Source organism: Mesorhizobium sp. M1399 (assembly GCF_040317735.1).
Classification (GTDB): domain Bacteria; phylum Pseudomonadota; class Alphaproteobacteria; order Rhizobiales; family Rhizobiaceae; genus Mesorhizobium.
Genome location: NZ_JAMYKZ010000020.1, coordinates 1 through 86,308, shown reverse-complemented (window position 1 = coordinate 86,308; position 86,308 = coordinate 1). Strand labels below are relative to the sequence as shown.

Genomic DNA, 86,308 nt, shown 5'->3' with positions numbered 1-86,308 from the left:
ATCATCGCGTCTCCCCAAAGAAAGCTTGACCCCAGCACTCCGGTGCTCAGGTTCTCCTGGCTGCCGGATGCGCACGTCTGCGGTCTTCACCGGATGCGTACGATCGACTGGCCGGTTCTGGAGGAGCGCTTCGGTGCGGTCTATTCGGACGGACCGGGCATGCCGCCGCTGCCGACACGGCTGATGGCGGGCCTGGCGATCCTGAAGCACACCTTCAACTTGTCGGACGAGGAGATGTGCGCCCGCTGGGTGGAGAACCCCTATTTCCAGTATCTGTGCGGCGAGGAGTTCTTCCGCCACGAACTCCCCTTCGATCGCTCGTCGATGACGCGCTGGCGCCAGCGCATGGGCGAGGAGCGGGTCACGGCTCTGCTGCAGGAAAGCCTCAGCATTGCGGTCAATACCGGGGCGATGAAGCCGGCCGACACGCGCCGGGTGATCGTGGATACCACCGTGAGAACGTGATGTTCCCGACCGATGCCAAGCTCATCCACCGAGCGCGCGAACGGCTGGTGCGGCTGGCCAGACAGGCAGGGCTGGATTTGCGCCAGACCTATGTGCGGGTCGGCAAGCTGGCGCTGATAAAGCACCAGCGCTATGCGCACGCCAAGCAGTTCAAGCGGGCCAACAAGGCGCTGCGCAAGCTGAAGACCTATCTCGGCCGCACCATTCGCGACATAGAGCGCCAGATCGACGGCGAAGAGGAGTTGGACGCGATCTTCAGATGGCCGCTCTACCAGGCTTCGACGGTCCTGGAGCAACGTCAGCGCCAGCGCGGCCGCAAGATCTACAGCCTGCACGCTCACGAGGTCGAGTGCATCGGCAAGGGCAAGGCGCATGCACCTTACGAGTTCGGCGTCAAGGTGTCGGTCGCCACTCAAAGGGCGGCCAGTTCGCCCTGCACGCAAAAGCGCTGCCGGGCAATCCTTATGACGGCCACACGCTCGCGAGCGTCATCCCCGAGATGGAAAAGACCATCGGCAACGAGATCGGCCGCATCCTGGCCGATGCCGGATACCGCGGCCACAATGCGCCACAGACCCACAAGTTCAGGGTCTTCACCGCCGGCCAGAAGCGGCGCGTCACACCGGCCATCAAGCGCGAAATGCGAAGACGCTCGGCGATCGAGCCCGTGATCGGCCACATCAAGGCCGAGCACCGCATGGGCCGCAACTACCTCGCTGGCGAACAGGGCGATGCAGTCAACGCCATCCTCGCCGCCGCAGGCTACAACTTCTCGCTGCTGCTCAACTGGTTCAAGCAGCTTTTGTGGCTGCTCATCGCCGTCATCCACAGCCGACCGAAACCGCTCGCAGCCTGATACGCGTCATTGTTCACGACCGACTAATCGGCATGTTCACATAACGCCTTCTATGGAAATATTTCCATAGTCGCCGCATCTGGACCTTCGCCGGTTCCCAACGCGGCGACGACCGCGCCGCCGTCATGCTTACCCTCATCACCACGGCACGCCTCAACGACGTCGACCCGAATGGCTGCCTTGCCGACGTCCTGGCCCGCATTGCCGATCTTTTCGCCTCGCGCCTGCACGAACTACTGCCCTGGAATAGAAGCGCCTGCGTGAGGCCGCCAAGCCCGCCGATCAGCAGGCTGCCTGATTATCACGCAACGTCATCATAGAGCCCGCCGCGCCAACGCGTGCGTGACAATCATGCGGCCTTCGCCGTCTTCGCCGTATGTGTACCAACCTTTACAGCCGACTGTGGTTAGAATTTTCATGAGGTTGTCGGACGAGGCTCATCTCGACGAGCGTTCTTCCTTCCTACAGGTAGCTCGATTTCAAGACGCCCTCGCAGGTATTCTCAGCTGATTTCTTCGTCAATGTGCACTGAGGCTCAGGGTTTGAGCGGCCTCGCAAGGAACGCTACCTTTTGATTGACGTCGACATGGATTCCAGATTTTATAGCGCAAACGATAGACGTCGTGGGGGCGCGAATATCGATCGCATCAGCCAACAGTGAATCCATCGGATACACGACCCCTATGAGATCCCCCTGCTTCACTTCATCCAGCACGGAGCAGCGAGGTTCGAAGATGCCGCGTGCCGGCGATTTCAACTCGTCAGACAAGAGCGTTTCAAGTGTCTTGCTGGCTTTCCGTTGACGGAAGGTCGGACACTCGGCTTTTCCCTCGACGAGTCCGAGCGCGATAAGACCGTTGCGTACCCCAGCTTCGTAGATCGCCAGAGCTTCCGCGCTGACGGTGCCGCCGCCGAATTCGGTGCAAATGAAGACCTTGCCTTGGCGATGCACCCACATGTCGAACATTCCATTTGTGTCGGGGTGTTCCCAGAGCAATGTCACGGGAAATTTGAATGCCTCTGCCAATTGGAGCGTCTTGGCCATGAGATCGGCATCAGCAATGGGATGCGTGATGACTGCTGGTGGAAAATCCCATGTCGGTCCGAAACTGTGCAAATCGAATACGGTGTCGGCCTTTGGCAACAACAGGCGCGAAACGGCATCGGCGATGCGTTCAGTTACCGATCCGCCGGCGCGGCCGGGAAACACGCGATTGAGATTCAAGCCGTCGATCGGCGAGTCTTGGCTCCATGCCTGCACCGCCGGCAGATTGAGCATTGGTACGATGATAACGCTTCCACAGGTTTGCGCTTTGGGCAGCCAGTCAACAAGCCGCCGTGCCACGATTGGTCCTTCCAATTCATTGCCATGATTTCCGCCAGTGACAAGGAGGCGCGGTCCCTCCCCTTTATTGAGGCTGAAGACCGGAAGCGAAATAGCTTCGCAGTCGTCGCCTTTGGGGACAACAAGATGCCCCGTGGTCATGCCAGGCGTGTCGAGATCGAACGTTAGGTATGGTGTTTCGCTCATAGTTAGCCGACCTTGTGTGTTGAGATAGCGAACGCTAGAGGTTCGCTTTCCCCGCTTCAAATACAGTTTCCATATTATAGGGATCTGGCCGCACGATGGACTTACTTTCTGGCACGCCTCGTCCAGGCAACGCTTTTACGAAGACAGGCTAGCCTAGCAAACGGCCGCAAGCGTTAGCCGGCATAGGTCCGTAATGTCATAGGTGGGTAACCCTGTATGGCGGCGAAGTGCGTTCGTGACATAGGGGAACCCCGTGCATTCCATCAGCAGCATCCCGATTTCAGGATGCTCAGCGCGAAGTTGCGTCACGCAAGCGGAAACCTCCTTCTCAATCTGATCGACTATGGTTGGGATTGGAGGACGCATCAAAGCGTTGCGGAGAAATTCGCCGCCTTCGACGCCGCCGACGACCACTCTCGCTCGATCTCTCGGATTATCGAGACTAAGCAGGTCTTCCCCGAAATGTCTTGAATCAGCGGTCACCACGGCAAGCTTATGAGGATGCGCCAACTGTCGCAGCAAGGTCGGAACCAAGAGCAGGCTAGACATCACAACGGGAACATCGACGGCAGCGGCAACCGCCGCTTGATGTCGGACGAAAAAGCCACAGTCAGAAGAAATTACGGCTGCCCCTCGTTCGACCAAGCGTCTAGCGGCTGCCACGCACGCGCCTTCGAGCGGCGGGTAACCACGAATGACCATATCCGGCCATGCTCCCTCCACGAGTTCCGTCACGATTGGGCGGTCAAAGGTCGTTGGGTTCAGCAAGCCACCGGGCCGCGGAACTAGCGACGAACTCTCGGCTGGCACGCCTTCATCGAGCTCAAGAATTCCAAGTGCACGGCGGTTTTGAAACATCATGGTTGGACCACTAAAGAAAGAACTCAAGGGTTCGCTTCCAAGCTGGCGAATTTCCTTACGTTCTGTTGTACTTTGATCGGCATTGCGGCCGGTCGGCGAAATTTCTTCCTCTCGCTTCGCGGGTTTTCCCCCGCGGCTCTTCAATCGTTCTCCAGTCGGTACCCTGATATTGATCCTTTCGGCTTCGTCAAAACATTTTTTGTCGGCTATCAGCTTGCCATTCTCCTTGACGAGCCGGGCATGGCTCTGCGGATTCGGCAGCCCCAGAGCCAAACGTTGCTTTATCCCATTGACTTCACAGCGGCTCTCGGTCGGAACGAGCGAAGAGGCGCGAAAGGAGCTGGATCCATAGAGAGCACTCTTTTATCGATCATCTCAGCGAGCAGCTTTCCGGAAGTTGGCCCGAGTGTGAGACCGTAATGGCCGTGGCCAAAATTAAACCATAGTCCCTGATGGCCAGGAGCTGCACCGATCATCGGCAATTGATCAGGAAAAGTGGGCCGACGTCCAAGCCATGGCGAAGACTCTAAGGGTTCGGCGATTGGGAATAGCTCTCTTGCAGGACCAAGGACTCCTTTCACAAGCATATCGCTCGCTGGTGCGTCAAAGTGGTCTAGCTCCACACCCACACACAGTCTTATGCCCTGATCCATAGGTGAAAGCACGAAGCCATACTCATCATCCTTTACTGGACGAGTTAGGCTTGCGCCATCTTTGGGTTGAAAATGAAGATGATAGCCTCGCTTCGAGCCGAGCGGTAAATTATAGCCGAGTGGCTCCAATAGCTTCTTTGACCAGGGACCTGCCGATATGACGACATTTCGTGACTGTATAGTGTCGTTCAATGACTCCACATCCCACGTACCGTTTTTGTGCCGCCGGAGCTTGGTGACGCACATCTGCCGAAACTCACCGCCGGAGCGCACAAGCGCTTCTACATAGGCTTTGACAAGCTGGTCAGGAGCTTGTGTATGATATGTTCCCGGCCAATACAGACCTCCAGCCGCACCTGGCTTCAGAAACGGCTCAAGTTCAGCTATTTCCTCGGTCGAGATAATTCTGAACGGATAATCGCACGCAAGCGCCAAACGTTTATCGCGTGAGATTGCACTGAGCTTTGCTTTGTCCCGGATGATTGAAAGGTATCCCACATCGCGCAGCAAGTGAGACGCACGTGATAGACTCGCGAGGCACAAGTGCTCAGCGATCGCATTCGAGAAGAGTGGTTGAGACTGCAAGGCAATGCGCCACAAATTCGAGTCCGAGGACGCCCGCCAAAAAGCCCACAACCAAGGGAGAGTGCTTGGCAGGGCGAATAGATTCTGACGAAAATACGGTACTCGGTTCAGAAGAAGCTGCGCTAGTTGCAGAGGGTGCCTTGGAATTGTTATTTGAATATTCAAGCCAGAAATAACGCCTGCATTGCCGTAAGAAGTTTCCGACCCAGGTGGCTGCCGATCAACCAAAATGACCTTACGGCCAAGCCTCTGGAGTTGGAGCGCGGTTGCAGCCCCGACCATTCCTGCTCCAACGACTACAATGTCAGCGACGTCGCTCATTGAGAGGGTCCTATAGAAGCATCCATTTCGGCTGGAAGCTGTTTGAGCCGCTTGGGTAGATAAGGCCAGGGTAAAGCGGGCAAGGAGTGTGACCACCAACATAGGCAATGACCGGATCGAAGTAACGGGGCCTCTATGGCTAAGGTCGACTCGCCGAAAATGGGGATCGGATTAGCGAAAATCGCAACGCAAGCTCGTGGCAATGCAGGTAGGGCTGCTGGTGCGGCTTTTTCAGTTCCCATCAGTCGTGCGGGCACAGACACCGCGACCAGCCGCGCCGGCGGTCCCATTTTAGCTATACCCAACGCACTGATGCGACGCCGCCCCGCTTGCTGCAAGCCGACTGCATGCTACAGCCAACTTTTGACCGAGGTCGACGTCGCCAATGCATAGCTGAATTATTCGATTATGATTAATTTGCGGGGACTGTTCGACAGAACTTCCGGCTTTCCTTCGGTTATCATTAGGCTTTCAGTAATCTCAATACCCCAGTCGCCGTACCAGAGACCAGACATAAAATGAAAGCACATTCCTGGCTTAAGTTCCGTGTGATCGCCCTTACGGAAGCTTGCCGACGCCTCGCCCCAGCCAGGCGGGTAGGCCATTCCGATTGAGTAGCCGGTTCGCCCTTCCTTCTTTAGGCCGTGGCGCGCAAGTTCGTTGAAGAATGCTAATGCCACGTCTTCGCAAGTCTTGCCGGGCACAAGCTGCTCAAACCCAGCTTCCATTCCTCCAAGGATTGCCTTCTCGGCATCGAGAATCTTCTGGGGCGGCTTTCCCAGATAAAACGTTCGAGACAGCGGGACATGATAACGCTTGTAAACGCCAGCCAATTCGAAAAAGATGCTTTCGTTTGGCATTATAGGACGGTCGGTCCAGGTCAGATGAGGAGCCGCTGCATTCGCCCCGGCGCCGATCAGCGGAACGGCGGCAGAATAGTCACCCCAAAATCCTTCGACACCGCGGATTCCCGCATCGCAAATTTCAGCGACGAGATCGTTCTGTCTCATTCCCGGACGAAGAATTTCCTCGATGCGCTCATATATCGCAGTGATAATCTTGCCGGCACCGCGCATGTATTCCATCTCGCGGGCAGACTTCACAATACGCTGCCATTTCACCAGCCGCGTGGTGTTCTTGAACTTTGCGTTCGGAAGGCTCGCCTCAAGGGCCTCAAAAGCCGCATGGGTGAAGTACGGCACGTCCATTTCAATACCGATCGTCGACGAGCCCCATCCGCTACTGGTGATCAACTCCCCAAGCACGGTCATTGGATGGAAGTCGTCAGATTGAACGTAATAGTCTTCATAGAACTTAATGCACTCTTCGCCGAGATAGGTCGTCTTTCTTGCACCGTTCGCATCCAACTTGCGACCGAACCAGATCGGCGGTCCATCAAGTCGAACAATCGCGCATTGGTGAACGTAGAATGACCAACCATCATAACCCGTCAGCCAACCAATGTTTGCGGGATCGGTGACGATGAGCAAGTCGACTCCTGCTCGCTCCATCGCCTTTTGGGTCTTGGCCAGGCGCTCCTGATATTCTGAAACCTCAAACCGCAATTCAGCTGTAGTCATTTGGTACTCCTGTTGTGCGATCAGCAACTGATACGCCGTCATTAGTCTGGGCCTTGCTACGAGGCTCTCATCCCTCGATAACTCAAAGTGTTCCGTTTCAACAGATTCATTGCGACAGACAATTTTAGCTCGCCCCGCTACGCCCAAAGGGTCCAGTGAATGCTAATTAGGAACTGAGGGATGATATCCAGTCACACAGCGGCATGGCCAATATAAAATCAACGGGTATCCCATCGCGTTTTGATATGATCATTTGCATTACAGCGAAAGCTGAACCCCATACCGAGACCAGCGGGCGTGCGGCCCGGCAATCAAAGTGAGAGTGCCTTCTCCCGGATTGTCGCGCTACTCGGGCGCTCTGAGAATGAATACCGACGAGCCGCTCATGGCTGAATATGTCAGGCCCGAATGCAGTAATTCGACAGGGGTGAAAGATATCGACCTGTTGCAGTGTTTTGATTAGGGTCGGGACTTCGGAAACGGGGCCATCCCAGTCAAGCGTTTTTGGACGAGCGTGATCATCCGCCTGCAGGCGGACGTATTGGCGACTTGATGCTGAGCAGCGCAGTGTGTGCTTGAGCCGCCGCCTTCGTGTGAGATCACCCCGGGTGCATGCTTCGGTCCGTGGTCAGCGCGCGGGCTGCCAACATGATGCTGGTTCGATACAGTTTCCGATGTGCCCATCTCATTGGCGCGCTCGACGAAGATCGGCGACAGTCCAGACCTCGGCATCATCGGAACCGCGTCCCTGGGGGGACCTCGAAGGCCTGCGGTCAAGCAGGCAACAGTGGGAGCTTCAGTTCGTTATGCCTCTTGCGGGATGATCGGCGCCTCTGCCTGGAAGGCGGTGCCATCGACCCAGATTCGGTGAAGGATCACCCCAATGCGCCGAGCGAGGGCGACCATGGCGCGCTTCCGACCACGGCGGCGTGCGATCTGTGCAGCCCATGCTCTCGACCATGTCGAGCGCCCCCTGTTCATCATGACGGTCGCGGCCTGACAAAGCGCGCGGCGCAGGTTGACGTCTCCGGCCTTTGTGATGCCGCCCGATACATCACGTTCGCCAGACTGGTTGCGTGAGGGTGTCAGGCCGACCCAAGAGCACCTTTTTCAACGTCGTGAATCGGCGGGATCATCCACGGCAGAGCGGAAAGTCAGCGCCACGACTGCGCCGGTTCCCAGGCATGGACATCAACCGATGGCATACCAGGTCGTCCTGAGCGAGCTGGCGGACGCGTCGTTCCAGTTCCGCCAGTTCGCGCCGCAGAGACGCCCGCGCCATCGGTTGCCGAGGGTACGGCTATGTGGTTGACCTCGACCTCGAAAGATTTTTCGACCGGGTCAATCACGACAGCCTGATGGCGCGCGTTGCCGCGAGGGTGTCCGATAAGCGTGTGCTCAAACTCATCCGAGCATTCCTCAATGCAGGGGTGATGGAGGACGGCCTGGTCCGTCCGGTGGACAAACGGACCCCGCAAGGCGGTCCTCTCTCGCCCCTCCTTGACGACCTCGACAAGGAACTGACCCGACTGTGGTCACCGCTTCTGCCGTCACGCGGACGACTGCAACATCTATGTTCGCAGCTGCCGCGCCAGCGAACGGGTCATGGCTTCCGTCAGCCGGTTCCTGACCAAGAAGCTGCGGCTGAAGGTCAACGAGGCGAAGAGCGCGGTGGCGCGACAGGAGGAGCGGAAGTTCCTGGGGTTCAGCATCTCGAACGCGGCGCATCGCGCCAAAAGCTCTCGACAAATTTAAGACGCTGATCCGGGACATGACACGCCGGACCCGGGGCGTAAGTCTGCCGCAGCTAGTCAAAGAGCTGAAGCCATACCTCGTCGGTTGGCGCGGCTACTTGTTCTGCCAGACGCCTCGAGCACTCACACACTTGGAAGCGTGGATCCGCCGAAGACTACGCATGTATCTCTGGCGGCAATGGGGAACGGGCACAACCGCTTCAAGAAACTGCGCCGTCAGGGCGTACCAAAGTTCGGAGCTGCGGCTGCCGCCGGTTCACGGGGGCGGGATTCTGGCGCATGTCAGGACACCCGGCGGTCCAAATCGAGGAATGCAGTCGAGCGCTGCTGCCTGCGGGGCTCTTCCAGAGCGTTCTCGTCACTGTGCGTTCAATTGGGTAATCCGCGCCGGCAATCGGGCGATCACCTAGCAAATCCGCGACACACAACGAAACGCGTGGCCGCCAGCCTGCACAAAAAAACCGATGCTGGGGTTCGCTTTCCCCTGCTCCAGCGCGACAACAGTTCCCTTGGAAACCCGGTGAGCTTTGCCACTCGGTCCAGCGTCAGGCCTTGGTCACGCCGCAGGCCCCGGAGCTTTGATGCTATCGCCTGGCCCAGTTCCTGCTCTCTATCAACAGCTGAAATGTCGGTCATTATATGATGCCGGTACGGTCAATATAAGGCTGTTTCGCAAAATTCTCAGTAGGCTAGAAGCGTGCTTATCTCTGGACATAACTATGCTGCGAGCTCCGCAAAGACCTGAAATGGCGAGCGGTTGTCGTTAGCAAACTGGTCCTTGCGGATAATATGGGCCACTTCGATACCCGCGATTGTGGCTGAGGCGGAATGAAATGCTTTGAAGCCGATCATTGGGGCTTGGTGATCCGTTTGATAAAGCGGTGATCCTGCTCAAGGATGTTATTGAGATATTTGATCTGATGGATTTCTATGATCTCGCCCGTTCCGGTGAATTCAAGATGGTATTGACAGCTTGAAGTCCGGCCAGATTGGCACCGCTCTTATCAATCACAACCCGTTCTGGAACGCCGTTTTCGTTGATCGAGACACCGGCGAGATCCGTGAGGCGGAGATCTTTGTGGCGGTCTTGGGAGCGTCCAGCTTCCCCTATGCCGAAGCAACCTGGATCCAGACACTGCCTGATTGGATTGGTTCACACGTCAGGATGTTTCGTTTCTTTCATGGCGTTCCCCGCCTGGTCGTCCCCGACAATCTGAAGTCGGGCGTCAGCCGCGCCAGCTTCTACGATCCCGAGATCAACCGCAGCTACGGCATGATGGCATCCCACTATGGCGTCGGCGTTCTTCCGGCACGGCCAAGAAAGCCTCGGGATAAATCGAAAGTGGAAAATGGAGTGCGTTTCGTCCAGTCATGCATTCTGGGGCGGCTGCGCAACCAGACCTTCTTCTCGCTGGCCGAGGCCAATGCCGCCATTCGCCAGGCACTCGATCGCATCAATGATCACGTCATGCGTCGGCTGGGCGTCAGCCGCCGGCAATTGTTTGAGAGCGTCGAGCGTGCTGCGCTCGCAAGCGTTCCGAGCAAAGACTACGAATTCGCCGAGTGGCGTTTGGCCCGCGTCTCGACGGATTACCATGTCGAGTTCAAGACCTTCTTTTATTCCGTGCCGCACAGCCTCATTCGCCAGCAAGTCGATCTGAGAGCAACGGCACGCGATCGAGATCTTCCACCGCGGCAAGCGCATTGCCGTCCATCAGCGCCGCTATGGCGGCCCTCGTCATGGGACTGATCCGGATCATATGCCCAGCTCCCACCGGCGATATGCCGAGTGGACGCCGGATCGTTTCCGTCGCTGGGCCATCCGTCGGCCCCGAGACGGAAGGCTTGTTGTCGCGATCCTCGCCAGCCGCCCACATCCTGAACAAGGCTTTAGAACATGCCTGGGTGTCCTGCGCCTGTTTCGCGATATCACACGCGATCGCGCCGAAGCCGTGTCAGCCCGCGCTGTCGAGATCGGTGGGCTGAACTGCAAGAGCATCGCCTCGCTTGTCGCCAATCACAACGCCGCAAGGCATTCCACCGAACCGACCGCCATCGTCGATCACGCCAATCTGAGTGGCCCTGGCTACTTTCATTGAGGAGACACACCAGTCAGGACGAGCTTGACGCGCTCGACCGCCACAAGCCTGAGGCTCTGGGAGAAGAGGAACGGCGGAGCCTGCTGCGCGTGGGCGCCGATCTCGAACTGGCATGGCATCATGCCAACGCCACCGCCACCACGCGCAAGCGGATCATCCGTGCCGTGATCCGCGAGATTGTCGTCGCCATCGAAGACGACCACATCAAAATGCTGGTGCATTGGCAGGGCGGCGACCATACCGCGCTTTCGGTCAGGAAGAACAAGGCAGGCCATCACCGTTGGGGCGCCCCGCCGGACATCGAGGACCTGATCCGTGCCCTGGCACGCCAATTGCCGGATAGAGCGATCGCATCGCTTCTCAACCGGCTCGGCAAAACCACGGGTCGTCTGAACGGATGGACGCAGTCCCGTGTCTGCACTTTCCGCAACCAGCACGACATCGCCGTCTACAAAAAGGACGAACGGTCGGAGCGCGGCGAGTATACATTGCAGGAAACGGCTGCGAAGCTCGGCCTGCGGCCAATGACCGTGCTGCGCATGATCCGCGCCGGCGATCTGAAGGCCGAGCAGTATTGCAAGGGTACGCCCTGGATCATCCGTCATGAAGATATCGAGCAACTCGATATCCAGCACCATTCCGGCAGGAGCGGACACAGTCCATTATCACAATCACAGGATCAGCAGATCCAGCTTTTTCAATAACATAGCGAGGTGTGCATTATGTCGTGGGATCGGTTGGGCCGAGGAAGTGGACGACCTCGCAGCGGGCGACGAAGCCGAGTTGGGCGAGCGTGAAGATTCGATCGCGGTCGAGCGAGGGCTGGAAAGAGAAGTCGAAGCCGGCGAGCGTCTTGATCGTGGCCAGGCGCCCCATGCGCAGTGCCGTCTTGATCCGGCTGTTCTCGCGCAGGGTCAACTCTTCCGAGAGGAGGATGTCCATGGCTTCGAGGGCGGCGATCTCGCCTTTCTCGAGCCGGCGCACGACATGATCGAGCGCTTCGAGCGCCCGCGGCATCTTCAGGCCGACGAGGTCGTGGCGGATCCGGTCGATGGTGGAGGGCGTGGTGTCGAGCGCGTTCGTCATGGACGTTGCTCCTTCGCCATCACCCGGGCGACGGCGTCGTAGAAGGCCAACGGGCGCTGAGCGACCCTGTCGCCCGAGCCATGAAGAATGACCTCGTCGTTCCTCAGTCTTTGTCGGCGCTTGGATGTTGCGATGACCCGGCTCGACATGACGCTGGTGCCGGCCTTCGAGAATAGGATGGGTGGCAATCAGTGCGCCGTCCTCGAAGATGCGCAACTCTTCGGCCAGCGTGTGTACCTCGACGACACGGCGCCTGGTGGCGTCGGGCACGCTGTAGAAATTGCCGCCGACGCTGACCATGCCCTCCCGGCTGATACGTCGCTCGAGCTTCAGGACCGATCGGAACGGAGCCAACGGCAGCGGCCGGAGCCTTCGTTGACGACACGCCGTGTGGTTGCGTGAACTCTCGGGTTTGCGACCGTGTCCAGCCAGTGACGCAACTGCGCATTCAAGTCTTCGAGGTTGCGAAAGGACCGGGCCAGGAAGAAGTCCTCGCGAATGTAGCGGAACGGTCGCTCGACCTTGCCTTTTGTTTTGGCGCGGTAAGGCCGGCAGGCCTTGGGATGGAAACCATAGTGGCGGGCAAGATCGACGAGGGCACGGTTGTAGACGATGCCGCCGGTATCGCCTTCGCCGATCACAGCCGTCTTCATACGGTCGTAAAGCACTTCGCGAGGAGCGCCGCCCAACGCCTCGAAAGCCCCAGCATGGCAGCGCAAGACAGTCGGCAGATCCTGGTGGACGACGGAGCGTGCCCAGATAAGGCGACTGAAGCCAAGCACCATGGAGAATAGCCAGACGATTCTCGGCGTGGTCGGCTCATCGGTAAAGACGACATTGAACTGGGCGAAGTCGACCTGCGCCTGCTCGCCGGGCGGGGTCTCGAAGCGAACCTCGTATCCACGCTCCGCCGCGGCAGGACGGACGTCGCGCAGGAAGTCGGTGACGGCCGTGTAGCCGCCGCCATAGCCGAGGTCCTTCAGTTCCCGGAAAAGCCGGCTGCCGGTGAGTCCGGGATATCGCGTGACCCGTTCGCGAAGATAGGCCGTGAAGGGATCGATCACCGCCTGACGCGGCTTGCGCGGTCCGTAGGCCGGAGCCTCGAGCCCGCGCTCAATGTATTTGCGCACCGTCTTGCGGTCGATCCCGCTCTCCCTGGCGATCGCCGACACCGACAGGCCCTGCCGATGCAAATCCAGTATCATCATCATCTCCCCGATCTTGATCACCGAAATCCCTCTCCCGACCATCAGGAGAAGCATCAACGATTACGCGCCGCCGGTCTCCCGGAGCGCGCTCCGGGTCCCCGGGGGCAGCGCTATACTGGGGAATTTTACTTCGGCACTTCTGGGGAGTATTGAGCCGGCATCGACAAAGATAACATCGAGGAGACGCTGAGCTTCTATCGGCTGCCGCTAGCTCACCACAAGCACATGAAGTCGACGGATGACATCGACAACCCAAATTTCGACTTTTTCGATTCCTGTTGCGTTTCTTTGTTCGGCTCAGGTGAGCCTGTTTCTTCGTCCCGGCCCACAGGATTTCCCACGCGAGCGTGTCGAGACGCAGTCAAGGCTGGCCGGTGCGATGGCGCCACGGCCGGCTGCGAGGTTTCCAGGCCACGCCTTGACGGCGTCGAGCACGGCGCCATTCTGGAGCGGACCGAGGGCGTCGGTCGTGCCGCCACATTTCCTTGTGCTATATTTGTCCGGCACGGACGACCACGTGGCAAAGAGTGGTGCGAGAGGATGAGAGTGCCGCCACGCAGCCGTTATAGTCGTTCCTCGTTTGTGGCGTCCGTGCGCCGCTTCGGCCCTCGTGACCGCCAATGCCGAACCATTAGCTCGTAGGCACGTTCGGCATTCTCGGCCGCGGCTTTCTCGCTGTTTCGCAACTCCTTCACGTTGTAGGCGTAAGCCGAACCGCGGCGACCGACACCGCGCTCGCCCGGCGCGCCGGCCTTGAGAGCGAGCTGCCTCTGCTTTGCCGCCACCAGCGCCGGGCGAGCCCAGAAGTAGTCCTGCTCCTTTGTCAGCAGATGCCAGATCAACACGGCTAGCTTGCGGGCGAGTGCCACGGCTGCGACCTGATGACCACGCTTGTTACGGATGCGTAGGAAGAAGGCCCTGAGCGGTCCGGGCGCCTTCGCCGCCGCCCAAGCGGCCTCGACCAGCATGGCGCGGGCATGGGAACGCCCATGTTTGCTGATCCGGCCCCATTCTCAATGGCATCACTGGCAATCCATGGGATCTGCAACTCTCAGCTGGAGGCTCGTCTGGAGGGGCTGCGGCCGCGGTGGCCGCCGGCATTACTCCCGTTGCCCACGGCAGCGATGGCGGCGGATCGATTCGCATCCCGGCGTCCTGGTGCGGCCTGATCGGGCTGAATCCGTCCCGCGGACGTGTTTCAGGTGGGCCGAACAACCGGGCGCATCTCATGGCTGTGGTCGAGCGTTTGTTCTGTGTCGAACTGTCCGCGATATGGCCGCCGCTCTGGACATCTTTTCCGGCCCCATCCCGGCGATCCGTTTATCATCGTCCAGCCAAACCGTCCTTATGTGGACGACTCTCTAAGCCCACCGGTCGTCTGCGGGTTGGGGTGGCGAGCACGAGTTGGGGCACCATCAAACTCGATCCTGAAGTGTTGCATGCTGTCGAGGCGACGGCAGCACTTTTACAGGAGATGGGGCATACAGTAACAGACATCGACACGCCCTTTGAGCCCGATGAGTACAGCAGCAGATACCTCGACCCAACGTTCGCGAAATCGCTCGAACGAGCGGCGCGGGCCATGGGGCGAGAGATCAACGCGGACACCTTGGAGCCGGTCAATCTCAAACGGTATGAATTTTGCCGCGATTTACCTCCGTCCCGAGCAGTAGACGTACAAGAGGTGCTCCGGAAAATGCGTTTCTGCGTAGGCGGGGCGATCCATGCCTTCGACATTCTGCTGACCCCTACAATGCCAATCGTGGCCGTGGCGCAGGGAGGCATCTACTCTGCGACAAACCCGGCGGTTTCCGCAGAGGATTACGTCCGAAATGATACAGATATTTGTCAGTATACTGGTATCTTCAATGTCACCGGACAGCCTTCGATTTCCTTGCCGTTGGCACAAAGCGCCAGCGGGCTGCCGATCGGTCTTCAGATCGTTGGCCGTTTTGGCGACGAGGCCACGCTGGTCCGTGTCGCTCGCGATCTAGAGGAGGCTAGGCCCTGGAGCCACCGCCGACCGAAGATTCAAGCGGGGAACAGCTGACAATCACCTTGAAAGAACCAATTCTGAAGCGAGCTATCTTCCTCGGAATAGGCTACCTTACGCGACATTAGGCGATCACAACCAAGGGGTGCGCAATATCGCTCAATTCGACGAGCAGGCAGTTCGCGCATATAGTTGCATTGATGAGATCGAGTGTGATCTCGATCTCCAACGCAACGATCGCTTTGACCATCGAGCCAATGAAATCCTTCGCGCGTCGCCCATCTTCCAGAGAACTGTCTACGTTGCTTCGTGTTTGTGCGTAAGCTTCGCGACATTCCTACGGACATATCGCTCATCGTCATGGACTTTTACTAGTCCGTGCACATGCACTACCAAATAATTCCAGGTCGGCACCTGTTTGTGGAATTCGTGCTTGCTCGGATTGATCAAGCCCGAGGCGCAGCATTTCGAGCATTGTCCAATATGCGGGCAGGATTTCGACATGCGCTATCTCGGCCAGGTCCTTCATCATTTTGAGCTCCCATGAGCCGTTGCAGCCTGTGAGATGAAAAGCCCGTGCCTCCGGGAGAGGACGCGGGCAAAGGTCTGTTGGGAGAGAAGATTGACGCAATCTTGGTGTGGAGTCATTCCACGACCAGCGCATCGGCAAATAGATGAAAGCCCGCGCCCCGTGGAGGGGAAGAGGACGTGGGCTGATCGGAAGGAGCGATCCGATCTCGCAGCGTGTCTGCACGGGGAATAATGCTGTAGGAGCCGGATGTCGCGCCTAACGGACATGGGCCACAATCGCCACGCTGCTGACCACCGCCAAGATGAATCAGATCGATCCGCAACGCCTGGCTCACCCAGACCCTCGAGCGCATCGCCAATGGCTGGCCAAACAGCGATATCGAGGCGCTCATGCCTTGGCACTACCAGCGCTAAACGGCATCAGCTGCCCGCTTACGCTCGGATACCAGTTTGGCGAGATGTAAGCTTCGGCTGCGCGAAAGACGACGAGAACTTCATCACCATCTGCGAGCTCCTGCCAAACCGGATTGATGCGCGAGCAGTTCAGGCGAGGCAATGCGCCATGGAAGCCAAACGTCAGCGCGGCAGACCCGCCTCCTACGCGCCAATCAAAAACACGCACGAACTTGTCGCGGAGCGACAATCAGAAACCGACGATCCTCTTGCCAGCGACAATCATAGTGATAATTTGCCCGTGACCGCGACACAAGAATCTCATCCAGATTGTCGCTCGCGTCTCATCCTGATCCTCGCGCTATAGGGCACAAACTCAATAGCTGACTGTCCGGTGAAATAGGGGCAACTCCACCTTGGCCGAGCGGTTCGAAATCCTCACCGCCTGATTGACGTTGCATCAATGCCTCTCTGTGCCCCTATTCAGTCGTTGCAGCGAACCCTGCATTTGGCGCGTCGAGCAGATGAGCATCGAGCGGCGCCAACTTGGCGGCAGTCTGCGAGATCGGCGCGCTGTTGAACTGTTTTCGGGTTGACGAACAGTGTCACGATAACCAGGTCGGCGTTGCGATCGCGGCGTGCATCAGGCTCAGATGGCCTTAATGCAAGGCACACATAGTCGGCACCACAGCGAAGTTCAGGCCATTCTGACGCCAAGCCGCGATAGCCGTGCGCAACTCTGCGACGGTTAGTGCGATCGGAATGCTCATGCTCCCATTGACCGTTCTTGGCGCATCGCCGAATAGATGCTCGGCCGCTAGAAAGCGGCGGTCGCGCACTTCCTGCGCATAGGCGGCGATCCCTGCCTCGGCGATCTCACCGGGTTCGGCATAGCGCATGACGAATTTGGACCGAGCCTGTGTGGAAACGGGTTGATTTGATAGAGTGATTCCCGATCAGCGAGGGGAGTCGGATGAAGCGATTTGTCGAGGGCGAGCATCGCCGGCAAGCGACACTGCTTCCCGAGTGCCTGGATGATTACGTGACGCAAGCCAATCCGGTCCGGGTCATCGAAGTCTTCATCGACGAACTCGACCTCGGCGCCGTGGGCTTTGCCGGGGTCGTGCCGGAAGCGGCCGGGCGGCCTGCCTATCATGCCGCGACGCTGCTGAAGATTTATCTCTACGGCTACCTCACCGCATCCAGTCGAGCCGCCGGCTCGAGCGGGAGACCCAGCGCAACGTCGAGCTGATGTGGCTGACCAGCCGGTGATGCCGGACTTCAAGACGATCGCCGACTTCCGCCGCGACAATGGGCCGGCGATCCGCGCGGCCTGCGCCCAGTTCGTCGTGCTGTGTCGCCAGCTCAGTCTGTTCACCCGGGCTGTCGTGGCCATCGACGGGAGCAAGTTCAAAGCCGTCAACACCCGCGACAAGAACTTCACTGTCGCCAAGGTCGCCAAGCACATTGAGCAGGTCGAGGCCAGCATCGCGCGCTATCTGGTGGCGCTCGACCGCGCGGACCGGCAGGACGATGATGTCGCCGAGGCCAAGACGGTGCGCCTCAAGGAGAAGATCGAGGGCCTGCGGCGGCAGATGCAGTCCCTCAAGGCGCTGGGCAAGCAGGTCGAGGCCGCTCCTGACAAACAGGTCTCCCTGACCGATCCTGGCGCCCGGTCGATGGCGACCAGCGGCAAGGGCACCGGCATTGTCGGCTACAATGTCCAGACGGCCGTCGATGCCGAGCACCATCTGATCGTCGCGCACGAGGTGACCAATATTGGCAGCGACCGGGCGCAACTGACCTCGATGGGGCAAAAGGCGCGGGATGCTACCGGGTGCGAAGAGATCACTGGCCGACCGCAGCTATTACAACGGCGACGAGGTGCTGGCCTGCGGGCAGGGGAATTTTGCCCTGCATTCCCAAGACACAGACATCCGGCAACGCCAAGCGCGGCCTCTTCACCGTGGCCGACTTCATCTACGACGCCGGGATCGACCGCTACACCCTGTCCGGCCGGCAAGCACCTGACCAGAGGAAGGTGCGTTCAGACCGCCGCGACATTATCGATCACTATCGCAATCTCACCGCCTGTTCGTCCTGCGCGCTCAAGTCCGGATGCACGCCCGACAAGCACAAGCGCCTGAAGCGCTGGGAACACGAAGGCGTCCTCGACAAGATGCAGGACAGGCTCGATCGCATGCCGGACGCCATGACCATCCGGCGGCAGACCGTCGAGCACCCGTTCGGAACGCTCAAGGCGTGGATGGGCAGTACCCATTTCCTGACCCAAGACCCTCGAAAACGTCAAAACCGAGATGAGCCTGCAGGTACTCGCCTACAACATGAAGCGTATGATCAACATCTTCGGCGTCAAGCCGTTGATAGCGGCAATCGCCGCCTGATCCACGCCCCGCCAGCAGCCTCATCGCTGCCACACTCAAAAGAGCGGCCGCCATACGCAATCTGCAATCGCCGTTTTCACACGACCTCGACCAGAAGTCGCCGAAGATGCCAACATGTCGTCGACGATTAGGATCTGCTCGTCACAGACCTCCTCGGTACCTCAGGGACGAAGTGGCGGGCTCCTGATGCGTTTTTTGACAGATACTTTCGAAACGCTGAGGAAAGTTTGCAACGCTCCAACCTAGATTTGCTGCCCCGGCTGCTGTTGCAGCATGCCCCGGGCGATGACGTGGGCTTGGATCTCGGCCGCGCCTTCAAAGATGTTCAGGATCCGGGCGTCGCAGAGGATCCGCGAGATCTCGTATTCCAGAGCGTAGCCATTGCCGCCGTGGATTTGGAGCGCGGTGTCGGCGTTCGACCAGGCAACGCGCGCGGCGAGCAGCTTTGCCATACCGGCCTCGATGTCGCAGCGTGTGCCTAAGTCCTTTTGGCGGGCGGCGAAATAGGTCATCTCACGGGCCATCACCGTCTCAGTGATCATCATGGCAAGTTTGTCGTGGACCCGTGGGAAGGCGACGATCGATCGGCCGAATTGCCTGCGCTCCAGCGCATAGCGTAACCCCAACTCGAACGCGCGACGCGCAACGCCAACGGCGCGGGCCGCGGTCTGGATGCGCGCGCCCTCGAAGGTTCGCATCAACTGGCGGAAGCCTTGACCTTCCACCTCACCGAGCAGGCCACCGGGCGGGATGACGAAGCCGTCGAAAGCGATATCATATTCGCGCATCCCTCGATAGCCAAGGACCTCGATCTCGCCTCCACTTATGCCGTAAGACGGGAAAGGCTCGTCCCGGGTGCCGCGTGGCTTTTCAACAACCAGCATGGAAAGTCCATCGTGCGTGGTCGAGGCTGGATTGGTACGGGCTAGCACCGTCATTAGATCGCTACGCGAAGCGTGCGTTATCCACGTCTTGTTGCCGTTGATGACCCAGCCGCCGTCAGGCGTTTTGACCGCCCGGGTCTTCAGACTCGCCAGATCAGATCCCGTGTCCGGCTCGGTGAAAACCGCGGTCGGCAAGATTTCTCCCGAGGCAATGCGGGAAAGCCAGCGCTGCTTCTGCTCGGGCGTGCCGGCGGCTGCAATAAGCTCGCCGGCGATCTCCGAGCGCGTGCCGAGCGAGCCGGTCGCAATCCAGGCCCGGCTCAGCTCTTCGGTCACGACACACATTGCGAGCTTGCCAAGGCCCAGTCCGCCGAACGCGGGATCGATACAGATGCCGAACACGCCCAGTTGCGCCATCTCAGTGACGATCTCGGCCGGAACCAGCTCGTCCCTCAGGTGCCAGCCATGGGCATTGGGCAAGATGCGCTCGTCGGCGAAGCGCCGCATCTGGAGCCGGATCATGTCGAGGTCTTCGTCACCAAGCTTTTCACTCACCGCCTCTCCCTGGGCGGCCAGCGAGACAAGTTCCTCGCGGTGCGTGGGAGAATTGCCATGAGCCATGAAGGACGCGACCGAGGGCTCGCGCAGGAGCGCGAGCGCCTCGGCGGTGGCGCCAAGTTCCGCCGGGCGGAGGATCTCGTTTTGACTCATAGGCAGGCCGCCTATGAGCTGGCCAAGATACTCGCCAAACCCGATAGCGATCACGAGTTCGTCGCCACGCTGTAACGTCCCTTCGCGCAAATGGCGCGTGCCCCAGGCCGCAACCGCATTGAGCGTAGCCACCGACGTTGCCAGCCAGGCGAACCCGTGGGCCACGCGCTGAGAGCGGTCAAGCAAGCGCGAGTCAACCTTTCCTTGGGAAGCAACCAAGGTTTGGACCTTTTCGCGGACGGAAGCGACGTAGCGTTCAGCCGCGGTCACGGCATCGTTCGCCAACGCGATAAGGGTGGCGCCTGAAGCGAACTCGAGAGGATCGGCCGTCACGCATGTGCTCCTGGACTCTGGACGACGCCGCTATCATGCAAGGCGGCAATCTCGTGGCTGGGCAGGGCGAGAACGCCGGCCAGCACTTCTTCCGTGTGTTCTCCGAGGTTCGGGGCCCGTACCGGCGTCTGGCGCTGAAGCCCCCGGAAGGTCGCGGGATAGCCTGGCGTTGGATAGGTGTGTCCGCTGATGTGGTCCACGTCTGTGAAGAGCTCGCCTTCCGGCAGGAAGGGTTTCTCCTTGGCGACCGCTTCCGACAATGTGCGATATGGCCCCCAGCATGCGCCGGCTTCATCAAGGCGCACTGTCAGGTGAGCGGCCGAGCTCGTTGAAACTGCATATTCGACCAACACGCCTAGGCGATCACGGTGCTCATAGCGCAGCCCCTCGTCCTGTGCGAACGAGACACCCAGTTCAGCCTCGAGCGTAGCGACCCCGGCCTGAATGGCGAGAGCCTCCACCAGCCCACTCCATTGGCGGCTGGTAATCGCCACGATCATCAGCCGCTGGCCGTCCGCCGTGACAAAATCGCGGCCGAAGGCTCCGAAGAGGTCATTGCCTATCTTCGGGCGATCCCGTCCGTTTACGACCACCTCGGCCACCTGGCCCAGCGTACCGAGCGTGGCGGCGGCGATGTTGCTCAGCGGGACACGGATCTCCTGCCCTAGTCCGGTGCCACGACGACACATGAGCGCGGCAAGGACGCTTGTCGCCGCAGTCGACCCGGCCAGAAGGTCCCAGGCCGGCAGAACGTGATTGACAGGATCGTCGGGCTTCTCGGCAGGGCCGGTCATCATCGGGACGCCCATAGCGCAATTGACTGTATAGTCGACAGCATTGCCGCCGCCGGCATGGCCCATGATACGCGCCGTAATCAGGTCCGATCGGCGCGCTGCCAGCCGATCATGCGAAAGAAATCCGGCCACCGGATAGTTAGTGACGAAAATGCCGCCGCCTTCGCCCGGGGCAGTCACCAGAGCCGCGGCAAGCTCGCGTCCCCGAGGGTCCGCGAGATTGATGGCAATGGATTTCTTCGACTTGTTGAGACCTTCCCAATAGAAGCTGCCGCCGCCGGGAGAGCGTGGCCAACGATGGAAATCTGGCCCGCCGCCAACCGCGTCGAAGCGAATGACCTCAGCGCCCAGCTGGGCGAGCGAGAGAGCGCAGAAGGGAGCGGCAATGAAGGATGCGCCTTCGATCACCCGTACACCATGAAGAAGTTCGTACATCGCGGCTTAACCTACCAATTTCAGCTCACCTCATGCTGGAAATGACCACGCCCATCAAGGAATACAGCTCCTCTTATTCATAGAGTGAATATGCCATCCAAAAATCTGACACTCTTTTTTAATACCCTCTATTGGTTCGGCGATAACCGAACGAGCCCTCTAGAGAGCATCTATGACCCTGCCCCTCAGTGGCGACAGCGCCTTTTTCCTGGATTTATATGCACGGTTCGTGAAGGATCCGGCGTCGGTACCAGCCGACTGGCGGGTGAAACTCGCCTTGATGGAAGCGCCGGCGCAGGCCAGTGGCGACAATGGCGACCGCTTAGCCGAGCTGTTTCGGACTTATGGGCACCGTCAGGCCCGCCTCGACCCTCTTGAAATGAGCGCTCCCGGCCTCGTCCCGGAACTGAACTCTATTGAAGGCGGCGAAGAGTGCGTTGCCTTGACGCTAGGCGGCGAGGAAGTGAGCCTGCCGAAAGCACAGGCGATCGCAACCCTTGGCTCGGTCTATTGCGGCACTGCAACCCTTGAGGCCAGCCATGTGATTGATGCTAGTGAACGCGGATGGGTCTATGAGCGCTTCGAACAAGAGATCCTCCGCAAGGCTGACCAGGACGTGTATGCGCGCACGCTCGAAGCTGTCATGCTGGCCGACGAATTCGAACATTTCATCAAGACCAAGTGGCCGACGAAAAAACGTTTCGGCATGGAGGGGGCGGAGTCGTCGGCTGTCATCTCTCGCGAGATCTTTCGCTGCGCGGCCGAGGCGGGCGTCAAGGAGGTGGTTATTGGTGGCATGCACCGAGGCCGACTGGCCACACTTGCTACCGTGCTCGGCAAGTCGCTACCGGCGCTAATTGCCGAGATCAAAGGGCGGGACATCACGGATGGCGATGCGACCTTCACTGGCGACGTGCCTTACCACAACGGTCTGGCGGCGGAGATCGACACCGGCGCAGGACAGGTGGCCGTGCGTCTTCTGCCGCACCCATCCCATCTGATCGTCGTGGCACCTGTGGCTGTGGGGGCGGCACGTGCCAGACAGGAGCAGATGGCGAGGGCGAACGCTGGCACGACCGGTGCGTCGCAGGTCCTACCGTTCCTGATGCATACTGATGCGGCCTTTGCCGGCCAGGGTCTCGTCTGGGAATTGCTCCAGCTTTCCGCGCTCGCCGGCTACAGTGTCGGAGGCACTATCCACCTTATCGTCAACAACCAAATTGGGTTCACGACCCTCCCGTCAGAGGGACGTTCGTCGCCGCATCCGAGCGATATCGGCAAGGCGTTCGGCGTGCCGATCTTCCATGTCAACGGCGAAGACCCAATCGCCGCCGCTGCGGTCGCCCGCGTAGCGGTCGAGTGGCGCAATGCGACGGGGAAGGACGCCATCATTGACCTGGTCTGCTACCGCCGTAATGGCCACAACGAACTCGACGAACCGCGTTTCACGCAGCCGCTGACCTGGTCCAAGGTCGACGACCGGCCGACCCTCAAGCAATTGCATTCGGATCGCGTCAAGGCCGTCTCGACCGCGGCTTTCGATACGGCAGAGGCGAAGCGCAAGGCCTTCCATGTTGCGCTCGACCAGGCCTATGCAACCTATGACCAGGTTCGCAACAGCGCACCGGAGCGCCAGACGGACATCTTTGCCCTGCCGCAGCCCGCTGGCCCACTCCCGTTCGGCACCGTGACCGGCGTCGCGCGCGATCGTCTGCTGGACCTGGCCCGACGCATGAGTGCCGTCGGCGACGGCTTCGAAGCCGACCCGAAGGTGCGCAACTTCCTGACGGCGCGGTTGGAGGCAATCGAGAAGAACAGCGGCTTCAACTTCGCCACCGCGGAGGCTCTGGCTTTCGCATCCCTTCTGGATGAAGGCACATCGGTGCGGCTTAGTGGACAGGACAGTGTCAGAGGCACATTCACGCAACGCCATCTGGCCTTGCATGACCGGCGCACCGGTCAGACAGCGATGTCAATTGCGGGCCTAGTGCGAGCGGGCGCGAGCTTTGACGCGGTGAACTCGCCCTTGATCGAATATGGCGTGCTGAGCTTTGAGTATGGAATGAGCTTGGCCGACCCGACGCGACTGGTGGTTTGGGAGGCCCAGTTCGGCGACTTCCTGAATGGCGCCCAGGTGGTCGTCGACCAGTTCATTGTAACGGCCGAGGCGAAGTGGCGGATGAGTTCGGGCCTCATCATTGCTCTGCCTCACGGGCTCGAAGGCCAGGGCCCCGATCATTCTTCGGCCCGCATCGAGCGCATCCTTCAATCTTGCGCCGGTGGCAATCTTGTCGTCGCAAACCCATCGACACCGGCAAATTTGTTCCACCTCTATCGCCGGCAAGTCCGCGGCTCGATTCGCAAGCCGCTGTTTCTGATCGCGCCGAAGTCGCTCTTGCGCTTACGCGATTGCGTGTCGATCCTCGATGAGATCGCCGAGGGAACATCTTTCCAGCCAGTGATCGTTGAGCCTCCCTCCGCTTCGACCTGCAGCAAGGTGGTACTCTGCTCGGGCAAGATCGCCTTTGCCCTGAAGGCCGCAACGGCGCAGAAGCGCATCAATGACGTGGCGCTGGTCCGGGTCGAACAGCTTTATCCCTTCCCAAGCGAAGCCATCGGCGCGATCCTGGAGCGGTTCCAGGGCGTCCCAATCGTCTGGTGCCAGGAGGAGCCTTCCAACCAGGGGGCGTGGTCTTTCATGCGAGACCGCTTGAGCGAGATGGCGCCCGAGCGGCCCCTCGCCTATGTCGGCCGGCCGGCTATGGCGGCGGCCGCAGGGGGATCCATCGACCGGCACGAGGTGGAGCAAGGGGATATTGTAGCCGCTGCGCTGTTGCCTGCCGTTCGCGCGCAGGCTGCGGAATAAGCCACTGGACCTGGTCGGGGCCATTAAGCTAGGCCATCGGGAGGATACAACCGGGATCAACAGCCCAATGTCCGTTTTCGAGCCGGTGAGGTCTGTGCAAAGGGGACTGGCGGTGCTGCGAGCCATCAGCGAGCATGGACCAATCGCGGCTACGGACATTGCAAACCTCTGCAAATTGCCACAGCCAACCGTGGTTCGCCTCGTCGAAACGCTGCTTGAGGGCGGTTACGTTTATCGCCAAGCTGGCAAGGCGACCTACAAGGTGACCGGGCGGACTCTAGCCCTCAGCCGGGGATATGACTCTCACCATCGCCTGATCGAACTTGCGATGCCCGTGGTGGAGCAGTTGCACATAGAGATCGGCTGGCCTTCCAACCTGGCTGTCTTCGACGGCGACGCGATGGTAATCGCCTATTCCAATCGCGCCGCGCTGGGATTATCGATCCCCGGCAGGGTTGGCGCGCGCATACCGCTCGTTGCCACCGGCGTCGGCCTCGTGACCCTGTCGCGCATGTCTGCAGAGGAACGCCGTCAGGCGCTGGCGCGAGCGAAGAGGTCGTCGCGCTGGGACAGCAATCCCACCCTACTCGCAACGCTCCCGGAAAGGCTCGAGGACGTCCGTCGCAATGGCTACGCGTTTGCCGAGCAAGCTTACTTGGACGAGGTCTACCAGTCGCGAATCTGGGCCGTAGCGGTCCCTGTGACGTCAGTCGCCAGTGAATATATCGCCCTTAGCAGCCTGATGCTGCGCATGGCTGGCGACAGGCGGCGGCAGCTTAGCAAGATCCTGCCCAAGCTCACGGCAGCGGCTAACCGCATCGGCCGCCTGCTCTCATCCGATTATTCATGAAGCCAACGGCCTGGGCAAAAGCTCCCGCACGCCGCGGTCTGCCGCAATGCCTTAGAAATCCGCAGGCCGCCTACTCATGCGGCACCACCGTAGACCAGCGAATCGCGCTTTAAGCACGGCATCTTTCTAAGATATAACAGATAGGCATGGCATGGTCGCTCGTGACAACACCCGCGACCTGATTGGAGTCAGCTCTTTTGGAACTGCGACAGCTAAGACATTTCCTGATTGTCACGGAATCAGGCGCTTTCTCGAAGGCCTCGAGCATCATTGGAGTCGCGCAGCCAGCCTTGAGTCGACAGATCAGGCAGTTGGAGGAAGAACTGGGGGTGCAGCTTTTTTATCGCCACGGTCGCGGCGTTCGCGTCACGGAGGAAGGGGCGCAGTTCTATGCCGCCATCGTCCCGGTGCTACGGGAGCTTGATCAGGTCAAATCGGACTTGGTCGCCGCCGCCAAGGTTCCCGCGGGCGACATCGTCTTTGGCATGCCGCCATCCATGAGTGCTGCGATCGGCTCGGCTTATAGGAACGGGCACTGCTGCAGGTGGTGGACAGGATTAACAATGGCGGGCCCCTTTGATGATTGGTCCTTCGGCTTGCCTCGAAGGCGCAAAATGCAGTCGGGAATACACCCGTGAGCAGTGATGCTATCGGCAGCGCAACGAACGCTCTGAATTCGTTGACCCATGTGGAAGCGGCGCGCTGGGGCCGGGATTTGAGTACGCTGTTGCGCATCACGCGTATGAATTTGCGGCATCCCTGGCAGGTCGCCTTCGCTATTGGCTCGACGATCATGGCGGCAATCCTCCAGTTGCTCATTCCCCAGCTTCTCGGCCGGGCCGTCGACCAGACCCAGACAGCCATCGGGGGCGGTGTCGCGGGGACCGCGGCAGGACAAGCGCTCTGGACCCCGGCTCTCCTGCTGCTCGCCGTCAGCGCGCTACGCGGCCTTTTCACGATGGCGCAGAACTATTTTGCCGAAGCCGTCGGGCATCATGTCGCGTACGAACTGCGGCTCGCCTACTACGACAAGATCCAGCGTCTCAGCTTTTCCTTTCACGACCGGGTCCATTCAGGCGATCTGATCACCATCGGAATGCTCGATCTCCAAGGCGTGCGGATGTATTTTTCCACCGCGCTCGTTCGCGTGCTCCTGCTCACCATGCTGATCGGGATCGGCGCCTACATGATGATCTCGACCGATCCCATGCTCGGCCTGGTCGCGCTGAGCTTCGTGCCTTTTGTCGCCTGGCGCTCATCGGCCACACAGCTTAGGCTGCGCGCCACCTGGCTCGACCTGCATGAGCGGCTTTCGGTACTAAGCCGCGTGATGGAGGAAAATCTCGCAGGCATCCGCGTGGTCCGCGCTTTTGCGGCTCAAGCCTACGAGATGCTGAAGTTCGACGGCGCTTCCAAGAACGCGCTCGACCTCGCCCACGACCGCGTTGACATCTACGTGCCCAGCACGTCGGCGATGACCTTGTCCTTCTTTTTCGCAATGGGATTGGTGCTCTGGATCGGTGGCAGCAAGCTCGTCGCTGGCGAGATCAGCGTCGGAACGGTGGCGACCTTCCTGACCTTCATGACAATCCTGCAAATGCCAGTCCGCCAGATCGGCCTCATGGTCAATGCCTTTGCCCGCGCTTCTAGCTGCGGTTCGCGGCTTTTCGGTCTCCTCGACCAGGAGATCACAATCAGGGATGCTCTCGAGGCCAGACCGCTCGAGATAAGCGACCGCACTCTGCGCTTCCACAATGTCTCGTTTGCGTACCCCAGCGCCGAAAACCGCGCCATTTTGAAGAACCTCAGCTTTGAGGCCCGTAGAGGCGAGACGATCGCGATCGTCGGTCCGCCGGGTTCGGGCAAATCGACGATGGCTCATCTGGTCCCCCGCTTTTACGACGTGACCGGTGGCGCCATCACGCTGGACGGCCAGGACATACGTAATGTCACCCTCGCGACGCTTCGCAAGGCGGTCGCCGTCGTACAGCAGGATGCATTCCTATTCACCACCACGATCGAGAACAACATCGCTTATGGCGATCCCTGGGCGAAGAGACAGCGAATAGAACGCGCTGGCGAATTCGCCCAGCTCCACAACTACATCCTCGGGCTCCCAGCAGGCTACGAGACGGTCGTGGGCGAACGCGGCGTCTCTCTCTCTGGCGGCCAGCGCCAGCGTCTCACGATTGCTCGCACCATGATGCTGCGCCCCTCCGTCGTCGTTTTCGACGACTCAACGGCGGCGATCGATGCCGGCACCGAGCAGCGCATCCGCGCGGCGATGCGGCGCTTCGCCAAGGATCGGGTGACGATCATCATCGCGCACCGGCTGAGTGCGCTTATGCACGCCGATCAGATCCTTTTTGTCGATAACGGCGAAATCGTAGAACGCGGCACGCATCAAGAGCTTTTGGCGAAGCGGGGACGCTACAAGGCCCTTTACGATCTCCAGACGCGCCCGGGTGATGACAATATGACCCAGTATGGGGGCGCCCGCTGATGGCGCAGGGCCGCGCCGGCGAAGTCGAAGCCGAACGTGACGACGGCAGACGCCCTCCGCGCGCGGTTGTCGGCTCGCACCGCATCGAGGAGGAGATGTTCGGCCGGGCTTTCGACAAGAGCATCCTCCGGCGCATCTGGGCTTTCGTCCGTCCCTATCGGGCCAGGGTAGTCATCACGATTGCAGCAATGCTGATCTTCACCGGGACGCAGCTTCTCATCCCGTTGATCATCCGCTACGCGCTCGACCAGGGCATGAACCCGGCAAGGACCGATCGCTCAGCCCAGCTCGCGGCCGTCGGCGCGTTCGTTTTGGCGATTTTGGTCAATTTCGCTGCCGGCTACATGCAGGAAACCGTGGTTGGGAAAGTGGCCGAAACTGTCCTGTTCGACATCCGCCGCGCCATGTTTGGCCATCTGCAGAAGGTTTCGCTCTCCTTCATGGACAAGACCGAGGTCGGACGCCTCATGTCGCGCCTGCAAGGCGACGTCAACTCCATACAGGAATTCCTCGAAACCTCGGTATATTCCGTAGGCGATGTTGCGCTTCTCTTCGGCATCGTTTTCGTAATGCTGTGGCTCGACTTCCGCCTCGGCCTCCTGACGCTCTCGGTTCTGCCGGTCCTGGTGATCGTCCGCATTGTCTGGCTGCCGCGTGCCCGCGACGCCTTCATGGCCGCACACGAGACTAATTCCGTCGTCAACGGCGCGCTGGCCGAAGCCATTCACGGCGTGCGCACCGTCCAGTCAATGGACCGCCAGCAGGTGAATTTCATCCTTTTTGACGACAAGGCCCATGCCAACCTCAGGACCCACCTGATCGCTGCCAAATATGCACTGGTCATGGTGCCTATCGTCGATGGCCTCACCGGCCTCGCCATGGCCGCCGTTATTGTGGTCGGCGGCTCGATGGTCATGAATGGCCGCATAGATGTGGGCGTATTGGTTGCCTACCTATTTTACATCCAGCGCTTCTTTGACCCGATCCGCTCACTCACCCTGCAATATTCGGTCATGCAGCGCGCCATGGCCTCAGGCAAGCGCCTGACCGATGTGCTCGACGTCAAGATCGATGTTCAGGACAAACCCAATGGCGAGGTGCTTTCGCCCGAAATGGACGGCTCGGTCGAGTTCAGGGACGTCACCTTCGGCTACAATCCGAACCGTTCGGTGCTGAAAAATGTCTCCTTCCGGGTCAATCCCGGCGAGACGGTCGCACTGGTCGGGCCGAGCGGTTCTGGCAAATCGAGCGCGATGGCCCTGGTCCACCGCTTCTATGATGTTCAGCAGGGCCAAGTGCTGGTCGGCGGACATGATGTGCGCGATCTCACCCAGGAATCGCTCGGCCGCCAGGTCGCCATGGTGCTGCAGGAGCCGTTCCTGTTCACCGGGACGGTCTTCGAGAACATTCGATACCACAAGACGGAAGCCACGCGCGACAAGGTGATCGAGGCCGCCAAGGCGGTCGGCGCCCACGACTTCATAATGAGCCTCGCCGACGGGTATGAGACCCAACTTGGCGAACGCGGCGACAACTTATCTCTCGGCCAGCGCCAGCTTATCAGTTTCGCCCGCGCCCTCGTCGCCGACGCCAAGATCCTCGTGCTCGACGAAGCTACCGCCAACATCGACAGCTACACGGAAATGCAGATTCAGAAGGCTCTGATAAAGCTGCTTGAAGGGCGCACTGGCCTCGTCATCGCCCACCGTCTTGCCACGATCCGGGGTGCCGACCGCATCATCGTGCTTCAGAATGGCCAAGTTATTGCGACTGGCAACCACGATCAGCTAATAGCCATGGGGGGCCTGTATTCCAAACTCTACAATCTCAACTACGCCTCCTTCGACGATATTCCCGAACACGATACGACCGTACAAGCCGGCTCCCAGACCTGACGTCTTGGCGGCCTTGTGGTACTGGCATTGACTTCGGGCGTGCCGGCGGACACAAGGCCGCCGCAGACGAGGAAGCAGGCAGCATTCATGCAAAGCACTCGCGCAGATCGTGAAGACCGGCTGCGAACGATTTCCTCCAGCATCGTTATCCGACCGCGGTGCACCCGCGACATCGGGCGAACTCGCTCCAGGTGGTGTCGCTCGGCGTAGCAAAGCCGCTCGCGAGCGCGCCCTCAACAGCGCCGTAGCGAGTGACGGCTTTGCTACCGCCGAGCCGCTGATGAAGCTGGATCTGGGCGCCGCACCGGCGCCGCCCCGGGCGAGAAGAACCTCTGCGGCGGGCTATGTGCAACGACTAGCGCGAGCCCGACGAGCAGACGCGCCCGCATCGTGACGCGCTCGGCTCCTTAGGATCGCGCAGGCTCACACGGGGCCCAGACGCCAGCCAACGCACAACCTGGTAATCTGTGCCGCCGGCTCGTGGTCAGTTTGGCCTCCCTCCCGATTGCCCGTCCCCACCACGTGCACGCTCGAGCACGTGGATGAGGGAGCGCTGTTACAACAATTTAACCTTCAGATCAGACCGCCAATTTCACGGTCAGACAAGTCGAGCCATGATTTCGGATTGAATGGTCGTCGCGGTGTACAGGGAAGCATCTAGCGGCAGATTTCCAAATGCCAGTTGACAAAGCAGGTAGTTGGCACCTGCCTCTTCCAACTGATCTAACAGAACTTTTCGCACAGATTCTGCTGATCCTACCACACACAATTCACGCTCTATTGCCGCATCGAAGGTCAGCGGCAGGTTTGGTGGAGTCGGGATGGCATTAAGCTCGTAAAGGAATTGGAAGCTCTTGAGCCATCGTTCGTAAGCAGGTGCCGCCAGCGAATAGGCATGTGTGTCACAACGCCCAACCACGACCATGCGGAGCAATCCAATAAATGGCGCTTGATCGCCCGCGCCAGCGTTGTCCTCTCGATAGGCGCGGAACGCATCAGTAGTTTTGCGAACAGAAGAGGAAGGTCCTACACACGCGATATTTGCTCCATTCGCAGCGGCCCAGGCTGCGGACTCGGGTCGATTGGCGGCGACCCATGTCGGCGGATGTGGACGCTGATGAGGTCTTAGCGTCAAAGGAACGTCATTGAGCTCAAAATGGCGGCCTTGATAGCACAGCGTGCCAACCTTCATGGCATTAACAAGTATTTCAACAAGAATTTCGCTGGCTTCCGCATAGCGGCCCGGCACCGCGTCCGCACCAATCCCGAAGTAACCCAATTCGATCGGGAGAGCACCGCGCCCTATGCCCAGTTCGAGCCTGCCACCGCTCAACTGGTCCAGCATACAGATCTCTTCGAACGCACGCAGCGGATGATAAAGCGCAAGCAGCATCACCAAGGGTCCGAGACGCAGGCGCCGGGTGCGCTGGGCGACGCTCGATAAGAACAGATTCGGCGATGGACCTCTCCCGTGGGGGGTACAGTGGTGCTCTGCGAGATGATAGGCATAGAACCCTAGCTGATCGCACGCCTCTGCTAATATCAGGCGATCTTCGTACTGCCGGGCGATATCGAGGCCGTCCTCGTCCAGATGATCGAAGATGCCGAAGGCTAGGTTTGAAGGAAAGACGTTTGTCACTCGATTGTCCCCGATTTTAAAGAAAAATGTTGTCGTGCTTGGGTGACCAAGCAAGTCTAAAGATAGCAATGTGTGATATCGGATTAGCGTCAGCGTACCGAACGAGCAGAGCCTGACGCTCCCCTGCCCGTGGTGCTTGGTATGTTTAAGCTTCCAACTATATCGCGAGCGGCAGCAAGAAATGCATCCAATTGCTCTTTTGTGCCGATGCTGACGCGGATGCAATGTTCCAAACCATTGTCCGGAAAGTAGGCAACGAGTATCTTTTGCCTTTCCAAGGCTGCTTGCCACCATGAGCCGTCCTGTCCCGCTGGCACACGGGCTAGCAAGAAATTTGCGTGGGAGGGCGTTACGGAAAATCCAAGTTGCGACAGTGCGGCTGTCACTCGCTGTCGTTCATGTCTGATGTGCTTGTGGTTCTCTGCGTAGGCGCCGCGATGCGCAAGCACGCTGATACCAACCGCATGCCCGATCACGTTCATGTTGAAGACGTTCTGGATGTTGCGCAGCCTGCCAATAATCTCAGGGTGACCGAAACCGAAACCGACGCGAATGCCGGCGGCGGCATAGCTCTTCGAAAATGTTCTCAAGATCAGAAGGTTCGAATAACGGTTGATGAGGCGCAGCCCGTGATCGGGTGCAAAGTCGACGTAGGCCTCATCAAGGACGACCAGGCGATCCGATTGTGCCACGAGGCGTTCGATATTGCTTATCGAGAGGAATGTTCCGGTCGGATTGTTTGGATTGGCCACCAGAATGAACTTGGCGTCTTTTGCCGGACCGGAAAGCAATTGCTCCATTGGCAGCGAATGAGTTTGACATCCGATCTCGAGAAACTCAGCACCATGCAACATGGCAAGTTTGCGGTTGAACGAAAACCCTGGCGATATCATCGCCACCTTGTCGCCAGGGGCGAGGAAAGCTCTGTAGATGAGTCCGAGCAGTTCAGACGACCCGTTGCCTGCGATGACCTGATCCGTGGATACCCCATAGGTATTGGACGCTGCTTCCCTCAAGCTGATGTTATCGTCGTCCGGATACAGATACTGGCGATTGAGGGCCGCCACTGCACTTTGCATTATGATTGGCGGCAACGGAAACGGGTTCTCATTCGTATTCAGCTTGACAAAACTTTTGTCCGGCGCTGGTCCGTTGGACGGCAGAGCATCTAACTGTCGCGTCCCTTGCGGAAGAGACGAAAGCACAGCTTGCAGTTTTGCATCGGACATATTTTATCTCCGTTTCAGTCGCACAGGGGCATCCGTATGAGCTCGCAACGAGAGCAACATGGCGGACGGATTGACGATGGCAGCGTCGCCTTTCACAAGATGGTCGCAACGCCGGCTGCCACGGGAATTCGGCCAGGCTGTCCTCGGTCGGATCGACTTGACGCGGACGCGGATCTGCATCCCTGCGCGGGCCAAGCCGCTAAGCGGTCTCAGCTAATCCGCCTGAGTCATGCTTTCACAGACGCTTGATCTCGATGCCGTATTTCCTCAGCACGTAGCCAATCTGGCGCGGGGTCAGTCCAAGCAGGCGCGCCGCCTTTGCCTGCACCCAGCCACAACTTTCCATGGCAGCAATGACGCGCTCGGCGTCGGTGGTCCTCGCGCCCAATGAGTGGGTTGCGCCGGCAGGCGGGACTGTGGTGGCGGCCGAACGAGCGGCCGCATCCGGCGGCGTGGCCGGATTCACTGCCTCTGGCAGGATTGGCGCTGGTTGCAGCGCGGCCTTGCCCGATCTGCTCTTCCGCAGCGCCTCGGCAAAGCATTGGTCGTGGGAGCACGCAAAGTCGTTTCTCCCGATTGATAGTCCCTCCGCCAGGATCGCGGTCCGGTGCACGCAATTTTCAAGCTCGCGAATGTTGCCGGGAAATTCACATTTCATCAGTACTTCAATCGCACGCGGGTCGAAGGTCAGCGTACGGCCGTTCTCATCGTTGAAATTCTTGAGAAACTCAGCTGCGAGGAGCGGAATATCGCTGCGCCTTTGGCGTAACGCCGGCACCAGCAACGGAACCACGTTGATGCGATAATATAGGTCGGCGCGGAACTCATTCCTTGCAACCGCCTCTTCAAGGTTCCTGTTCGTGGCGGCAATCACGCGAACGTCGACCTTGATGGTCTGGTTGCTGCCGACGCGCTCAAACTCCTGCTCCTGCAGCACGCGCAGTAGCTTTGCCTGGAAGGAGGCCGAGATCTCGCCGATCTCATCCAGAAACAACGTCCCCTTGTCGGCGAGCTCAAAGCGACCCTTGCGGGAATTGAACGCGCTTGTGAAGGCACCCTTCTCATGACCGAACAATTCGGATTCCAGGACTGTCTCTGGCAGCGCTGCACAATTGAGTTTGATGAAGGGCCGCTTGGCGCGCGGCGACAACTCGTGAATTGCCTTGGCGACCAGCTCCTTCCCGGTACCGGATTCGCCTCGCAACAGAACCGTGGTCTTTGCCTTAGCTACAACTGCGATCTTCTCGAGCAGCGCGCTTAGCGCCGGACTATCGCCAATCATTCCCTTGACGTGAACCTTCTTGCGCTGCGGTGCAGGGTGCTTGACATCAGAGAATTGCGTTTGCAGCCCATCTTCCACCTCCGTCGGTCGCTCGCGGTCGCCCGCGGAGAAGCGGTGCAACTTGACTGTCTGTCCCACCATGTTGGCTATCATGGTGAGCAGCCGGACATCATAATCGAGCCGATACGTTGACCTGCTGTCCAAGGCGCGGTCGATAGTCAGCGTGCCTACGGCGTTCCCATCAACACGAATGGGAACGCCGATGAAGGACACGGTGTCGGAGGCCCCAAGCACCTCTATGTCAGCGGCAGTGAAGGCCGAATGCACCGCTATGTTCTCGGCGACGAGCGGCGTGTCCGTCGTCACAATCAGATCGATTGCCTTGCGCGGCAGGCGCATCCGGGAGCGCTCATCGCTGTTCTCGTCGCAGCCGGTGACTACGGTGATGTCCAGTACGCCCTCAGCGTCGAAGAGAGCGATGATGCCGTGCCGCATCTGCACAAACGAGGGCAGGAGATCGACGACCTTGGCCAACGTGACTTCGAGCCGGGCGGGGTCGGTGAGTATTTTCGATATTTCGAAGATGCCGGTAAGCGCGTGCTCGTGCGATGGCACAAAAGGGACCGCGGTGTTCATCTCGGACTTTGGGTAAGCCCTTTTCGCATCCGGAAGCGAAATGCGGCACTCGCTGGCATTTTGTTCTGATTTGGGAATGTTGTGGTGCATATGATCCTCGATCTCGCGCCATGAAATGCATGCCGGCGGCATGTGCGCCCGCGACGTCGCGGGCAAGCGCGAAAATGCTCTGACGTGAACTCGTGCCACCGCCGTGTGGTCGAGTGCAAAGCGGGTCGACCCCTGACGCATCGCTTGGCTCTCCCTCCACGAAGCTTGGCCACGTTCTCGGCTTGCACGGGGGCAACCACACGTTGATTTTCAAAAGACTGGAGCGAGGCGGGATAGTCAATCGAGCTTTCTTTCATTCGTGAAAGGAAACCTCGCGGCCTATGATAGAATTCATCAGTTCTAATTTTTGTCGGCGATGTTGAACGACAGAAATACGGCGCCGGCGATGCGGTGCCCGAGCGGCTGACCGCGCCGAGTTGCCGGGCCGTGCCAGTCACCAGCGCCTGCGAACCAGGGGCGGGAGCGATAATCACTGCCGACGACACTGGTCGGTCGCGGCAACCGCCATTTCCTCGATATTGATGACGCAGATAAGGCGGCGGCGTCGCGTGTGAAGGCGCGAAGGTGGCGGTCGAGCGCGGCTTTCTCGGCGGTGCTCGGAACTTCTGAACCGCATCGTCGCGGTCAGCACCAGCGGCGTCAATCCCTACGTCTCGACGTCGCTTTCAAGCTGTCGCTGCAGCGGGAGCGCGGCAAAGAACACGGCAATTCTGCGCCCTGGTGCCAGCGATGCGCCCCTTCCCAAAGTCGGCAAACCGAGGAGCCCGCCACGATGTGCAGCAAAACCGCAAGCCAGAGAGATCGACCGGCAATCTGCCGGAGAACATCAAGCGCGTGCTGGACGGCGGCCTTGTCATTCCCGTCTTGTGCCACCGCATTCATCCCATCATTGGCGAGCCCAACGTCAGTTCAGGTCATGCGGATCCATTTGGCATGGGTATTGCGGCGGCGTTGGTGCAGCGTTCGACCGGAGCGCCGCTATAGGGAGAAGCCCGGGAGAAGTCACGCCACCTCGATCCGGTCAGGGAGAGAGAAACAGTGTCAGCTGCACAAGTCCGCGGCGCGAGTCCCGCGCCCCGCAAACCCTTCTATGCCAAGCTTTACGCGCAGGTGCTTGCCGCCATCGCCCTCGGCGTCGCAATTGGCTATTTCTATCCGGGGACCGGCGAGAGCCTGAAGCCGCTGGGTGATGCCTTCATCAAGCTGGTCAAGATGATCATCGCGCCTGTCATCTTCCTGACAATTGCGACCGGCATTGCCGGCATGAACGATCTTCACAAGGTCGGCCGGGTCGCCGGCAAGGCAATGGTCTATTTCCTCACCTTCTCGACGCTGGCGCTGATCGTCGGCCTCATCGTCGCCAATGTCGTCCAGCCTGGCGCCGGCCTCAATATCGATCCGGCCTCGCTCGATGTCCAGGCCGTGAATACCTATGCCGCAAAGGCCCACGAGCAGTCGGTCACCGGCTTCCTGATGAACATCATCCCGCCAACGATTGTCGGTGCCTTCGCGGAAGGCGACATCCTGCAGGTGCTGTTCTTCTCGGTTCTGTTCGGCATGGCGCTCGCGATGGCCGGAGAGACGGGCAAGCCTGTCGTTTCCTTCCTTCAGGCGCTCATCGCGCCTGTCTTCAAGCTCGTCGGCATTCTGATGAAAGCCGCGCCGATCGGCGCTTTCGGCGCAATGGCCTTCACCATCGGCAGATATGGCATCGGTTCGGTCGTCAACCTCGCGATGCTGGTCGCGACGTTCTATTTCACCGCCTTCCTCTTCGTGTTCGGGGTTCTCGGCGCGGTCTGCCGCTACAACGGCTTTTCGATCTGTTCTCTCATTCGCTACATCAAGGAAGAGCTGCTGCTTGTCCTCGCAACGTCCTCCTCGGAGGCCGCGCTCCCCTCGCTCATGCAGAAGATGGAGAAGGCGGGCGCCAGGCGTTCGGTTGTGGGTCTCGTCATCCCGGCCGGATATTCGTTCAATCTGGACGGCACGAATATCTACATGACCCTGGCGGCCCTCTTCATCGCGCAGGCGACGAACACCGATCTGTCAATCGGCGATCAGGTGCTGCTGCTGCTCGTTGCGATGCTTTCCTCCAAGGGCGCTGCAGGTGTGACAGGTGCGGGCTTCATCACCCTGGCTGCTACGCTCGCCGTAGTTCCGAGTGTTCCCGTTGCTGGGATGGCCCTGATACTCGGCATCGACCGCTTCATGTCCGAATGCCGGGCGTTGACGAATTGCGTTGGTAACGCAGTGGCATCCCTCGTCGTCGCCCGCTGGGAAGGAGAATTGGACCAAGCGCAGATGAAAGCCGCCTTCTGCGGTCATCAGCTTGCCGAGGCATCAAACCGGCTATCCTCCGCCGAGTAAGGGCGACGCACCGCGACCGGTTTCGCCAAGCTGGTCACATGACCTGAACGATCGACTCGCAGGCTCTAAACGGCGCCTCACGGACCATGTATCAGAAGCGCTAAATGTGTGAGTGCAAATCATCGCCGCCCTAAGCGAATGAACCTTCCGTTATACCCGGCCGGTCTACGTCTGGAGTAGTCCAATACGCTGTCGATCATTCAGTATGCGGGCGTCTTCACTTTGCCCACCCGAAAGCATTGTCGAATCGCGCTAGGTGACAGAGAGCCAGCCTGCGTCAAAAACCAATCAGAATAGGACCCATGACCAAGCGCCCCACAATTGCCGATCTCGCCCGCGAAGCCCGAGTCAGCGTAGCAACGGTCGATCGGGTTCTGAACGCCCGCCATCCGGTGCGCGAGGAGACCGCGCGGCGGGTCCACGACGCCGCCCACGCGATCGGCTATCATGCTGCCGGGCTCATCAAGCAGCGCTTGCGGCGAGACCTACCGTGCTACCGTCTGGGCTTCATCTTGAGAAAACCGGCCCAGCATTTCTACCAAGACTTTGCGCGCGAGGTCGAAGCGTCGGTCAATTTGGCCCAGTCCTTCCACGGCATTCCGCTCATCCAATTCGCCCCGTCACATATGCCGAGCGACCTAATCGCACCGCTCAAGGATTTGGGCGCACGCTGCCATGCGATCGCGATGGTGGCACCGGACCACCCAAAAATTACAGCAGCGGTTGAGGACCTCAAGGCCAAAGGCATTCCGGTTTTCTCGCTGCTTTCCGACTTCGCCGCCGGCGTGCGACAGGGCTATATCGGCCTCAACAACCGCAAGGTGGGGCGCACGGCCGCTTGGATGGTGTCCAAGGTCGCAAAACGGCCCGGCAAGGTGGCGGTGTTTGTCGGTAGCCATCGTTTCCAGGGGCACGAGCTCCGTGACGTCGGCTTTCGCTCCTATTGCCGTGAGAACGCGCCGACGTTCGAGGTGCTCGATCCGCTTGTGAACCTGGAGAAACGGCAGGTCACCTACGAGGCAACGCTTGATCTCATGCAGCGGGAACCCGAGCTCGTCGGCTTCTATGTCGCCGGGGGCGGCATGGAGGGCGCCATCTCCGCGGTCCGGGAAGAGGGTAAAAGTCGCGATCTCGTCGCGATCGTGAATGAAATCACGCCGGAATCTCGGGCGGCACTCGCTGATAACATCATCACGATGGCGGTCGCCACGCCAATGCGCCGGCTTTCCCAGGAGCTGATAACGCTGATGACGCGGGCTATCGAGACCGGCACTGCTGAAACACCAGGACAGACATTTCTGCCGTTCGACATTCATCTGCCGGAAAATATATGAAAATGATGGCTTCTATCGTAAGCGGGGAAGTTTCCTTTCATAAATGAGAGAAAGTTGATTGATGATCCCATCCACGCGGGGTAGCCGCACCCCACAGGCCTCAGCCGCGGCCCAGGATGAAGCCAATTGGGTGAACGGATCGGCCACGCGTTCAGGCGGAAGCGCGAGGTAAATTGCCTACATCCGCAGCGTCAATCGCGACCGGCTTCATTGCCAACATCTCGACGTTGTCGGTGCAGGGCGGTGTCGTCAAGGATGCCTCACGCCAGTAGCCGAGCGAGGCCGGCACAGTCCGTTGGGATTGACCTCGTCGACCGGCATCTCCTCGCCTGGCCGCGCGTGAAAAGCCGCGGCAAGGCCGGCAAAGTTGGCATTTGAGTGGGGCTAGACATCTTCTGGGACTTCGCACGCGAAATCGGAGGCGGCAGTCAACTCAGCACCAACCCGGGCATGTGTTCTGCTCGTTCCTGGCCCTCGTACTCAGCAAGGAACTGCGCCGCTCTGCCGAGCCAAAGGCCTGACGCCCGAATGGCAACCGCTCCTACGCGATCGCGACCGCCTCCAGGAAGCCCGAGACGCTCAATAGCTTTCAAGCAAAGGCGCCAGGCGAGATGCCTCCTGCAACATCATTTCCCGCATCCACAGGCTTGCCGGATCAGTATTGTGAAGCGCGGGCCATTGGACGGCCTCCGTGAATGCGGGATGAGGAAGTGGCGGCGGAAGTCCGACAATCCGCAGGGGTGTTGTTTTTGCGAAATGCTGCGCCAGCCGTAAGGGCATGGTCCCGATGCGGTTGGTGCCTGATATGACGGGCGCGATCAGGCTAAAGCCCTGTACGACGACCTCGATACGTCTCTCGAAACCGTGCTCGAGCAAATACCACTCCTCCATGGTGGGCTGCCGGGTGTGCCTGAATTTGAGCACGACATGCCCCATCGACAAGTATCGCTCGAATGTAAGTGGCTCTGACAGCTGCTTGTTCGTGCCGCAGCCTACGCATACGAGCATATCTTCGAACAGGGCTGCGCGAGGATGTTTCGACATGAACACTTCCGGCATAATCAGAAAATCAACGTCGCCGCGCCGGAGAAGCTCCTCGGGGTCGTCGCAAATAGGCAGACATTCGAAGCGGACGGCGGGAGCTTCCCGCGCAGTACGCTCTACGATCCTCTTAAAAAGCACGAGCGTGAGGTAATCGGAAAGCATGATTCGGAAGAGACGATCCGATTGGGCTGGGTTAAAGGCGTCGGAGGAAATAATCGACAGCTGGATGTGCAGCAATGCGTCCCGGACTGCTGGGGCAAGCCCCTCCGCGCGCGGTGTCAAAATGAGCTCGCGGCCGTTCATCGTAAATAGCTCATTGCTGAAGTAGGCGCGTAACCGAGCGACGGCGGCGCTCATGGCCGGCTGGCTCAGGTTAATACTGTTGGCCGCGGCAGTGACTTTACGCTCCCTGATCAGAGCGTCCAGCACAACGAGGAGATTCAGATCCAGCCCCTTAAACCGCATATCCTGATCTATCCAGCGTGTGGATGGGCATCATCTAAACAATCAATTTTACGAATTTACGAACCATGCATTAGAGGAACGTAAATGACCGACGTCAAGCTCAAATCGACGGCGCCGCCACACGGGCGGGAACATCGAGAGAGCTCATTGGCGAGCCCCCACCGGCTGGCTCACCGTCGCTAACGACAACGGTTGAGTGCAGCCAACAACGCCGCCGCTTTGGCCGGGTAATGCGGCCCGCAAGAAACTATTTTGAAGAGAGGTCCTGAATGCGCCCTCAGGTGCAGTGGAAATTGTGCTGGGAAAACGAGTTGCAGCTCTCGGACCACGTCGAGCTCGCCCAGTTCTTTCGTAATACCTACGGGCCGACTGGGGCGTCCAACGCAGAACCGTTCGAAGGTAGTCGAAGCTGGGCCGGAGCCAGGCCTGAACTCCGCGCAATCGCCTATGATTCGAGCGGTGTAGCGGCTCACATGGGCATACTGCGCCGTTTCATCAAGGTTGACGCGGTCGATCTGTTGGTGGCTGAGCTGGGCCTGTACGGGGTACGTCCGGATCTTGAGGGTCTCGGAATCGCCCATTCAATCCATGTCATGCTTCCAATACTGCAGGAGCTTGGCGTTCCATTCGCTTTCGGAACCGTCCGGGACGCGCTGCGGAATCATGTTGAGAGGTTCGCGCGGCGATACAGCCCTTTGGCCGTTTTGTCGGGAATTCGCGTGCGCTCCACCCGACCAGAGGCGCGCCTCGACCTGCCGCCCACACGCATCGATGACGCACTCACCATTGTTCTGCCAGTTGGACGGCCGATCAGCGAATGGCCCACGGGCACGATGATCGATCGGAACGGACCAGAGCTATGAGCCGTCCCGATTGCTTGTACGAAGTGCGCCGTGAGTGCTCTGACGGCACCGGCCGTCGCAGCGTTTATCTGACGTTTGACGACGGTCCCAATCCACTTTTCACACCGGAGATTCTCGATGTGTTGGCAGAGCAGCGGGTGCCGGCGACTTTCTTCGTCATCGGCGCCTACGCCTTAGAGCACCCGGATCTAATCCAACGAATGATTGCAGAAGGGCACGAGCTAGGCAACCACACGATGACTCATCCGGATCTGTACAAATGCGGCTTCGGCGAAGTGCAACGTGAGATTTTTGAAGCGAACGGCGCCATCATGAGGGCGTGCCCTCAGGCCTCGGTGCGCTATATTCGCGCGCCCTACGGCGCCTGGAGCGAAGAAATCTTCACAGCGTCACAGATCGCCGGGCTGACGGCCCTCCATTGGTCCGTCGACCCTCGAGATTGGTCTCGCCCTGGGGTCGACGCGATTATCGATACCGTGCTCGCCTCTGTCCGGCCGGGCGCAATCGTACTCTTGCACGACGGATGCCCTCCCGGCGAGTTGAGCCAGGGCGCTCACGCCGGTCTGCGCGACCAGACGGTCACGGCGCTGTCCCGTCTGATTCCAGCACTTCATGAGCGCGGATTTGTAATCCGCTCACTTCCTCAACATCACTGAACAAACGAGATCCCATGACTCTTCTTGGTACAACCAGCACTGTGGCCATTTCGCTTTATGCACTGCTCTCGACTGCTTATAAGAGCATGCAGGGGATTTATGCTCTGCCGACAAACGACTCATCGGCGTTGGAGGATCTCGTCGGCTCCGATCAACTGCCCAGCGTGGATGTCATCGTCCCCTGCTTCAACGAGGATCCGCGCACGCTTTCAGAGTGCCTGGCGTCCATTGCAGACCAAGAATACGCCGGAAGACTTCGGGTCTATGTGGTTGATGACGGTTCTGGAAATCGCGAAGCCGTAGGAACTGTCCACGAAACCTACGCGCGCGACCCTAGGTTCGACATCATTTTGCTTCCCGAGAATGTTGGAAAGCGCAAGGCGCAGATCGCCGCGATACGCCGCTCATCCGGGGATTTGGTGCTTAACGTTGATTCAGACACGATACTCGCGTCCGACGTCATCACCAAGCTTGTACCGAAGATGCGAGATCCAGCGGTCGGCGCAGTCATGGGTCAGTTGATTGCCAGTAACCGGAGCGAGAGCTGGCTGACAAGGCTGATAGACATGGAGTACTGGCTGGCTTGCAACGAGGAGCGCGCGGCACAGGCTCGCTTCGGTGCCGTTATGTGCTGTTGCGGCCCATGTGCCATGTACCGCCGGTCTGCGCTCCTTTTGTTACTGGACCAGTACGAGTCGCAATTTTTTCGGGGCAAGCCAAGCGACTTCGGGGAGGATCGCCATCTCACTATCCTCATGCTGAAAGCAGGCTTTCGAACCGAGTACGTTCCGGGCGCCATCGCGGCCACAGTCGTTCCGAACAGACTCGGACCGTATCTGCGCCAACAACTCCGTTGGGCACGAAGCACATTCCGGGACACGCTGCTTGGGCTGCGCTTGCTGCCCGGCCTCAATAGCTATCTCACGTTGGACGTGGTCGGACAGAATCTCGGGCCGCTACTCCTCGCCCTATCGGTACTAACGGGCCTCGCACATTTCGCACTGACAGGCACTGTGCCTTGGTGGACAGGACTGATGATTGTGTCCATGACCATGCTCCGATGCAGCGTGGTAGCATTTCGTGCTCGACAGTTTCGATTTCTGGGCTTTTCCCTGCACACGTTCATCAACATCTTTCTCTTACTTCCCTTGAAGGCCTACGCGCTGTGTACATTGAGCAATAGCGATTGGCTGTCGCGAAGCTCTGCTGTCGCTACATCGAACACTGGGGGAAAACAGGCCCCCACCCAAACTCCGATCACTGGATCAAGCAGGGCAGAATTCTCACCGCATGCGGCTCCGCTTCGCAGGCTCAATCTTGCGCGGATTCTTCGGGATTAGCGCTGTCGAGCAACATCTGCGGCGACGAGTGATCGCTAATTACCTAGGTAGACGAGAGGTGGACGAGTTTGACCCAGAACATGAATCATCAGTTGCTCGATCGGGAATTGGCCGCAGACGATCCGTGGCGCCTCGACGGCAATCCGTTCGAGCGGGAGCGCCACACGCAAATGCTCCAGCTGGCGCTTGCCCAAGGCTCCATTACAAATGCCCTCGAAGTCGGGTGCGCTGCCGGCGCATTCACGGAAAAACTAGCCCCCTACTGCCAAGGGCTCACCGTCATCGATGTCGTGGCGCAAGCGATTGCTCGAGCACGTCAACGGATAAAGGAGCCGTCGCGCATCAACTGGATAGTCTCCGATGTTCAACAGTTTTCGACCGACGAGTTGTTTGACCTGATCGTTGTGGCGGAGGTCCTATACTACCTCGAAGACATAGCCGAGATGCGCGCGGCCGTCAAAAACCTGGTGCGGGTGCTTGCGCCAGGCGGGCATCTGATCTTCGGATCGGCAAGGGATGCTAATTGCCGTCGCTGGGGTCACGCCGCTGGTGCTGAGCCGGTCATCGCCATGCTGAACGAAACGTTGATCGAGGTAGAGCGTCTTGAGTGTCGGGGCGAGTCGGTCAACGAAGACTGCTTGCTCGTCCGTTTCCGGAACCCGCTTTCCGCTTCCTGATGAATCGAATCTATCGCCGTTAACGTGGAGACACTATGCGCATCTGTGGTACCAAGCTGACCCATGATGGGGCGATCGCCCTTGTCGAGGATGGACGGCTCGTCTTCTGCGTTGAGCAGGAAAAGCGGCACAACAATCCGCCTTATCAAACCATCGATAATCTCGACGTAATTGTCGCCGCTTTGGCGGAACAGGGGCTAAATCCTTGTGATGTCGATCAGTTCGTTATCGACGGCTGGGATGGCGAAGACGAGTCACAGTTTCAGGTCCGGCAGGCAACCAAGCAACCGCCAGTCTTGGCGTCCCTCTCGGTAAAATGAACCCATGTCCATGGTAGCGATCGATCTTACTGACGTAAGCAAAACTTATGACAAGCTCGTTGTCGACAGACTGTCGTTCCGCGTTGCGGCGGGGGAATGCTTCGGGCTCTTGGGACCGAACGGTGCGGGCAAAAGCACGATTGCGCGTATGGTCCTCGGCATGACATCGCCTGATGCGGGGAAGATTACTGTGCTCGGCGCTCCAGTGCCGGCGCGCGCGCGTTTGGCACGTATGCGCATCGGCGTGGTCCCGCAGTTCGACAATCTTGATACCGCGTTCACTGTACGCGAGAACCTGTTGGTGTTCGGGCGCTACTTCCGGATGAGCAGACGCCAGATCGAAGCGGTCATACCGTCGCTGCTTGAGTTCGCCCGCCTCGAGAACAAAGCGGATGCGCGCGTCGCCGAACTGTCCGGCGGCATGAAGCGGCGCCTGACGCTCGCGCGTGCGCTGATCAATGACCCGCACTTGCTGGTGATGGACGAGCCGACCACCGGCCTCGATCCGCAGGCCCGCCACCTGATCTGGGAACGGCTGCGATCGCTGCTGGCGCGGGGCAAGACTATTCTTTTGACTACCCATTTCATGGAAGAGGCCGAGCGGCTGTGCGATCGGCTGTGCGTTATGGAGGAGGGGCGCAAGATCGCCGAAGGCCGCCCGTCCGCACTCATTGACGAGCAGATCGGCTGTGACGTGGTCGAGGTCTACGGCGGCAATCCGCATGAACTGGGTGCGCTGATCCGGCCGTACGCACAGCGCATCGAGGTGAGCGGTGAGACGCTTTTTTGCTATGCACCCGATCCGGAGCAGGTGCTGGTGCAGCTACGCGGGCGCGCGGGTCTGCGCCTTCTGCAGCGTCCCCCCAATCTCGAGGATGTGTTCTTGCGGCTAACCGGGCGCGAGATGGAGGACTGAACAATGGGCGAACGTTATGCGGCGGCCATGCCCGCCAATGCGTGGAATTGGGTCGCGGTTTGGCGCCGCAACTATCTTGGATGGAAGAAAATCGGGCTTGCATCGGTTCTCGGCAACCTCGCCGATCCGATGATCTATCTGTTCGGTCTCGGCTTTGGCATCGGAACAATGATAGGTCCTGTTGAGGGCACTTCGTACATTGCGTTTCTCGCGGCTGGCATGGTTGCCACAAGCGCGATGGCATCGGCGACTGCTGAAACGGTTTACGGGAGTTTCGGCCGCATGGACAACCAGCGCACCTGGGAAGGAATGCTATGCACTCAGCTGACGCTCGGCGATATCTTACTCGGCGAATTGGCGTGGGCAGCCACCAAGGCCCTGATGGCGGGCACAGCAATCACTATTGTTGCCACCACGCTCGGCTACACATCGTGGCCATCCATCCTCTGCTTGCTGCCAGTCATCGCTCTCAGTGGCCTCGCCTTCGCGAGTCTAGCGATGGTCGTCACGGCGCTTGCGCCCAGTTATGAATATTTCATATTTTATAATACGCTTGTTATAACACCCATGCTGTTCCTTTGCGGCGCGATGTTTCCGGTCAACCAATTGCCCGGCGCTTTTCAGGACGTCGCCTCCTTGTTGCCGCTCGCACATGCAATTGACCTCATTCGTCCGGCGATGCTTGGCCGTCCGGCCGGCAGCATGGGCCTGCATATCGGCGCGCTTTGCATATACACGGTTTTGCCGTTCTTCCTATCGGTTGCTCTATTTCGTCGTCGGCTGATGCGTTGACGCTACTTACCATTCGTAAAATTGATTCTTTGGGCGATACCCATCCACGCGTCGGATAGGTCAATACATGCGTTTTAAGGGACTCGATCTAAATCTCCTGGTTGTGCTGGACGCTTTGATCAGGGAGCGTAAAGTCACCGCCGCGGCCCGCAGTATTAACCTGAGTCAGCCGGCCATGAGCGCCGCCGTCGGTCGGTTACGCGCCTATTTCAGCGATGAGCTATTTACGATGAACGGCCGCGAACTCATTTTGACACCGCGCGCGGAGGGGCTCGCCACAGCAGTCCGGGAGGCATTGCTGCACATCCAGCTGTCGATTATTTCCTGGGACGCCTTTAACCCGGCCCGATCGGATCGTCGCTTCCGCATCATCCTTTCCGATTACCTCACGCTCGTATTTTTTAAGAAGATCGTAAAGCGTGCTGCGCGGGAAGCTCCCGCCGTCCGCTTCGAATGTCTGCTTATTTCCGACGACCCCGAGGAGCTTCTCCGGCGCGGCGACGTTGATTTTCTGATTATGCCGGAAGTATTCATGTCGAAACATCCTCGCGCAGCCCTGTTCGAAGATATGCTCGTATGCGTAGGCTGCGGCACGAACAAGCAGCTGTCAGAGCCACTTACATTCGACCGATACTTGTCGATGGGGCAGGTTGTGCTTAAATTCGGGGACACCCGGCAGCCCTCCATCGAGGAATGGTATTTGCTCGAGAACGGTTTCGAGAGACGTATCGAGGTCGTCGTACAGGGCTTTAGCATGATCCCGCCCCTTCTATCAGGCACCAACCGCATTGGGACAATGCCCTTACGGCTGGCGCAGCATTTCGCAAAATTAACACCCCTGCGGATTGTCGAACTTCCGCCGCCACTTCCTGCCGCATTCACGGAGGCCGTCCAATGGCCTGCGCTTCACAATAATGATCCGGCAAGCCTATGGATGCGGGAAATGATGTTGCAGGAGGCATCTCGTATGATTACCCCGCCTAAGAGCACCGGACGTCTCAGTTGTCGGCCGACGACCCCTCGGTTATGAGAGGAGGCATGGATGGCGATTGGGATTGGGCGATTCCTGCATTGTCGAGAACGATGCAGGGAGAGCAGATCCTTCAGCTTGAAGAGGTGGCAGCGATGCTGCCGCTGCATGAGCTTGGCTGGGGAACCGACGGGCGAACGAATTCGGGTGCGCTCGCAACACGGTGCCTCGGTATCTAAGCGAGGGCGGGACTGTTCCGTTTCGCAAGCCTGTGCGGCCGACCGCGTTTGACGGACTGGACGATTGGCTGCGGGAGCGCTTCTTCCCCCATGGCTCGGGCTAGATGACGATCTCGACCCGCTCCAGATGCGCCGGGAACGCCTTGCGCGGTCGCGCAGCACGTCGCGGCTCGCCTGTCGGTCTTGCGGCCTCGAGCTCGGACTCAATCGCGCCGAGCCCGGTCTGATTTCGAAGGCGAAGGCCTGCTGGGCACGTTCGAGCTTCTCGGAGCTGCGACCGAAGCGGCGCGCTCCAGCTGCTTGACGATCCCATGAAGGTCGGCGATCCTCTCCTGGGCACGCTCGTTGAGTGTCGCCATCCGGACGATCTCGGCCTTGAGTGTTTCGCTCCGGAGTTGTTGCAGTTCGGCCTTCTCCGCCGCCATGGCGACGAACATCGCCTTGAGCGGATCGATTTCCTGGGGACGGGCCGAGCGCTTCTCGTCACTGACGCCGACAGGAGCTTATTTTGCACGGCCTGAGGCCCGCCTTTTGCGCCTGAGTTACTTCGCCACGGCCTATCCGGCCGACGTCGGACGCCGTCTCCGTTCGGCTCAAACGCGCCAGTCCATGCCTTCGACGAGCGCCATCAGTTCGGCGCGGCAAGCCGGATCACGCCGTTCTCCACCCGCGGCCAGCGGAACTTGTCCTCGTCCAGCGCTTACGGTGCGGGTATGCCGGCGTCGAGCAAACAGAGAGAAGTTTGGGGCCGAACTAGGACGGCCCCGTTACGAAGTGTTGTCCTGGTGGTTTGAGTGTCGAATCTTCAGATCGATTGCTTGGGCGACCAGCGTCCCCGCCGCTAACGAGCCCGCAACTGCTCAGCAGAACGGCGAAGTGAACGTGAGTGCATCCATTTCGTAAATGCGTGTCTATCCAAGCAATCGATTTTTCTAATTATCCGATGAGGAATATGAACGCGTCAGGCAGGGTGCATCATTAGGAGTATTTTCGATGGCAAAGATTATCGAGGGTGGCCCGGGTTCCGAAACACTCCTCGGCACCGAGCTTGAAGATTGGATGGAGGGTTTCCAGGGCAATGACTGGATTGACGGTCGTGCCGGCAACGACGAGATCTCGGCTGGCCAGGGCAGTGACCGAGCCATTGGCGGCGAGGGTAACGACCGCATCTTCGGCGGAGATGGCTGGGACGATCTCTCCGGCGACAACGGCCGCTTCAACGCGCGCATCTCCGGTGAGGACAATGACAGGCTCAGCGGCGGTCCCGGCCAGGATGTCCTCTACGTGGGTGACGGCCAGGATACGTTGACCGGGGGCACCGACAATGACACGTTCGTGTTCCAGTTCCACAATCCGGTGCCTGGGGTTGTCGGGTCGAAGTCGGACATTACCACTATCACCGATTTCAACCCGGCGGAGGACAAGTTCGCCTTCGATGCGGTGGGCCTCTACAACGACGGTTTTGGCGCGAACTTCGTCAACAACGCCAGCATACAGTCCGGCTACCCGGTGAGCAGCTTCTACAGTGGTGCGGCCTCGGGTGCGAACGGCGAACACGTCGTGGTGATCACTGGCGAATCTTTCAACTCTGCTTCTGAAGCCGCGAGTGCGATCTCCGGCGAGCACGCCGGCGACATCATTGTCTACCAAAGCAGCTACAGCGACAGAGTCGCAACTCTGGCCTATGTCACCGCCGAGAACAACGGGCATGAGTTCGCCCACCTGGGCGGTGTGGTCACCGTGGCCGACCTAGGCCTGACCGCGTCGGACTTCACCTTCGTTTGATCCAGAAAACCCATACGGAACAGCGCCCCGCCCCCTGGGCGGGCGCTTTCCGTCTCCGCTACTTGCGATGGGCCGGGGCGCCCGGGAGCAGTCGCAGCGTGTACAGCTTGACGAAGCCCTGCACGTCGCGCTGGTCGTACACCGAAATCTCCCTGAACGCGTGGAGGCGGAAGCCTGTTCGGGCCCTTGCGGCCGGCCACGATGACGTTGCCCTTCCAAACCTTCAGCCGGACGGTGTTGTTGTTGACCCGCTCCATTAGATGCCAAACCAAACATATTCGGCGGGAGCACTGATCCTGAATCAGCGAGTCGGTTGCCGCTCGGGGAGCAATATAGGGACTGGGTCGCCAGATCCTCACGGAGACCTACGTGAGTAACCATTCCTTGAAGGATTCAGCTTTGAGACCTTTCCCTCTGACTTCAGCTATTTGGGGAATTCTGTTGATCAGCGGCGTGGTCAACGTGCTTGCGCTGATCTCGCCGCTGTTCATGCTTCAGGTCTACGACCGCGTTCTGGCAAGTGGCAGCGTATCGACGCTAGTGGGGCTCGTCGTGCTTGCTGCAGGGCTTTATGCGTTCCAATGCCTGCTCGACGTTTTGCGCGCCCGCGTGCTGCTGCGGATTGGCGAGCGTTTCGATGAACAGTTTTCCGGACGCGTTCACGATGCGATCGTTCGCCTTCCGCTTTTAACGCGCATGCCGGGCGACGGCTTGCAGCCGCTTCGCGACCTCGACAATATTCGCGGATTCTTAGGTGGAAACGGTCCGACAGCGTTCTTCGATCTGCCATGGATGCTGCTTTATCTTGCCATTTGCTTCCTCCTTCATTTCTGGATCGGCATGACGGCACTTATCGGGGCGATCGGTCTCACATCTCTGACACTTCTTACCAACACTCTCTCGCAACGGCCGATACGCGAGACCATTGCCCACGACATGGTGCGCAATGGCCTACTGCAAGCAGCGCGTTGCAATGCCGAGGTCGTGCAAGCTCTCGGTCTCGGAAAGCGGATCGCTGCCCGATGGCACAAGGCCAATGCCGAGTATCTGGCCGCCAACCGGAAAGCTGGGGACGTGGCAGGTGGGCTGGGTGGCATTGCAAAGTCGTTGCGCGTGCTGCTGCAATCGGCCATTCTTGCCGTCGGCGCGTACCTTGTCATCAGGCAGGAGGCTACGGCCGGGGTCATGATTGCCAGTTCGATCATGATGGGGCGCGCGCTGGCTCCGGTCGATCTGGCCATTTCAAGCTGGAAACCCTTCCTCATGGCGCGCCAGGGTTGGGCGCGGCTGGAGGACCTCCTGGGAAAGGTTCCTGAAACCGCTCCTGTTATGCCAATGCCTGCACCTGAACGCGAACTCCGCCTCGAAGGCGTGACAATCGTTCCGCCCGGCGAAAGGAAGCCGACCGTGACCGGCCTTGCGTTTGCCGTTCAGGCGGGAAGCGCACTCGGGATCATCGGTGCATCGGGTTCGGGCAAGTCGACACTCTCGCGCGCCATCGTCGGCGCATGGACGCCGGTCGCCGGAAAGGTTCGCATCGACAGCGCAAGCCTCGATCAATGGGACCGGGAAGCGCTAGGCCGTCATATCGGCTATTTGCCGCAAGGTGTTGAACTGTTCGACGGCACTATTGCCGAAAACATCGCTCGTTTTGAAGATAATCCTGACCCTGAGGCTATTGTCACCGCGGCGAAAGCAGCGGGCACGCACGAACTGATCCTCCGATTTGAGCACGGCTACGAAACTCCGATTGGTGAGGCCGGATCGGCACTTTCCGCCGGGCAGCGCCAGCGTATCGGTCTTGCCCGTGCTCTTTATCGAGACCCTTTCCTTGTTGTGCTGGATGAACCCAATGCCAATCTCGATGCGGAAGGCGAGGCTGCGGTCGTCAAGGCGATCGCCTCCGTGCGCGGGCGCAAGGGCATTGCGGTTGTCGTCGCCCATCGGCCGAGCGCCATCCGCGCCGTGGATTTTGTGTTGGTCATGGAAGGTGGACGGCAGCGAGCATTCGGTGCGCGTGATGAAGCGCTTTCCAAAGTCTTGAAGAGGGCAGCGATGGCACCAGGCGCTGGCGTCAAGGCCATCGAGTCTACACAGGATAACGTGGGAGAGCGCGCTGACATGGAGGATCCCGGTGGCCGGCATTCATCAGAATAATGACGTTTCCAGCTCCATTCGCCGGCACCTGGTGGCGGGCCTTCTGGCGAGCGTGATCTTTGTTGGAGGAGCCGGAGCCTGGGCGGCCTTCACGAATCTCTCCGGTGCGGTTGTCGCGTCCGGACACTTTGTCGTCGATTCCTATGTGAAGAAGGTGCAGCACCCGACCGGCGGGGTGGTGGGAGAAATCCTGGTGAGCGAAGGTGATAAAGTAAAAGCCGGCGACATCCTCATGCGGCTCGACGCCACCCAGACGCGCGCCACTCTCGCTGTAGTCACCAAGCGGCTCGATGAGCTGGCCGCCAACCTGGCACGACTCGAAGCTGAGCGTGACGATCTGGCGGAGATCGCCTTCCCGGACTGGCTGCTCGCCCGCAGAGATGTTCCGGACGTAGCTTCGGCAGTACATGGCGAGACGCGGCTGTTCGAATTCCGCAGACAATCCCGCGACGGAAGGCAGGCGCAGCTAGCGGAACGCATCACTCAATATGAGCACGAGATCGAGGGGCTCAAGGCGCAGGAAATCGCTTCTGAGAAAAGCACCGAGATTCTCCAAAAGGAAATTGCTGCCCTGAGTGGGCTGCGCGACCAAGGCATTGTCTCGGACCAACGCTTGAACAGCCTGAAGACGCAGGTTGCCACTTTCGGCGGCGAACGCGGTGAGAAGATTGCACATCAGGCACAGACGGCAGCCCGCATAGCCGAAACGCGCCTCCAGATCCTGCAGATCGATCCGGATTTCAAGATGGAAGTCGGCCAGGAGCTCAGAGAGGTTCAGGCGCAGGTTGGGGAGTATGTTGAGCGCAAGGTGGCGGCTGAACAGGAACTGCGACGGATCGATATTGTCGCGCCGCAGTCAGGCGCCATTCAACAACTCGCAGTTCATACGGTCGGAGGAGTGATCACGCCCGCCGATCCGATTATGCTAATCGTGCCGGAAGGCGACGATCTTGCGCTTGAAGCACGAATCACCCCGAAGGACATCGACCAAATCCAGCTTGGTCACAAGGCCGTGCTGCGGATGTCAGCCTTCAATCTGAGGACCACGCCGGTATTGAACGGATATGTCAGCCGGATCGCAGCCGATCTGGCGACGGACGAAAAAAACGGCGTTTCGTATTACCTGGTGCGTCTGTCGGTTCCGCATGCGGAACTGACGAAGCTCAAGGACCTGACGCTCGTGCCCGGCATGCCGGCCGAAGCGATGATCCAGACGGGCGAGCGTACGGCGCTTTCTTATTTTGTGAAGCCGCTGTCGGACCAAATCAGTCGCGCATTCCATGAGGAATGAAAGTAATCCACAGAAATATTTTGTTTGTATTCTTGTTGGTTGTTACGCATGCATGAGAGTCATAACCGTTTGAAAACACAGCCATGCTTTCCTCAGTTGGATTCCGCCTCTGACTCAGATTCGTGGTTCCGCGGTCATTTTGCCCTTCCAAGTCGCCGACCATTCAGTTCTTGGCCTCGAGCGCATTAAGATACCCATCATCGTACACAAAGGCTGGAAAAGAGTCCGGTGTCTTGAGCGATCCTAGGTCTGGAGACCTAGGGTGAGCCTGCAAGCACAGGGCCAGGAAATGATTGAGCGTCTGCAATATTCGGACAGGTGCATAAAAAGACAGGCAGGCGCCAAAGACGCGCTTTCAACGCACTAAACCGATGCTGCGCACCCCGAGCGTCTTGCCGCCCTCGCTCCCGCCGGTAGGAATCAATCGCGAGCAGGCTGCGACGTTCATCGGCGTAAGCTCAACGACCTTTGATGAAATGGTCCAGGACGGCCGGATGCCGCAGCCACGAATGCCGAGCAAGGGGCGCATTGTTTGGGACGTCGAGGAACTTGTATTGGCGTTTCGAAAGCTCCCTCACCGCCAAATCGGAGGAGCACCAAAGCTTGACGAAGATACGCCGCCACTAGACAATCCTTGGGATCGAAAACCACGAACATGACGGATGAGCCCGTGAAGGTCGATCTTAAGGGCGTAGTGAAGGACACTGATCGCCACGGCAATTATCGGTACTATTTTCGCGCACCGGGTCGGAAGAAGGTCCGGCTCCGTGAACCGACCGGCAGCGACGAGTTCCTCGAGGAACTGCGGTGCGCGCGCGCCGAGGTCACTTATGTTCGGCCCGGCACTCTTCCCGAGATTTGCCGGCGCCTCCCCAAGCCTTCCGAGCCAGCGAAGAAAGGCACGTTGCTGTGGCTTTGCCAGGAGTATTACCGTCGGGGCGGCACGGAAATCACCCAAGACACTATGGCGCGCCGACGAGCAATTCTGGAGCGCGTATGCGAATTACCTCATCCCCTCGAAGGTGACCCGGATCCTCAGTATCCCACCAAGGGATCTCTGCCATTCGCCGGTATGAAACGGTCTCATGTTAAGGAGATCAGGGACACCAGGCTCGACGCCCTTGGCGCGGCAAACAATATCGTAAAAGCCATCAGCGCGATGTTTGAGTGGGCAAAGGACACAGAGATTCCGGGCGTCGACTCCAATCCCGCCCGCGGCATCAGACGGCTAAAGAGCGGCGACGGCTGGCACCCATGGGACGTGTCGGAGATCGTTCAATATGAGAAGCGGCATCCGCTGGGTACCGCAGCCAGACGTGCGCTCTCGATTTTCATGTTTACTGGCCTGCGGTTGTCCGACGTCGCGATCTTCGGTCGACAGCACATCACGCTCGTCTACAACGAGGAGACCGAGCAGTGGGAGAAGTGGATCAGAATTAAGCCTGGGAAGACCAGTCGTAACAAGGATGCGGTGTTGGTGGAGCTCCCGCTTCTGCCCGAACTAGAGGCGGAACTTGAGCACACGCCCTCCGACCAGATGACCTTCCTGGTCAATGAGTATGGTCGCCCGTTCTCGGAGAACGGTCTGGGCAACAAGATGCGCCAGTGGTGTGATCAAGCTGAGCTGCCGCACTGCAGTGCTCATGGAATTCGCAAGGCCGGCGCGACGATCGCCGCTGAGAACGGCGCGACGCACGAGCAGCTGAAGGCGATATATGGGTGGACTACGTACCAGCAGCCCGACCACTACATCAAGAAAGCGCGTCGCCGGAAGGTAGCGAGAGCGGCGAAATACCTGCTGGTTATCGATCGAAAAGAGAACAAAATTGTCCCACTTTCTGAGGGGGTTGAAAGAGGTGGGACAAAAATCGCCAAAAAATCCAATTAAGTCAACGGCCACAAAAGCCAATGGTGGGCCCGGAGGGACTCGAACCCCCAACCAAGCGGTTATGAGCCGCCGGCTCTAACCATTGAGCTACAGGCCCCACGGCGTTGGATTAGTGTTTTTCCCTGAACCGCACAAGGCTTTCAGAGCGGCTTTCCGAGGGGGCTGGCCGAGACCGCCCAAATCAGCCCATATTGATAACCTATTGCACGTCCCCCATTGGAGCCGCTCGACACTCGGCAGTCTTGGGATCGCAGATCGAGGAGATTTCATGACCAGACGTATTTTGCCACTGGCGATTGCCGCCGCAATCGCATTTCCGGCGATCGCCGGCGCCGCCGATTCGCCGCCGCCGCGCATCGTCGTCACCGGCGAAGGCGAGGCGGCGATAGCACCCGATCTGGCTCTGCTGACGCTCAGCGTCATGCGCGAGGCCAAGACGGCGCGTGCCGCGCTCGATGCCAATAACGACGCCATGGCCGCGGTGATCGCGGCAATGAAATCGTCCGGCATCAAGGAGCGCGACCTGCAGACCGCGGGCATCCAGATCAACCCGCGCTATAACTACACCAACAAGCCCGACGGCAGCCAGGAGGCCGAACTTGTCGCCTATCAGGTGACCAACACGCTTTCGGTGCGCATCCGCGACATCGACAAGACCGGCGACATTCTCGACAAGGCGGTGTCGCTCGGCGTCAACCAGGGCGGCGGCATCTCCTTCTCCAACGACGATCCGGCGGCAGCCGTCACTGAAGCGCGCAAGAAGGCCGTCGCCAATGCCATGGCCAAGGCCAAGACGCTGGCCGAAGCGGCCGGCGTCGGCATCGGCCGGGTTCTGGAAATCACCGACCAGAATTTCGCACCGCCGCCGATGCCAATCGACGCCAAGGCTTTCGATGCGGCCGGCGCATCGGTCCCCGTGCAGGCCGGCGAGAATTCCTATACCGCGCAGGTGACGGTGACTTTCGAACTGAAGTGATCGTCGATCGCAGCGTATGAAAAACCCCGGAGGACCGATCCTCCGGGGTTTTCGAGCCGCACCTTTCCGTCCTGGCGGAAAGAGGCTCCGCTACTTTACCGGCTGAAAGACGCCGGCCGCAAAGCTTCGACGGGCTTAGCGATAGATAATCGGACAACCGCGCTCGTTGGCGAATACGATCACCACGCGGTCGCCGTACTGGCGGCCAGCGACCTTGACCGTGCGGCGGTTGATGTCGACGATGCGGGCGCGACGCAGGCCCATACGTTCGGCCTTGTCGAGGGCACGCTCCGGCGAACAGGAGCGGCGCCAGTTGCGCTCACGGCGGTGTTCGCGATAGTAACCATCATCTTCGTCGCCGGTATAGACGCCGACGCGCGGATCTTGGTTGTTGCCGAAACCGAGATAGATACTGTCTGCATGGGCTGGGATGGCAGCAAGCGTGCCAAGGCCGACAAGAGCCGAAAGAGCCGCCGTCTTGATGGTGTTGAACATTGTCTTCTCTCCTTGTTTGAGGGTTTCCACCCGTTTTCGTCGAACCGATGGGAGGAGAATGCACCCGCCTGTCTGAATTTTTTGCGAACCGGCCGTTCATCTCCGGTTCATGCGGCAGAACCGGGATAGTCTCTCGCTTCCGGAACCGGTGCTATGGACGGCGGTCCTACATAGGGTGGACCGGCATGGGCGGATAGGCAACGTCCGTTTTGCTGTCGGTTCTGGGTCCTCGATTCCGGAGTAAATCCTAAGGCTCGTCTGCAAGCATATGGTCGAAATAATCCTCCGGCTCGGCAAGCTCCGTCTCGCTGGCGCTGACCCGGCCGCGCATCGAGATGCCGGCCTCGTGCACAGTCTCGTCGCTTCCCGACACCAGCCTGTGCCACCAATAGAGATCGCGGCCCTCGGCAACCAACCGGTAAGCGCAGGTCTTGGGCAGCCAGCTGATGGTGCGCACATTCTGCGGCGTCAGCCCGACGCAATCCGGAACACGCGCCAGCCGGTTGGTATAATCGGAGCAGCGGCAGCTTCCAGCGTCGAACAGCCGGCAGCCGACGCTGGTCCAGTAGATATCTCCGGTGTCCTCGTCTTCGAGTTTGGACAGGCAGCATTTGCCACAGCCGTCGCAGAGCGATTCCCACTCGGCCGGGGTCATCGCCTCCAGCGTCTTGGTTTTCCAGAACGGCTTTTCCATCGTCGGCATGTGGACCTCGGAGGCGTCAAGGTCAAGCGCAGCAACCCATGCACCCTCGTCCGAACAATACGCCGGGACCATACGCCAAGACCATACGAATGACATGAAGTCGCCTTCAAAACGCCGGTCAATCGCCCTGTGCCACCGCTAAGACCTACAAACAGGAACCAAACATGGTTGCTGAAAGTTTGGGCAGGGATGGGACGCCACAAGGAGTGTTTATGATGAAACGCCAACCACGGATTCTGGCAGGCACGGCGCTTGGCCTGTTGATGGCGTCCGCGCCGTTAGGCGCGTTCCCGCTGCAAGGCAGCGCCGCATTCGGCCCTGCTCGGAACAGCGCAGTGCTTATCCCGGCGCAGTCGAATTGCGCCGAAGGCGAGTCGGCCGAAGCCTGTGCCCAAGGCGGGCAGGCGGAGCCGGAACAGAAGCCCGGCAAGAGGCGCGAACGGCAGGAGCGAACCGAAGCACCCGCCGAACAATCGGGCGAGTCCGAGCAAAAGCCGCGCCGGAACAAGCGCGAGCAGCAACAGACCGAATCCGCGCCCGCCGAACAACTCGCGCCCTCGGGCGGAGAGGAGCAGGGCAATCAACGCAGGAAAAAGAGGCAGCAACAGCAGATCGAAGCCGAACAGCCGGCCGAGCAGGCTGCACCCGTGAATGACGATCAGCAGATCAAGCCGCGCAGGAAGAAGCGCGACCAGCAACAGCGGGAAGCCGCACCTGCTGAACAGCCGGCCGAGCAAGCTGCGCCCGCGAGCGACGATCAGCAGCAGCTCAAGCCGCGCAGGAAGAAGCGCGACCAGCAACAGCAGGAAGCCGCACCTGCTGAACAGCCGGCCGAGCAGGCTGCGCCCGCGAACGACGTTCAGCAGCAGCTCAAGCCGCGCAGGAAGAAGCGCGACCAGCAACAGCAGGAAGCCGCACCTGCTGAACAGCCGGCCGAGCAGGTTGCCCCTGCAAACGACAACGAGCAGGGCAATCCGCGCAAGAGGAAGAATAAGCAGGACCAGCAGGCGGCGCCGGCTCTCCCACAGGCCGAGCCACTTCCAACCGACAAGCAAGCCGCTCCTGCTCAAGCCGAACAGCCCCAGGACCAGGCGAAGAAACGCGGCAAGAAGCCCGTTGGGGAAGAGCCGGTGACAGGCGAACAGCAGCCCGCAACCGGTGAGCAACCCGCCACCGGCGAACAGGCAGCACCCGCCGAGGGTGGGCCCCCTGCTTCGGGCGAAGCCGCGGCCAACCCGAACGAGGCGCCCATACTGGACAGTCAGAAGGATGTCAGGCGCAGGCACGGCAAGGACCAAGGCGGCCAAAACGCGGGTCGCCAAAATGGCGGCAAAACGGGTGGTCAGGAAGGCAACCAGCCCGTCGAGGAGAACGGCAACCAGGCGGAAGTCTCGAAACCGGCTCCGGTCGACCAGGGGCCGCCCCCGACCGACGACCGGGCAGCGCAGCAGGAGATCAAACCTGAAAAGATCGCTCCCGTGACCGAGGAAAAAGGCAAGCGCGTCGAGCGCTCAGCCGATTTCGAGGATGTTCGTCGTCGTCGGCGCCCGCAAGGCACCAATGTCCTCAGGGAATTCGGCGACCGCGTCATCCTCCAGTTCAACAACCAGACGTTCGTCGAAAGCAGCGACGCCCCGCGTATGCACCGCGGCGCCAGGAATGTCTATTATGAGGACCTGTCGGGCGATCGCACCCGGGAAATCGTGGAGCGTGACAACGGTTTCCGGATCGTCACCATCCGCAACCGCTACGGCGACGTGATCCAGCGTTCACGCATCGCGCCTGACGGACGCGAATATGTGCTGAGCTATGTCGACGAGCGGAACTATGACGATGATGCAGACTGGCGCGACCCGGGCGACGACCTGCCGCCGATGCGCCTTACCATCCCGCAAGAGGAATACATTCTGGATTCCGAAGAGGTCGAGGATCCGGACGACTACTACACCTTCCTCGAACGACCGCCGGTGGAGAAGGTCCAGCGCCTCTATTCGATCGACGAGGTCAAACGCTCGGCCCGCGTGCGCGACATTGCCCGCCGCATCGACCTCGATACGCTCAACTTCGAATTCGGTTCGGCTTCGATTTCCGACACCGAGGTCCAGAAGCTGGAGGGTGTTGCCAACGCCATGGACAAGCTGCTGAAGAAAAACCCGGCCGAGACCTTCCTGATCGAAGGCCACACGGATGCAGTCGGCAAGCCGGAAGCGAACCTTGCATTGTCCGACCGCCGCGCCGAGGCAGTCGCCGAAGCCTTGACCAATGCCTTCGGCATCCCGCCGGAGAACCTGACGACACAGGGCTATGGCGAGGAGTATCTCAAGGTAGACACGTCGGGACCCAACCGTGAGAACCGCCGCGTCGCCATCCGCCGCATCACCTCGCTGGTGGCGCCGGTGGCCAGCGCCCAATAAGCGGAATGTGAACCGCGCGATCCGATCAACCATTGAATCGCGCGGTCACCAATCTTGAAACGCGAGGTCACCAATCCCAAATTTTGGAAAGGGCGTCCCTGCCCCGTCCCGACTCCAGCGGGACACACGAGCCCCGCCGGTTCCCCTCCCCGGCGGGGTTTCGTTTTTTAGAACCTTGCAAACCGCCGCAGCCTGCCCGAAATACGGCACTCCGACAACGGAGCCCGGAATCGCCGCATGAAGCGCCTCGAACTCGCCATCGAATCGATCATTCTCGCCTCGCGCTGGCTGCTGGTCGTCTTCTATCTCGGACTGGGCGCGGCGCTTGCCATCTATGCCGTGTCCTTCGGCAAGAAGCTGTTCGAGTTCGTCTCCGTGGCCTTCACGCTCGACGACACCGATACCATCCTGAAGATCCTCGGCCTCATCGACGCCGCGCTGGTCGCCTCACTGGTGGTGATGGTGATCATCTCGGGCTACGAAAACTTCGTAAGCCGCTTCGATGAAAATGACGGCAAGGTGCATTGGCTGGGCACGATCGATGTCGGCTCGCTGAAGGTCAAGGTCGCCTCGACAATCGTCGCCATCTCCTCGATCCACCTCTTGCAGGTTTTCCTGAACTCGGTCTCCTACACGACCGACCAGCTGATGTGGCTGACCATCATTCATCTGGCCTTCGTTCTGTCGGCACTGATGCTTGCCTATATCGACCGGCTGATGGGTCTTGCCAAAGCCAAGAAAGCCGAAGGCTGAGCACGCGTCTGTGCCGGTCTTTAAGAGATACGCCTGTCAGCTAGATGCTTTCCGTCAGTAAATACCTTTGATTTTGGTATCAGTCCGCTCGAACACCTCGTCCGGCACAAAAAAGTCGCCGGCGAGCGGGCCTGTCGCGCCCGGCGCATAGGCTGAGAAATCGCTGACGCCTTCGGCGCGCAGCACTTCTTCGTCGATGTAGAAATTACCGGTTGCCCCGCGCGACGGCCTGACCAGGATGGCGTGTGCGGCATCGGCCATGATGTCGGGCGAACGGCTCATCGCCGCCACCGTCGCCCCGCCCAGGAGGTTGCGCACCGCCGCCGTGTCGATGGTCGAGATCGGCCAGAGCGAATTGACCGCAATGCCATCCCTGGCGAACTCGGCGCTCATGCCCAGCGTGCACATCGACATGCCGAACTTCGCCATCGTGTAGGCGACATGGTTCTTGAACCACTTGGCCTTCATGTCGAGCGGCGGCGCCAGATTCAAAATGTGAGGATTTTCCGCCAACCTCAAGTGTGGAATGCACATTTTGGAGACGAGAAAAGTACCGCGCGTGTTGATCTGGTGCATCAGGTCGTAGCGTTTCATGTCGGTCTCCAGCGTGCCGGTGAGTTGGATGGCGCTGGCATTGTTGATGCAGATATCGATGCCGCCGAACGTCTCCACGGTCTTGGCGATGGCTTCGGCGACCTGCGCTTCATCGCGGATGTCGCACAGCGCCGGCAGCGCCTTGCCGCCGGCCCGCTCGATCTCTTGCGCCGCTGTGTAGATCGTCCCCGGCAGCTTCGGATGCGGCTCGGCGGTCTTGGCCGCGATCGTCACATTGGCGCCGTCGCGCGCGGCGCGCAGCGCAATCGCCAGCCCGATGCCGCGTGACCCGCCAGACATGAACAGCGTCTTTCCCTTGAGCGACATCCTCGCCCCTCCCTGTGCTACTCTCTTTTCTATCATCTTTTCTCCTTGCGATCCTTGCCTGCACCGCCGGCGGATACAAGCGCCCTTAACCCGCAGCGGTGGTGTGACGCTACGGAGGGTCGTGGATTTCGCGGGAGCGCGCGTTGAATCTGTCGGGCAAGTTGGTATATATTCTATACGAAAAGGGAGAATATATAAATGGCCTTATCGATCAAGAATATGGCGGTCGAGCAACTGGCACGTGAGCTCGCCCGCCGGCGCCAGGTATCGGTGACGGAGGCCATCCGTCAAAGCCTCGAGCGCGAGGTTGCGCGCGAGCGGCTTGTGCCGCGCGACGAGACCGGTGACCTTTTTCAACGTCTGATGGCGATTGCGGAACGAGCTGCACGAATACCGGAGCGCAAAGACGCGATGAGCGACGATGAAATTCTCGGTTATGACGAACTGGGTATCCCGACGCGATGATCATCGATTCCTCGGCGCTGGTCGCCATTTTACGCACGGAGCCGGGCTACGACCGCTTCGTTTTGGCGATCACCCAGGCTGAAAGACGTTTGCTTCCGGCACCGACACTGCTTGAAACGACAATGGTGCTCGTCGGCCGCTGGCAGGACCAGATTATCGATCGCTTCGAAACTTTTTTGCGCACCGCCTCGATCGAGACGATCCCCTTCACGGCCGACCACGCCGCGGTCGCTCGTCAGGCGTTCCTGCGCTATGGCAAGGGCCGGCATCCGGCCGCCCTCAACTTCGGCGACTGCATTGCCTATGCTGCGGCACGTATCGAAGCCATGCCGTTGCTGTTCAAGGGTGACGATTTCCGGCTGACCGACATCGAACCGGCTGTTTGATCCACGGCTAGACCAGCACCAGGCCCTGCCGCATGGCGATGGCGATCGCATCGGTGCGGTTGGCGGCACCGAGCTTCGTCAGGATCGCTGCGACGTGGAATTTCGCCGTATGCACGGAGATGTTCAGCCGCCGCGCGATGACCTTGTTGGGCGCGCCTTCGGCGAGCAGTGCCAGCACCTCGCTTTCGCGCGGCGAAAGCGTCGGCCGGACGATTTGCTCGTTACTCGGTTCCTCGTCGAACCGGTCGCTGTCATGAAAGGTAAAATCGTGCCCGTCTGACAGAGCGTGGCTGTCACGCGAAATCCGGTAGCCAGCCGCCGCCAGCCGCGCCGCAGCGGCGATCAGCACGTCGTCCGCTGCCACCGGCAGCACGGCAAACACTGTATCGGCCGGCCGCTCCCCGGCCGCTCGCGACGATAGCAGCACTCGAGGCATAGCGGCGTCGACGAGCCCGCCTTGCACCCCATGATCATCGACGATGGCGACATCCGCCGCCCAACGCCCGTCGACTTCGCCCGCCAGAAAAGGCTGCAGGTCATCGGTCGCAGCGAGAGCCGCGGACAGACTTCGCGCGCGCTCGACGTCACGGAGCACGATCAGCACCGTCAGCCGTCTGCCAGCGACCTCACCGCTTACCATCTATCCCTCAGCTCAGTGGTTTTTCACCGATGGTCAGTGAGACCTCACGGTTCTCGCCGCCGCGCACCACGCCGAGTGTCACCAAGGCACCAGCGCTGTCCGGCCCGAGCTTGCGGATCAGCTCGCGCGGGCCATGCACCGTCTCTGCGTTCCACGATACGATGATGTCGCCGAGACTGAGACCGGCGGCTTTCGCCGGGCCGCTATCGTCAAGGCTCATCACCATGGCGCCCTGTGTATCACCATTGCGGACCGGATGCAGGCCGGCACCAAGATAGCCCCTCGCCACATGACCCTTCTCGCGCAGCGTCGTGACTGCCCGCTCGATCGTTTCGTAAGGCATGACCAGCGCCCGCCGGCGTGGCCCGAACAGCAGCATGCCGATCAGTCCGCCCTTGGCGTCGAGCACAGGGCCGCCCTCGAAACGGCCGCCGGCATTGACGGCAAGGTTGATGCGCCGGTCGATCGTGCCGCCGCGCATTGAACGCCAGGCCGGGCCGACCTCGCCGACCGTGCCGAAGGTAGCGAGCGAGGTGCCGTCGCTATTGCCCGCGACGATCGCCAGATTGCCCGGCCGCACTGCATCCGCCTTCACCAGGGACGGCACGCTTGGTGCGCCGGTGGGTTTCAAAACGGCCGTGCCGGTGGACGGGTCGCGGCCGACCAGCTCGGCCTTGACGGTTTCGCCCGAAGGAAACGTCAGCTCGATCTCCTCGCCGGCCTCGACCGCCTCCTCGGCAGTGACGAAATAGCCGTCCTGCCAGTGGAAAGCGGTAGACGTGCGGTGGTGGTGCGTCGCGAAGCTGGCCGTCGCTGGAGCCGCGGCTGCGGCGATGTCGGCAATGGCGTCGGAAAATGTGCTCAGATTGAAATCGCTCATGACTTGTCTCCTGGGTTCCTCGTGACCCAGATATCGCCCGGCAGGGCGTTGGCGGATACTCGCCTGACGGCTAGTTGGGCGTTTGACTGGCCATCTGGTCAGGTCGCGGCCGGTCCGGCCGCTCCGCACATATAGGCATTGTTCATCTTGTTCCAAAAGCTACGGAGCCCCGCAGATGGCCCTGCCCGCCCAGCAATTGCAATATGACGATGCCCTTCTCGATGCCTATTCGGCGACGGTCGCCGATGCCGTCGACCGCATCGGGCCCGCCGTCTGCCGCATCGAGCGTGTCGGTGGCCCGGGCGGCCATGGCTCAGGCTTCGTCATCGCGCCGGACGGGCTGGTCGTCACCAACTTCCACGTCGTCGGCGATGCGCGCAGTGTGCGCGTGTCGATGCCGGACGGCGCCTCCAGGGAAGGCCGCGTGCTCGGCCGCGACCCCGACACCGACATTGCGCTGGTGCGCGCCGACGGCAACTTTGCCGACGTTGCGCCGCTTGGCGATTCCAAGCGTTTGAGGCGCGGCCAGATTGCAATTGCCATCGGCAACCCGCTCGGCTTCGAATGGACCGTCACCACCGGCGTCGTCTCGGCGCTCGGCCGCTCGATGCGTGCCTCCACCGGCCGGCTGATCGACGACGTCATCCAGACTGACGCCGCGCTCAACCCCGGCAATTCCGGCGGACCGCTGGTGTCCTCGGCCGGCGAGGTGATCGGCGTCAACACCGCGATGATCCACGGAGCGCAAGGCATCGCGTTCGCGGTTGCCTCCAACACCGCCAATTTCGTCATCTCGGAGATCATCCGCTTCGGCCGCGTGCGCCGCGCCTTCATCGGCGTTTCCGCCGACACCACCAACCTGCCGCGCCGCGCAGCACTCTTGTCGCAAGTGTCGAGCAGCACGGCGGTGCGCCTGCGCAGCGTCGAGAAGAACAGCCCGGCGGACAAGGCCGGCCTCAGGGAAGGCGACATTATTGCCGCCATCGACGGCCGCCCGGTCACCGGCGTCGACGATCTTGTGCGCATGCTCGACGCCGAGCGCATCGGCCGCGAGACACTGTGCACGGTGGTGCGCCGCTCCGGCATTGCCCAGGTCACGGTGATGCCGTTGGCGAGGGCAAGCTAGCTCGCTGCAGCACCCTGCGCATATTGCGCCAGGAATTCCGGGCTCGGCGGGATCGGCCTGATCACGTCGATCAGCACGCCGTTGGGATCCTTGGTGATGAAATGGCGCTGGCCGAAGGGTTCGTCGCGCAGCGTTAGCAGGATCGGCAGGCCGGCGGCGGTGATCCGCTCATAGACGGCATCCGGGTCCCTGACCTCGAAATTGATCAGCACGCCAGACGCGCGGCCCCGCCCCTCCTCCGGGATCGTCTCATGATCGCCCTGGACGATGCCGAGGTTGACGCGGCGATCTTCGGCTGAGCGCAGATGGATGTACCAGTCGGCCTCGAACAGCGGCTTGAAGCCGAAATGCGCGACATAAAAGGCTGCAGTGCCGGCAACATCGCCCGTCATCAGCACCGGATAATAGCTCGTCGTCCTCATCTTTCCTTCTCCCGGCGAACAACATACAATCTGCATGTAAATGTAACTAACATACAGGCTGAATGTATGCAACAGCGATCCGCTCGCCGCTCCAACCGTGATCGCACCGAAGCGACACGCGCCGAGCTCATCGCCGCGGCGCGAAAACTGTTCACCGAAAAATCCTATGCCGAGACCAGCACACCCGAGATCGTCGCCGCTGCCGGCGTAACGCGCGGCGCGCTTTATCATCACTTTGCAGACAAGCAGGCGCTGTTTGCCGCTGTGGTCGAACAGGAGGCGCAAGCCGTGGCGGAAGAGATCGAACGCGCGTCGCCGCCTTCGCTATTTGCCCGCGATGCGCTGATTGCCGGCTCGGATGCCTATCTGGCTGCCATGCGCGCCCCCGGCCGAACTCGGCTCTTGCTGCTTGATGGCCCCGCCGTGCTCGGCCGCGCCGCCATGGATGCGATCGACAATCGCCATGGCAACCGTTCGCTGCGTGAGGGCCTTGTTGCCGCGATGCGCTCGCACTCTATGACGAGATTGCCTGTGGAAGCTCTGACCGCTTTGCTCGCCGCTGCCTTCGACCGCGCAGCGCTCGCCATTGAAGCTGGAGCATCGATCGAGGACTATCGCGCCGTTCTCATCGCGCTGATCGACGGTCTGTCTCCGGCTCCTCCTTAGGCACCTCACCCGGCTCGAATTCGTTGAAACAACCAAGCTGGCGCTTGAACTGATCGATCAGCCAGGCGGCCGCCGGTTTCGGGCTGCGATCGGCGCGGTGCATGGCATAAAGCGGCGAGCGGACTTCGCTGTAAGGCTCGAGATCGAGTTCGACGAGCCGGCCGTTCGCCAGATCATCGGCAATCAGCCATCGCGGCAGCCCGCCCCAGCCCAGCCCCTCGCGCATCAGCACGTGCTTGGTGCGCACATCCGTCAGCCGCCAAGTGCGGTAGGCGAAGACGCCATAGTCGCGCCCGCGCGTACGCTCGGACTGGTCCGAGACGACCAGTTGGATGTGTTCGCGGACATCCTCCAGCGCCACTGGTCTGGGCAGCAGCGCCAGCGGGTGATCAGGCGCTGCGGCCGGCACCAGGGAGAAGAAACCGATGCGCAGCAGATTCACGTCCGCCTCGCCCAGAAGCCCTCCGATGCCGAGATCGGCCTGTCCGCCGACAACATGATCGAGGATAAGGCCAAGCGAGCCGATATGCAGACGCAGTGTCACGGCCGGAAACTGCACCTCGAATGCCTTTAGCACCCGAACCAGCACCGGCGACGGTAGCGTCACGTCGACCGACAGCGCAACTTCCGCCTCCAATCCCTGCCGATATCCGTCGATACGCGAGCGGATGCGTTGCAGCACGCCGACCATGCGCCGCGCATCTTCCAGCGTCGCCTTGCCGACATCGGTCAGTTGCGGCTCACGCGTGCCCTCACGCTCAAACAGCTTCAGCCCAAGCTGCGCTTCGAGGTTGGCAATGGCGTAGCTGATGACCGACTGCGCGCGGTTGAGCTTACGGCCGGCAGCCGAGAAGGAACCGGTGTCGGCCACCGCAACCAGGATCTGCAGTTGGTCAAGCGTCGGGTTGGGCTGCATCTTTCAATCCACAATTTAGATGGATCATATACAAAATATACCAGTTTTTCAAATGGGTCTGCGCACACATATTTGCCGGGAGATTTTAATCCAACCTTGGAGAGTCACCATGTCCATCCTTCTTGTCACATCCAGCCCACGCGGCGCCGCCTCGCACTCGACCCGTGTCGCCAACGAACTCGCCGACAAACTGCTTGCCGCCGATCCTTCGGCCAAGCTTGTCGCCCGCGACCTCGTCGCCAACCCGCTGCCGCATATCGACCCCGACTATTCGACCGGCATCTATACGCCGGCCGAAGCGCGCACCCAGCGCCAGGCTGAGGTCGTCGGCGTTTCCGATACTGTACTGGACGAGCTGTTTGCGGCCGACACCGTCATTCTCGCCACCGGCTTCATCAACTTCAACATCTCGTCGACGCTGAAATCCTGGGTCGACCACGTCGCCCGCTCCGGCAAAACCTTTGCTTATAGCGATGCTGGCCCGAAAGGCCTCGTCACCGGCAAGAAGGTCTATATCGTGCTGGCTTCGGGCGGTATCTATTCCGAAGGTGCGGCCGTGCAGTTCGATCACGCCATTCCCTACCTGCGCAGCGTGCTCGGCTTTCTCGGCATGACCGATGTCGAGGTCATCCGCATCGAAGGAGTCGGCATGGGCGCCGATGCGGTAGCAGCAGCGCTGGCCAAAGCCTCGACCAAGGTCGACGCCATTGTGGCCGCGACCGGAAGCGCCGAGCGCGTCGCCGCCGCGGCGTAAAGCCAGCATCGTTTGAATTGAACAAGGGTAGGCGCTCGGTGCCTGCCCTTGCTGTCGTTGGCGACAACCTATTGTGGTGGGCCAACAACTGCCATTGGTTATTCCGCTTGTCTGCGCTATCGGTCGCGGATGTTCCTGTCCGTTGCCACAACGCACCGTCCGGCCACCGATCTCGGTTTCCTGCTGCACAAGCATCCCGATCGTTTGCACGAGACCGACCTCTCCTTTGGCAAAGGGTGGCTATTCTATCCCGAAGCGACCGAAGAGCGTTGCGAGGCAGCAGTCCTGCTCGATGTCGACCCGATAGGGCTAGTGCGCGGCAAGGGGCGGGCGGAAGGCTTGCTGGACCAATATGTGAACGACCGGCCTTACGCGGCATCGTCTTTCCTGTCCGTGGCGCTAAACAAAATGCTGCGGACGGCGATGACCGGAATGTCAAAGGAGCGCCAGGAACTGGCTAGCGGCGAACTGCCGCTGGAGGCAGTCGTGACTCCACTGCCGATGCGCGGCGGTGAGGCTCTGGTTCGAAGCCTGTTCGAACCCTTGGGCTGGACAGTCGATCTGACGCCAATCGAGGGAATCGGGTCTGGTGCAGGCGAGTCCCGGTACGGCCATCTGAAGCTGACCGGCACGGGCCGGCTCAGCGCCTTGTTGAACCACCTCTACGTGCTGATCCCGGTGATGGACGATGCCAAGCATTATTGGGTCGGCGAAGCAGAGGTCGACAAGCTGCTGTCCAAGGGAGAGGGCTGGCTGGAAAAACATCCCGCCAAGGACCTGATAGTTCGCCGATACTTGCGCAACCGCGGTGCCTTGGCCCGCATCGCTCTGGAACGACTGGTTCCTGAAACGGCCAGGGAGACTTTGCCGCCCGAACTGCGTGTCACACCTGAGGAAGCGCTGGAGACGCCGATCCGGCTCAACGATCTGCGCATGGAAGCTGTTGTCCGAGCCATCCAGGCAACGGGTGCAACCACGGTTGCGGACCTGGGATGCGGCGAAGGCAAGCTACTTTATCGGCTCGTGCGCGAGCGATGGGTCCATAAGCTGTTCGGGTTGGATCCAGCGGCACGCGAACTGGAATGGGCTGCAAAGCGTCTCAAGCTGAACGAGTTTGGCGGGCCGCCGGAGGGCCGGGTTACGCTGCTGCACGGATCTCTGACATACCGGGACGGCCGCTGGGCGGCAGCCGACGTCGCCGTGCTGGTCGAGGTCATCGAGCATCTCGACGAGGACAGGCTGCCCCTGGTCGAACGCATCGTTTTCGGCGAGACGGCGCCTAAATCCGTCATCGTGACCACTCCGAACGCGGACTACAACGCTCTGTTTCCCAGATTGGCCCCTGGCGCATTTCGCCATCCCGATCACCGTTTCGAATGGAGCCGGGCTCAGTTCGAAACCTGGGCGGCCAAAATCGGTGAGATCTATGGCTATGCAGCCACCTTCAGCGGTATCGGAGCCCAGGATTCTACCCTCGGCGCGCCCACGCAGATGGCGGTGTTCACCCGATGAGAGAACTGGACAAGACCGATCTCGCCATTCCTGACTTTGCCCTCGTCGTGCTGATCGGCTCGACCGGATCGGGCAAGTCGACTTTCGCGGCCAGGCATTTTCTGCCGACCGAGATCATCTCCTCGGATCAGTGCCGGGCGCTGGTCTCCGACGATGAGACCGACCAGGACGTCTCTGCAGATGCCTTCGATCTGGTGCGCGAAATAGCCGGCAAGCGGCTTAAACACCGCAGGCTGGCCGTCATCGACGCCACCAACGTGCGAGCCGCCGACCGCAAGGCCTGGATTGAGCTGGCGCGCAAGTGGCACGCTTTGCCCGTCGCCGTGGTCCTCGATCCAGGCGTCGAGGTGTGCGTCGCACGCAATGCGGTGCGAGCCGACCGGCCGGTCGGCGCCGGGGTCGCCCAGCGCATGACAACCGAGATCCGCAAGGGTCTTGGCGGCCTGCAACGCGAGGGCTTCCGCCAGGTCTGGACGCTTACCAGCGAGGCCAGCATCGACGCGGCCGAGGTGTCGCGGCAGCCGCTATGGACCGACAAGCGCGACGACCACGGCCCGTTCGATATCATTGGCGACATCCACGGCTGTTCGGATGAACTTCAGATGCTGCTCGCTCGACTGGGCTACAGCGTCGCCTGGTCTGAACATCAGGGCGACCGAACGGCCACTGTGATCCCGCCGCAGGGCCGCAAGATCGTCTTTGTCGGCGACCTCGTCGATCGCGGCCCCAACTCGCCCGACGTACTGCGCATCGCCATGAGCATGGTCGCGGCCGGGACCGCCTATTGTGTCCAGGGCAACCATGAACGCAAACTCGGCAGCTGGCTGGAAGGTCGCAAGGTCACGGTCGCCCACGGCCTCGAGCAGACGATAGACCAGTTGAACACGCAGGACCGCGGCCTGCGAGAGGCGCTGCCGGCCTTTCTCGACGGCCTGCGCAGCCACGTCTGGCTGGACGGCGGACACCTCGCCGTCGCCCACGCCGGTCTCAAGGAGGAAATGATCGGACGCGGCTCCGGCGCCGTGCGCGAGTTCGCTCTGTACGGCGAGACCACAGGCGAGACTGACGAGTTCGGGCTGCCCGTCCGCGCGGACTGGGCCGCAGCCTACCGTGGCAAGACAGCCGTAATTTATGGACATACGCCAACGCTGTCGGCCGAGTGGGTCAACAACACCCTGTGTATCGACACTGGATGCGTGTTCGGCGGCAAGCTGACGGCCTTACGCTGGCCGGAACGCGAACTGGTAGAGGTGCCGGCAATCCAGACATGGTCGGAGCCGATACGTCCGCTGGGCGGGTCCTGTCTGGGCAAATCGGCACAGGCCGACGCCGACGGCGTGCTCGATTACCAGGATGTCTCCGGTCGCCGCTGGATCGAGACCGGGCTGAGGGGCCGGATTGAGGTGGCCGAGGAGAACGCCTCGGCGGCACTGGAAGTGATGAGCCGCTTCGCGCTGTCGCCGCAATGGCTGATCTATCTGCCGCCGACCATGTCGCCGTCCGAGACCAGCAGCCAACACGGCTGGCTGGAACGTCCGGAAGATGCCTTCGCTTATTTCCGCGAACGCGACGTCGCCCAGGTCGTGTGCGAGGAAAAGCATATGGGTTCGCGGGCGGTGGTCGCGCTGTGCCGGAACGCGCAGGCGGCGCGCAGCCGCTTCGGGATCCCGGGCGACGAGACCGGCGCAATCTGGACCCGCACCGGACGTTCCTTTTTCAACGACGGCACCATGACGGAAGGCCTGCTCGCTCGTCTCCGGGTCGAGGTCGACGCGGCGGATCTGTGGACGGAATTGAACAGCGACTGGCTGCTGCTGGACACCGAGATAATGCCTTGGTCGGCAAAGGCCGGCAGCCTGATCGAAAGCCAGTATGCGCCGGTGGCGACATCCTCAGCCGCCGGTTTCAAGGTCAGCCGCGAGGCGCTAGCCCGTGCGATGGCGCGCGGCGTCGATGCGGCCGGCCTGAACGCACGCCTTGAAGACCGGGCCGCCCGTGCGGCTAAATACGCCACGGCCTGGGCGCCTTACGTGTGGCCGGTCTCCGGCGTCGACGACCTTAAGGTCGCGCCTTTCCACCTGCTCGCCAGCGAGGGACGTGTTTGGTTTGACCAGGATCATGTCTGGCACATGTCGCTCGCGGACCGTCTGGCTGCCCATGTTGGCGTGGTCACGCCGACCCGATGGCGTACGGTTGATCTGGCCGACGGCAGCGCGTGTGCGGAGGCTATTGCCTGGTGGGAGGCGCTGACTGGCTCGGGCGGCGAAGGCATGGTGGTCAAACCACGCGACTTCGTCAGCCGTGGCAAGAAGGGACTCATCCAGCCGGCGCTGAAGGTCCGCGGCCCGGAATATTTGCGCATCATCTATGGTCCCGAATATGACGCGCCGGACAATCTCATCCGCCTGCGAGAACGCGGCCTGAGCGGCAAGCGCAGCCTGGCACTCAGGGAGTTCGCGCTCGGTCACGAGGCGCTGACGCGATTTGTCGCCAAGCAGCCGCTACGCCGCGTTCACGAGTGTGTCTTCGCCGTGCTGGCGCTGGAAAGCGAGCCAATCGACCCAAGGCTGTAATAACGATCTACCCGAAGATCTTCTCGCCTTGCTCATCGACCAGCTGGATGCCCTTCTTGATCGAGATGTCGACAGCGTCATCAAGCCCGGCAAAGCGATCGGCGCGGATGAATTTGTGCTCCTTCATCACGCCGTCGATCTCCTTCGAAACCACGCCGCAGGTCTGGTACTGGCCCTCCGCCTTGTAGGGCGTGGCGCTGATCAAAAATCCCTTGTGCTCGATTTGCTTTACCGGCGCCGCTGTCTTTGGCTCAGCGGCTTCGTTGCCGCCGCCGAAAAGACGCTTCAGAAAAGACATGGGGTATCCTCCAACGGCAATCATCCTGCACCACATAGCGTGGTGCAGGATGATTTTCAGTACCGGTCCTTGGCCGAGCGGGCAAGGGCCGCAGCTGGCTTGGCACTCAGGGGTCAGTCGCGCGACAGCGCTTCCAGGGCCTCTGCGGCAGCTTCCAATATGCTGATTGCCTCGGCCTGCTTTGCTTCAGGCGCATCTACGATTTCGCCGAGCGCGGCGCGCAGCCGGTGGCGCACGGCGCGGAATTCGTCGCGCTTTTCCGAGCGGCCGCGGCCGCGCCGGCCACCGTCGCCGTCATCGTTCCAGCCGAACCACTCGCGCGCCTTCGCCATCTTGCGGCCGAAGCGCTCGAGATGGTCGAGCACGTGGTCGATCATCTCGCGATTTTCGTTGAGATGCGCCTGCCCTGCCTCGGTGATCGAAAACACCTTCTTGTTGCCTTCCGCCGCAGAAACGGCATAGCCGGCCTCTTCCAGGAAGGTCAGCGTCGGATAGACGACGCCGGGGCTCGGGCTGTAGACGCCGCTGGTGCGCTCCTCCAGCGCCTTGATGATGTCGTAGCCGTGCCGCGGCGCCTCGGCCAGCAGCGACAGCGTGATCAGCTTGAGATCGCCGTCAGCCAGCATACGCCCGGCGCGGAACATGTCGCCTGGTCCGCCGCGTCCGCCGCCGCCTCTCATGCCATGCCCGAACGGGCCGAACCCGCCGCGTCCGCCGAACTTGCCGGCCATATGCATGAAAACGCGCTCGGCGTGTTCGCCAAAACGATGATGCCCGAAATGATTGTCTTTGTGCATTGTCTGCTCCTTGAGTTATGTCTTACGATATATCTCAATTAGGTGCTCGCCACGATCGAGTCAAGATATATCTTACGATGTATCTGAAAATGCGCCAGCAGGATTGATTTCGCCGGCGAGGGCAGCTAGGAAGCGCGTGAGGGTCGAAGACCCCTCCGTAAGCGTCTGACGTGAAGCAACGCATCCACCCCGGTCGTTTCCGGGCAGTTACGCCGGAAGACCGGCGAATGGATGCCAATGCGACGGACCGGATGCTTCAGGGAAAAATCCAAATGACCATGAAAACCCCGCGCAGGAAGCTGCCTGCGCGCTATGCCGCCGTCCTCGGCCCGCTGGTGCTGTCGTTGCTGATGACGTTCATCGTGTCGTTCATCTCGACACTGAAAAGCCTTGGCTTCCAGCCCGATCTGCCGGCCACCTGGCTGACGGCTTGGGGCCTGTCCTGGATGGTGGCCTTTCCGACGCTGCTGCTGTTGCTGCCGGCGGTGCGCCGCATCGTTGGCTGGCTTTGCGAGCCCGTGGCTCGATAGCAGGCTGCGCCAAGGGCCCGAAGCAACTTACGGGTCTTTCAGTGCGAAGTGAACGGACACTATCACCAACGGCCTTTGCGGCGGTTCCAGGCATAGAGCAGATCGGCGAAGCGATCATAGGCATAGCGCGTCAACGGCAGCGTGGCGGGATTGCCGAACAGCGTCGCCAACCAGCCCTCGCCCGGCGTTATCAGCCAAGCCGCAACGGCAACATCGGCGCCGACCAGCAATTTGCCACCGGCGTCGGTCGCATGCAGCCGGCGCCGGATATCCTCCAGCCCGATGCCGTAGCGGGCCAGCGCCGTCGGTTCGGCATTGATGTCGCGAAATTCGATCCGCCCCGCCTTGACCGCCTCGATCAGCCGCCGCTTCTGCCGGCTGATGCCGGCATCGCAGACCGGACAGCGCGTATTGTACCAGACGGTCAGCAGAGGCTTGGCCATGGTTCGCAACACCAGCGGAGGACGCGCGACGACTATCCAGCAACTGCCGTTGCGCCGCAACGTGACGCGACACCGCGGAATGTCCCGGCTTCGGCTAATGCACGTCGCCCCAAAAACATGTCCTCGGGCCTGGCCCGAGGGTGCGCGGCGGTTTGCCATACCGACCTGTTTAAAAAGAAGAGCGTAAAGCGCGTCGCAAGAGGCCGTTCAAGCGCGACGCGCTTCAGGCACGGCACTCAGCCGAGCGAGGTAATGATCTCGCGATAGGCATCCTCCGGGAAAGCCTTGAGTGTCCGCGTCCTGACGTTTCCGCCCGCCGCCAGCATCAGCGAGAAACGAGCTAGTACGGCATCGTCGGGGGCTTCGACCACCGCCACCATGTCGCAATCCCCCATGGTGAGATAAAATGCCTTGAAGGACCCGCCCATGTCTCCCAACAGCTTCTTGGCGGCATCGAGCCGCTTCGGCGACTCGCGCACGTTTTTGGCGCCTTGCTCCGTCCAGTTGATCAGCACGATGTAAGTTGTCATGGCACACCTCCCTCCGGGGCCACGGAGCACGGCGTCACAGCCGGGGCGGGCATCCGGGTTTGTCGCCCAGAAAATGCATCCGTCGCGGAATTATCCTCTCGTAGGGCACGACCCGCAAGAGCGGCGCGTCCAATCGTGATCGCCTGTGCCCAAACGGAAAAGGACGCCACCGGCGCCCTTTAAACTGCTTATCCGTCACCCAGACTCAGCTGTCGAGGAAGCTTCTGAGCTTGCGCGACCGGCTCGGATGCTTGAGCTTGCGCAGCGCCTTGGCTTCGATCTGGCGGATGCGCTCGCGGGTGACCGAGAACTGCTGGCCGACCTCCTCAAGCGTGTGGTCGGTGTTCATGCCGATGCCGAAGCGCATTCTGAGCACGCGCTCTTCGCGCGGCGTCAGCGAGGCCAGCACGCGCGTCGTCGTCTCGCGCAAATTGGCCTGGATCGCCGCGTCGATCGGCAGGATCGCCATCTTGTCCTCGATGAAATCGCCGAGATGCGAATCCTCCTCGTCGCCGACCGGCGTTTCGAGCGAGATCGGCTCCTTGGCGATCTTCAGCACCTTGCGCACTTTTTCCAGCGGCATTGCGAGCTTTTCCGCCAGTTCTTCCGGCGTCGGCTCACGGCCGATCTCATGCAGCATCTGACGCGAGGTGCGTACGATCTTGTTGATCGTTTCGATCATGTGCACCGGAATGCGGATGGTGCGCGCCTGGTCGGCGATCGAACGGGTGATCGCCTGCCGGATCCACCATGTCGCGTAGGTCGAGAACTTGTAGCCGCGGCGGTATTCGAATTTGTCGACCGCCTTCATCAGGCCGATATTGCCTTCCTGGATCAGGTCGAGGAACTGCAGGCCGCGATTGGTGTATTTCTTGGCGATGGAGATGACGAGACGCAGATTGGCCTCGACCATTTCCTTCTTGGCGATCGCGGCTTCGCGCTCGCCCTTCTGCACCTGGTTGACGATCTTGCGGAATTCCTGGATCGAAATCGCCGTCTCGGTGGCGAGGTTCTGGATTTCGGCGCGCAGATCGCGGATGGCGTCCTTCTCGTTCTTGGTGAACTCCTTCCAGCCGCGCGAGGTCAGATTGCCGATCGAACGCGTCCAGTTCGGATCGAGCTCCGAGCCCTGATATTCCTTGAGGAACTCCTCGCGGCGCACGCCATAGCTTTCGGCCAGCCGCAACAGCTTGCCCTCGTTCTGCACCAGGCGCTTGTTGATGTCGTAGAGCTGCTCGACTAGCGCCTCGATGCGCGCCGTGTTCAAGGACAACGACTTCACCGCCTTGATCAGCTGGTCCTTCAGCTCCTTGAGCCGACGGTCCTGGCTTGGCGACAGCGTGCCGGCGGCGGCCAGCCGGTTCTCGACCTGCTGGTCCTGCAGCTTGCGCAGCTTCTTATAGGTGTCGGCAATGACGTCGAGCGTCTCCATCACCTGCGGCCGCAGTTCCGCTTCCATCGCCGCCAGCGACAGGCTCGCCTCGTCATCGTCCTCCTCGTCGTCGTCCACCAGGCCACGGGTGTCGCCGCCGACATTGGTGATGTCGTCCTCGTCCTCGCGCGAACGGCGCGGCTTTTCCTCGGTCTTGGCTTCCTCGATACGCTCGACCACCGGCGCCTGCTTGGCCTCCGGCCCGGCATAGGTCGCCTCGAGGTCGATGATCTCGCGCAGCAGGATCTTCGATTCGTTGAGCTCGTCGCGCCAGATGATGATGGCCTGGAAGGTCAGCGGACTTTCGCAGAGGCCCGCGATCATCGTCTCGCGGCCGGCCTCGATGCGCTTGGCGATCGCGATTTCGCCCTCGCGCGACAGAAGCTCCACCGAGCCCATCTCGCGCAGATACATGCGGACCGGATCGTCGGTGCGGTCGGTCGGCTCTTTTTTGGTCGTGGTGGCGGCGACGGCGGTGCCGGTCTGCTCAGCCAGCTCGTTGGCATCCTCCTCGGCGTCAGCGGCGGTATCGGCGGCTTCGGGCTCCTCGCCCTGCTCGTCGTCCTCGACCACGTTGATGCCCATGTCGGAAAGCATGGCCATCGTGTCCTCGATCTGCTCGGAGGTCACTTCCTCCGAGGGCAGCACCGAATTCAGCTCGTCCATGGTGACATAGCCGCGCTTCTTGGCGGCCTTGATCATCTTCTTGACAGCATCGTCGGAAAGGTCGAGCAGAGGGCCATCGGTCGCGGCCTCGCGTTCGGTCTCGACTTCTTCCTTTTCTTTTGTCGCCATAGTCTTTATTTTCTCCAAGCGGCTGAGTATCAAAACCGCGTAAGCTGCCGGTCCGGTCAAATTGGATGCGCTCTTTCCAGAACGCGCTTTACCGGGCCAGTAACTGCATCTCTCGTTAAGTCCAGATTAACCCTGATATCTGTGGCAAGCTGACTGCCTGTCCAGTGATCAGTACCTTACATCGCTGCATTCCCGTCGATGCCGGGGCGGGTTAACGTTTCGAATCGACCTGATTCCGCCATTCTGCCGGAAGGTCAAGCGCCTCTCGCATGATTCGCATGAAAAAAGCGAATCAATTACCCGACTTAGAGCGCCGCACGCTTGATTCGACGCGCAAGCACGTCCTTACATTCAGTCTTCTGGGGGCTTCGATCTAAACGCGCCCAGCCCTGCCCGACGATACGCCAAACCCTTCGATCAGCGCTTCCGTTGCCTGCACATCACGAAATTGCGCCTGGATTTCGACCAGGTGCCGGTAGTTTTCGTCCGTGGGGTCGCTGGCGAGCGCTGCTTCCGCCTGCTTCAGCTCCTTATGTAAGGTGCGCGCGCTGCGCTGCAAGTGGAGGGCCTGGCTGAACGCATCGCGGGCATCGTCGAGTGCCGCCGTTTCCAGCGCCGGCCATTGCCGCGCACGTTTGATCAGCGCCACCGCACGCTGCCAGATCTCGCCGCAGCCGGCCCGCTCGATCGTCGCGATCACCGCGTCGCGGTCATTGGCCATATCATGCGCCATGGCGTCGAGGATCGCCGCATGCAGCCGCTTCAGATCGGAGTTGGCGAGATCGAGGAACTCGACATGGGCGAAATTCTCGTCGATCAGCACGGGATGGTTGACGAGGGCGGCAATGATCGTCGCCTCGCGTACCGACATGCCCTCGCCGCCGCGCTTGACCAACGCCGAGCGACCGAGGCTTTCGGTGATCGCGGTGCGCCCACCGGCATTGCCGCCGCGCGCAAACTGTCCGCCGGGTGCTGAACCCTTGCCCTGGAAACGTTCGCCGGGCCGTCCGTCCTGACGCCCCTGGCGTCCGCGCTGGGCACCGAAGAAGCTCTGCACCCGCTCGCGCATTTCCTGTTGGTAGTGATAGCGAAGGCTCTCGTCGCGGATACGGCTGGTCAGTTCGCGCAGCGTCTTTTCGAGCTCGGCTCGCCGTTCCGGCGTGTCGAAGATGCCGCCGGCCGTCTCGCGCATCCACAAGAGGTCGGCCAGCGGCCGCGCCTCGGAAAGCACGGCGCGGAACGCATCCGGTCCGTCACCCTTGACCAGATCGTCGGGATCCTTGCCCTCCGGCAGCAGGGCGAAGCGAACCGAGCGGCCCGCCTGGACCGCCGGCAGCGCCATGTCGGCGGCGCGCCATGCTGCCTTCAACCCGGCGTGGTCGCCGTCGAAGCACAGCACCGGCTCGCCGGCCATGCGCCATAGAAGTTCGAGCTGGTTTTCAGTCAATGCGGTGCCGAGCGGCGCCACCACGTTTTCGAAGCCGGCCTGCGCCAGCGCGATCACATCCATGTAGCCTTCGACGGCAATGACCGTGCCGCCCTTGGCCAGCGCCCCCTTTCCCAGCGCCCCCTTTCCCAGCACTTGGCGTGCACGAGCGAAATTGTAGAGCACGTTGCCCTTGTGGAAGAGCTCCGTATCGGGCGAGTTCATATATTTGGCCAGCGCATCCGGCGCTAGCGCCCGCCCGCCGAAGGCGATGATCTTGCCCCTGGAATCCGGGATCGGGAACATAATGCGGTCGCGGAACCAATCGTAGGAAACCGGGACGTCGTCGCCATGGCGCACCAGCCCGCACGCCTCGATGTCGGCCTTGGGGACGCCCTTGGCGGCAAGATGCTCCTTCAGCGCGTTGCGGCTGTCGGGCGCATAGCCGAGGCGGAAGGACTGCTGCGTCGCCGGTGTCAGTCCCCGGTCGCGCAGATAGGCGCGGGCCTTTGCGCCTTCCGGTCCCTGCAGCCGTTCCTGGAAGAACACCGTCGCCATCTCCATGACATCGGTCAGGCTGGCGCGTTCCTTTTCGCGCCGTTCCTCATCGGCGTCGCGAACCGGCATCGGCACGCCGGCCATGTCGGCGATCTTCTCGACGGCCTCGGGAAAGCTCATCCCGTCGAGTTCGGTCAAGAACTTGAAATGGTCGCCCGAAACCGAGCAGCCGAAACAGTGATAGCGGCCCTTCTTGTCCTCGCAATGGAAGGACGGGCTCTTCTCGCCATGGAACGGACAGCACGCCCAATAATCACCGCGCGGCGCGTTTGTCTTTTTCCTGTCCCACGCGACGCGCTGGCCGATCACCGAAGAAATCGGCACGCGGTCGCGGATCTCGTCGAGGAAAGCAGGCGGAAAGCGCATGAGGGACAGCTCGTTTGGCCTCCATATAATCACACGGGCCAAGCCCGACGACTCCTAATGCGGAACCATACCCGGTTTTCACAGGCCAAAAAGAGAAGGCGGCCTGCGGGCCGCCTTCTCGATCTAATCCGGCGCAGCGCCGGTCAGCCGTTCCGCACCTACTGCGCGGCGATAGCGCCGAAGATCAGGCCCGAGAGGTTGCTGACCAGCAGATAGTCGTTGCCGACCCGGATCCACTCCTGGCCGGGACCGGGACGGCGCAAGCCGTAGTGGCGATAGTCGCGGATCGGCTGGTGACGCTTCCAACTGGAATATCTCTGGCCGTTGCGCCAATGGCTGCGCTTCACCACGATCTTTTTCGTCACTACGACGCGCTTGTTCACCTCGACATGCTTGTTCACGTGGACATTGCCGGGCTTTTGCCAGTCGACCTGGCTATAACTTGATTGCGGTGCGTTTGGTGGGTTCAATGGTGCAGCCTGGCCCTGCAAGGCCGTTGCAGCCAGCATCGAGAAGGCAATGGCGGAAAGAACGATGCGTTTCATAGCGGGTACTCCTTGGTTGTCGATGCCTCTGGAATAGAGCCGGAAGGATGAACCGAAACTGAACGCAGAGATTACGTTTTCGTAATGATTTCCTACATTTAGCACGCCTAATTCAGCACTACCTTTAAAGCGGCTGTCCGAGCACGGACGCATGACCCTCCGCAACTCCGCGGGCAATGCAACCATTTTGCCGGCCATCCATTTCCGACACGCCCCGTCGCGGGGCAACACTCGTCCGAACCGGGCAAAATTTATTATTCGGCTAAAATAAATCGGAGTAATATCAACCTCTGCAATGTCCACGATTCGCGCCCACTGTTGCCCCTTTGACTTCACCGCGCCCGCGTCGCTGGCACCTGTCGCGTTGCGGGGCCTGGCATGAGTGGCTCCGTCGTTTTGCTGCACCTTGCCGGTGCGGTGGCACTGATGCTGTTTGCTACCCGTTTGGTGAAGACCGGCGTCGAGCGCGCCTATGGCGATGTGCTGCGCCACAAACTGCGCGCCACCATGCGCAATCCCTTCATGGCGGTTCTGGCCGGCTGCGGCCTGGCGGTCGCGCTGCAAAGCTCGACCGCCGTTACCTTGCTGGTCGGCTCATTCGCCGGCTCCGGCATTGTCAGCGGCATGTCGGGCCAGCTTGCGGTGCGCGGTGCCGAGATCGGCTCGGCGCTGGTGGTCAAGCTGCTTACCTTCGATCTGTCGCTGCTGGTACCGGTCTGCCTGGTCGCCGGCACCGTCATGTTCATGGCCACCGAGCGGCGCGACTGGCGCCAGTTCGGCCGCATCCTGGTCGGCATCGGCCTGCTGCTTCTGTCGCTGGAGATGATCGGCCAGGCGTCGGAGCCGCTGCGCCAGAGCACGCTGATGCCGCTCATCGTCGATTACTTCTCCGGCGATCCGGTCACCGCCTACCTTCTGGCGGCGTTGGTCACCTGGCTGTTCCATTCCTCGATCGCCGCGGTGCTGCTTATGGTGACGCTCGCCGGCCGCGGTTTCATCCCGCCCGAACTCGGCATCGTGCTGGTGCTCGGCGTCAATCTCGGCTCTTCGATCATCGCGCCGCTTCTAACCCGCAACGCAGAACCCGGCGTTCGCATCGTGCCGATCGGCAATCTCCTGATGCGCGGCATGGGCTCTCTGATCATGCTGATCCTGTTCCTGACGTTCAAGCCGCCAGTCGCCTTCTTGGGCAGCACCGTGCCCGAGCAGATCGTCAATGCCCACATCGTCTTCAACATCCTGATCCTGATCGCCGGCCTGCCGCTGGCGCGCCTGGTCTATCGTGCCTCGGAAAAGATCGTGGCGCTGGGCACCAGGCCCCAGCCCGCCAACGCGCTCGACGTCATCGAGCTTTCGGCGCTCAACGAAAGTGCGCTCGACGTGCCGAGCCAAGCACTCGCCAATGCCACCCGCGAGGTAGTGCGGGTCTGCGAGACGGTCGAGATCATGCTGAAACGGATCATCGAACTCTATGAGAGCGCCGACGCCGACAAGATCAGTGCGCTGGCCGCGCTCGACGACCGTGTCGACAGGAAGCACGCGGCGATCAAGCTCTATCTCGCCAAGGTCACCAAGAACCCGCTGAGCGAGGACGAGGCCCTGCGTTGCCAGGAGTTGATCGGCGCCTGCGTCAAGCTGGAGCAGGTCGGCGACATCATCGTGCGCAACATGCTGGTCCATGTGAAGAAGAAATTCGAGCGCGGACTGGAGTTCACGCCGGAAGGCTGGCGCGAGCTTTGCGCCTTCCATGCCCTGGTGCTTGCCAATGCCAGGCTAGCCTTCAACGTCCTGGTGTCCCGCGATCCGGAGACCGCTCGCCAGTTGGTGCTGGAAAAGGACCGGCTGCGCGACCGCGAGAAGGAAACCAGCCAGAGCCATTTCGTGCGGCTGCGCGACGGCACCGCCAAGAGCGTCGAGACCAGTTCCATCCATCTCGACACCATTCGCGACCTCAAGCAGATCAACTCGCTGCTCGCCTCGATGGCCTATCCCGTGCTTGAGGAACGCGGCCTGCTAACCGGTTCGCGGCTGAAGGCCGGATAGATTGCGTCCACAGGCCGGTAGCTTCAGAAGCTCGCCTATGCTGTGAGCCAATGCGCAAAATTACCTTTGCGCCACCTCCTGTCTGTCGGCTAAAGATCGCCAGATCTACCGGAAGGAAAGTCGATGGACACCCATTCTCGCAGCTTCGCCAAGGCGCTTTCCTGGCGTGTCACCGGTACCATCGACACGATGATCATTTCGCTCGTCGTGACGGGAAGCATCAAGCTCGCTGCGGCCATCGGCCTGACTGAGGTCGTCACCAAGTCGCTGCTCTACTACCTTCATGAGCGGGCGTGGCTGAAAATTCCTTACGGAAGGAAGGCGGCCGCGTAGCTCTTGCCGCCGCGGCCGGCACCTGACCGGTGACAAAGAAAATCTAAAGCGGCGTCGCCAATTTCTGAATTGCCCGGTGCCCTTATCCGTGGTTTGAGGTCACCTTATCCGAGGATCGCCTTCCCGCCATGCTTCCCCTCATTGCCCTGTTCATTGCCGCCTTCGCCTTCGGCACCACCGAATTCGTCATCGCCGGCGTGCTGCCGCAGGTGGCGGATGGCCTTGGCGTCGCGATCCCGACCGCCGGCTATCTCGTTTCCGGCTATGCCGGCGGCATTGCAGTCGGCGGCCCGCTGCTGGCGCTCGCCACCAAAGGGTTCTCCCGCAAGGCCCTGCTGCTTGGACTGACTGCAGCCTTTACCATCGGCCAGGCGGCCTGCGCGCTGGCGCCCGACTTCGCCTCGATGCTGCTGTTGCGGATTGCGGTGGCCGTGGCACACGGCGCCTATTTCGGCGTTGCCATGGTGGTGGCCGTCGGCCTCGTGCGCGAAGACCAGCGCGGCATGGCGGTGGCGCTGATCCTGTCCGGCCTCACCGTATCGAATGTCATCGGCGTTCCGGCCGGCACGGCAATCGGCAACATCTGGGGATGGCGTGCGACATTCTGGGTGATGTGCGCTCTCGGCGTGGTGGCCTTCGCCGCCATCGGCGCCCTGCTGCCGCGCAAGACAGGATCGTCGAGCCCGTCCGTCAGCCTTGGCAGCGAGGTACGCGTGCTCGCACGCCAGCAGGTCTGGACCTCGCTCATCATGATGCTGATGCTGATGATCGGCCAGTTCGGCCTGTTCACCTACATCACGCCGACGCTGCTTGAGGTCACCGGCCTCGACGAGAAATGGATACCTTGGGTGCTCCTGCTCAACGGTGTCGGCGCTACAATCGGCGTCTTCGTCGGCGGGCGCCTCGCCGACTGGAAGCTGATGCCGTCGCTCATCGCAATGCTATTCCTGCAGGCGGCGATGCTCGCCTCGATCTACGCCGTCAGTCCTTACCCACTGCCGATGGTGATGGCGATCTTCGTCTGGGGCGGCCTCAACTTCGCCATCGGCACGCCGATCCAGACCCGCATCCTGACCTGGACCGCGGACGCCTCCAATCTCGCCTCGTCGCTCATTCCGTCAGGCTTCAATGTCGGCATCGCGCTCGCCGCATCGCTCGGCGCGGCGATGCTCAATGCCGGCTATGGCTATCGCAGCTTGCCGGTGGTTGGCGCGATCGCCATGCTGGTCGCGGTCGCGGTTGCGCTTGCCTCGCATGTCTGGGAATGGCGGAGCCGGGCGGCGCCGCCGCTGCCGGCTGCCGCCGAATAGGGCTACAGATCGATCCGGTAACGCAGGCTTTCCGCGCCGCCATAGGAAGCATCCTCGAAGAAACGCCCGACGAGCCCGCCGCCATTGGCCAGAACGACCTTCTGCGAGGGCACATTGTGAGGCTTGCAGGTGATTTCGACGAAGGGCAGGCCAACCGCCCTCGCCTCCTCCAGCATCAGCCGCAGCGCCTCCGTCGCATAGCCGCATCCCCGTTTCCACGGCACCACCGCATAGCCGATGTGGCCGAGCACGTGCGATGGCAGCGCCGCGGTTCCGGGCTGCCAGCGCAAGCCGATCGAGCCTGAGACTTCCCCGTCCCAGATCCAGCGCCGAAATCCAGGCAGCCGCGGCACCGTCGAACCGTCCGGCAAGACGATCGGCGGTCCCTTGCCATCAGGATCGTCGAGATCGGCAAGGAAAGTCGCTGGATCCTTTTCGATAGCCGCAAGCTGCTCGCGCGTCGCGTCGAGCAGCCGCACATTGTCCGGCGACCAGCCGCGCTCGAGGGCCGCCTTGTAGGACGGCAGGTGTTCAAACGCCGGTTTGACGAGTTCGATCATGAGCGCGAGCTTTTGGCTGTCGGCCCTCAAAGGCGGGCTTGCGGCTGTAGCGACTACGACAAAACTGCCCCGCCATCGACCGTAATTCCCAAGTTTTCCGCATTGCGCCCATGTCGCGCAATGATTGCGACCGGGCGCATAAGGCTGGCTCCGCTTGGATGAGGCAAGCCGGCCAATTGCCCGCGAACGACCGTGAGATGGATCTCGAACTATCCAAGGGCGTCTGCAAGCATCTCATTCAAGCGTGCGAATGCTGCGGACTCGTCTGGCGCATGGGCCGGATTAACTTCTGTGATGGTCAGGCCGCGCCATTGCGACAGGGCTGTCAGTTGCTTTAGCACAAAGGCGACTTGCTCCAGTTTGAGACCGTCGCAACGGCGCACATTCTCCGCAATCGGAAAATCGATAAAGGAGAGCACATCGACATCGAAGTGGATAAGCACGCAGTCAAAGCGCGCCGCCCATTCGGCCGCGCGCGCCGACGCCGCCTCGATGTCACTCAAAGCTTCCTCACGCGATATGATCTTGATCGCGTGATTTCCGATCACGGCCGCTTCGGGCGGGGTGATGTTCTCGATGCCGAAATAGAGGAGTTGCTGAGGCACGAGCATCGGGCGGGTCGGGCCGAGCCTCGCGAGCGAAGGCTCGCATCCATGGATATTGAGCAGATGGGCGACGCCGGTCCAGTCCAAGGCGCCGTCGCTCGTGTCAGGTGTGTTGAGATCGGCGTCGAAGTCAATGTAAACGAGTCCGATCCGCGCGCCGGCCGCATTCGCCCCGGCGACCGTCCCCAGTTCCACAGTACAATCGCCACCTAAAACAAGCACGTCTTCCTGCGCTGCGATCGCCGTCGCTACGTGGCTTGCGACCAACTCACAGGCGTCGCGCACGGCTTCCAGGTTCATAGCCTGCGACCGCGAAGGGTCCGGTCGCCATCGGAACGATGCAACATCGCCACGATCCCTGATGGATCTGCCTCGGTTCGTGATCGCTTCTGCGAGCCCATTTCGCCGAAAGGCCGCGGGGGCCTGTTCCTGACCCGGCGAATAGGCGCCGGCACTCGTGGCCGCACCGACAATATTCAACAAACGCGCCGCCAAATCGAAGCTCCATTTTCGCATGATCTTCTCGCAAACGTGTCCGGAGGGAGGAAGGTTCCTCCTCGACTTGAGAGGTTGCCGCCCGGCATCGGCACGAGGCCTAACAAGCAAAAAGCTCGCCGCATCGATGCCGTCGTGAGACGCCAGACGTCGAACATACAGGTTCATTCGCGCGGCCGTGGCGATGAACATGTCGGTGCGAACTGCCGTCCGCTCCGCCCGCTCCTAGCCTGGCTCCTCGCGATGGTCTCTTCGAGTCTCATGAGCACCGCTAAGGCGGGAAAAATCCCTACTGAAGCAGGCTCTTGACGATGCCGCTCGCCTTGGAGAAATCCATCTGGCCAGCATATTTCTCCTTGAGCGCCGCCATCACCTTGCCCATCTCCTTGACGCCGCTGGCACCTGTCTCGGCGATAGCGGAACGGACGGCGCTTTCCGTCTCGGCCTGGCCCAGTTGCGTCGGCAGGAAGTCGCGGATGATCGCCATCTCGTCGCGCTCCTGCGCGGCAAGTTCCGGCCGCTTGCCGTCATCGAACGCCTTGGCCGATTCCTCGCGCTGCTTCACCATCTTGGCCAGGATCTGCAGGATCTCGTCGTCGCTGGCCGGCTCCTTGCCGGCGCCGCGATTGGCGATGTCGCGATCATGAATGGCCGCCTGGATCAGCCGCAATGTCGGCAGCCGGCGCTTGTCCTGTGCCTTCATCGCGCTCTTCAGGGATTCGGCGATTTTGCCTCGCATGGTGCTTTCTCCTTCGAATGCGGCGGACAATAGCCGTGCCGAAAGCCCAAGGCAAATTCAAGTCTGTCCGGCAAATCCCTGATATTGTTCGACGAAATAAATCCAGGCACGTACGGCGCGGCATCATTGACCGCCTTGGCGCCTTCCCTTATGTACTGTGCCTTGCATGAATTGAATTCTAGTGCACGTCGCCCAAAAGTGCGTAGCGGTTTTGGGGCAACGACATGCAGCGCGCCGAGGCTGTGAGATTGCCGCTTCGCGCTTTTTGTTGCGCCGATTGAGGAGCGCAGCCTTTAGGAGTGCCGCCATGGCAACGATGACCGCCGCATCGACCCCCCCTTGGGCCACCGAGAAGCCGACCGCCCTGCTGGTGCTGGCCGACGGCACCGTCATCGAGGGCCGTGGTCTGGGCGCTTCCGGCTCCGCCGTTGCCGAGGTCTGCTTCAACACCGCGCTGACCGGCTATCAGGAGATCCTCACCGACCCCTCCTATGCCGGCCAGATCGTCACTTTCACCTTTCCGCATATCGGCAATATCGGCACCAATAACGAAGACATCGAGGATCTCAATCCGCTGGCCCGCGCCGGCGCCGTCGGCGCCGTGTTCAAGGCCGATGTCACCAACCCGTCGAATTACCGCGCCGGAACCGGTCTCGACCAGTGGCTGAAGAAGCGCGGCATCGTTGCACTTTCGGGCATCGACACGCGCGCGCTGACCGCGCTGATCCGCGAAAAGGGCATGCCCAATGCCGTTATCGCGCACGCCCCAGACGGTATCTTCGACATCGAAGACCTCAAGCGCCGCGCCGCCGCATGGTCGGGGCTTATCGGGCTTGATCTGGCCAAGGAGGTCACCTCCGGCCAATCCTCGGTCTGGCGCGAGACACCCTGGGCCTGGAACGAGGGCTTTGGCGAACAGGCCGACCCGTCGATGCACGTCGTTGCCATCGATTATGGCGTCAAGCGCAACATATTGCGCCTGCTTGCCGGCCTCGGCGCCAGGGTCACCGTGGTGCCGGCCAAGACCGGCGCCGAGGAGATCCTGGCGATGCGGCCCGATGGCATCTTTCTATCCAACGGCCCCGGCGATCCGGAAGCCACCGGCGACTACGCCGTTCCGGTCATCCAGGATCTGTTGAAGACCGATATCCCGCTGTTCGGCATCTGCCTCGGCCACCAGATGCTGGCGCTGGCGCTGGGCGGCAAGACCGCAAAAATGCATCAGGGCCACCACGGCGCTAATCATCCGGTCAAGGACCACACCACCGGCAAGGTCGAGATCGTCTCGATGAACCACGGCTTTGCCGTCGACGCCGACTCATTGCCGAGCGGCGTCGAGGAAACCCATTTCTCGCTATTCGACGGTTCGAATTGCGGCATCGCGCTCACCGGCAAGCCGGTCTTCTCGGTCCAGCATCATCCGGAAGCCTCGCCCGGCCCGCAGGATTCGCACTATCTGTTCCGCCGCTTCGTCAACCTGATCCGCGAAAAGCGTGGCGAACCGGCACTGGCCGAGCGCTGACCAAGCCGATGCATCAGCTATAACATATCGGCGGCGCGTGATCTGGACAACTTGCCTCCGGACGTCCGCGAGCAGGTCTCAGAAAGTCTGATTTCTTACGCAGTCGGCGGTCGCGGAGATACCAAGCGCCTCGTCGGCAGGGAAGGTTACAGACTTCGGATCGGTCGCTACCGAGTCATGTTTGACGAAGACCGCGCCACGATCCTTGCGGTCTATGTCGGCAAACGCGAAACGACAACCTACCCGTCGGCCATAGTAGGACAGAACACCATGAACGCCCCGCAAATCATCAAGACCCCAACCGGTGAGGAGCTGGTCGCTATCCCAAGGGGACTACGAGATCCTTTTGCGTGCCGCCGAAGAAGCTCTGGAAGACGCTGCCGATGCGGCGATCTACGACGAGCGTAAGGCCGATCTCCGAGCGGAAAAGGCACTGCCCGCGGACGTGACCATGGACATCTTGCGGGCTCCAGCCGGCTCAAGGCGCTGCGCAACCGGCGGCGGCTGACGCAAGCCGATTTGGCGGCCATGATCGGCGTCAGCCAGGGTTTTCTGTCGGACCTGGGGTCCAATCGCCGCAAACCATCGGCGCAGACAGGTGCAATGCTGGTCAAGGCGCTCGACATTCCAACCGAATGGATTGAGCACTAGGTGATGCTACACTGGTTTGCGGCTTCTTCTCCCTTGGTTTTAGCTGATCCCGGTCATGGCGCGCCGGCGCCGGCGCGCGTGTAAAAAAACACGGGAACCCCAAAACGATTTTGGGCCCCCCCAAAACTTTGTGTTATAAACAACTACCACCCCCCGACACGGAGATGAATAGAGTTTTGCCTCGTTTTGGGTTAA

General features: G+C 60.7%; 75 protein-coding genes, 1 tRNA gene and 11 pseudogenes. 47 read left to right on the top strand and 40 right to left on the bottom strand.

Annotated features, from left to right (window positions below; genetic code table 11):
- Window positions 1-96 precede the first annotated feature (96 nt).
- Window positions 97-1,321, top strand: a pseudogene (locus tag NKH05_RS27765) (IS5 family transposase); the annotation flags it as partial.
- Between the two features lie 71 nt (window positions 1,322-1,392).
- Window positions 1,393-1,641, top strand: a pseudogene (locus NKH05_RS27760) (transposase domain-containing protein); the annotation flags it as partial.
- 215 nt (window positions 1,642-1,856) lie between these two features.
- Here the strand turns inward: NKH05_RS27760 and NKH05_RS27755 are convergent.
- From NKH05_RS27755 to NKH05_RS33215, 5 genes and pseudogenes are all read right to left on the bottom strand, one after another.
- A complete protein-coding gene (locus NKH05_RS27755) occupies window positions 1,857-2,852 on the bottom strand; it encodes a succinylglutamate desuccinylase/aspartoacylase family protein (protein ID WP_353026530.1) in 996 nt (331 codons plus the stop codon).
- Window positions 2,853-3,005: 153 nt separating this feature from the next.
- Window positions 3,006-3,986: an aspartate/glutamate racemase family protein gene (locus tag NKH05_RS27750; protein ID WP_353026529.1), complete on the bottom strand. Its 981-nt coding sequence runs from the start codon at window positions 3,984-3,986 to the stop codon at window positions 3,006-3,008.
- Window positions 3,987-3,994: 8 nt separating this feature from the next.
- On the bottom strand, window positions 3,995-5,272 hold the full coding sequence (locus tag NKH05_RS27745) for an NAD(P)/FAD-dependent oxidoreductase (RefSeq protein ID WP_353026528.1): 1,278 nt from the start codon (window positions 5,270-5,272) through the stop codon (window positions 3,995-3,997).
- A gap of 398 nt (window positions 5,273-5,670) precedes the next feature.
- Window positions 5,671-6,852 (bottom strand): M24 family metallopeptidase, encoded by a 1,182-nt coding sequence (locus NKH05_RS27740; RefSeq protein ID WP_353026527.1) that lies wholly within the window; start codon window positions 6,850-6,852, stop codon window positions 5,671-5,673.
- Between the two features lie 972 nt (window positions 6,853-7,824).
- Window positions 7,825-7,944: pseudogene (locus NKH05_RS33215) on the bottom strand (transposase); the annotation flags it as partial.
- Between the two features lie 212 nt (window positions 7,945-8,156).
- Between NKH05_RS33215 and NKH05_RS33210 the strand changes: the two are divergent.
- A complete protein-coding gene (locus tag NKH05_RS33210) occupies window positions 8,157-8,615 on the top strand; it encodes a reverse transcriptase domain-containing protein (protein ID WP_502913275.1) in 459 nt (152 codons plus the stop codon).
- A gap of 8 nt (window positions 8,616-8,623) precedes the next feature.
- Window positions 8,624-9,016 (top strand): group II intron maturase-specific domain-containing protein, encoded by a 393-nt coding sequence (locus tag NKH05_RS27720; RefSeq protein WP_353026525.1) that lies wholly within the window; start codon window positions 8,624-8,626, stop codon window positions 9,014-9,016.
- Here the strand turns inward: NKH05_RS27720 and NKH05_RS27715 are convergent.
- Window positions 9,009-9,242, bottom strand: a complete 234-nt coding sequence (locus NKH05_RS27715) for a helix-turn-helix domain-containing protein (RefSeq protein ID WP_353026524.1) — start codon at window positions 9,240-9,242, stop codon at window positions 9,009-9,011. The two genes, NKH05_RS27720 and NKH05_RS27715, sit on opposite strands and share 8 nt — an antisense overlap.
- A gap of 81 nt (window positions 9,243-9,323) precedes the next feature.
- A pseudogene (locus tag NKH05_RS27710) lies at window positions 9,324-9,651 on the bottom strand (DDE-type integrase/transposase/recombinase); the annotation flags it as partial.
- Window positions 9,652-9,684: 33 nt separating this feature from the next.
- Between NKH05_RS27710 and istA (NKH05_RS27705) the strand changes: the two are divergent.
- Window positions 9,685-10,356 (top strand): IS21 family transposase, encoded by a 672-nt coding sequence (istA, locus tag NKH05_RS27705; protein WP_353026535.1) that lies wholly within the window; start codon window positions 9,685-9,687, stop codon window positions 10,354-10,356.
- A gap of 345 nt (window positions 10,357-10,701) precedes the next feature.
- The gene (locus NKH05_RS27700; RefSeq protein ID WP_353026523.1) at window positions 10,702-11,409 is read left to right on the top strand and encodes a helix-turn-helix domain-containing protein; all 708 of its coding nucleotides are present in this window, start codon (window positions 10,702-10,704) and stop codon (window positions 11,407-11,409) included.
- A 34-nt stretch (window positions 11,410-11,443) separates the two neighbouring features.
- On the opposite strand, the pseudogene NKH05_RS27695 reads toward NKH05_RS27700, so the two are convergent.
- From NKH05_RS27695 to NKH05_RS27685, 3 pseudogenes are all read right to left on the bottom strand, one after another.
- Window positions 11,444-11,791: pseudogene (locus NKH05_RS27695) on the bottom strand (ATP-binding protein); the annotation flags it as partial.
- A pseudogene (istA, locus tag NKH05_RS27690) lies at window positions 11,788-13,020 on the bottom strand (IS21 family transposase). The pseudogenes istA (NKH05_RS27690) and NKH05_RS27695, both read right to left, overlap by 4 nt.
- Window positions 13,021-13,562: 542 nt before the next feature.
- Window positions 13,563-14,006 (bottom strand): annotated as a pseudogene (locus tag NKH05_RS27685) (IS110 family RNA-guided transposase); the annotation flags it as partial.
- 2 nt (window positions 14,007-14,008) lie between these two features.
- Here NKH05_RS27685 and NKH05_RS27680 point away from each other — a divergent pair.
- Complete coding sequence (locus NKH05_RS27680) at window positions 14,009-15,049, top strand: amidase (RefSeq protein WP_353026533.1); 1,041 nt, start codon at window positions 14,009-14,011, stop codon at window positions 15,047-15,049.
- A gap of 67 nt (window positions 15,050-15,116) precedes the next feature.
- Here the strand turns inward: NKH05_RS27680 and NKH05_RS27675 are convergent, their stop codons facing one another.
- Genes NKH05_RS27675 through NKH05_RS27665 form a run of 3 tightly spaced genes read right to left on the bottom strand, consistent with a single transcriptional unit; the run spans window position 15,117 to window position 15,524 of the window.
- Entirely contained in the window at window positions 15,117-15,242 is a 126-nt protein-coding gene (locus tag NKH05_RS27675; RefSeq protein WP_353026521.1) for a hypothetical protein, read from the bottom strand.
- Window positions 15,243-15,289: 47 nt separating this feature from the next.
- Window positions 15,290-15,376 (bottom strand): hypothetical protein, encoded by an 87-nt coding sequence (locus NKH05_RS27670; protein ID WP_353026532.1) that lies wholly within the window; start codon window positions 15,374-15,376, stop codon window positions 15,290-15,292.
- Window positions 15,351-15,524: a hypothetical protein gene (locus tag NKH05_RS27665; RefSeq protein WP_353026537.1), complete on the bottom strand. Its 174-nt coding sequence runs from the start codon at window positions 15,522-15,524 to the stop codon at window positions 15,351-15,353. Before NKH05_RS27665 ends, NKH05_RS27670 begins: the two co-directional genes overlap by 26 nt.
- Before the next feature lie 259 nt (window positions 15,525-15,783).
- Between NKH05_RS27665 and NKH05_RS27660 the strand changes: the two are divergent.
- A pseudogene (locus NKH05_RS27660) lies at window positions 15,784-15,937 on the top strand (transposase domain-containing protein); the annotation flags it as partial.
- Here NKH05_RS27660 and NKH05_RS27655 read toward each other — a convergent pair.
- Window positions 15,912-16,166 (bottom strand): FMN-binding negative transcriptional regulator, encoded by a 255-nt coding sequence (locus NKH05_RS27655; RefSeq protein WP_353026519.1) that lies wholly within the window; start codon window positions 16,164-16,166, stop codon window positions 15,912-15,914. The pseudogene NKH05_RS27660 and the gene NKH05_RS27655 overlap by 26 nt on opposite strands.
- Window positions 16,167-16,575: 409 nt before the next feature.
- Entirely contained in the window at window positions 16,576-16,815 is a 240-nt protein-coding gene (locus NKH05_RS33205) for a hypothetical protein (RefSeq protein WP_502913274.1), read from the bottom strand.
- 74 nt (window positions 16,816-16,889) lie between these two features.
- Between NKH05_RS33205 and NKH05_RS27645 the strand changes: the two are divergent.
- Window positions 16,890-18,321, top strand: a pseudogene (locus NKH05_RS27645) (IS1182 family transposase).
- 242 nt (window positions 18,322-18,563) lie between these two features.
- On the opposite strand, the gene NKH05_RS27640 reads toward NKH05_RS27645, so the two are convergent.
- Entirely contained in the window at window positions 18,564-20,249 is a 1,686-nt protein-coding gene (locus NKH05_RS27640; protein WP_353026517.1) for an acyl-CoA dehydrogenase family protein, read from the bottom strand.
- A complete protein-coding gene (locus NKH05_RS27635; protein ID WP_353026515.1) occupies window positions 20,246-21,478 on the bottom strand; it encodes a CoA transferase in 1,233 nt (410 codons plus the stop codon). Before NKH05_RS27635 ends, NKH05_RS27640 begins: the two co-directional genes overlap by 4 nt.
- Window positions 21,479-21,650: 172 nt before the next feature.
- Here NKH05_RS27635 and NKH05_RS27630 point away from each other — a divergent pair, with 172 nt between their 5' ends.
- The 5 genes from NKH05_RS27630 to NKH05_RS27610 all read left to right on the top strand — a co-directional run bounded on the left by NKH05_RS27630 (window position 21,651) and on the right by NKH05_RS27610 (window position 29,592).
- Window positions 21,651-24,344 (top strand): 2-oxoglutarate dehydrogenase E1 component, encoded by a 2,694-nt coding sequence (locus NKH05_RS27630; RefSeq protein ID WP_353026513.1) that lies wholly within the window; start codon window positions 21,651-21,653, stop codon window positions 24,342-24,344.
- Window positions 24,345-24,411: 67 nt separating this feature from the next.
- Window positions 24,412-25,194, top strand: coding sequence for an IclR family transcriptional regulator (locus NKH05_RS27625; RefSeq protein WP_353026511.1), 783 nt, complete (start codon window positions 24,412-24,414; stop codon window positions 25,192-25,194).
- A 197-nt stretch (window positions 25,195-25,391) separates the two neighbouring features.
- Entirely contained in the window at window positions 25,392-25,832 is a 441-nt protein-coding gene (locus tag NKH05_RS27620; RefSeq protein WP_353026509.1) for a LysR family transcriptional regulator, read from the top strand.
- On the top strand, window positions 25,829-27,697 hold the full coding sequence (locus NKH05_RS27615) for an ABC transporter ATP-binding protein (protein ID WP_353026507.1): 1,869 nt from the start codon (window positions 25,829-25,831) through the stop codon (window positions 27,695-27,697). The genes NKH05_RS27620 and NKH05_RS27615 overlap by 4 nt, the downstream gene beginning before the upstream one ends.
- A complete protein-coding gene (locus NKH05_RS27610) occupies window positions 27,697-29,592 on the top strand; it encodes an ABC transporter ATP-binding protein (protein WP_353026505.1) in 1,896 nt (631 codons plus the stop codon). Before NKH05_RS27615 ends, NKH05_RS27610 begins: the two co-directional genes overlap by 1 nt.
- 598 nt (window positions 29,593-30,190) lie before the next feature.
- Here the strand turns inward: NKH05_RS27610 and NKH05_RS27605 are convergent.
- The 3 genes from NKH05_RS27605 to nifA form a co-directional block, all read right to left on the bottom strand.
- Entirely contained in the window at window positions 30,191-31,231 is a 1,041-nt protein-coding gene (locus NKH05_RS27605; protein ID WP_352639924.1) for an LLM class flavin-dependent oxidoreductase, read from the bottom strand.
- Between the two features lie 89 nt (window positions 31,232-31,320).
- Window positions 31,321-32,460, bottom strand: coding sequence for a histidinol-phosphate transaminase (gene hisC, locus NKH05_RS27600; RefSeq protein WP_023678255.1), 1,140 nt, complete (start codon window positions 32,458-32,460; stop codon window positions 31,321-31,323).
- 235 nt (window positions 32,461-32,695) lie between these two features.
- Complete coding sequence (gene nifA / locus NKH05_RS27595) at window positions 32,696-34,468, bottom strand: nif-specific transcriptional activator NifA (RefSeq protein WP_502897638.1); 1,773 nt, start codon at window positions 34,466-34,468, stop codon at window positions 32,696-32,698.
- A gap of 735 nt (window positions 34,469-35,203) precedes the next feature.
- On the opposite strand from nifA, the gene NKH05_RS27590 reads away from it, so the two are divergent.
- From NKH05_RS27590 to NKH05_RS27580, 3 genes are all read left to right on the top strand, one after another.
- A complete protein-coding gene (locus NKH05_RS27590) occupies window positions 35,204-35,413 on the top strand; it encodes a hypothetical protein (RefSeq protein WP_352503017.1) in 210 nt (69 codons plus the stop codon).
- A gap of 54 nt (window positions 35,414-35,467) precedes the next feature.
- Window positions 35,468-36,796, top strand: coding sequence for a dicarboxylate/amino acid:cation symporter (locus NKH05_RS27585; protein ID WP_352615322.1), 1,329 nt, complete (start codon window positions 35,468-35,470; stop codon window positions 36,794-36,796).
- 302 nt (window positions 36,797-37,098) lie between these two features.
- Complete coding sequence (locus tag NKH05_RS27580; protein WP_023678260.1) at window positions 37,099-38,130, top strand: LacI family DNA-binding transcriptional regulator; 1,032 nt, start codon at window positions 37,099-37,101, stop codon at window positions 38,128-38,130.
- Between the two features lie 579 nt (window positions 38,131-38,709).
- Here the strand turns inward: NKH05_RS27580 and NKH05_RS27575 are convergent.
- On the bottom strand, window positions 38,710-39,639 hold the full coding sequence (locus tag NKH05_RS27575) for a LysR family transcriptional regulator (RefSeq protein ID WP_352506788.1): 930 nt from the start codon (window positions 39,637-39,639) through the stop codon (window positions 38,710-38,712).
- A 269-nt stretch (window positions 39,640-39,908) separates the two neighbouring features.
- Between NKH05_RS27575 and NKH05_RS27570 the strand changes: the two genes are divergently transcribed.
- The 9 genes and pseudogenes from NKH05_RS27570 to NKH05_RS27530 form a co-directional block, all read left to right on the top strand.
- On the top strand, window positions 39,909-40,502 hold the full coding sequence (locus NKH05_RS27570; RefSeq protein WP_352457034.1) for a NodA family N-acyltransferase: 594 nt from the start codon (window positions 39,909-39,911) through the stop codon (window positions 40,500-40,502).
- Window positions 40,499-41,158 (top strand): chitooligosaccharide deacetylase NodB, encoded by a 660-nt coding sequence (gene nodB / locus NKH05_RS27565; protein ID WP_353026502.1) that lies wholly within the window; start codon window positions 40,499-40,501, stop codon window positions 41,156-41,158. Before NKH05_RS27570 ends, nodB begins: the two co-directional genes overlap by 4 nt.
- Window positions 41,159-41,172: 14 nt before the next feature.
- Complete coding sequence (gene nodC / locus NKH05_RS27560; protein WP_352466667.1) at window positions 41,173-42,498, top strand: chitooligosaccharide synthase NodC; 1,326 nt, start codon at window positions 41,173-41,175, stop codon at window positions 42,496-42,498.
- A gap of 80 nt (window positions 42,499-42,578) precedes the next feature.
- Complete coding sequence (gene nodS, locus NKH05_RS27555; RefSeq protein ID WP_352450799.1) at window positions 42,579-43,175, top strand: nodulation methyltransferase NodS; 597 nt, start codon at window positions 42,579-42,581, stop codon at window positions 43,173-43,175.
- A gap of 35 nt (window positions 43,176-43,210) precedes the next feature.
- Window positions 43,211-43,456, top strand: a pseudogene (locus NKH05_RS27550) (carbamoyltransferase N-terminal domain-containing protein); the annotation flags it as partial.
- Between the two features lie 43 nt (window positions 43,457-43,499).
- Window positions 43,500-44,411, top strand: a complete 912-nt coding sequence (gene nodI, locus NKH05_RS27545; RefSeq protein ID WP_023719311.1) for a nodulation factor ABC transporter ATP-binding protein NodI — start codon at window positions 43,500-43,502, stop codon at window positions 44,409-44,411.
- A 3-nt stretch (window positions 44,412-44,414) separates the two neighbouring features.
- Window positions 44,415-45,203 carry an ABC transporter permease gene (locus NKH05_RS27540; RefSeq protein ID WP_352450738.1) on the top strand — a complete coding sequence of 263 codons (789 nt, stop codon included), beginning with the start codon at window positions 44,415-44,417 and terminating at the stop codon, window positions 45,201-45,203.
- A gap of 67 nt (window positions 45,204-45,270) precedes the next feature.
- A complete protein-coding gene (locus tag NKH05_RS27535; protein WP_352516375.1) occupies window positions 45,271-46,233 on the top strand; it encodes a LysR family transcriptional regulator in 963 nt (320 codons plus the stop codon).
- Between the two features lie 8 nt (window positions 46,234-46,241).
- Window positions 46,242-46,504 (top strand): annotated as a pseudogene (locus NKH05_RS27530) (hypothetical protein); the annotation flags it as partial.
- A 111-nt stretch (window positions 46,505-46,615) separates the two neighbouring features.
- On the opposite strand, the gene NKH05_RS27525 reads toward NKH05_RS27530, so the two are convergent.
- Complete coding sequence (locus NKH05_RS27525; RefSeq protein ID WP_352491482.1) at window positions 46,616-46,849, bottom strand: hypothetical protein; 234 nt, start codon at window positions 46,847-46,849, stop codon at window positions 46,616-46,618.
- A gap of 556 nt (window positions 46,850-47,405) precedes the next feature.
- On the opposite strand from NKH05_RS27525, the gene NKH05_RS27520 reads away from it, so the two are divergent.
- The 4 genes from NKH05_RS27520 to NKH05_RS27505 all read left to right on the top strand — a co-directional run bounded on the left by NKH05_RS27520 (window position 47,406) and on the right by NKH05_RS27505 (window position 53,533).
- The gene (locus NKH05_RS27520; protein ID WP_352491483.1) at window positions 47,406-48,197 is read left to right on the top strand and encodes a M10 family metallopeptidase C-terminal domain-containing protein; all 792 of its coding nucleotides are present in this window, start codon (window positions 47,406-47,408) and stop codon (window positions 48,195-48,197) included.
- A gap of 384 nt (window positions 48,198-48,581) precedes the next feature.
- Entirely contained in the window at window positions 48,582-50,354 is a 1,773-nt protein-coding gene (locus tag NKH05_RS27515; RefSeq protein ID WP_352491525.1) for a type I secretion system permease/ATPase, read from the top strand.
- Entirely contained in the window at window positions 50,332-51,645 is a 1,314-nt protein-coding gene (locus tag NKH05_RS27510) for an HlyD family type I secretion periplasmic adaptor subunit (protein WP_352491484.1), read from the top strand. Before NKH05_RS27515 ends, NKH05_RS27510 begins: the two co-directional genes overlap by 23 nt.
- A 670-nt stretch (window positions 51,646-52,315) precedes the next feature.
- Entirely contained in the window at window positions 52,316-53,533 is a 1,218-nt protein-coding gene (locus NKH05_RS27505; RefSeq protein ID WP_353026497.1) for a tyrosine-type recombinase/integrase, read from the top strand.
- 21 nt (window positions 53,534-53,554) lie between these two features.
- Here the strand turns inward: NKH05_RS27505 and NKH05_RS27500 are convergent.
- Window positions 53,555-53,630, bottom strand: a tRNA-Ile gene (locus NKH05_RS27500).
- 171 nt (window positions 53,631-53,801) lie between these two features.
- Here NKH05_RS27500 and NKH05_RS27495 point away from each other — a divergent pair.
- Window positions 53,802-54,509: an SIMPL domain-containing protein gene (locus NKH05_RS27495; protein WP_352494952.1), complete on the top strand. Its 708-nt coding sequence runs from the start codon at window positions 53,802-53,804 to the stop codon at window positions 54,507-54,509.
- Between the two features lie 135 nt (window positions 54,510-54,644).
- On the opposite strand, the gene NKH05_RS27490 is transcribed toward NKH05_RS27495, so the two are convergent.
- Complete coding sequence (locus NKH05_RS27490; RefSeq protein WP_023719320.1) at window positions 54,645-55,004, bottom strand: hypothetical protein; 360 nt, start codon at window positions 55,002-55,004, stop codon at window positions 54,645-54,647.
- Window positions 55,005-55,251: 247 nt separating this feature from the next.
- A complete protein-coding gene (locus tag NKH05_RS27485; RefSeq protein ID WP_023719321.1) occupies window positions 55,252-55,698 on the bottom strand; it encodes a YcgN family cysteine cluster protein in 447 nt (148 codons plus the stop codon).
- Between the two features lie 224 nt (window positions 55,699-55,922).
- Between NKH05_RS27485 and NKH05_RS33200 the strand changes: the two genes are divergently transcribed.
- Both NKH05_RS33200 and NKH05_RS27470 read left to right on the top strand, forming a co-directional pair.
- A complete protein-coding gene (locus tag NKH05_RS33200) occupies window positions 55,923-58,121 on the top strand; it encodes an OmpA family protein (RefSeq protein ID WP_502913273.1) in 2,199 nt (732 codons plus the stop codon).
- Between the two features lie 237 nt (window positions 58,122-58,358).
- Window positions 58,359-58,874, top strand: coding sequence for a TIGR00645 family protein (locus NKH05_RS27470; protein WP_353026493.1), 516 nt, complete (start codon window positions 58,359-58,361; stop codon window positions 58,872-58,874).
- A 54-nt stretch (window positions 58,875-58,928) separates the two neighbouring features.
- Here the strand turns inward: NKH05_RS27470 and NKH05_RS27465 are convergent, their stop codons facing one another.
- Window positions 58,929-59,795, bottom strand: a complete 867-nt coding sequence (locus NKH05_RS27465) for an SDR family oxidoreductase (protein WP_023719324.1) — start codon at window positions 59,793-59,795, stop codon at window positions 58,929-58,931.
- A gap of 198 nt (window positions 59,796-59,993) precedes the next feature.
- On the opposite strand from NKH05_RS27465, the gene NKH05_RS27460 reads away from it, so the two are divergent.
- Together NKH05_RS27460 and NKH05_RS27455 are read left to right on the top strand one after the other, a co-directional pair.
- Window positions 59,994-60,260: a type II toxin-antitoxin system VapB family antitoxin gene (locus NKH05_RS27460; RefSeq protein ID WP_023719325.1), complete on the top strand. Its 267-nt coding sequence runs from the start codon at window positions 59,994-59,996 to the stop codon at window positions 60,258-60,260.
- Window positions 60,257-60,646: a type II toxin-antitoxin system VapC family toxin gene (locus NKH05_RS27455; protein ID WP_023719326.1), complete on the top strand. Its 390-nt coding sequence runs from the start codon at window positions 60,257-60,259 to the stop codon at window positions 60,644-60,646. The genes NKH05_RS27460 and NKH05_RS27455 overlap by 4 nt, the downstream gene beginning before the upstream one ends.
- 7 nt (window positions 60,647-60,653) lie before the next feature.
- Here the strand turns inward: NKH05_RS27455 and NKH05_RS27450 are convergent, their stop codons facing one another.
- Together NKH05_RS27450 and NKH05_RS27445 are read right to left on the bottom strand one after the other, a co-directional pair.
- Window positions 60,654-61,286: a helix-turn-helix transcriptional regulator gene (locus tag NKH05_RS27450; RefSeq protein ID WP_023719327.1), complete on the bottom strand. Its 633-nt coding sequence runs from the start codon at window positions 61,284-61,286 to the stop codon at window positions 60,654-60,656.
- A 7-nt stretch (window positions 61,287-61,293) separates the two neighbouring features.
- On the bottom strand, window positions 61,294-62,166 hold the full coding sequence (locus NKH05_RS27445) for a S1C family serine protease (RefSeq protein ID WP_023719328.1): 873 nt from the start codon (window positions 62,164-62,166) through the stop codon (window positions 61,294-61,296).
- A gap of 175 nt (window positions 62,167-62,341) precedes the next feature.
- Between NKH05_RS27445 and NKH05_RS27440 the strand changes: the two genes are divergently transcribed.
- Entirely contained in the window at window positions 62,342-63,292 is a 951-nt protein-coding gene (locus tag NKH05_RS27440; protein WP_023719329.1) for a S1C family serine protease, read from the top strand.
- Here the strand turns inward: NKH05_RS27440 and NKH05_RS27435 are convergent.
- Entirely contained in the window at window positions 63,289-63,714 is a 426-nt protein-coding gene (locus NKH05_RS27435; RefSeq protein WP_352483190.1) for a VOC family protein, read from the bottom strand. The genes NKH05_RS27440 and NKH05_RS27435 overlap by 4 nt on opposite strands.
- 66 nt (window positions 63,715-63,780) lie before the next feature.
- Between NKH05_RS27435 and NKH05_RS27430 the strand changes: the two genes are divergently transcribed.
- Window positions 63,781-64,380, top strand: a complete 600-nt coding sequence (locus NKH05_RS27430; RefSeq protein WP_023719331.1) for a TetR/AcrR family transcriptional regulator — start codon at window positions 63,781-63,783, stop codon at window positions 64,378-64,380.
- Here NKH05_RS27430 and NKH05_RS27425 read toward each other — a convergent pair.
- Window positions 64,340-65,296, bottom strand: coding sequence for a LysR family transcriptional regulator (locus NKH05_RS27425; RefSeq protein ID WP_352639934.1), 957 nt, complete (start codon window positions 65,294-65,296; stop codon window positions 64,340-64,342). The genes NKH05_RS27430 and NKH05_RS27425 overlap by 41 nt on opposite strands.
- A 109-nt stretch (window positions 65,297-65,405) precedes the next feature.
- Here NKH05_RS27425 and NKH05_RS27420 point away from each other — a divergent pair, with 109 nt between their 5' ends.
- Genes NKH05_RS27420 through NKH05_RS27410 form a run of 3 tightly spaced genes read left to right on the top strand, consistent with a single transcriptional unit; the run spans window position 65,406 to window position 70,135 of the window.
- Window positions 65,406-66,050 (top strand): FMN-dependent NADH-azoreductase, encoded by a 645-nt coding sequence (locus NKH05_RS27420; protein ID WP_352494946.1) that lies wholly within the window; start codon window positions 65,406-65,408, stop codon window positions 66,048-66,050.
- Window positions 66,051-66,098: 48 nt separating this feature from the next.
- Window positions 66,099-67,562: a 3' terminal RNA ribose 2'-O-methyltransferase Hen1 gene (locus tag NKH05_RS27415; RefSeq protein ID WP_353026489.1), complete on the top strand. Its 1,464-nt coding sequence runs from the start codon at window positions 66,099-66,101 to the stop codon at window positions 67,560-67,562.
- Complete coding sequence (locus tag NKH05_RS27410; RefSeq protein ID WP_352857691.1) at window positions 67,559-70,135, top strand: polynucleotide kinase-phosphatase; 2,577 nt, start codon at window positions 67,559-67,561, stop codon at window positions 70,133-70,135. The genes NKH05_RS27415 and NKH05_RS27410 overlap by 4 nt, the downstream gene beginning before the upstream one ends.
- A gap of 7 nt (window positions 70,136-70,142) precedes the next feature.
- Here the strand turns inward: NKH05_RS27410 and NKH05_RS27405 are convergent, their stop codons facing one another.
- Complete coding sequence (locus NKH05_RS27405; protein WP_023719334.1) at window positions 70,143-70,433, bottom strand: HlyU family transcriptional regulator; 291 nt, start codon at window positions 70,431-70,433, stop codon at window positions 70,143-70,145.
- A gap of 113 nt (window positions 70,434-70,546) precedes the next feature.
- On the bottom strand, window positions 70,547-71,230 hold the full coding sequence (locus NKH05_RS27400; RefSeq protein ID WP_023719335.1) for a PadR family transcriptional regulator: 684 nt from the start codon (window positions 71,228-71,230) through the stop codon (window positions 70,547-70,549).
- Between the two features lie 272 nt (window positions 71,231-71,502).
- Between NKH05_RS27400 and NKH05_RS27395 the strand changes: the two genes are divergently transcribed.
- A complete protein-coding gene (locus tag NKH05_RS27395; protein ID WP_023719336.1) occupies window positions 71,503-71,760 on the top strand; it encodes a DUF2798 domain-containing protein in 258 nt (85 codons plus the stop codon).
- Window positions 71,761-71,822: 62 nt separating this feature from the next.
- Here the strand turns inward: NKH05_RS27395 and NKH05_RS27390 are convergent, their stop codons facing one another.
- The 5 genes from NKH05_RS27390 to NKH05_RS27370 form a co-directional block, all read right to left on the bottom strand.
- A complete protein-coding gene (locus NKH05_RS27390; RefSeq protein ID WP_352494943.1) occupies window positions 71,823-72,203 on the bottom strand; it encodes a thiol-disulfide oxidoreductase DCC family protein in 381 nt (126 codons plus the stop codon).
- 236 nt (window positions 72,204-72,439) lie between these two features.
- The gene (locus tag NKH05_RS27385) at window positions 72,440-72,733 is read right to left on the bottom strand and encodes a GYD domain-containing protein (RefSeq protein WP_023719338.1); all 294 of its coding nucleotides are present in this window, start codon (window positions 72,731-72,733) and stop codon (window positions 72,440-72,442) included.
- 205 nt (window positions 72,734-72,938) lie between these two features.
- A complete protein-coding gene (gene rpoD / locus NKH05_RS27380) occupies window positions 72,939-74,960 on the bottom strand; it encodes an RNA polymerase sigma factor RpoD (RefSeq protein ID WP_023719339.1) in 2,022 nt (673 codons plus the stop codon).
- Between the two features lie 373 nt (window positions 74,961-75,333).
- Window positions 75,334-77,310, bottom strand: a complete 1,977-nt coding sequence (gene dnaG, locus NKH05_RS27375; RefSeq protein ID WP_352494942.1) for a DNA primase — start codon at window positions 77,308-77,310, stop codon at window positions 75,334-75,336.
- A 158-nt stretch (window positions 77,311-77,468) separates the two neighbouring features.
- Window positions 77,469-77,855: an RcnB family protein gene (locus NKH05_RS27370; protein ID WP_352495013.1), complete on the bottom strand. Its 387-nt coding sequence runs from the start codon at window positions 77,853-77,855 to the stop codon at window positions 77,469-77,471.
- Between the two features lie 378 nt (window positions 77,856-78,233).
- Here NKH05_RS27370 and NKH05_RS27365 point away from each other — a divergent pair, with 378 nt between their 5' ends.
- The 3 genes from NKH05_RS27365 to NKH05_RS27355 all read left to right on the top strand — a co-directional run bounded on the left by NKH05_RS27365 (window position 78,234) and on the right by NKH05_RS27355 (window position 81,541).
- A complete protein-coding gene (locus NKH05_RS27365) occupies window positions 78,234-79,898 on the top strand; it encodes a Na/Pi cotransporter family protein (protein ID WP_023719342.1) in 1,665 nt (554 codons plus the stop codon).
- Window positions 79,899-80,021: 123 nt separating this feature from the next.
- Window positions 80,022-80,231 carry a DUF2061 domain-containing protein gene (locus tag NKH05_RS27360; protein ID WP_023678301.1) on the top strand — a complete coding sequence of 70 codons (210 nt, stop codon included), beginning with the start codon at window positions 80,022-80,024 and terminating at the stop codon, window positions 80,229-80,231.
- A 128-nt stretch (window positions 80,232-80,359) separates the two neighbouring features.
- Complete coding sequence (locus NKH05_RS27355; protein WP_352494941.1) at window positions 80,360-81,541, top strand: MFS transporter; 1,182 nt, start codon at window positions 80,360-80,362, stop codon at window positions 81,539-81,541.
- Window positions 81,542-81,543: 2 nt separating this feature from the next.
- Here the strand turns inward: NKH05_RS27355 and NKH05_RS27350 are convergent, their stop codons facing one another.
- The 3 genes from NKH05_RS27350 to NKH05_RS27340 form a co-directional block, all read right to left on the bottom strand.
- A complete protein-coding gene (locus NKH05_RS27350; RefSeq protein ID WP_023719344.1) occupies window positions 81,544-82,101 on the bottom strand; it encodes a GNAT family N-acetyltransferase in 558 nt (185 codons plus the stop codon).
- A 209-nt stretch (window positions 82,102-82,310) separates the two neighbouring features.
- Window positions 82,311-83,393, bottom strand: coding sequence for an arginase family protein (locus NKH05_RS27345; protein WP_352494940.1), 1,083 nt, complete (start codon window positions 83,391-83,393; stop codon window positions 82,311-82,313).
- A gap of 97 nt (window positions 83,394-83,490) precedes the next feature.
- Entirely contained in the window at window positions 83,491-83,940 is a 450-nt protein-coding gene (locus NKH05_RS27340) for a GatB/YqeY domain-containing protein (protein ID WP_023719346.1), read from the bottom strand.
- Between the two features lie 307 nt (window positions 83,941-84,247).
- Between NKH05_RS27340 and carA the strand changes: the two genes are divergently transcribed.
- The 3 genes from carA (at window position 84,248) to NKH05_RS27325 (ending at window position 86,113) form a co-directional block, all read left to right on the top strand.
- Window positions 84,248-85,462, top strand: coding sequence for a glutamine-hydrolyzing carbamoyl-phosphate synthase small subunit (gene carA, locus NKH05_RS27335; protein WP_352494939.1), 1,215 nt, complete (start codon window positions 84,248-84,250; stop codon window positions 85,460-85,462).
- Window positions 85,463-85,808: 346 nt separating this feature from the next.
- Window positions 85,809-85,970, top strand: coding sequence for a hypothetical protein (locus NKH05_RS27330; protein ID WP_023719348.1), 162 nt, complete (start codon window positions 85,809-85,811; stop codon window positions 85,968-85,970).
- 20 nt (window positions 85,971-85,990) lie between these two features.
- Window positions 85,991-86,113, top strand: a complete 123-nt coding sequence (locus NKH05_RS27325) for a helix-turn-helix domain-containing protein (protein ID WP_352483216.1) — start codon at window positions 85,991-85,993, stop codon at window positions 86,111-86,113.
- Window positions 86,114-86,308: the final 195 nt, after the last annotated feature.

What these genes read in the sequence shown, in the direction of transcription:
- NKH05_RS27460 (WP_023719325.1), top strand. Translation starts at nt 59,994, where the DNA reads ATGGCCTTATCGATCAAGAATATGGCGGTCGAGCAACTGGCACGTGAG.
- NKH05_RS27450 (WP_023719327.1), bottom strand. Translation starts at nt 61,286, where the DNA reads ATGGTAAGCGGTGAGGTCGCTGGCAGACGGCTGACGGTGCTGATCGTG.
- rpoD (WP_023719339.1), bottom strand. Translation starts at nt 74,960, where the DNA reads ATGGCGACAAAAGAAAAGGAAGAAGTCGAGACCGAACGCGAGGCCGCG.
- NKH05_RS27495 (WP_352494952.1), top strand. Translation starts at nt 53,802, where the DNA reads ATGACCAGACGTATTTTGCCACTGGCGATTGCCGCCGCAATCGCATTT.
- NKH05_RS27355 (WP_352494941.1), top strand. Translation starts at nt 80,360, where the DNA reads ATGCTTCCCCTCATTGCCCTGTTCATTGCCGCCTTCGCCTTCGGCACC.
- NKH05_RS27740 (WP_353026527.1), bottom strand. Translation starts at nt 6,852, where the DNA reads ATGACTACAGCTGAATTGCGGTTTGAGGTTTCAGAATATCAGGAGCGC.
- NKH05_RS27535 (WP_352516375.1), top strand. Translation starts at nt 45,271, where the DNA reads ATGCGTTTTAAGGGACTCGATCTAAATCTCCTGGTTGTGCTGGACGCT.
- NKH05_RS27745 (WP_353026528.1), bottom strand. Translation starts at nt 5,272, where the DNA reads ATGAGCGACGTCGCTGACATTGTAGTCGTTGGAGCAGGAATGGTCGGG.
- NKH05_RS33200 (WP_502913273.1), top strand. Translation starts at nt 55,923, where the DNA reads ATGAAACGCCAACCACGGATTCTGGCAGGCACGGCGCTTGGCCTGTTG.
- NKH05_RS27635 (WP_353026515.1), bottom strand. Translation starts at nt 21,478, where the DNA reads ATGTACGAACTTCTTCATGGTGTACGGGTGATCGAAGGCGCATCCTTC.
- NKH05_RS27755 (WP_353026530.1), bottom strand. Translation starts at nt 2,852, where the DNA reads ATGAGCGAAACACCATACCTAACGTTCGATCTCGACACGCCTGGCATG.
- NKH05_RS27395 (WP_023719336.1), top strand. Translation starts at nt 71,503, where the DNA reads ATGACCATGAAAACCCCGCGCAGGAAGCTGCCTGCGCGCTATGCCGCC.
- nodS (WP_352450799.1), top strand. Translation starts at nt 42,579, where the DNA reads ATGAATCATCAGTTGCTCGATCGGGAATTGGCCGCAGACGATCCGTGG.
- carA (WP_352494939.1), top strand. Translation starts at nt 84,248, where the DNA reads ATGGCAACGATGACCGCCGCATCGACCCCCCCTTGGGCCACCGAGAAG.
- NKH05_RS27340 (WP_023719346.1), bottom strand. Translation starts at nt 83,940, where the DNA reads ATGCGAGGCAAAATCGCCGAATCCCTGAAGAGCGCGATGAAGGCACAG.
- NKH05_RS27385 (WP_023719338.1), bottom strand. Translation starts at nt 72,733, where the DNA reads ATGACAACTTACATCGTGCTGATCAACTGGACGGAGCAAGGCGCCAAA.
- NKH05_RS27520 (WP_352491483.1), top strand. Translation starts at nt 47,406, where the DNA reads ATGGCAAAGATTATCGAGGGTGGCCCGGGTTCCGAAACACTCCTCGGC.
- NKH05_RS27575 (WP_352506788.1), bottom strand. Translation starts at nt 39,639, where the DNA reads ATGCGGTTTAAGGGGCTGGATCTGAATCTCCTCGTTGTGCTGGACGCT.
- NKH05_RS27485 (WP_023719321.1), bottom strand. Translation starts at nt 55,698, where the DNA reads ATGGAAAAGCCGTTCTGGAAAACCAAGACGCTGGAGGCGATGACCCCG.
- NKH05_RS27540 (WP_352450738.1), top strand. Translation starts at nt 44,415, where the DNA reads ATGGGCGAACGTTATGCGGCGGCCATGCCCGCCAATGCGTGGAATTGG.
- nodI (WP_023719311.1), top strand. Translation starts at nt 43,500, where the DNA reads ATGTCCATGGTAGCGATCGATCTTACTGACGTAAGCAAAACTTATGAC.
- NKH05_RS27405 (WP_023719334.1), bottom strand. Translation starts at nt 70,433, where the DNA reads ATGTCTTTTCTGAAGCGTCTTTTCGGCGGCGGCAACGAAGCCGCTGAG.
- NKH05_RS27345 (WP_352494940.1), bottom strand. Translation starts at nt 83,393, where the DNA reads ATGTTCATCGCCACGGCCGCGCGAATGAACCTGTATGTTCGACGTCTG.
- NKH05_RS27625 (WP_353026511.1), top strand. Translation starts at nt 24,412, where the DNA reads ATGTCCGTTTTCGAGCCGGTGAGGTCTGTGCAAAGGGGACTGGCGGTG.
- NKH05_RS27370 (WP_352495013.1), bottom strand. Translation starts at nt 77,855, where the DNA reads ATGAAACGCATCGTTCTTTCCGCCATTGCCTTCTCGATGCTGGCTGCA.
- NKH05_RS27365 (WP_023719342.1), top strand. Translation starts at nt 78,234, where the DNA reads ATGAGTGGCTCCGTCGTTTTGCTGCACCTTGCCGGTGCGGTGGCACTG.
- nodB (WP_353026502.1), top strand. Translation starts at nt 40,499, where the DNA reads ATGAGCCGTCCCGATTGCTTGTACGAAGTGCGCCGTGAGTGCTCTGAC.
- NKH05_RS33205 (WP_502913274.1), bottom strand. Translation starts at nt 16,815, where the DNA reads ATGCGCTATGCCGAACCCGGTGAGATCGCCGAGGCAGGGATCGCCGCC.
- NKH05_RS27470 (WP_353026493.1), top strand. Translation starts at nt 58,359, where the DNA reads ATGAAGCGCCTCGAACTCGCCATCGAATCGATCATTCTCGCCTCGCGC.
- NKH05_RS27455 (WP_023719326.1), top strand. Translation starts at nt 60,257, where the DNA reads ATGATCATCGATTCCTCGGCGCTGGTCGCCATTTTACGCACGGAGCCG.
- NKH05_RS27350 (WP_023719344.1), bottom strand. Translation starts at nt 82,101, where the DNA reads ATGATCGAACTCGTCAAACCGGCGTTTGAACACCTGCCGTCCTACAAG.
- NKH05_RS27390 (WP_352494943.1), bottom strand. Translation starts at nt 72,203, where the DNA reads ATGGCCAAGCCTCTGCTGACCGTCTGGTACAATACGCGCTGTCCGGTC.
- NKH05_RS27570 (WP_352457034.1), top strand. Translation starts at nt 39,909, where the DNA reads ATGCGCCCTCAGGTGCAGTGGAAATTGTGCTGGGAAAACGAGTTGCAG.
- NKH05_RS27715 (WP_353026524.1), bottom strand. Translation starts at nt 9,242, where the DNA reads ATGACCGACATTTCAGCTGTTGATAGAGAGCAGGAACTGGGCCAGGCG.
- dnaG (WP_352494942.1), bottom strand. Translation starts at nt 77,310, where the DNA reads ATGCGCTTTCCGCCTGCTTTCCTCGACGAGATCCGCGACCGCGTGCCG.
- NKH05_RS27435 (WP_352483190.1), bottom strand. Translation starts at nt 63,714, where the DNA reads ATGAGGACGACGAGCTATTATCCGGTGCTGATGACGGGCGATGTTGCC.
- hisC (WP_023678255.1), bottom strand. Translation starts at nt 32,460, where the DNA reads ATGTCCGATGCAAAACTGCAAGCTGTGCTTTCGTCTCTTCCGCAAGGG.
- NKH05_RS27425 (WP_352639934.1), bottom strand. Translation starts at nt 65,296, where the DNA reads ATGCAGCCCAACCCGACGCTTGACCAACTGCAGATCCTGGTTGCGGTG.
- NKH05_RS27410 (WP_352857691.1), top strand. Translation starts at nt 67,559, where the DNA reads ATGAGAGAACTGGACAAGACCGATCTCGCCATTCCTGACTTTGCCCTC.
- NKH05_RS27325 (WP_352483216.1), top strand. Translation starts at nt 85,991, where the DNA reads ATGATCGGCGTCAGCCAGGGTTTTCTGTCGGACCTGGGGTCCAATCGC.
- NKH05_RS27525 (WP_352491482.1), bottom strand. Translation starts at nt 46,849, where the DNA reads ATGTTCGTCGCCATGGCGGCGGAGAAGGCCGAACTGCAACAACTCCGG.
- NKH05_RS27630 (WP_353026513.1), top strand. Translation starts at nt 21,651, where the DNA reads ATGACCCTGCCCCTCAGTGGCGACAGCGCCTTTTTCCTGGATTTATAT.
- NKH05_RS27465 (WP_023719324.1), bottom strand. Translation starts at nt 59,795, where the DNA reads ATGTCGCTCAAGGGAAAGACGCTGTTCATGTCTGGCGGGTCACGCGGC.
- NKH05_RS27490 (WP_023719320.1), bottom strand. Translation starts at nt 55,004, where the DNA reads ATGTTCAACACCATCAAGACGGCGGCTCTTTCGGCTCTTGTCGGCCTT.
- NKH05_RS27430 (WP_023719331.1), top strand. Translation starts at nt 63,781, where the DNA reads ATGCAACAGCGATCCGCTCGCCGCTCCAACCGTGATCGCACCGAAGCG.
- NKH05_RS27580 (WP_023678260.1), top strand. Translation starts at nt 37,099, where the DNA reads ATGACCAAGCGCCCCACAATTGCCGATCTCGCCCGCGAAGCCCGAGTC.
- NKH05_RS27610 (WP_353026505.1), top strand. Translation starts at nt 27,697, where the DNA reads ATGGCGCAGGGCCGCGCCGGCGAAGTCGAAGCCGAACGTGACGACGGC.
- NKH05_RS27675 (WP_353026521.1), bottom strand. Translation starts at nt 15,242, where the DNA reads ATGGTCAAAGCGATCGTTGCGTTGGAGATCGAGATCACACTCGATCTC.
- NKH05_RS27420 (WP_352494946.1), top strand. Translation starts at nt 65,406, where the DNA reads ATGTCCATCCTTCTTGTCACATCCAGCCCACGCGGCGCCGCCTCGCAC.
- NKH05_RS27445 (WP_023719328.1), bottom strand. Translation starts at nt 62,166, where the DNA reads ATGAGCGATTTCAATCTGAGCACATTTTCCGACGCCATTGCCGACATC.
- NKH05_RS27665 (WP_353026537.1), bottom strand. Translation starts at nt 15,524, where the DNA reads ATGATGAAGGACCTGGCCGAGATAGCGCATGTCGAAATCCTGCCCGCA.
- NKH05_RS27360 (WP_023678301.1), top strand. Translation starts at nt 80,022, where the DNA reads ATGGACACCCATTCTCGCAGCTTCGCCAAGGCGCTTTCCTGGCGTGTC.
- nodC (WP_352466667.1), top strand. Translation starts at nt 41,173, where the DNA reads ATGACTCTTCTTGGTACAACCAGCACTGTGGCCATTTCGCTTTATGCA.
- NKH05_RS27440 (WP_023719329.1), top strand. Translation starts at nt 62,342, where the DNA reads ATGGCCCTGCCCGCCCAGCAATTGCAATATGACGATGCCCTTCTCGAT.
- nifA (WP_502897638.1), bottom strand. Translation starts at nt 34,468, where the DNA reads ATGCACCACAACATTCCCAAATCAGAACAAAATGCCAGCGAGTGCCGC.
- NKH05_RS27400 (WP_023719335.1), bottom strand. Translation starts at nt 71,230, where the DNA reads ATGCACAAAGACAATCATTTCGGGCATCATCGTTTTGGCGAACACGCC.
- NKH05_RS27720 (WP_353026525.1), top strand. Translation starts at nt 8,624, where the DNA reads ATGACACGCCGGACCCGGGGCGTAAGTCTGCCGCAGCTAGTCAAAGAG.